A 98,413-nucleotide genomic window follows, 5' to 3' on the forward strand; every position below is an offset into this window, starting at 1 on the left:
GGTCCGGATCTGTTTGCTGACGCCGCCGCCGTCACCGGAGACCGCCCGGATCATCTCCGGGGTGATCAGGTCGCGGGTGTCGACCGGGCGCACGGCGACCGCTCTGAGGTTGGGCCAGCCCTCGGCACGGATCGAGATCACCGCGCTGCCGGGGTCGGCCGGGTCACCGTCGAAGAGGGCGTTGACCAGCTCCTCCAGCCCGCTCTGCAGCTCCGGGTCACGTGCCTGCGGGTAGAGGGAGAGCTGTTTCCTCGCGAACTCCACCTTGGTGGTCAGCGCCGAACGCGCCTCGTCCTCGGCCCGGCTGAGCAGGATCTCGGCGCTGCGGTCGGCGATGAACCAGCCGAACGTGCCGACCAGCAGGCTGGAGGCGACCAGAGTGATCGCCACCACCCGCAGCTGGAGCGACCGGCGCCAGGCCCGCCGAACCGGCGCCGTATATCTCGTCGCATATCGGACCAGCACGCGCCAATAACGCCGCACCAGTCGCAGGGCACGGCGCACGGGCATGGGGAGCCAGGCAGGAGCACGCATCTCGCGGCAAGGTTAGCCGCTCCGGACGATCAGCCGGTGCCCGCCTTGTAGCCGACACCACGGACCGTCAGGATGATCTCCGGCCGCTCCGGATCCGGCTCGATCTTGGCGCGCAGCCGCTGCACGTGGACGTTGACCAGGCGGGTGTCGGCGGCGTGCCGGTAACCCCAGACCTGCTCCAGCAGAACCTCGCGGGTGAACACCTGACGCGGCTTGCGGGCGAGCGCGACCAGCAGATCGAACTCCAACGGCGTCAGTTTCACCTCCTCGCCGTCCCGGGACACGGTGTGCGCCGGTACGTCGATGGTGATCTGGTTCCCCGGAGGCCCTATGGTCAGCATCTCCGGCGCGGCGTCCTCGCCCCGGCGCAGGCGGGCCCGCATCCGGGCCACCAGCTCCTTGGGCTTGAACGGCTTGACCACGTAGTCGTCGGCGCCGGACTCCAGGCCGAGCACCACGTCCACCGTGTCGCTCTTGGCGGTCAGCATGACTATCGGGACGCCCGACTCGGCCCGGATCGCGCGGGCCACGTCGATGCCGCTCATCCCCGGCAGCATCAGGTCGAGCAACACGATGTCCGGACGGTTCTCCCGGAAGGCGGCCAGGGCCCGCTCACCGTCAGCTACGAAGGACGGAAGGAAGCCTTCGCTGCGCAGAACGATGCCGAGCATCTCGGCCAACGCTGGGTCGTCATCGACGACCAGTACCCGGGCTCTCATGCGGTCCAATATTGCACTGTCCTCCGGGACTTTGCGCTACCTGGGGGCCGATCTTGCCCGGGAACCTGTCTCCGGAGAGAGAAAAACGGGCGGCCCCGGTCCGGGACCGCCCGTGGCACGCGATCAGCGATCACATGCCGGGCCGGTCGAACTCCCCTGCACGAACCCCTGCGATGAAGCCGGTCCAGTCCCGGGCGCCGAAGCTGAGCACCGGGCCGGTGACGTCCTTCGAGTCGCGCACCAGCACCGTGGCCGGTGCCTCGGCGACTTCGACACAGTGCCCGGCAGCGCCACTGCGGCTACTCTTGCGCCAGGTCAGCGTGGTGTCCTGCATGATGGTCTCCCTTGACGTGGAATGCTTCTCCATTGGACCCCACGTCGAGGAGTCAACGACCGATCCGATCCCTCGTCTCAGCGATGGCCGTTCGGCTCTCTTCTGGCGACAATGAGCGTTCCTGCAGGTCATCGAAGGCGTCGCGGTACACGTCGATCTCCTCCGGCTTCACCCGGAAGAGGCCGCCGGTCAGCCCTTCGATGTGCACCACCGGAGACCGGGTGCCGGGCGCGAACTCCAGGACCATGAACGACTCGATCAGCCCGGCGTGCGCGCCCGCCTCAAAAGGGAGGATCAGCAACTCGACTCCGGGCCGGCTGCTCGCCTCGTAGAGGCGGCTCAACTGGCGCCGCTGCACGGCCGGCCCGCCGATCTGGCGCAGCAGGACGCCCTCGTCGATGACGATCCGCAACGAAGGCGGCGGCACCCGGCTCATCGTGTTCTGCCGGCCCATCCGCAGCGCGAGGCGTCGCTGGATGATCGCCGAGTCGTCGATGTCCGCGCCGGTCTCGATCACTGCCCGTGCGTACTCGTCGGTCTGCAGCAGGCCCGGGACCACCTGCGCCTCCCACTCGAAGATCTGGACCGCCTCGGACTCCAGCGCCAGGTACTCGTCGTAGGGGTCCGGGACCGACGACCGGTACGGCGTCCACCAGGCCCGTGCCCGCCCGCGCCGGGCCAGGTCGCGCAGCCGCCCCCGATCCTCCACCGCGACGCCGTAGAGGGTGAGCAACCGGTCCAGGTCGGGCTCGCTGATGCCGGTGTGCGCGGTCTCGATCCGGCTCAGTTTCGACTCGGACCATCCGAGGGCGGTCGCGACGTCGACAGCACGACGCTCACCGCGGAGCCGGCGCAGTTCACCGCCCAGCTCCCGGCGTGCTGTCGACGTCGGCCTCGCCACGTGGCCACCATATCGACGCGGCGGCCCCTCGATGCAACTTGCACACCGGTCTTCAGTAGCGGTAGTGGTCCGGTTTGAAGGGTCCCTCGACCGCGACACCGAGGTATGCGGCCTGCTCCTTGGTCAGTTCGGTCAACCTCACGCCGAGTGCGCCGAGGTGCAACCGGGCCACCTTCTCGTCCAGCTTCTTCGGCAGCACATACACCCCGACGGGGTACTCCGCGGTCTTCGTGAACAGCTCGATCTGCGCGATCGTCTGGTTCGAGAAGCTGTTGCTCATCACGAACGACGGGTGCCCGGTGGCGTTGCCGAGGTTCAGCAGGCGGCCCTCGGACAGCACGATGATCGAGTGGCCGTCGTCGAACCTCCACTCGTCGACCTGCGGCTTGATGGTGACCTTCGCTACATCGGTTCGGCGCTGCAGCCCGGCCATGTCGATCTCGTTGTCGAAGTGCCCGATGTTGCCGACGATGGCCTGGTGCTTCATCCGGGCCATGTGCTCGTGGGTGATCACGTCGAAGCATCCGGTCGCCGTGATGAAGATGTCGGCGTACTCCACGACGTCGTCGATCGTCGCCACCTGGTAGCCGTCCATCGCGGCCTGGAGCGCGCAGATCGGGTCCACCTCGGTGACGATCACCCGGGCGCCCTGCCCGCGCAGCGACTCCGCACAGCCCTTGCCCACGTCCCCGTACCCGAACACGACCGCCACCTTGCCGCCGATCAGCACGTCGGTGGCCCGGTTGATGCCGTCGATGAGCGAGTGCCGGCAGCCGTACTTGTTGTCGAACTTCGATTTCGTCACCGAGTCGTTGACGTTGATCGCCGGGAACAGCAGCGTCCCGGCCTGCTGCATCTCGTAGAGCCGGTGCACGCCGGTGGTGGTCTCCTCGGTGACACCCTTGATCCCGGCCGCGGTGCGGGTCCACCGCTTGTCGTCCTCCCGGAGACTGCGCCCGAGCAGGGCCAGGATCACCGCATACTCCTCGGAGCCGGCGGTCTCCGGCGACGGCACCGCACCGGCCCGCTCGAACTCGGCACCCTTGTGCACCAGCAGGGTCGCGTCACCGCCGTCGTCGAGGATCATGTTGGGCGCCTCGCCGTCCGGCCAGAGCAGGACCTTTTCGGTGCACCACCAGTACTCGTCGAGCGTCTCACCCTTCCAGGCGTAGACCGGCACCCCCTTCGGCGCCTCCGGCGTCCCGTCCCGCCCGACGACGATCGCCGCGGCCGCGTGATCCTGCGTCGAGAAGATGTTGCACGACGCCCAGCGCACCTGCGCACCGAGCGCGGTCAGCGTCTCGATCAGCACGGCGGTCTGGATCGTCATGTGCAGCGAACCGGTGATCCGGGCCCCGCGCAGCGGCTGCGCCTTCCCGAACTCCTCCCGCAACGCCATCAGACCGGGCATCTCGTGCTCGGCCAGCTCGATCTCCTTACGGCCGAACGCGGCGAGCGACAGATCCGCGACCTTGAAATCACCGTCGGCAAGCGTGCCGGTCATCCGAGTCCCCCTAGGGCTGTCCGAAGCGAGCGGTTCACTCTAAGACGAGCTTCACCCCGAAAACCCCGATTTGGTACGACCTGAGCCGCCCCCGCAGTGACGGCTGGCGACCTCACGGTGGGCGAAGGCCTGCCTGGGCCGGGCACTCCCATCCCACACCGCTGTCAGCGGCCCGAGCGCGGCGTTCCTGTGGGGCGTCGGCGACAGCCCGGAGAAGGTTCATGTGGCCGCGCTCGGGAGACCTGGCCGGAGCTCCGGTTCACGGCCGACGACGTGCTGCGGCGCCCGGCCGAGACCGCCCGCATGGTCTTGGCCGCCCTGGCCGACCTCTCCGCTCGCGAGCCGTAGCCCACGCACCCCAGCCGGACCGGATGGCCTTCGTCGGCTACGGCTGGCGCTCTGTGGCCGCGCCGTGACGCCCGCCCGAACCGGCGGCGAGCCCACCCAGGGGCTGCCGGGCCCGGATAGCGAACGGGGCGACAGGTCGAAACCCGCCGCCCCGTTCATCCCCCCGGTTTGGTACCGCGCGCGTCCGTGGGACCCCCCGATCACCAATGACGCTGCGTGCTCTTAGATTCACACTCTGCAACCACCATGTCAAGTTATTTCCAGAAATTTCGGGCAGCTTTGCCATACAAAGCGTCACCGCCGAACGTCGAAGCGTCACCGCGAGACGCCAAACGGTGACCCTCGCCAGGGCTGACAGTGACCGCGCGGCGGCGCTTTCAGCGCGGCCGGCAGCTACTCGGCCCACCCGGCAGCCGCTCAGCCGAGACGGCGCCCCTCAGCCAAAGGGGCGGCATTCCTCAGCCGAGGACCGCGCTCCTCAGCTTGCGGCGACGCTCCTCGCCCGGGAACCGGCGCTCCTCAGCCAGGGACCGCGGCCACGAAGAGGCGACCGGTGCCGGCCACCTTGATCGCGCCCGCACCGGCCGGCACGTAGGCCGCGGTGCCGGGACCGAGTTCGACCGGGGTGCCGTCCTCGCTCTGTCCCGCGAACACGGTGCCCTCCGTGCACAGGACGATCCGCGGGCCCTTCGCGGGCACCTCGATCGGCGGGCGTGTCCCGTCCAGTTCGATGCGGTAGAGGACGAAGTCACCCACCGGCACCGCCCATGTCTCCACGCCCGGCTCGACCGTCGTCGCATGCAGCAGCGGATCGTGGAGGACCTCGAACCGCAGGACACGCAGCAACTCGTCCACGTCGACGCGTTTCGGGGTGAGGCCGCCGCGGAGCACGTTGTCACTGGCGGCCATCAGCTCGACGCCGAGCCCGTTGAGGTAGGCGTGCAGGTTTCCGGCGGGCATCCAGATGGCCTCGCCGGGGGCCAGCCGCACCAGGTTGAGCAGCAGCGCGACGAGCACCCCGGGATCGCCCGGGTAGTGGGCGGCCAGATCGGTGGCGAGCGTGAACGAGTCGGCATGCTCATGGCCGGGTGGAACCGCGCGGGCGGCGGCCACCACCTCGTCGATCAGCGCGTCCCGGTCGCCGGCGGGCCAGGTGAGCAGGAGGCGTACCGCCTCGGCCAGATCGTCGCCGCGCAGCGCGGTCACCACCGGCTCCAGGCGGGGCAGGCCCAGCTCGCCGATCACCGCGGCCGCGACGGCCGGGTCACGGAAGCCGCAGAGCGCCTCGAACGGCGTGAGGGCCACCAGCATCTCGGGCTTGTGGTACGCGTCGGTGTAGTTCTTCGGGGCGGCCGGATCGGCCTCCTGCCGGGCGTAGGCCATCTTCGCGTACTCGGCGTCGGGGTGTGCCTGCAACGACAGCGGGGCCCCGGCCGCGAGGACCTTCAGGAGGTACGGCAGTCGCGCCCCGAACGTCCGCAGCACGTCGTCGCCGAGTTGCCCGGCCGGATCGTCCCCGATCAGGTGGACGAGGTCGACCGGCCCGTCCGGGCCCGGCACGGTGGAGGGGTCGCCGGGATGCGCGCCGAGCCACAGCTCCGCCTCGGGCCCGTCACCGGCGGGGCGGCCCTGGAGTTCGGCGATCGCGGTTCGGGACCCCCAGGCGTACGGCCGGATGACTCCGGTCAAGGGATACACGGTCATACCCGGCAAACTAGCAGCTAACCGGCGCGACCGGGGGTCGCGCCGGTTACGGCTCGCGACGCCTCGAAGGCACCCGCGAACCGCCATGCCCCGGAGCCCTCAGGGAACCGGCCCGAGGACCACCGCACCTCGACAACCACCGCGCCCCGAAACCCCCGGGAACCGGCCCGAGGACCACCGCACCTCGACAACCACCGCGCCTCGGAGCCCCGCGAAAGGGGTCCGAGGGTCACGCCGGTGAAGGCGTCCGAGGACGCCGGGTGTCAGAGGCCCTCGGGGAGCGGGTTCGCGAGTTCCTTCATCTCGCTGATCGCCGGCACCGCCATCGGGTCCAGGCCGTGGGCCAGCGCCAGGTAGAGCGAGGCGTAGTCGGGCACCGCGACCAGTGAGGCCAGGCGCTCCAGGGTCGAGCCGCCCTCGGCGGTGAGCACGTCGCAGCGCACCCCACGACGGTCGGCGATCGTCTGGATGGCGTCGGCCCGCCGCTCCTCGACGGCGACCGGCTCGTCCGCGTCGTCCTCCGGGTTGAGGCCGCCGTCGCGGAAGACCACGAGCCGGAGCCGGGTCAGCGCCTGCTCGTCGTCTTCGTCGTCCGGGTCGGCGAAGATGTCGCGTGACGTCTCGGCGAGGCCACCGAACACGCCGTCGAGCAGGCCCACGCGGCCACGACCGGCCTCACCGAGCGCACCGGCCATCACCGGGTAGCGGGCGTTGGCGGCGAGCGTGTCACCGAAACGGCGGGCCGCGACGGTGGCCAGGGGTGAGGAGCCCCAGACGATCGGCACCGAACCGGCCAGGCCGAGGGCCAGCGCCTTCGCCGGGTTGACGAAGGAGTCGGCACCGGCACGGCAACGCTCGGCGTCGGCGTCGAGCCTGGTCGCGGTCTCGGCGATGTCCGCCTCGGCCAGCTTGGCGATGCCCAGCGCACGCCCGGCGAACAGCACCGGGATGGTCAGGCCCCACAGCGTCGCCCGCGCCGGAGCCCGGCGCGGCACCCCGATGAACGGGGCACGGGCCCGCTCGGCCAGCGCCTCCAGCTCGGAACCGGGATTGCCGATGGCGACCAGGCGCGCACCGCGACGGTGTGCCGCCTCGGCCGCGGCGAGAGCCTCCGGGCTGCGGCCGGAGGCGGAGACCGCGATCACCACGTCAGCCGCGCCGACCCAGCCGGGCACACCGGCGCTGCGGTGGCCGATGATCGGCACCGGGCAGCGGGGCCCGGCCACCGTTGACAGGATGCTGCCGGTCAGGCCGGCGGTGCCGATGCCGGCGACGACGACGGCACGCGGCCGGCCCTCGTCGGCGAGCATGGTCAGGTCGACCTCGGCGGCCAGCGCCGCCGACTCGCGCACCTGCGCACCCGCCGAGGCTGTGGCCCGGAGCATGCCGCCCGGGTCGTTGTCGAGCATCGTCTTCTCGTCGTTGAGCAGCGACTCATCGGCGATCCGGTGTCCGTTGACCCCGGCGCCGCCCCGTGGGCCCGCCATCACTTGGACTCCTTGTCAGCCGAGTCCGAAGAGGCCGCCGCGTCCCCGGCACCCACAGAGGCCGGGGGCGCGTCCTCGTCCGACTTCACGGCAGAGGAGGCCGGCGCGTCCGCGGAAGCGGCGGGAGCCGACGCATCCGAAGCGGCGGAGGACGACGAACCCGCGGAAACCGGCGCATCCCCGGAAACCTGCGAACCCGCGGAAACCGGAGCATCTGCGGAAGCCGGCGCATCCGGAGAAACGGAGGCACCGGCGCCCGGCGCGGAAGCAGCGGAGGACGCGTCGTCACCCGGCTTCTCGACGGAGGCGTCGGCCAGCGGACCGGCCGAGCGCGAGGCCGGCCCCCGGGTGGGGGCCGGCTCCGCCTCGGTGTCGGCCGGGGCCGCGGCGGCCGGAGTGGCCGGCCCCGGCTCGCGCGCCTCGTCGAGGAGCAGGATCGGGATGTCGTCACGGATGTCGAAGATCCGGCCGCACTCGGTGCACGTCAGCGTCTGCGCGCCCGCGTCGTACTCGAGGGGCGCGTGATGGGTGTCCGGGCAGGCCAGAATCTCCAGCAACTGCTGATCGAGCGCCACCGAGCTACTCCTAATCGCCGCGAAAGAACTAGGTCGAGGCGATCCTATCCACGAACGATGGCCAGGACCTCGTCACGTAGCTTTGCCATCCGGTCCGCGTCGGGGGCCTCCACGTTGAGCCGCAGCAACGGCTCCGTGTTGGACGCCCGCAGGTTGAACCAGGCACGGTCGCCGACCTGGAACGTCATGCCGTCGAGATCGTCCACCGAGGCGTCCGGGAAGGCGGCCCGCACCTCGGCGATCTTGGCACTCGCGTCGGCCACCGTGGAGTTGATCTCACCGGAGGCGACGTACCGCTCGTACTCGGCGGCGAACTCCGACAGCGGCTGGTCCTGGCCGCCGAGCGCGGCGAGCACGTGCATGGCGGCGAGCATGCCGGTGTCGGCGAACCAGAAGTCGCGGAAGTAGTAGTGGGCGGAGTGCTCACCACCGAAGACGGCGTTGGTCGACGCCATCTCGGCCTTGATGAAGGAGTGGCCGACCCGGCTACGGACCGGTTTCCCACCGTTCTCCGTGATGATCTCCGGCACCGCGGCCGAGGTGATCAGGTTGTGGATGATCGTGCTGCCCGGGAACTTGGCCAGCTCACGGGAGGCGACCAGACCGGTGATCGCGGACGGCGAGACCGGGTCGCCCTTCTCGTCGATGACGAAGCAGCGGTCGGCGTCGCCGTCGAAGGCCAGGCCGATGTCGGCGCCCTGCTCGCGGACCGCCCTCTGCAGGTCGACCAGGTTCTTCGGGTCCAGCGGGTTGGCCTCGTGGTTGGGGAACGACCCGTCCAGCTCGAAGAAGAGCGGCGCGATGGTCAGCGGCAGGGCGGGAAGCACCTGGTCGCCGAGGACGGCCGGGACGGTGTAGCCGCCCATGCCGTTGCCCGCGTCGACGATGACCTTGAGCGGCCGGATGCCGGAGAGGTCGACGAGCGACCGCAGGTGGGCCGCGTAGTCCTTGAGGACGTCACGCTGCTCGACCCGGGACGGGCCGTCGGCCTCCGCGTTGAGGTCGCCGAGCAGCTGCTGGGCGCGCTGCCGGACGACGACGAGACCGCTGTCCTGGCCGACCGGGCGGGCGCCGGCCCGGCAGAGTTTGATCCCGTTGTACTCCGCGGGGTTGTGGCTGGCCGTGAACATCGCGCCGGGCAGGTTCAGCGCGCCGGACGCGTAGTAGAGCTGGTCGGTCGAGGCCAGACCGATGTTGATCACGGCGGCACCGGCCGCGTTGGCCCCGTTGGCGAAGGCGGCGGCCAGGCTGGGACCGGACTCCCGCATGTCGTGGCCGATCACGATCTGGTCCGGCTCGTCACCGGACTCCCGCAACATCTCCACGAACGCCGTGCCGATCGCCCGGGCCACCGTCTCGTTGAACTGGTCCGGGACGATCCCCCGCACGTCGTACGCCTTGATGATCTGCGACAGATCAGTCACCACTCACTCCTCAGGAAAGTCCCCTTTGGCCCCGAGGGTAGCGGAGTGCCTGGTACTCCCACGTTTTAACCGCACTGCCGGGTGGTTAACTCAGATGATCCCTGCAAGCACGGTCCGCAACCCTGGTGGTCTCCGGCAACCGGAAACGCGGGGCCAGGCGGAGTGTCAGCGCACAGGCCCGGTCCAGGCCGATCCGGTGCCCGACGGAGACGAAGACGGGTTTGACCCCGGTCTGGGTGCGCAGCACGGCACCGACCGTCTCCCCCGCGTCGACGAGCGCGGACCGGGCGCCCCGCTCCGCACCGACCGGTTCCCAGTCTCCCACCAGCCGGGTCTTGCCGACGCCGAACGACGGGAGATCGGTGAGTACGCCGAGGTGGGCGGCGAGGCCGAAGCGGCGCGGGTGGGCCAGGCCGTGCCCGTCGCAGATCAGCACCTCGGGGCGGACGGTCAGCCGGTCGAGGGCGTCGAGCAGCGCGGGCACCTCCCGGAAGGCGAAGAGCCCCGGGACGTACGGGAAGGCCGGCACCCCGCGCACGACGGCGGTGTCGGCGACCGACAGATCGGCGGTGTTCAGCACGACCACCGCCGCGGCCAGGCGCGAATCATCCGCCGAGTAGGCGATGTCCAGGCCGGCGACGGTCGCCGGCAGCGCCGGACCGTCCTCGACGACCACGCGGGAACGCAACGCGTCCTGCACGGCGAGGGCTTCTTCTTCGGTACGGGGCCAGGGTTGCACGGCCCGCAGCGTAGGGACTGTTGTCACCTGGCGTGACGCGGGTCACGATGGGGGCTGGAGGTGCTGCCGGTGAACCCGTGGCTCGCGCTGACCCCCGGAGACGACCCCGCCGAGCGGATCCGGCTGATCGGTCGTGCCCACGAGCGGTTCCTGGCCGGGGAACTGCGCCCGGACCGGATGCGGCCGGTGGTCGCCGACTCCTGGGCACGGTCGGCCGCCTTCATCGGGGCGGACAGCACCGCGCCGATCGAGCTGGCCGACGACGATCTGGAGGCGTACCGGTCGGCGCACCCGCTGGCCCGGGTCATGCCGATCTTCCGGGACCTGCTGGGCGGCCTGGCCGAGGACGGCGATCACATGATGGCGGTCTGTGACGCGCACGGCCGTCTGCTCTGGGTCGAGGGGCATCCGGCCACGCTGCGCAGCGCCGCCTCGATGAACTTCGTGCCGGGCGCCCGCTGGGACGAGGCGCACGCCGGGACGAACGCGCCGGGCACCGCGCTCGCCGTCGACCACGCGCTGCAGATCTTCGCGACCGAGCACTTCACCCATCCGGTCCAGCGGTGGACGTGTGCGGCGGCCCCGGTTCACGATCCCGGCACCGGCCGGCTGCTCGGGGCCATCGACGTCACCGGCGGGGACCATCTGGCCAACCCGCACAGCCTGGCCCTGGTCCGGGCCACGGCGCTGGCCGCGGAGGCGTACCTGCGTCAGGTCGTGCAGATCCCCCGGAAACCGCAGGTCGCGGCACTCGGCCGGGACGAGGCCCTGCTCGCGGCCGGCGGCGACCGGCAACGGCTCAAGCGGCGGCACTCGGAGCTGCTGGTCCTGCTCACCGTGCACCCGGAGGGCCGCACCGGCGAGCAGCTGGCCGTCGACCTGTACGGCGACGACGTGAACCCGGTGACGGTCCGCGCCGAGCTGTCCCGCCTGCGCCGCATCCTGGGCCCGGAGCTGCTCGACTCCCGGCCTTACCGGCTGCGTGCCGATCTGACGACGGACTTCGGCACGGTGGCCCGGCTGCTGGACGCCGGGCGGACCGGGGAGGCCGTGGACGCCTATCCCGGCCCGCTGCTGCCGGCCTCGGACGCGCCGGGGATCGTCCGCCTGCGCCGGTTGCTGGACGACCGGCTGCGCGCCGCGATCCTGGAGGCCGGCGACCGGCGGCTGCTGCAGACCTGGCTGAACAGCCCGTGGGGCAGCGACGACCTGGACCTGTGGGAGGCGTACGCCGCACTGGCCCCCGCCGACCCGATGGCCGCCCGCCGGGTCGCCGCACTGAACCGGGAATACGCGTGCAACGTTGCTGCAACGTGGCCGTAACTAGGGTCCGCCCCAAATGAGGAGGCGAGACCGTGACCATCTATACCCCGCCCGGTTCTGAGGGCTCGATCGTCAGCTACCAGTCGCGCTACGACCACTACATCGGTGGCGAGTACGTCCCGCCGGCCAAGGGTCAGTACTTCACCAACCCGTCCCCGGTGACCGGGCAGATCTTCTGCGAGGTCGCCCGCGGCACCGCCGACGACGTGGAGAAGGCCCTGGACGCGGCACACGCCGCCGCGCCCGGCTGGGGTCGCACCTCCCCGACCGAGCGCGCCAACATCCTCAACCGGATCGCCGACCGGATGGAGCAGAACCTCGAGAAGCTCGCGGTCGCCGAGGCCTGGGAGAACGGCAAGGCGGTACGGGAGACGCTGGCCGCCGACATCCCGCTCGCGATCGACCACTTCCGCTACTTCGCCGGCGTCATCCGCGCCCAGGAGGGCACCGCGGGCGAGCTGGACGAGGACACTGTCGCCTACCACTTCCACGAGCCGCTCGGCGTGGTCGCGCAGATCATCCCGTGGAACTTCCCGATCCTGATGGCGGTCTGGAAGCTGGCGCCCGCCCTGGCCGCCGGCAACGCGGTGGTGCTGAAGCCGGCCGAGCAGACCCCGGCCTCGATCCACTACCTGTTCTCGCTGATCGGTGACCTGATCCCGGCCGGTGTGGTGAACATCGTCAACGGCTTCGGCGTGGAGGCGGGCAAGCCGCTGGCCAGTTCGAGCCGGGTGGCCAAGGTCGCGTTCACCGGCGAGACCACCACGGGTCGCCTGATCATGCAGTACGCCTCGGAGAACCTGATCCCGGTCACCCTGGAACTCGGCGGCAAGAGCCCGAACATCTTCTTCGAGGACGTCAGCCGGGCCGACGACGACTTCTTCGACAAGGCGCTCGAAGGCTTCGCGATGTTCGCCCTCAACCAGGGCGAGGTCTGCACCTGCCCGTCCCGGGCGCTGATCCAGCAGGGCCACTACTCGGACTTCCTGGCCGCCGGCGTGAAGCGGGTGGAGAACCTCAAGCAGGGCAACCCGCTGGACACCGACACCCAGGTCGGCGCGCAGGCCTCCAACGACCAGCTGGAGAAGATCCTCTCCTACCTGGACATCGGCCGGCAGGAGGGCGCGCGTGCCCTGGTCGGCGGGGCCAAGGCGGAGATGCCGGGCGACCTGGCCGGCGGCTACTACGTGCAGCCGACGATCTTCGAGGGCCGCAACAACATGCGGATCTTCCAGGAGGAGATCTTCGGGCCGGTGGTCTCGGTCACACCGTTCGGCGACTTCGACGACGCGATCAAAATCGCCAACGACACGCTGTACGGGCTGGGCGCCGGCGTCTGGACGCGGGACGGCAACCAGGCGTACCGGGCCGGGCGGGCGATCAAGGCCGGGCGGGTGTGGACGAACTGCTACCACCTCTACCCGGCGCACGCGGCGTTCGGCGGTTACAAGCAGTCCGGCATCGGGCGGGAGAACCACCGGATGATGCTCGACCACTACCAGCAGACCAAGAACCTGCTGGTCAGCTACTCGCCCAAGGCGCTCGGGTTCTTCTAGGCCATGGGCGCGACCAGGGTTGACGTGACTCCCGCGGCTGCCGACATGATGCGGCAGCTGCGGGGGCAGCACGGCCCACTGATGTTCCACCAGTCCGGCGGCTGCTGCGACGGCAGTTCGCCGATGTGTTACCTGGAGGGCGAGTTCCGTACCGGCGGATCCGACGTGCTCTTGCAGTCTCTGGCGATCGAGGGGGTGCCGGAGCCCATCACGTTCTGGATGTCGGCCAGTCAGTTCGAACTCTGGAAGCACACGCACCTGACGGTGGACGTGGTCCCCGGCCGCGGCTCCGGCTTCTCGCTGGAGGCGCCCGAGGGCGTCCGGTTCCTCATCCGCTCCCGCCTGCTCACGACACAGGAGCTGGAGGAACTCGGCTAATCCGTTCGTGGGCGGGGCCTACCGGGCCTCGCCCACCACCGGGGTAGACATTCGAGACATTTACCACCTTGACCGACCCCATCGGCGCACCGCGATCGATCTGCGGCGAAACTTGACGCATTACCGGATTCGCGCCAACCAAACACACGGTAGTGGCGACCCGCGCCGATTCGAGGCATCCTCGGCAGTCGCCACACCGACCTGGGGAGGTCTCTTGATACGGCTGTCGCACACCCGCAAGGCCTTCGCGATCAGCATTGCCCTGATCATGACGGGTCTGGTCGGCCAGGCGACCGCGGCCACCACCACGGCCCAGCCCGCGCCGAGTGTTTCGCCCGCCGAGCCGCCGACATCACCGTCAGTGACCACTTCGGAGCCGGCACCCCAGCCCTCCGCCACCCCGGCGTCCCAGCCGCCGAAGGGCCGGACGGAGAGCGTCCCGATCGTCAAGCCCAAGGGCAAGACCGGGCCGGCCGGCAGCCTCATGACGACCGGATCCAAGGCAGTCGCGCTCACCTTCGACGACGGGCCCGACCCCGATCTCACCCCCAAGCTGCTCAGACTCCTGGCCAAGGAGAAGACCAAGGCCACGTTCTGCCTGGTCGGCACCCAGGCGCGACGCCACCCCGATCTGGTGCGCGCGATCGCCAAGAGCGGCCACAGCTTCTGCAACCACTCGTGGAACCACGACCTCAAACTCGGCAAGCGCTCCCATCAGGCCATCCGCGCCGATCTGGAGCGCACCAACGCGGCCATCCGCGCCGCCGTCCCGAACGCGAAGATCCGCTACATGCGCGCGCCCGGCGGCAACTTCACGCCGGCCCTGGTCCGGATCTCGGCCGAGATGGGCATGCACTCGATCTACTGGAAGGTCGACCCCCGTGACTGGGACCAGCCACGGACCGAGTCCCTCAACTCCCACCGCGACAAGATCATCCGATCGGTGAAGAAACACACCCGCCCGGGCTCGATCGTCCTCTCCCACGACTATGCACAGCCGGCCACCATCGACGCCTACCGCACGCTGCTGCCCTGGTTGCGCAAGCGGTTCCAGCTCGTCGCCCTGACCTGACGGCCGGCTCTCACCCGGCCCGGGACAGCAGGAAAGACCAGCCGGGTTCTCGGTGAGGGACCGCCTCAGCCCGAAAGACGCGCTGGCGGGCCGGACGGGCCGGAGACCTCGCGGGGTAGCCCGGGACGGGCTCGTCTGCGGTCGAGGGCGGGGTGGCCCGTACCGGAAAAGGGTCAGTGCGAGGGCGGGATCACCCGGAGATGACCGCGGCGGCCCGTCTGGTGACCGGGGGTGTGGTCGTTGTCGTCCGGGCGCGGAGCGATCGGCCGGGCGGCTTCGCGGACGGCCTCGGCGAGTGCCACAAGGTCGTCGGTGGTGGGGGGCGGGGGTGCGAAGTCGCCGTCGTGGCGGACGAGTTCCCAGCCTCGGGGGGCGGTGAGGCTGCGCGCGTGCGTCTCGCACAGGTCGTAGGTGTGCGGTTCGGCGAACGCGGCGAGGGGGCCGACCACGGCCGTGGAATCGCCGTAGACGTAGGTCAGCGTGGCGACCGCCTGCCGGGGACAGCCGTTCCGGGAACAACGCCGTGGTGACCTCACGGCGGCAACTTATCTCCCCGTTCGCGATTCTGGGTCGTGTTGCCTCGCGACACGCCGACCGGAGCGCGTCACGATTCGGCGATGGTCGTTGTAAACGCCGACCCGTTGGGGCGAATTAACGGCGCGGACACACGATGCGATCGGGCTGACCACGTACTCCGGCCGAGTGGAGATACGCTGGCCGCGTGACGACCAGTCCTGAACGCCGCCGGACCGACGGCAAGGCGACGCGCAGCACCGGTCCGGGTCATCCCGCACGGCGGGACCGGCACGGACGGGGACTGCGCGGCCGCCTGGTGCCGGCGACCGTCCCACTGGCCCGCACGAAGGCGGAGATCTTCGACGACCTGGTGCTGGACACCGTCGAGAGCCTGGAGCGCCGCTACGCCAAGGAGCTGGCCGGCGTGGAGTTCGCCGTCGAGGACGTGCCGCCCGAGCTGAACGTCTACGACTCGGACGTGCTCGAGGACGGCGAGGTGCCCCTGGCCCGGCTCCTGCCGGGACGGCCCGGGCGGCATGAGCTGCCGCCGCGGATCGTGCTCTACCGGCGCCCGCTGGAGTTCCGGGCGATGGATCGGGAGGACCTCGCCGACCTCGTCCACGACGTGATCATCGAGCAGGTTGCCAACCTGCTCGGGGTGGATCCGGACGAGCTGGCCTGACGTCTGCTCAGGCCACGCGTCGTTTCAACTTGCGACGTTCACGTTCGGACAGTCCACCCCAGATCCCGAAACGTTCGTCGTGGCCCAGCGCATACTCCAGACACTCGGCTTTCACATCACAGCGGCCGCAGATGCGCTTGGCCTCGCGCGTCGAGCCGCCCTTCTCAGGGAAGAAAGCCTCGGGATCGGTCTGTGAACACAGCGCCCGCTCCTGCCACTCGGGCGCGTCCCCGAGCAGGTCTACCCCTTCAACCTGCGTCGCTTCCATCGGCGTGCCTCCAAATTCCGCGCCGGCACGAAGCCAGCGCTGACCCCCCACGCACGCGGCGTGTTTTTGTGGGTACGACGCCTTTGTGCCACATCGTCCCCACAACCCCACCAAAATTACACGCGTGTAAGACGTGCGTCGTCAAGCCGAACCTGCTAAATGGGCCCGTTTCCGCACCACTGGGGAGCGGATGACAGGCCTGTTTCAGCCCTATCGCTCCAAGCCGCCGGAAGGTAACGCGAAGCCGGACCCTCGCGTCCAATTTAACCCGTTTTGTGACCTTGCGGCAGCGGGTCCCCCGACCCGGGTCCGCCGAATGGATCATGTACCCCGATCAGCGCCGTCCGTACACCGTGGTGCGTTCCACCGCCGGACGCCCCGCGGACGCCGCCAACTCCTTCAACTCCGCGACCGTCCTGGCAGAACCGTGCTCCGAACCCGCCATCCTCGAGATCGTCTCCTCCATGAGAGTGCCCCCCAGGTCGTTACAACCTCCGTTGAGCATCACGCGGGTACCCTCATCGCCGAGTTTCACCCAGGAGCACTGGATGTTGTCGATCCGGCCGTGCAGCAGGACCCGGGCCATCGCGTGCACGACCCGGTTCTCCCTCCAGGTCGGACCCGGACGGGCGATACCGGCGAGGTAGATCGGCGCGTTGGTGTGGATGAACGGGAGCGCCACGAACTCGGTGAAGCCACCGGTGACGTCCTGGATGCCGGCCAGCACCCGGAAATGGCCCAGCCACTGGCGCGGGTGGTCGACGTGGCCGTACATCATGGTCGAACTGGACCGGATGCCGACCTGGTGCGCGGTCGTCACCACCTCGGCCCACGTCGACGTGGGCAGCTTGCCCTTGGTCAACACCCAGCGCACATCGTCGTCGAGGATCTCGGCCGCCGTACCCGGGATGGTGCCGAGACCCGCCTCCTTCAGTCCGGTCAGCCACTCCCGCAGCGACACACCGGCCTTCGCCGAGGCGGTGACGATCTCCATCGGGGAGTACGCGTGGACGTGCATCCCCGGCACTCGCTGCTTCACCGCGCGAACCAGGTCGGCGTAGGCCGTGACCGGCATCTTCGGGTCGATGCCGCCCTGCATGCAAACCTCGGACGCGCCGTCGCGCCACGCCTCCTCGGCACGGTCGGCCACCTGCTCCACCGACAGCCGGTACGCGTCGGCGTCCTTCTCACGCTGGGCGAACGCGCAGAACCGGCAGCCGACGTAACAGACGTTCGAGAAGTTGATGTTGCGGTTCACCACGTACGTGATGTCGTCGCCGTTGACCTGTTTCCGCAGGTCGTCGGCGATCCGGGCGAGTTCGTCGAGGGCCGGGCCGTCAGCGTTGAACAACGCCATCGCCTTGTCCTCGTTCTTCTCCAGGAGCAGAGCCGCCGGATCCTCCGAGGCCAGCTTGAGAGCCGCGAGCACGTCGGTCGGCATGGTCGCCGGGGCGCTCTTGACGTGGGCGGCCACCTCGTCCCAGTCGCCGTAGACGTCGTCGAAGTCGGAGCGGCGGTCCTCGGTGCGACCCTCCTCGTCGATGCTCTTGAAGAGATCGACACGACCACCGCCGAACGCCTCGTCGGGCTCCTGCCACTTTCGCCCCGTCGGGTTCGTCCCGATCCTCGCCAACCCGTCGTCCTCGGCCAGCGCGGCCACGTGGCTCTTGATACGCGGGTCGAGCCAGCCTTCGTCACCCCGGCGGACGTACTCGGGGTAGATGGTCAGGCGCTCTCGCAGGACAAACCCGGACTTTTCCGTTTTTTCGGCAAGGAGGTCGATCTGCGGCCACGGACGCTCCGGATTCACGTGATCGGGTGTCACCGGGGAGACACCGCCCCAGTCGTCGATCCCGGCCCGCAGGAGCAGCGAGAACTCGTCGTCGATCAGATTGGGCGGGGCCTGGATGCGCGCCCGCGGGCCCATGATGATCCGCGCCACCGCCACCGTGGCGGCCAGCTCGCGCAGCTCCGCGTCGGGCATCCCGCGCATCGCGGTGTCCGGCTTGGCGCGGAAATTCTGCACGATCACCTCCTGGATGTGCCCGAACTCCCGGGCCACCCGGCGGATCGCGAAGAGCGAGTCGACCCGCTCGGTGAGGTTCTCCCCGATACCGATCAGGATGCCCGTGGTGAACGGCACACCGACCCGGCCGGCGTCCTCGAGCACCCGCAGACGGACCGCGGGCTCCTTGTCGGGCGACCCGTAGTGCGGCCCGCCCTTCTCCGACCACAGCCGGGTGGCGGTGGTCTCCAGCATCATGCCCATGCTCGGCGCGACCGGCTTGAGCCGCTGCAGCTCGGCCCAGCTCATCACCCCCGGGTTGAGGTGCGGGAGCAGGCCGGTCTCCTCGAGGACGGCGATGGCGCAGGCCCGCACGTAGTCGAGGGTCGAGTCATACCCCCGCTCGTCGAGCCACTGCCGGGCCGCCGGCCACCGCTCCTCCGGCCGGTCACCGAGGGTGAACAGCGCCTCCTTGCAGCCCTGCGCGGCGCCCTGGCGGGCGATCTCGAGGACCTCGTCGCGCTCCAGGAACGGCGCCGGCAGCTTGTGCGGCACGGTGGCGAACGTGCAGTAGTGGCACCGGTCCCGGCAGAGCCGGGTCAGAGGGATGAAGACCTTGCGGGAGTACGTGACGACGCCCGGCCGCCCGGCCTCGCGCAGGCCGGCGTCCCGGATGCCACCGGCGATCGCCAGCAGCTCGTCGAACTGAACGTCGCGGGCCGTGAGCAGCGCCACGGCCTCATCGGCGTCGATCGCTTTACCGTCGGCGGCGCGGCGCAGAGCGCGGCGGATGCTCGCCTCGGTCGGTACGGGTTCCACGTTGACCTCTACCACGCAAAGCAGCCTAGGCCGGAATCGTTTCGACTGCTGCTACGGCTGCCGGCCCGGAACGTGTCATGGGACACCCTCCGGGCCGGGTGGCGGTCACTGGCGCGGCGGATCCTGGGCGGCCGGGCCGAAGCCGGGACGACCCTCGGGCAGCACCTCCGTCCGGTCGGACGGCGGCTGGACCGGCGGGGCCGGCGGGGCGGACGGGACCGGCGGCGGCACCGGCTGGGTGGGCTCGGCATAGGGCACGGCCGGCGGCGGGGTCGGCGCGGCGCCCCAGGCGGGCGGCGGGACGGCCGGGTACTGCCCGTAGGGCGCGGGCGGCACGCTGAACGGCTGTGTGGCGACCGGAGGGGGCGTCGGGGTACCCGGCGGGACCGGGCCGGGCGCGGGGGCGCCATAGGGCTGCTGCTGACCGTATCCGGGCGGCGGGCCGTACTGGTAGGGCTGGCCGTACACACCCGGCTGCGGCTTGACCGTCGGGTAGAAACCGAGCCAGATCTGCAGGATCGCGTAACCGGCCACACCGAGAACCGTGAGCCACGCGACCCGGACCAGCAGCGCGTTGAACGCGGCCGCGGCATCCTGGGCGGCGATCCCGCTCACCCCGAAAAGCAGTCCGAAGATCACTCCGAAGAAGGACGCCACCGCGTACTCCCCCAGCGCGACCATGGTGATCAGCCGCGCCTTCGGGTGGACCGGCTTGACACCCAGCGACAAGAGCACCGCCGCGAGCGGGAAGAAGACGATCTCCAGGTTGACGAACGATCCGAAGCTGTACCGCGTCCGCGAGGTGAAGTCGTCCCCGAACAGGCTGATGACGGCCACGAAGAGGAACACGGCGGGCGCCGCGATCAGGGCGTAGGCGGCCAGGTCACGCAGGGGCCTCAGGAACTGCCCGACGGTCTTCGCGGCGGCCGGATCCGGCTGCTGTGGTGTGGTCACGGTTGCTCCCGGTGCGGTAGATCGAAGTCGGCACAGAGTAAACCGATACCCGCCGGCCGAGGGGACGGCGCGGGTGCGGGAGGATGGGTCCATGCGGATCGTGGTCCTTACCGGGGGCATCGGTGGTGCCCGTTTCCTCGTCGGCGTGCGTGCTCACGCCCGGGCGATCGGCGCCGAGGTCACGGCGGTCGTCAATGTCGGAGATGACGTGCGGATGCACGGCCTCCAGATCTGTCCCGACCTCGACTCGGTGATGTATACGCTGGGCGGCGCCGCCGACCCCGAGCGTGGCTGGGGCCGGGTCGGTGAGACGTGGGTGGTCAAGGAGGAGCTGGCGAAGTACGGGGTGGAGCCGTCCTGGTTCGGTCTCGGTGACAAGGACACCGCCACCCACCTGGTGCGCACCACCATGCTGAACGCCGGTTATCCCCTCTCCGCGGTCACCGCGGCCCTCTGCGAGCGCTGGCAGCCCGGCATCACCATGCTCCCGGCCACCGACGACCGCCTGGAGACCCACGTGGTCGTCGACGTCGACGGCGAGCGCAAGGCGATCCACTTCCAGGAGTGGTGGGTCCGCCACCGCGGCGACGTGCCGACGCACAACTTCGTCTTCCGGGGCGCCGACACCGCCAAGCCGGGCGCGGGTGTCGTCGACGCGATCGGCGCCGCCGACGTGATCCTGGTCGCCCCGAGCAATCCGGTGGTGAGCATCGCGCCGATCCTGGCCGTGCCCGCGCTGCGGGAGGCGGTGACGAGCGGTTCGGCGCCGGTGGTGGGCGTGTCCCCGATCATCGGCGGCTCCCCGGTCCGCGGGATGGCCGACAAGTGCCTCGCCACCCTGGAGGTCGAGGTGAGCGCGGCCGGCGTCGGCCGGATGTATGGTCCACGCGCCGACGGCGGCCTGCTGGACGGCTGGCTGATCGACACGTCCGACGAGGGCGCGCAGGTGCCCGGCGTGCGGACCCGGGCGGTGCCGCTGTGGATGCGCGACGAGGAGACCACCGCCCGGATGGTCGCCGACGCTCTGGACCTGGCCCGATGACCGGCAGCCCGCTCGACGGTCTCCAGATCCTCCCGGTCCGCGGGATCGGCGACGTCACCGCCGGCGACGACCTGGCCCATCTGATCGTCACCGCGGCACCCTGGATCGCTGACGGCGACGTCCTCGTGGTGACCAGCAAGATCGTGTCCAAGGCGGAGGGCCGCCTGGTCGAGGTCCCGGCCGACGGCCCCGAGCGTGACGAGGCCCGGGAGCGGGTGCTCGCCGGCGAGACGGCCCGGGTGGTGGCCCGCCGCGGTCCCACGTCGATCGTGCAGACCCACCACGGTTTCGTGATGGCGGCCGCCGGCATCGACGCGTCGAACGTGGACAAGACCCATCTGGTGCTGCTGCCCGAGGACCCGGACGCCTCGGCTCGCCGGCTGCGCACCGACCTGCTGGCCCGCGGGCTGGACGTGGTGATCGTCGTCTCCGACACGATGGGCCGGGCGTGGCGCAACGGCCTGACCGACGTGGCGCTGGGCGCGGCCGGGATCGAGGCGCTGCTCGACCATCGCGGCCAGGTCGACCCCTACGGCAACGAGCTGTCGCTGACCCAGATGGCGGTGGTCGACGAGCTGGCGGCCGCGGCCGAGCTGGTCAAGGGCAAATGCGACCGGGTGCCGGTGGCCGTGGTGCGCGGCTATCCCCGTTCCGGCGAGGGTTCCGGAGCCGCGGTGCTGATCCGCGACGCCGAGAGCGACATGTTCAGCCTGGGCACCGCCGAGGCCCGAGCCGCCGGCCTACGGGCCGCCGCCACGCTCACGTCGCCTCCCGCCGGCCCAGCCTTTCCCGCTGCCCCTTCAGCCGACCCGGCCACCTCCGCCCCCGCCGACCCGGCCATCTCTGCCCGCCCTTCCACCGGCTCGGCCGCCCCCGTCTCCCCTTCCGGCGGCCCGGCCGTCTCGGCGGCCGTGGTGAGGGCTCTCGGCAGCGTCGAGCACCTGCTCACCGCCCGGGTCGAGCGGCGGCCGGGCAGCCTTCGTCTCACGCCGTCCCATGGCGGGGCGGCCGCGCTGATCCGCACCGGAACCGAGGCTCATCGTCTGCGGGCCGCCCTCGCGGCCGAGGGCATCGAGACGACCGCGGTCATCGACGACGAGGGCGTCACCCTGAACTACGGAGAATCGGCATGAGCGCCCTCTACGAGAACACCGTCGACGTGCTGAGCACCTGGACGGCCACCTCCGCCGACGCCGAACTGGCCCGCAAGCGCACCCTGGACCTTCTGGCCGACGGCCCGGTCGCGATGACCCGCGCCCACCGGGCCGGCCACGTCACGGCCAGCGCCCTGATCGTCGGCGACGACAGGCGGGTCCTGCTGTGCCTGCACGGACGGCTCGGCCTGTGGATGCAGCTGGGCGGCCACTGCGAGGAGGGCGACGCGACGCTCGCCGCGGCCGGTTTCCGCGAGGCGACCGAGGAGTCCGGCATCCCCGGCCTGATCCTCGACCCCACGCCGATCGACATCGACATCCACGAGGTCAGGTGCGGCCCGCGGGACGGCGCTCCGGCCGAGCCGTCGGTGCATTACGACGTACGGTTCCTGCTGCGGGCCCCGGCCGGCAGCGTCGAGCGCATCAGCGACGAGTCGTCGGACCTGAAGTGGTTCCACCCGGACGCGCTGCCGTCACCGCTGGCCTCGGGCACGGTCCAGCAGATCGCTCCGGCCCTGGCCCGCCTCCGCTGACCGCACCCGCCGTCAGCCCGCCTCCGCTGACCGCACCCGCCGTCAGCCCGCCTCCGCTGACCGCACCCGCCGTCAGCCCGCCTCCGCTGACCGCACCCGCCGTCAGCCCGCCTCCGGTGACCGCACCCGCCGGCGGCGCGCCTCCGGTGGCTGCTCCGATCCACTTCATGGACAGCGCCGCCCGCGGACGGATGCGCCTGCCGGTCGGCGGTCACATCCGTGCGCGGGCGGGACCGGACTAGATGTAGCCGTGCTGGCCGAGCTCCTTCAGATGGTCGACCAGTTGCTTGACCTCCTGCGCACGCTCGCGCGGGCACACCAGCACCGCGTCGGGCGTGTCGACGATGACCAGGTCGCGGACGCCCATGGCGGCGACCAGGCGGCCGGACGACGGGACGACGACCAGGCCCTCGGTCTCGCGCAGGAGCACGGTCGGCTGGTCCTCGCCGGTGTCGTGGCCGACGACCACGTTGCCGGACTGGTCGGCGGTGAGCACCTCACCGAGCGTGTGGAAGTCGCCGACGTCGTTCCACCCGAAGTCGCCGGGTACCGTGCCGACCCGGCCGACGGCGGCCGCGCCCTCCATCACCGCGTAGTCGACGGAGATCTTCGGCAGTGTCGGCCAGACGTCGCCCATGACGACCTCCTGGTCGGCGGTCCCCCACGCCGAGGCGATCCGGCTGACACCGGCGGCGAGCTGCGGCTGCTGACGGTGCAGCTCGGCCAGGAAGGCGTCGACCCGCCACACGAACATCCCGGCGTTCCACAGGTAGTTGCCGGACTTCACGTAGCTCTCGGCCACGTCGTACGACGGCTTCTCCTTGAACTCGTCGACCTTGACCAGCGGGCCGTCGCCGACCGCGGCACCGCATTGCAAGTAGCCGTACCCCGTCTCGGGCCTTGTCGGTGTGATGCCGAGGGTCATCAGCAGACCCTGGCGCGCACCGGTCATCGCCTGCCGGATGACGGCGGCGAAGGCCTCCTTGTCGGCGATCAGGTGGTCGGACGCGAAGGAGCCCATGATGGCCTCCGGATCGCGGCGGGCGATGACCGCGGCGGCCAGGGCTATCGCCGCGCAGGAATCGCGTGGCGACGGCTCGACCAGCACGTTCTCCTCGGGCATCGCCGCGAGCTGCCGGGACACCGCGGCCGCGTGGGCCACGCCGGTCACCACGAACACCCGATCGGGGGACGTAAGAGTGTCCAGCCGGTCCACCGTGGCCTGCAACAGGGAGGCCTCGGTGCCGGTCAGCGGATGCAGGAACTTGGGATGACCGGCGCGGGACAGTGGCCAGAGACGGGTTCCGGTGCCCCCGGCAAGAACCACTCCGTACAACACGGCCTGTTCGTCGCTCATGCGCGGAAAGTTTAGTAGATGATCAAGATGCAACCCGATTCCACGTTGTTACATGTACCTCCGCGCTGGACTCCCAGGTGAACTCTTTCGCCCGATCGAAGCCGGCCTTGGCCAGAGTGCGGCGGCGATCCTCGTCGTGCAGCAGGTCGGCGAGGTCCTCGGCGATCCGCTCGGGGGTCTCGGTCGTGTATGCGACAGCGTCGCCACCGACCTCGGGAAGCGACAGACGCGGCGTGGTGAGCACCGGCGTACCGCAGGCCATCGCCTCCAGGATCGGCAGGCCGAATCCCTCACCGAACGACGGGTAGCAGGCCACCAGGGCGCCGCCGAGGAAGCCGGGAAGATCCGCATACCGCAGATAGCCTGGTCGCAGCAGCCGCAGGTGGGGCGGGACCTCGGCCACCGCGCGGTCGATGTCGTCGTCGTGCCCCTGACCACCGGCGATCACCAGGGCCGGCGGGTGCGGCCAGTCAGCGACCGCCCGGGCCCAGCCGCGGATCAGGTTGGGCACGTTCTTCCGGGGCTCCTTGGCACCCAGGAACGCGACATAGCCCGAGTCACCCAGGCCGAGCCGGGCCCGGACCCGCGCCTTCTCGTCCTCGGCCGGCGTGTGGAAAGCCGAGTGGTCGACACCGTGATACGCCACGTCGATCCGGGTCGGGTCGGCGTCGAGCAGGCGGATCAGCTCGTCGCGGGTGGCCTTGCTCGGCACGATCACGCGGGCGGCCCGGCGCAGCGACGTCTTGATGGCGCTGCGGAAGAAGGTCCGTTTCGTGTTGTCGTAGTGCTCCGGCTCGGTGAAGAAAGTCGCGTCGTGCACCGTGACCGTCACCGGGCAGCCCACCCGCAGCGGGCAGGTGTAGAACGGCGAGTGCAACACATCCGCCCCGACCTGCTGGGCGAGCAGCGGCAGACCGGTCTGCTCCCAGGCCAGGCGGGCCGGCCGGTGGACGATCGCCGCCGGGCCGGGGATCACCTCGGCACCGGGCAGCATGCGGCGGTAACGCTCCGCATCCGATCGCTGGGAAACGACGGCCAGCTCGACACGGCCGGGGCTCTGCTGCCCCAAAGCTCCGAGGAGACCGTCGACGTATCTGCCGACACCACCTCGGTCAGCGGGGACGCTCGTGGCGTCGACGAGCACTCGCGGGGGGCGACCGGGGGTCACGAGGCATCTCCTTGGCAGCTCTGACGTACCGATGCGGTGGTTCTGCCATACCTGTACGGCGACGACACCACCGACGGTTCGAGGGTACGCCGGGAAGGCTTCGCGAAGGTGCCCGCGACACTGCCGATCGTTGCGCTCCTTCCAAGGCCACTACTGTCCGTGATCCGCCTACGCTGTGAAGCGATGAACACGACGATCCCGCAGGTTTTCGCGAAGGCGGTCGGGCGTGACCCCGCCGCCCCGCTGCTGACCTGGTACGACGATGCCACCGGTGACCGGACCGAGCTGTCCGGCACGACTCTCGACAACTGGGTGGCGAAGACCGCGAACCTGCTGGTCGACGGGGTCGGCCTGGGCCACGGCGACACGGTGGCCCTGGTACTGCCGCCGCACTGGCAGACCGCCGCGCTGCTGCTCGGCGTGTCGGCGGCCGGCCTGGCCGCTGATCTGGGTGGTGACCCGCAGCCGGTCGAGGCGCTCTTCACCACCCCCGGGCTGCTCGACGGGGCGGCCGGCTGGTCGACCCTCGACCGCTATGTGACAGGTCTGCTCCCGCTGGCCATGCCGCTGCGCACCCTGCCCGAGGGGTACGCCGACTACGTCACCGAGGTCCGCAACCACGGCGATCACTTCCGCGGCGAGCCGGTCGGGTCGGCCGACCGGGCCCTCGCCGGTTATGTCGAGTTCAGCCACCAGGAGGTGATCGAGGCGGCGGCCGAGCGGGCCGCCGAGCTCGGCATCGAGCCCGGCGCCCGGGTGCTGATCGACACCGCGCGCTATCCGGACGCGAACGACTGGCTGCTCGCCCCGCTCGTGGCCGGCGCCTCGATCGTGCTCTGCGCCAACCTGGACGAGTCGAAGACCGCGGCGCGGGCCGACACCGAGAAGGTCACTCTGACGCTGGCGTGACCCGCTCGGCGTAAAGCGTGGCGAAAGCGTTGAGGGAGTCCGGGTTGGCCAGGGCTCCCTTGGCCGCCGCGGACTCCACCGGGGTGCCGGTGAGGATCCGCTTCACGGGCACCTCCAGCTTCTTGCCGGACAGGGTGCGCGGCAGCTCCCGTACCTGATAGGCGGCGTCGGGCACGTGCCGGGGCGAGAGCGAACCGCGCAGCTCCTTCGCGATGCGCGCGCGCAGCGCGGCGTCCAGCTCGACGCCCTCGGCCGGCACCACGAACAGCAGCAGTTCGCCGTTGGGGTCGTCGGGCCTGTCGAGATGGACGACGAGCGAGTCGGCGACCTCCGGCAGCCCCTCGACCACCGAGTAGAACTCGGCCGTCCCGAGCCGCACACCGCCCCGGTTGAGGGTGGCGTCGGAGCGGCCGGTGATGACGCAGCTGCCGTCCGGGTCGACGGTGATCCAGTCGCCGTGCCGCCAGACACCCGGGAAGACGTCGAAGTAGGCCTCGCGGTAGCGGGAGCCGTCCTGGTCGTTCCAGAACCCGACCGGCATGCTCGGCATCGGCGCCGTGATCACCAACTCGCCGAGCTCACCGACGACAGGCGTGCCCACCGGGTCGAATGCCTCCACCCGCGCGCCCAGGACGCGACAGGTGATGACACCGGCCCGGACCGGCAGCAGCGGCACGCCGCCGACGAAGCCGGTGCACACGTCGGTGCCGCCGGACAGGGAGACCAGCTGCACATCGGGGCTGACCGCCTCGTACACCCAGGCCCAGCCCTCCGGTGGCAGAGGCGCGCCGGTCGAGCCGAGGCCCTTGAGTGCCTTGCGCGGCTCCAGGCCGGCCTTGCGGCAGGCCAGCAGGAACGGCGCCGACGTGCCGAAATAGGTGATCCCGGCGGTGTCGATCAGGTCCCACAGCGTGTCCAGCGAGGGCCAGCCGGGGTTTCCGTCGAAGAGCACGATCGAGGCACCCACGGCCGGGCCGCTGACCAGGTAGTTCCACATCATCCAGCCGGTGGTGGTGAACCAGAAGAACCGGTCGCCGGGGCCGAGGTCGTGGTGCAGCGCCAGGATCTTGAGGTGCTCCAGCAGGATGCCGCCGTGGCCGTGGACGATCGGTTTGGGCAGGCCGGTGGTGCCGGAGCTGTAGAGCACGTAGAGCGGCTGGTCGAACGGCACCGGCTCGAACTCCAGCGGATCGGCACCATCGAGCTCCGCCCAGTCGCCGCCCGGGTGGAGGTAACCGATGGTGACCACGTGCTCGATCGACGGGATCGCCTCCCGGATCGCCGTGATCTCGCCGCGCCGGTCGATGTCCTTGTCGCCGTAGCGGTAACCATCGGTGGCGACCAGCACCTTGGGCTCGATCTGGATCCACCGGTCGATCACGCTGCGGGCACCGAACTCCGGCGCGCACGACGAGAAGATCGCGCCGAGACTCGCCGTGGCGAGCATCAGCACGTAGGTCTCCGGGATGTTCGGCGCATAGGCGGCGACCCGGTCACCCTTGCCGACCCCCCGGGCCTTCAGCCCGGCACGGACCCGCCGGACCTCTTCCCGAAGGCTGCGGGCGGTCAGGGTGACCGGTTCGCGCGATTGGGAGTACGCGTGAACGACCGTCTCGTCGTCGGCGATGCCCGGCATGCGCAACACGTTCTCGGCATAGTTGAGCGTGGCTCCGGGGAACCAGCGCGCCCCCGGCATGCCCTCGGCCTCCAGCACGGCCGTCGGCGGCGTGTGCGACACCACCCCGGACCAGTCCCAGATGGACTGCCAGAAGGCGGGCAGGTCGGTGACGGACCACTCCCACAGCGCGGCGTAGTCGGCGAAGACGAGGCCCCGCTCGGACTCCAGCCAAGCGAGATAGGCCCCGATCCGGGAGGTCTCCCGGACGTCCGCCGGCGGCTCCCACAGCACTGTGCCCGCCGTCACCACACCTGTCGTCATCACCACACCTTAACGGTGGGTCAGCCGGCCGCCGTGTGATGTTCCGCTCGGGCTTTCTGGATCGCCGCGCGCCGTGCCAGCCGGTGGTCACGGCGGATCATCGCCTCGGTGAACCGGCGTTTGTCCTCGTCCTCGGCGGGCAGCACGGGCGGCACCCGGCGCGGGTTGCCGGCCGCGTCGACGGCCACGAAGACCAGGTAGGCGGTGGCCACCGGGAGCGGCTCGGGGCTCACCTCGTCCCAGCGCTCGGAGGCCAGTTTCACACCGACCTCCATCGACGTGCTACCGGTCCAGTTGATCTGTGCATACGCGTGCACCAGGTCGCCGACCCGGACCGGCTCGAGGAAGACGATCTCGTCGATCGCCGCGGTGACGGCGGTGCCCCCGCTGTGCCGGGCCGCTGCGGCACCGGCGACGTCATCGACGAATTTCATCAGCACGCCACCGTGCACGGTCCCGTACAGGTTCACGTCGACCGCGGTCATGATCCGGCTCAGGGTGACGCGGGACAGGGCGGTCGGGCGGCCGGGATGCTGTTCTTCCATAGCCGGTACGGTAGTTCTTGCAGTTGCCGGGTACCGTGCCGGATCATGCGTCACCTCAGGTCGATCTTTTACGCACTGGTGCTGGCTCCCTGCATCTGGGTGCTGCTCGCCGTAGGTTTCACCGACGACCTGAGCAGTCGCGGACGGGACTTCTTCACCGCCGAGTCGGTCAGCGGGCTCCTGCTGCTGATCTTCGCCGGCATCCTCTTCTCGATCCTCGCCGCCGGGCCGGTGTCGCCGGCCGGGCCGGTCCTGGCCGGGGCCGTCTATCTCGGCGTGACGATCTGGGCGTTCAACGCACCCGGGGCCTACGCGTCGCTGTGGGCGCCGGAGGTGGCCAAGGAGGGCTTCGACCTGAGCCGGCCCGGGTACGGGCTGGCCGCGGTGCTGGCCGTCCCACTGCTCGGCACGGCGTTGAGTGCCCGGCGCTGGGCCCGTTACGAACCGCCGGTGCTGCCGATCATCGGCGAGATCGGCCGGTTCCGGGGTGCGGCCAAGGTGGCCGGTACGCCGGTCGCCGCCGAGCAGACCACTGTCATCCGTACCGGAGTGCCGGCCGACCCGACCGTGGCGATCAACCGGCCGGGGGCCGCGGACCGGACGGTCGCGATCAACAGTGGCCGGCCCGCCGACCGCACCGAGATCGTGGCCAACAACGACCGCACCGTCTTCGTGACCCAGCCCCAGTCCCCCGCGGCCCCGCAGCCCGCGACTCCGCGCCCAGTCACCCCGCAGCCCGCCGCGCCGCAGGCTGTGCGCCCAGTCACCCCGCAGCCCGCCGCGCCCCAGGCTGTACCGGCGGCCCGGGTGCCCGAGTCGGAGCCGACCACGGTTCTCCCGATCGGTTCGAGCGAGCCGACGGTGGTCCGGGGTTCGGGCCTCGCCGCCGGCGACGAGCCGACCGTCGTCAGCGGCCTGGGCCTGGCCCAGGCGAAGCCGGTACCGGCCGCCGCGGCACGGGCTTCCGCCACGCCGGGCAAGCCCACGACAGTCTCCGCTGCTGCGTCCGCCCCTGTCGCCGCGTCCCCGGCCAAGCCCACGACAGTCACCGCGTCGACCGCCGGCACGTCAAGTGCCGCGAAGCCGGCCGAGGAGCCCACCGCGCTGGTCACCGCTCCGGCTGAGGAAGCGACCACCCTTATCGCGGCGCCGACGGAGGAGAAGACCGTCCTGGTCACGCCGCCGAGCGACGAGACCGAGCCGCTGAAGCTCCCGACCGAGCCGACCGCGGTCATTCCGGCGCAGCGCCGCCCACCGCACATCGAGTCCTGAGATTCCACGAACGCCGGGAGGGCGGGTGCCATGTGGCACCCGCCCTCCCGGCGTTCCGGCAGGCGAAGGTTCCGGTTGGTAGAAGGTCCCAGCCGGTCAAGGTTCCGGTTGGTAGAAGGTCTCGCGGGTAGAGGGTGACAGCGAGGCAGGCGGCCAGAGCGGGTCAGACGGCCTCGGAACGCCGCGCGAAACGGGCCGCCAGAGCCGCCGCGACGCAGAGCCCGCCGCAGGTGAGCCACACCGTGACATACGCGCTCTCGGCCGGCGTCTCCCCACCGGCCTGCACCAGCGCCGCCAGGATCGCCGCCACGACCGCCCCGGCCACCGCGCCACCGAGCGTCTTCACGTTGTTGTAGAGCGCCGTGGTGATCCCCGTCCGGGACGGTTCGGCGGTCTCCGCGATGACCGTCGGCATGGCGCCGAGCGCCACTCCCGCGGCCAGTCCGACCGGCACCTTGAACAGCAGCAACTGCCAGACCTCGTCGTGGAGCAGCGCCATCGCCAGGAACGTCGCCGCGATCGTCAGGAACGCCGTGACCAGCGTCGGCCGGTAGCCGAACCGTCCGGCGATCACCGCGGTGAGGCTGGATCCGACGACCGCCCCGATCGCCGCCGGCAGCGCGACCAGGGAGATCTGCAGGGCGGTGAAGCCGAAGCCGTACCCGGTGGCGTCGCGGTCTGCGGCGAGGAACGTCGCGTCCGGCGCCTGGCTCCCGAAATAGACGATGCCGAAGACGAAGGAGCAGAAGAAGAACGGCGCGACGGTACGGTCGGCAAGCGCCCGAAGGTCGACGAGAGGTTCCTCGGTGCGCAGTTCCAGGACGATCCACCCGGCGAGCCCGAGGACTCCGGCGGCGAGCACACCCGCGCCGACCGCGACCGACGTGCTGATCAGGGACACCCCGGAGAGCAGCGCGACCATCGAGACGCTGAGCAGCAGCACCCCGGGCACGTCGAGTCGCCCGGTGGCCAGTGTCTCGCTCTCCGGTACGGCCACGAACGACACCGGCACGCAGAGCACCGCGAGCACCGCCGGCACGAGCAGGGTGAGCCGTGCGTTCCCGATGATCTCGTGCAGCCCGGCGGTGAGCACCGCACCGAGCAGGGTGCCGAGGGCGAGCGCCCCGACCAGCCGGGCGATCGCGCGGCGGGCCAGTTCGGTGGGGAGCCGGTCGCGGACGAGCGCGATCTCCAGGGGCAGCAGGGCCGCCAGCGGGCCGAGGAGGGCCCGTCCGGCGAGCAGGATGGTCAGGTTGGGGGCGATGACGACGAGCAGGCTGCCGACGGCGACGCAGGCGAGCGCGATCCGCAGCATGCGCCGGTGCCCGTAGAGGTCGCCGAGCCGGCCGAACGCGGGGACCGACACCGCGGCGGCCAGCAGCTGTACCGAGATGACCCAGTTGAGGTCGGCGTCCGAGATGTTCATCTCGGCGCCCAGGTCGGGCAGGAGCGGCGCGACGCCGCCCTGGATGAACCCGCTGGTGATCTCGAAGAGGACGAGCAGCCCGACGACCGCGGAGACCCGGCTCCGGTCGAGGACCGGCCGTTCGGCGGCGGCGGTCATGCGGCTTCCGCCAGCCGGGTCGCGGCGAGGGAGGCGAGCAGGACCGCGGCCTCGCCGACGGCGCGGTCGTCGAAGACGGCTTGCGGGGCGTGGTTCATCGGGGCGGTGGCCGGGTCGGTGCCGGGCGGGACGGCGCCGAGCATCAGGTACGCCCCGGGCACCTCGTCGAGCACGAAGGAGAAGTCCTCGGAACCGGCCATCGGGCGGGGCGCGACGAACACCCGCTGCTCGCCGAACGACCTGCGGGCCACGCGCAGTGCGAAGTCGGTCTCCACCGAGTCGTTCGCGGTGACCGGGTAGTTCTCCTGGTAGTCGATGTCGACGCCGACGCCGTGTGCGTCGGCGATGCCGCGCAGGACCCGTTCGATCCCGGCCCGGATGGCCCGGTGGGTGGCGAGGGAGAAGCTGCGGACGGTCACCTGGAGGGTGCCGGTCTCGGGGATGACGTTGGCGGCCGAGCCGGCGTGGATCGAGCCGACGGTGACGACGGCCGGGTCGAAGGCGTCGATGGTGCGGGTGACGACGGTCTGCAGGGCGGTCACCATCTCGCAGAGGGCCGGGACCGGGTCGACGGCCAGGTGCGGCGAGGAGCCGTGGCCGCCGTGCCCGATGACGGTCACGGTGACGGTGTCCGAGGCGGCGAGCACCGTGCCGGGCCGAGTGGCGACCAGGCCGAGCGGCAGGGCGGTGGCGGCGACGTGTACGGCGTACGCCGCGACGACCCGGCTGCCCGCCGCGTCGAGCACCCCTTCGTCGAGCATCAGCCGGGCGCCGCCCTGCCCCTCCTCACCGGGCTGGAACATGAAGACCACGTCCCCGGCCAGTTCGGCACGCCGCCCGGCCAGCAGGTGCGCGGCCCCGACCAGGCCGGCGGTGTGGATGTCGTGCCCGCAGGCGTGCATCTGCCCGGCGATCGCGGAGGCGTACGCCACCCCGCTCTCCTCCTGCACCGGAAGCGCGTCCATGTCCCCGCGCAGCAGCACCGCCGGTCCGGGCCGTCCGCCGCGCAGGACCGCGGTGACCGAGGTGAGCGACTTCCCGATGCCGATCTCCAGCGGCAGCCCGTCCAGCGCGGCGAGCACCTTCGCCTGGGTCCGGGGCAGGTCCAGGCCGAGCTCGGGTTCGCGGTGCAACGCGTGGCGCAGACTGATCAGTCGTTCGGCCAGCGGAAGGGCGTCAAGCGAGGAGAACATGGCGGTATGGTCGCCAGAATGATCTCTCTTGCGCCGGGATTGCAGAGATCCACCGATGACCGCCGCTGACACGCTGGAATCGGTCACGCTGGACGAGCTCGACTACCAGTTGGTGACCGCGTTGCAGCTCGCGCCGAGGGCCGACTGGCAGCGGATCGGCGCCGCCCTCGGTGTGGACGGGTCGACGGCGGCCCGCCGCTGGAGCCGGCTGCACCGGTCCGGGCACGCGTGGATCAGCTGTCTGCCGGCGCAACTGGCCATCCCGTCGGTGGTGATGGCGGTGATCGAGGTCGACTGTGTGGCCGGCCGGCTGCCGGAGGTCGCCGCCGATCTCGCCGACGACGTCAACATCGTGACTCTGGAGCACGTGACGGGTGCGCGGGACCTGCTGATCCAGGCCGCGTTCACCGATCACGTCCAGCTCGGCCGCTATCTCAGTCTGCGGCTCGGCATGCTGCCCGGGGTGGCGTCGTCGCGGACCCAGATCGCGGTGATCGTGCACACCGAGGGCAGCCGGTGGCGTCTGGAGCGGCTCAGTGACCGGGCCCGGCAGGCGCTGACCGGCGGGCGGACGCCGCCGTCGTGGTCCGGGCGGGTGTTCACCGACGAGGACATCCGGCTGTATCAGGCGCTCAGTGACGATCCGCGGCAGCCGGCGGTCCTGCTCGCCGAGAAGACCGGGCTGAGCCCGACGACGGTACGGCGACGACTGGACCGGCTGGACGCGGAGCGCGGTATCTCGTACCGCTGCGAGGTTGCCCGGTATGTCTCCGGCTATCCGATCTCGGTGTCGTTGTGGTGCACGCTGCCGCCCGCGGAGACGCAGCGGGCGGTCAGCAAGTTGAGCGGGATGCGCGAGACCCGGTTCTGCGCCACGCTCTCCGGGGCGGCGAACCTGCTGGTCGTGGTCTGGTTGCGGTCGGTGCAGGACATCGCGGGGTTCGAGGCCCGGCTGGCCGTGCAGGTGCCGGAGCTGACCATCACCGACCGGGCGGTGGCGCTGTGGGTGCTGAAACTGGGCGGCCATCTGTTGGATCCGCTCGGGCGCAACCTCAGGTCCGTACCCCTGGGATTCTGGTCGGACCCCGCGTCCGACGCTGCCGAAGGCGAACTGCTCGCCCGCCTCCGGCAGCCTCGTTGATCTCTAGTTGAGGGTCCACTTCTGGTTGGCACCGGTGGTGCAGGTCCAGATCTGCAGGCGGGCGCCGTCGGCGGAACTGTTGCCGGTCACGTCGAGGCACTTGCCGGAGTACGTGTTGACCAGGCGCTGCGAGCTGTCGAGCGTCCATTTCTGGGAGGTGCCGGTGTGGCAGTCCCACAGGTGCGCGACGGTGCCGTCGGCGTTGCCCGGGCCGCTGATGTCGAGGCACTTGCCGAGCGACCGCAGCGTTCCGTCACCGGGGCGGCTCCATTGCTGGGCGGCGGTGCCGTTGCAGCCGTACAGCTGGATCGCCGTTCCGTTGGCGCTGTTGGCGCCGGCCACGTCGACGCATTTGCCGCCGAGGCCGGTGATGGTCCCGCCAGGCGCCGGGCTTCCGGTTCCGGACCAGGTGAAGGTCGCGGTGGTACGGGCGGGCAGCGTGTAGACGAAGGATTGGCCGCCCCAGTTGACCCGGACCGACTGGCCGCTCGTGCCGCCGTTGTGCGCGATGAGGGCCTTGGAGCCGTCCGGGTTGCGCCAGGCGACGTTCTGCACGGTGGTGTTGTTGGAGGCGATCCGCACCGCGCCCGGCTTGACGAACCTGGTGAGGTGCCCGGTCGTGTAGTACTCGATGGTGTAGTCGACCTGGCCGGCCCGGGAGCCGCCCTCCTGCACGGTGATCAGGCCGGTGCAGGTGCCGCAGCCGCCGTTGTGCGGGCCCATGCTCTGGTTGAGAGCGAGGCTCCACTTGACGATGCTGCTGCTCCAGTTCCGGGTGTAGTTGACGATGTCGGCCATGTCCTCGTTGTGCTGGTTCGAGATCCAGGTGCCGCCGGAGTGCTCGGTGCTGAACTGCTTCACCGCCGGGAAGGCGTCGTGGACCTGCGAGCCGACGACCGGGTCACCGAAGTAGCCGTGCCAGGCGATGCCGCCGAACAGCGGGTCGTTGCGCACCCCGGCGTCGGCGAGGATGGCCGCGCCGAAGTTGGCGTAGTCGCCGTAGTTCCAGTCGTGGATCAGCACCTTGGTGTTGATGCCTGCCGCACGGAACGCCGGGTAGACGAAGTTCTTGGTGAACTCGACGAGACCGGACGGGTTCCAGCTCATGCCGGGGTAGTTCATCGCGGTCGGGTTCGAGGCCTGGCAGCAGTTCGGCTCGTTCTGCACCGAGATGTAGTTGATCGGCACGCCCGCGGCCTGGTAGCTCTGGATGTACTTGACCAGGTACTGGGCGTACGTGGGGTAGTGCTCCCACTTGAGCCAGCCCATCTGGTCCATCCGGCCGTTGTCCTTCATCCAGCCGGGCGCGCTCCACGGCACGCCTTTGACCCGCAGAGCCGGGTTCAGCTGCTTCGCCTGCTGGGTGAGCAGGCGGACGTTGGTGTCGTACCCGTTGGCGCCGAAGTCGTTGAGGTCGCAGCAGGTGTCGTCGAGCGAGACGTTGCCGGGCCGGGACAGGTCGGAGGCGCCGATCGGATTACGGACGAACGACAGGCCGATGCCGTCGGTCGGGCTGAACAGCTTCGACATCACCTGGTCGCGGGTCGCGGCGCTGACCGGCCCACCGCGCAACAGGTAGGCGGTGGTGTCGGTGATCGACGCGCCGCCACCCTCGAAGACCTGGTAGGTGGTGCCCTCGTCGACGGTGATGGTCTGGTTGGCGCTGCCGCCGGCGGGGCCGAAGGCGATGGACGCCTGCTGCTGCAGGCCGCGGGTCACGGTGCGGCCGCCGCTGTCCGAGGTGGTGGTGAGGTAGACGTTGACGGTCTCTCCGGCGGCGTAGGCCGGTGCGCTCAGCGAGGCGGCGCCTATCACGGCCGCCGCGAGCAACGCGGTCTTTCTCATGAGGACTCCTGCTACACGGGGGACAGGTAACAGGAAGGAAACCTTTGCCAATTTGTACGGGTCAATGCATCCGAGTTCCGGAATGACGTGTGCCGGTTCCGGAACCATGAAACACGTCAGGAACGGGCCCGGTGGACTCGCGGACCACGAGTTCGGTCGCCAGCTCCACGTGCAGGGCGTCGACCCGGTGACCACCGAGCATCCGCAGCAGCAGGTGCACGGCCATCCGCCCCATCTCCTCCAGCGGCTGCCGGACCGTGGTGAGCCTCGGCCGGCACGCCTGGCCCAGCTCGATGTCGTCGAACCCGGCCACCGACAGGTCCTCCGGCACCCGCAGCCCCCGCTCGGCCGCCGCGTGCAGCGCCCCGATCGCCATCTTGTCGTTGAACGCCACCAGCGCGGTCGGCCGGTCCGGCAGGTCGAGCAGCTCGGCGGCGGCCCGGTGCCCCAGCTCGACGGTCGGCTCGGCGACGAACCGGATCAGCTCCGGGGCCGGCAGCACCCCGGCGTCGGCGAGCGGCGCGAGGTAGCCGGCGAACCTGTTCTCCCCGGCCAGCCAGTCGCGCGGGCCCCCGGCGATGCCGATCCGGCGGTGACCGAGCTCGATCAGGTGGGCGGTGAGCTGCCGGGCTCCGGAGAAGTGCGCCGCCGACACCGCGGCGAGATTCCGGGGCGGCGGCGTACGGGGATCGAGAACCACGAACGGAAAGCCACGATCGCGGAGCCGGGCCAGCTCGGCACCGGGCTCCGGCGGCAGGATCAGGATCGCCCCGGCCACGTCACGCCGGCCGGTCAGGGCGGTCAGCACGTGGTCGCGCTGGGCGGCGACCCCCGCGTTCAGGATGACCTGGAGTCCGTGCGGCTCCAGGGCCTCGGTGACCGCCGACACGATCAGCCCGAAATAGTCGGTGAGCAGGTAGGGGCAGCGCAGGTAGACCCCGGTGGCCCGTTCGCCCCGCCGCCGCGGCGCTTTCTGGCCCAGCTCCCCCATCGCGGCGAGCACCCGCTCCCTGGTGTCCGGCGCGACGTTGGCCCGCCCGTTCAGCACCCGGGACACCGTCGCGATGGACAGGCCGGTCCGCGCGGCGACGTCCCGCACGGTCACCCTTGTTTCATCGCCTTGTTTCATCGACCGGACGATACGGCCTCCGGCTTACGGCTGTTACGCCAGCGGACCACCGAGCCGTAGAGGAACATCGCGGCCAGCACGCCCGGGCCGCAGTGCACCGCGAGGACGCCGGCCAGGCTCGGGCCGCCCCAGTCGTTGGCATAGGTGGACGCGTCGGTCACGTCGATGACGAACGGCTCGGCCACCGCCCGCGCGACGAAGAACAGCGCGACGATCACGCCGAGCACTCTGAGCAGGATCTTCATGTCTTCGACGTTAGGAAGGGAGATTCGCAGGCCGCATCGGGTGGATCCCCGATGCGGCCCGTAATCAAGCTCAGTTGCTGGCGTCGGCCAGGCTCGTGATCGAGACGGCGGCCTTGATGTAGGGGTTTCGGCCCAGATCGCCGATGGTCTTCACGTCGAACGCCTTGGCCAGCGCCTCGGCATCGGCCTTGCTCACGCCGGCGAGCGCGTCGACCGGCGCGTTCGGCAGCGCGTGCAGGTCGAGGTCCTCGAACTTCTTGTCGAGGAGCTTGTCGAGATTCGCGGTGACGGTCATGCGGATTTCCCCTTCGTCGCGTCGTTGCGTCGTTGCGGTGCCCGGCCATGGCCCGGCCGGGCCTCCTTCGTCACTGTCGGCCGTCACGCCGCCGGCCTGAGCCGGTTCCGCACCGGCACGTGAACGGGCACGTCAGGGCCGCGACCCACGAAAACACTCCGATGATCGGCGGAACGGTCCGTCCCAATAGCCATGCCCGGTTGCCACGGACGGCATTTCGCCACGCCGTATCCAAAAACTAAGGTGGTCGAATGCCGACCGACAGCAGTTTTCTCCAGATCATCGGTTGCATCGTCATCTCGGCCCTGGCCTCCTATGTCGGAGGACGTTTCCATCAGTGGTACAAACGGGGACTCGACCGTGACCGGTCCTTTCGGGAGGGCTACCGGCAGGGCTACCAGGAGCTTTTCCCACTGGTCTCCCCGCAGGGCCACCATGATTCCGGGATGCCCGCCGTCGAAACGGTCCGGGATCGATGACGGATGCACGGTAGGGCGGGTGATCGACCGCCCGCCCTACCGAAGTCACACACACCGAAGAACTATTCGATACCAGCCGTGGGGCACCTCCTCCCCCCGTGGCCGTCGTCCGGGCGAGCTCCCTCATCGCGATTCCTTCCGGTCGGCCCGGTGAAGCCTCTCGCGATGAAGAACCCGATTTCCCCCACGCCGGATGTCGAACGGCCGGATACCACCGGTCGCCGGATCGACAGACAACGGCCAACCGTTCAGTGGACCGGCCCGGTAGCACTCGCGAAGTGAGCAGGATTCGCGAATCGGCGCCATTTTCCATGCGGTAATCACGCGGTCACTCGCATGACGTAGTGCAGCCGGACCGACGTTGCTGGCTCATTGCTCGATCCGGTTCACCCGTCCGGCCATCCGATGACCCCCGAACTCACGACGGGCGACTGGCCGCATGTCACCTGATCCGCGTCGGTTCTCCCTCGAAATAGTTCGCACAAGGGTATTTCGGCACCTTGCACAACGGCCGCTCCGCTGGTAGCCGGGGGCTACACGCCGAAAATAGACGTTCCTGATGCAGGCCGACATTTCTGGCAAGTTATTCACCATGACCGACACCACCCTGCCGACCCGCTGGCGGGCGGCCTACAAGGCGGCCCTCGCGCTGCTGGAGAGCGACCAGCCGTACAGCGACCCCTCGGACCCGGTGGCCCGCGCCCGGGTGCAACGCGCACGGACCGACACCCGCAGGTGGATCCGCATGCAGAAGATGCTCGCGCAGACCGGCGGGCTCTCGCCGGTCCAGCGCTTCTTCGTCGCGCAGATCCCGGACAACTGGCGGGAGATCGACCTCCAGCGCCAGCGCCGGCTGCGCGTGGAACGCGAGTGACGACGCGCCGGTGACCCGGCGCGGGATCGACAGGCGGGTGCTCAGCCCGCCCCCAGGGACTCGACCGGCCCGCCGGGCACGCGCAGGTCGTCCTCGAGTGAGTCCACCGTCTGCGGATGGTCGGCCCAGAGTGCCCGCAACTGGCTCTGCAGGAACAGCGTGATCCGCTGCCGGTAGTCCTGGTCGAAAGAGGCCAGCGTCTCGATCTGCCGCTGCAGCGCCTCCCGCTTGGCCGACAGCCCACCGACGGCGTCCTCGTAACGCTGCTGCGCCTGGAGTCTCAGCTGCTCGGCGTAGACGGTGCCACCCGACACGATGTGCTCCGCCTCGGCACGTGCGTCGGACAGGAGCCGGTCGGCGTCGACGCGCTGCTCCTCGGCGTAGGCGCGGGCCTCGGCCAGGAGCCGGTCGGCCTGGATCCGCGCATCGGCGATGTGTTCGTCGGCGGTGCGCTGCGCCAAGGCCAGGATGGCGATCGCCTTGTCCGGCGGCTCCGGCGCCGGCCGCTGCGCCGTCGACCCCTGATAGATCGTCACACCGTCGGCCTCGCGGCGGTGCAGCGTCACCTCGGAATCCGTGATCACGATCGGTACCCCTCGCAGAGTCGGCGGTCAGCGATTCGCTTTAAATCGTTCGCAAACGGTCAAAGGAAGCAAATCAGCATCAACACGTTCGCGTGAACCTGGGGCGCTTCTCACTCCTTCGGCCTCCGTCGCTCGGATATCAACTACCGCCGAATCGCGGAGGGCCCGGACGAAAAGCGGGTTGGGCCGCCCCACGCGGGCGATCACATTCGTCGGCCATCGGTGCGAACCGGGCCCGGCGGCCGAAAAATGAAAGGACCTACACCGCCGGGTTAATTCGGACGGGCGGACATCCGGCAAAGGTGGGTGGGCACAACGACGCTTACCGCTGAATGCGTACGTCGGCATCGGTCTGTTGTAGTGGTGAGGCCCCATGGCGCACATGGTCGAATCCGATATCCACGAACCCTGAGGGAGCCGAGCCGTGCGGAAAGCCGACGTCACCGACGACCGATCCGGCCGGGACGACCGCTCCCGCGAGCGCTGGCGTCCCCTCGCCCAGCACCTGTCGGCGCGGTTCACGACAGCCGGCGACAGCGACGAAGAGATGGTCCAGGCCGCCGTGACCACGATCGTCGACGCCGAGCGCCGCCTGGGCACCCAGCGCCCGGACTTCTGCCTCCGGGTCGTCCCGCTGGTCATCCGGGCCCTGCGGCGGCACCGCCTGGAGCTGATACGCCGCCGGCCCTCGGCGGCCCGCCCGCTGCCGGCCCTCCAGCTGGCGATCGTCGCGGCCGAGAGCGACCTGTCCCGGCGCCTGCACCGCTCCCCCACGGTCGCCGAGGTCGCCACCCATCTGGACATGGCGCAGCACCAGGTCGTCACCGGGCTGGAAGCCGGCTGGCCGTCCGGCCCGGACACGCTGACGAGCCGGGCCGAGACCACCTGAGGACACCACGGGCAGACTGGGCCGATCGGCCATCCGAGGACGTGCCTTTTGCCGCCAACGGTGCACCCGCGACTGACGTCCGCCGTCGTCGAACGCGAGTTTCCTGTCCTGAGAGCAGAATTCTCGAAACGCTCGCGACCATCTCCGGAAACGCGCCGACGGTGAATTCATCCACCGGAATCCACTATCCGGAAAACGTGCCACCAAGGATGGAAGCCATGAAAGAAGGCTATGCGGCGGAGCCATCGAAAACGCTCCGGAAATCAGCAGGTGGATCATGACAGCGCCCGGGAACTACATCCTGTACTTCCTGCTCACGCTGGCCATCGTGATGTCCACCGGGTACGCGGTCGGCCGGATCCATCAGTGGCATCGGCACGGTGTGGAACGGGACAAGGCGTACCGCACCGGCTACGACGAGGCCTCCCGGTCGATCATCAAGATGATGGGCGATCCGAACCAGTCCGGCCGGCCGTTGAGCGCCACGGCTGCCCGTCTCGCCGCCGGCTCACCGGCCCGCGGCCGCGCGCACCATGCGAACAACCAGCGGATGCCGGTCAACCAGCGCCGGTCGTACCCGGCCTACCGGGGCTGACCGGCGCTGACCGACCGGCGCTGACCGACCGGCCCACCGGGGCTGACCGGCTCCGCCTCGGGCTTTCGGCCGCCCCCTACGATCGCGGCCATGCCGATCAGCCACGGGCGCTTCCGCCTCGCGATGCTCGGGGCCGCGCTCGGGTGCCTGGCCACCGCCCTCGCGATCCGGGCGGTGGCACCCCTCGGCAGCTGGGCGGAGCAGTCCTCCGGCACCGCCCTCTACGCCTCGATGACCTGGGCCGGGGTGCGGTTCCTCGGCCCGCGCCTGGGCCCGCTCACCGCCGGCGGCATCGCCCTGGCCTGGTGCTGGGGCGCCGAACTCTTCCAGCTCACAGGCATCCCGGCGGCGCTGTCCGCGGACAGCCTGGCGGCCCGTCTCGTGCTCGGCGCCGCCTTCGACCCGGTCGACCTGATCTGGTACCCGATCGGCATCGTCCCGCTGGTGATCGCGCACCACCGGCGCGGGGTGACCCGGTGAATCTGTGGTCGACGCACCGGCCCACGCCAAGGGTGGACGGGCCAGCCCACGCCGAGGGTGGACGGGCCAGACCGGGTCAGGGTACGTAGATCTTGGTGCTCGCCGACGCCGCGAAGTTCTGGGGGTCGCCTGGGTAGCGGGCCCTCCACCAGCCGGAACGGGACTCGGTCAGCCGGCCCTCGAACTCGTAGCCGCCCTCACCGTCCCAGTAGGACTGGTCGTCGTCGCCGACGGTCAGCCAGTCGCCCGCGCCGGTCTCCGAGAACTGGAACTCGACCGGGATGGTGCCCGGCGTGAGGTGGCCCGCGAACTCGACGCTGCCGGTCAGCAGCACCGCACCACTGCTCTCGCGTGACGCCCGGAAACGGGGGATCGACGACTTCTGCAACACGACGATCGGCACGTCCCGCTGGCTCACCGCCACGAACGGGTCCATGTAGCCGTCCTCCCGGTACGGCGGGATGTAGTAGGACCGCAGGGTGGTCGTCTCGTACGGCGTCAGGGTCAACGAATACGTCCCGTCGGCGGCGACCGGCACGACCTCGAAGGACGTGCAGATGTCCTGGGCGTTGCACGCGCTCACGTTGACCCGCCCGGTGCTGACCGGCACCCATCCGGCCGGGGTCTTCCACGACACCACCCCGGAGACGGTGATCGACTCGCCGGCCTTGACCCGCTTGGCGGTGACGGTGGAGGTCACCCGGGTCGCGCGCGGCTTGATCAGGACGTCCGGCGTGTCGTAGGAGGACGACAGGTGGTAGGGGCGCGACGAGTCGTACGGGAAATTGACGAAGATCCGCCGGCCACTCTCGGTGATCGGGACCTCCGCGCTGAACCCGCCGTCCGGACCGGTCGTCGTGTCCCGCCAGTTGATGCCGCTCATCAGCTCGATCGCCGCCGCCGGCACCCGCCGGATCTCCCTGGTGCCGGGCCGGCGCTCCTTGAGCACCCCGCTCACCGTGACGGTCCGCTTCTCATACGTCGCCGTCGCGGGCTTGACCGTCACCGAGTCGAAGAACGTCGCGACCACGTAGGACAGCGTGCCGGCATCGGTCCGGGTGGTGGTGACCCCGTTGTTGTCGGTGACGCGCACGTCGACCGGGTAGTAGCCCAGCTCCGGCAGGAGGAACGGCTCCTGTGTCGCCCAGACCGTGAACTCCTCCTGGTCACTGTCGAGGCTGAACGCGTCGGTGGAGGCGATGACCTCACCGGAGCCGTTCTTCACATCGGCGTGCACCGCGGCCACGCCGGCCTCCGACCAGATCCCGACGAGCAGGACGCCGGTCTCGCTCTCGAACTGACTCGTCGCGTATTGAATCTCCGGGCCGTCGGCGGCCTGTGCCGCCGACGGAAACATGACGACCGTCGCCGCCGTCAGCACGGCGATGACGAGCCGAGCCGCTCTCATATGGATCCTCCCCCTGTGAATGCGCATCGCATCGAGAATCGTGATCCTAAGCGGCGGGTACGACATTCCTCCGGCGGGAGGATGCGGCCGCGGGGACGGATGGTCCCCGCGGCCGCCCGGTCAGCTGCCGGAGACGGTGAACTGCGAGCCCGGCTGGATGACGATGTCGCCGTCGGCCGAGTTGGTGATCGCGACGTCGGACAGGACCGCGTTACCGCGGGCCCCGCTCATCGCCAGGATCCCGGCACCGTTGTTCGACCTGTCGATGCGTACGTTCGTGATGGCGACGTTCGGCATGTTGCCGCCACCGTTCTTGAACTGGATGCCGTCGTAGGTCGAGTCGATGATGTCGGTGTCCCGGATGGTGACGCCGGTGATGTCCTTCGTGGACGGGAAGAGCGTGATCGCGCCGAACTCCTGGTCCTCGTTCCAGAACGCCCCACCGGTCCGGTACAGGCCGTTGTTGGCCAGCAGTGTGGTGCCGGAGAACGGCAGGGGGCTGTGGTCGGTGGCCAGCATGATGCCCGGGTAGTTCGCGGTGTCGTACACCAGGTTGTTCTGTGCGCTGTTGTTGTAGCCGCCGTAGATGGCGATGCCGTTCGCCCGCCACGGCAGCTGGACGGTGTTGTTCAGGAAGTGGTCGTCGTGGTTGATGTCGACGTTCTGGTCCTTGACGTACGGGTTGGCCCAGATCGCCAGCGCGTCGTCACCGGTGGTCCGGAACGAGGAGTTGAACACCCGCGAGTTCCGGGTGCCGTTGGAGAAGTTGATGCCGTCGGCGAAGGTGTTGCGGATCCGCATGCCGGTGAACTCGACGCCGTCACCCGGGTTCCAGTAGGCGGGCGTGTCCGAGTAGTCGCGGCCGACCCAGGCGCCGACGTTGACGTGCTCGATCCACACGTTGCTGATCCTGGTGTTCTTCCCGAACCGGCCGTTGAGGCCGTGCCCGCGGTTGGCCCGGTTCTGCGTGTTGCCGAAGATCGCGAGGTCGGAGATCTGGGTGTTGTCGTCGATGTCGAAGCCGACGTTGCCCTCGTGCGGGTGGTTGATGTTGCCGGTCACCTGGTGCGGCTGGGTGTTCGAGTAGAGCTGGGTGTGCCACATGCCGGCGCCGCGGATCACGACGTTGCGGAGACCCTTCTGATTCCACTGGCCGCGGGTGGGGTCCGGCGAGAGGATCTTCTGCTCCTGCCGCCACTGGCCGGCCGGGATCCAGACGCAGGGGATCACGCCGTTCTCGTCGTCGGTCACCGCCCGCTGGATGGCGGCCGTGTCGTCGAGCCCGTCGTTGGCGACCGCGCCGTAGGTGGTGATCGAGACGCAGCCGGACGGCTGGCTCAGTGCCGGGGCCACCTGCTCCAGGTCGACCGTGTCGATGATGTAGAAGTTCGCCGCGTCGCCCGAGTCGCGTTGCAGCTTGAAGCGGGTCCCGGCCGGGTACGACTGGCTCAGCAGCGCGTTCGACTCGTCGAACAGGCGGCGGGCGTCGGCCATCGGGCTGTTGGACAGCGACTCGGTGTCGTCGGAGGTGCCGTACAGCCAGCTGTTGCGTGAGCTGAGCGTCAGCTTCCGGTTGAACACGTCGTTGATGTAGAGGCTGATCGTCCAGTCCTGGCCGCCACCGCTCGCCGAGTCGGGGACCGAGTTGCGGACCACGATCGAGTTGGCCTGGTTGACCGAGGTGAACTCGACGAACTGGCCGGTGCTGCTCAGGCGTACCGACTGCCGCCCGGAGGACTCGGTGGCGAAGTTGGTGTGCCCGAAGGTGCGCAGCGGGTCGGCCTGGAGCAGCGTGCCCTGGTAGCGGGCGGCCTCCGCCTCGTAGGAGACGTACGGCACGGCGGCGCCTCGCCCGACCACGATGGAGCGGGACAGCGTGTTGTTGTTCTCGTTGGTCTCGGCGACCGCACCGGCCGAGTCGGCGGTGGCCACGGCGGTGGCGCCGCCGCTGGTCGCGGTCCAGGTGCCGCCGATGGTGACGGTGGTGGTGGCGCCGGCCGCGATCGCCGGGGTCGCCCCGGTCAGGGTGGTGCCGCCGACGACCACCCGGGTGGTGCTGGCGCCCGCGGCGTCGATCCCCCGGTTCTGCACGGCGACGGTGAAGCTGACCGCCGCACCGACCGCCGGGTTGGCCGGCGTCATGTTGATCGCCGTGACCTGCAGGTCCGGGCCCGGTGCCTGGCCGACGACCAGCGGTGAGGCCGCGGTGAAGGTGTTGTTGTCGTTGTCGATCTCGGCGACGGTGTTCGCCGGGTCGGCAGTCGCGGACACGGTGTAACTGCCCTGCGGCCGGGTTCCGGCGTTACCGGTGACGGTCGCCGAGGCGCCGGCCGCCAGCGCGGGAACATCGGCGCCGGCCACGACCGTACCGCCGAGCTTGAAGTCCACCCTGGTCGCCGCCGCGGCGACGCTGCCCTGGTTACGGACCGTGGCGGTCAGGGTGATCGCGGACGTCTCGTTCGGCTGGGCCGGGCTCCAGGTGGCCGAGGTGACGACCAGATCGGGCGCCGGCGCCCAGGCGCCGATCACCTGCAGCTCGGCGACCTGCCCACCGGGCGCGCCGTTGTTGCTGAAGAATTGCAGCCGTACGTCCGAAGCCCGCCCGCTGACCGGGATGGTGACCGTGTTCTGGTTGCCCGACGGGCTGAACCCGTAGTCGGCGCGGGCCTTCAGCTCGGTGAACGTGGTCGACGTCCCGGCGCGTCCCTGCACCTGGACGTTCTGCGTCCGCGGGCCCCAGGCCGGGTCCGGGTTGAGCTTGACGACGACACCGGTGACGTTCGCGTCGGCGCCGAGCTTCACGGTCAGCGTGGACGGGAAGCCGGCCGACTCCCAGTAGGTGCCGGTGTTGCCGTCGTTGGCGTTCGTCGCCACGAAGTTGAAGACCGCCGAGGACGCCTCGATCGCCTTACCTCCGGCCAGGTTGCCGCCGGCCGGAGGATCCGGGTCGGGGTCGACCGGACCGGCGACTCCGTAGATCTCCAGCTCAGCCAGCTGACCGGCCGGCCAGCCGGTGTTGGCGGTGATGTGCACCCGTACGTACCGAATGGTTGCCGCCGTGAAGTTGATCGTGACGGTGTTGCCGGTGGACGGGTTGAAGACCCGGCCGGTGGAGGCCGAGAGCGTGTTGAACGAAGAGCCGTCGGTGCTGCCCTGCACGCTCAGGGTCTGCGTGCGGGTGGCCCACGCGGACGCCGGCGGCAGCTTCAGCACCACCTGGTCGACCGCGACTCCGGCGCCGAGGTCGACCTGGACCCACTGGGGGAAGACGTTGTTCGGGCTCTCCCAGTAGGAGTTCTGGTTCCCGTCGTTGACGGCCGACGCGGGCTGCGCGCCGAGGGCGCCGCTGGCGGTGACCGTCTTGCCTATCGCGAGGTTGGGGCCGCCGGCCGCGTGTGCGGCCACCGGCGCGAGACCGAGGACGGCCAGGCCGGCCGCGAGGGCCACGCTGACCAGCCTTCGGCTGAGGATTCTGGGCTTCATGGAGTCCGTCCTGTCGGACCGGCGCAGGGGCGTACGCCGGGTTGAGGGGGAAGGGCGGCCCGGCATGACGATTTTCCGGAGTGGTGGATGAAAAATTTCGTCATGCTGTCGATTTCTTGCGGACCGGGGCATTCAATGTTTCAGATGTGTCATTGGTTCGTCAACGTTGTGCGTCCAGTTCCTGCGTCCGAACACGACGAAGGCCGGCGGGACGAGCCCGCCGGCCTTCGTCGGTATTCAGTTTGCCCAGTTCACCTCAGGTCAGGAGTAGGCGAACAACGCCGGTGCCATGACAGCGGCGAACGCCAGAGCCGGCAGCAGATCGACACTGTTCGGCAGGGTCAGCCACCCGATCGTCCCGAGCTGCGGATCAGGACTCCCGTCCAGCCGCTCCCGCAACTGTCTGCGGAAGACACTCGACAGGACGTACCGCCAGAAACTCATGAACGACATCCCGATGAAGGTGAGCCCGAGGACCGTCGCACCATCCATCCCGGCCTTCATCACCGAGGTCAGCGCCCACTCCGACTCTCCTCTCGCCGCCGAGAAGATCGTCATCACCACCAGCGCACCCACGGTGAGAAGGATCCACGACTCGACCCGGTACACGTTCATCAGAGGCAGCACGCTCGCCTCCTTCGGGCGATTCAATGCGTAGGCGCGCATGTCCTCCAACTCGGACCGGTAGGCGTCGTCCTTGAAGCCGCGGAGGCGGGTCTGGAGGGGGACGGTACAGCGCACAGCCCACGACCCGAGATCACGCATCTGCCGCACCGCCACGTCCCCTCTCCCAGCCGTCAGCACAGGATCGTCCCGCCGGGAACCTTGTAGTTGTCGCATCCGTTACCGGACGGAACCGGAATGCCGATCGATGGACCGCCGCCGCCACCGGAGTTGCCGCCCCCGCTGTTGCCGCCACCACCACTGTTGCCCCCGCCGGAGTTGCCGCCGCCGTCCCGCTGCTTCGGCTGGTCCGGAGCAGCGAACCAGGTCTCGTGACGGTTGGTGGTGCACTCGTACTTCACGCAGGCGATGGTGTTCCAGGTGGCGTTCTCGACAAGCAGCAGGTTACCGAATCGATCCATCGCGGTCATCTTGTTGACCTGCCAGGGGTACGGCCCCTTGGCCGCGTCGTACGCGGCGTTCCGGTCCAGGATGGCCTTGTTGTACGCCTCCCGAGCCCCGTCCTGCTTCCGGGTCGCGCTGTTGTACTGGTCGAGATAGCGACGATAGGTGACCGGGTCGTTCTCCTTCTGCAGACGGGTGAACGCCTGATCACGAATCGCGTTGGTTTCGTCCGCGACGTTCTGGACGTTCTTCCTGGCGTCGATCATCGCTTCGCCGGCCTTCTTGGCGCCCTTCAGCGCGGCTCTGGTCTTCATGATTCCGCCGACGCCGGGAACCATGCCCGCGAAGCCGGCACCGCAGTCGACCCAGTTCGCCGATCTGCAGCTCTTGTAGGTGTCGATCGCTCCGAATGCCGCCGAGGTGGCGGCGAAGGCCAGACCGACGCCGGGGATCGGCGCGGTCACCAACGCCAGCACGCCGGTGACGGTGGAGATGGTGTTCGCGTGCTTGACGGCGAACTTGGCCGCGTCGGCCACCGCCTTGAACGGATTCGGCCATCGGCCGTCCGGATCGGAGAAGGTGAGCGGGTTGCTCCAGGAGTAGGTGTACGGGTTCAGCGACCGCGGATCGAAGATCTCGATCAGCGGGTCCACCGAGAGGAAGACACCGGCCGCCTGGTCGTAGAGCCGTGCGCCGAGGTTGGTCAGCCCGGTGTTGTCCCGGATGCCGCCCACGAAGCCCTTGTCGTTGACCCACGTCGGCTGCATGCCACGGGCATCGCCGTACGGGGTCTGCCGCCGCAGGTCGAAGTTCTGGGTCGCGGCGTCGATCTGCACCTGTGACGTGCCCTGGTGGTCGCCGCCGAGCCAGGTCAGACCCTTCTCGGTACGGGACGCGACCACCGCGGCGCCGAACGTGTAGTACCGCGTGCAGGAGGTCACCTTGGTGGTGGAGTCGTAACGGACCTCCTGGCCGGGCAGGTAGAGGGTCTTGCCCTTCGGGTCCTTCCGGACCAGGCGGTTGCCGTCCGCGTCGTACAGGAAGGAGGTGGCCCCGGTGGTGTCGGTGACCGACTCCACCTCACCCTCGATGTCCCAGACCAGGGTCTGCGTCCCGGCGCTCGGGGTCGGCCGGGTGAGGGTGTTGCCCATCGCGTCGTAGGTGTAGGACCCGACCGTCGCCCCGGTGGTGCCGGTGACGGCGTGCGGACGGGCCGAGCCACCCGCCGGATACGAGTAGGTCGTCGTGGAGTCACCCGTCGCGGAGTGCACGACCTGGGTCTTCCGGTTGCCGACCGCGTCGAAGGTCCAGCTGTGCCAGTAGGCGGCCGGCCCGCCGAGGGTGTTGGCCGCCGGAGCCGCCGAGCAGTCCCCCGACGCCGGCGTCCATGCCTCGGTGAGACGCTGCAACCGGTCGTAGCCGAAGCACTGCTTGTCGGTGGCCGCGGCGTCGCTCACGTCGGTGACGCTGGTGACCGTGCCCGCGTCGTTGTAGGCGATCGTCTTGTCGGACAGCAGGTACGGTGCCGCCTTGTCACGCTGGGTCCGGACCCCGATGAGGCGGCCCGTCTCCAGCTCGCGCCGGAACGACTGCCACACCACGTTGGCGGTGCCGCCGGTGGTCAGTTTGAACTGGTCCAGCTGGTTGAGCGCGTTGTAGACGCTCTCGCTCACGTAGGTCAGGGCGGTGCTCTCGCCGTACGTCGAGGTCAGGGTTGTCGGTTTCTCCAGCTTGCTGAATCCGAACTTCATGGTCTCCAGCGGCAGGCCGCCGGCGGCCGGGAACGAGCTGGTGTCCAGCGAGCCGTCCTCGTTGTAGTTGTGCCGGAACGTGTAGGTGCCGGCCACTCCCTCCTCGGCCGCCGGGATCGTGTACTCGCTCCCGGTGCTCTGGTACCTGTCGTTGTAACCGAGCGTCTTGATCGTGTAGAGCGCCGAGCCGACCACCCGGGTGCTCTGCGAGAGCTGGCCCTTCGCGACGGTGTCGAAGATCCACTGAGAGCGGACCTTGCCACCGATCGCGCCCTCGAACACCGCACGCTTCCGGTCCAGCGCGTCGTACGAGTAGGCCAGTGTCTTCTGCCGCGCGTCGGTCTTCGTCTTGATCCGGTTCGCGGTGTCGTAGCCGGTGGTCGTGACGCCCTTGTCCGGGTCGGTGAACGAGATCTCCCGGCCGCGGATGTCGTACTGGTAGATCCACCTGTTGCCGCTCACGTCGACGACGTCGGTGAGCTGCCCCTTGCGGTTGCGCTGGTAGAACGTGGACTGCCAGCTGCCGGCGGTGTCCGGGGTCGGCGCACCGCTCGCCTTGTACTGCCGCAGCTCGGTGGTCTCACCACGGACATTGGTCAGTGTCGAGGTGGCCGTCCCGCCGTTGGGCGGGGTCACATCGGTCCGGTCACCGGCGTAGTACGTGCTGGTCCGCCAGCGTTCCTTGTCGTACGGCTGGAAGACCTCGGCGATCTTGCGGCCGGCGCCGTCGTGGATCGTCCGGGTCTGATCCGGTACGAAGGCCCGCTCGGTGCTGGTGATCAGGTCGCTGCCGGGGTTGCCCCCGGTGTGGTACTGGCCGAACACCTTGCTGGCCCGGCCGGCCGAGTCGTAGAAGGTCTCGGTGACGAGCCGTCCACCGGACGGAGACGGCGCCTGGGTCTGCCGGGTGCGCAACAGGCCGTCACTCAACGACCAGGTGGTGGTGTACGAGCCGTCGAGGTTGAGTTTCGACGTCGAGATCGCCGTGGCCGCGTCCTTGCGTACCAGATAGGCGAACTTGGCGTCGGCCGGATCGGTGCCCTTGACGTGGCCGGGCATCCACACCCCGGTGAGCCGGCCGAGGGCGTCGTACTGCAGGTCGGTCCGTTTCAGGTTCGCGTCGACCGTCGCGAGGCTGCTCCCCCACGCCGGGTCGTGCGTGGTGACCGTCTTGTGGTCGAGGGCGTTGGTGATCGTGGTCTGGGTGACCGGGCCGTCGAGTTCCGGCAGATAGTCGGTCGTCGTGGCGGCGCCACCCTCCGCGGTCACCGTCTTCGACCGGCCGTGCGCGTCGTAGGAGGTGGTACCGGTGGTGACGAAGGTCGGCGCACCGGCGTTCCAGGTCGCCATGGTCTCGGTCCTGGTGGGCAGGCCGGCCGTCGGGACGGCCTCGAACGCCAGGTTGTCGAAGGTCGCCCGGGTCTCCCCGATGACGTCCGCCTCGGTCAGCGCTCCGCCGGTGTCCGCGCACTTCACCGCGTAGTTCTGCACCCGGTGGATCGAGCCGAGCAGCCACTTGGTCTCGTTGCGCGGGCTGTAGTCGTTGATCGTGCACCGCTCGTCACCGGCAACGTTGTCCTGACCGAAGTCGTCCACCTTCTCGGCGTAGCCGTACTTGTCGAAGGTGGTCGTGGTCCGGGTGACCCGCTCGCCGCGGCCCTTGTCGAGGGTGGTGTAGTTGCGAACCGTGCCGATCCGGTTGAACCGGGCGTAGACCGTGTCCTCATCCGCGGTGCCCTTGTGCACCGTGCGGCTGGCCGTCGGAGCCGACGCCCACGGGTCGCTCACCTTGCGGGAGACGACCGCCCCGCCCGGGCCGTTGAAGACCTTCGACTCGCGCTCCACGCCGGCGAACCAGTCGTCGTCGTTGATGCCGTCGACCTGCACGTCACGCTTACCGCCGGAGGCCGCGGCGCGGTCACCGTGCATGCCGCGGAAGTAGCGGGTCTCCGAGTAGGTCTGCTCGCCCGGGTCACCGACGGTGACGCCGACCCGGCCGAAACCGCGGTACTGCGACCAGGTCTTGGTCTTCTTGCGCACCAGCCCGTCGTCGTCGGCGTAGTGCCAGGCGGCGCCGTCGAGGTAGGTGTACTTGTAGATGACGCGCGGGCTCCCCTGCGGCTGCACGCCGCCGGTGTGGTCGTCGTTGTAGATGGTGTCGACGACCCACTTGTTGAACCAGTCGGTGGTGTAGGTGGAGATGCCCTCCGGCTTCCACAGCACCGGGTAGCAGAGCCTGGTGTTGGTGGCCGGCGACGGCTTGTCGCCGACCTGGCAGTCCTGCGGCTTGTAGGTGATGTTGACGGTGCCGCCGGACTCGTTCTCCACCTTGGCGATCCGCCACCAGTTCATCGCCGCCGCGTGGTCGATGCCGTCGACCCGGTTGGCGAGCTGGACACCGGTGAAGTTGACCTCGGGCAGGCTGGTGGTGCCGCCGACCAGGCCGGTCTGCTGAATCTTCTCCAGCCAGAGACCGGCCCGGGTGCCGTCACCGGGGTCGGGGAAACCGTGGGTCAGTGTCCACCGGTCGACATTGGACAGCGCGCCGTTCTTGCGGACCTGGGTGGTGATGGTGGACAGCCGCTTCGTCGACCAGAACGTCGGCGCGTAGTTCTCGCAGTCGGTCTGCGAGGCGGTGCACTCCTGGTCCCAGGGGACGTCCGGCCAGTACGTCTCGGTGTGGGTGGTGCAGTTCGACAGGCACCGGTCGGCGACCCCGTAGTCGACCCGCATCGGCACGGTGCCCTTGAAGTGGCCGTCCACGTCGGCGACCCGGCGGGTGCCGTAGTCGATGTAGTCGAGCCAGCCACCCCGGTCGTAGACCGCCTTGTCGGTCTCCTTCATGTTGCGGAGGTAGCGGTTCTGCTCCTTCTGGTACCAGTACGACATCGAGTTGCCGTGCACGTCGACCACGTAGTCGAGGTTCCAGCGCCAGGCCTGTACGCAGTCCGAGTCCTCGAACTTGGTGGCGTGGCACTCCTCGCCCGGCTCGTTACCGAAGATCGGGATGGTCCAGGTGGAGTTGGTCTCGTCGGCGTTCGCGGTCCAGCCCGGCAGCCGGTTGCGGCCGAACCAGTACTCGGTGCCGTTGCTGGTGGTGACGACCCACCACTCGCCGTTGTTGTCACCGTTGACCGCGCCGGTACGCCGCTCGATCTTCGAGCCGTCGTCGGAGCGCATGTGCCAGCGGTTCTCGGTGGCGTTGAAGATCAGTTCACCGGAGCTGCCGTTCAGCGACAGCGTCGCGTTGTCGGTCTCCCAGCACTGGTCACCGGTGTCCTCGTCGTTGTTGTTGAGGTCGCCGTCCTTGTCGTCGGCGCACGGGAGATAGCTGCGCTCGATGTAGCCGCCGGGCCAGGCCTCGAAACCCTCACCGGCCCAGGAGGGCTGGTTGTTGCTGGCCGCGTGCCGCCCGTCCACCGACTGCGACGAGTAGCTCAGGTCCAGCGTCGGCGCCGGGCCACCCAGCGCCGGAGGCACCCGCATCGGGTACGACCAGTTGAACGCACCGGTGTTGCCGCCGGCCGACCAGGTCGACGACTGCTGCAGCGACGTCGCCGAGTAGTCGCCGGCCGGACCGGACTTGCCGGCCGTGACGGCCAGCAGCGCTCCGGTAGCGGCCACCGTGACCGGAGCCGAGACGGTCTTGGCGGTGGTGTCGTTCTTCGTGGGCAGCGGCTTGCCGGCACACTCCGGCGCAGCCGGACGTTCCAGGGCACAGGTCGGCAGCTGCACCAGCCGGAGCCGGGTGGCCCAGTCCGCGCCGTACGCGGTCGCGTACGCCCTGTAGTCCACCTTCAGGTCGAAGGTGCCCGGCCCGGTCCGGCCGTCCGCCCGGTCCGCCCGCATGAGCACGCCGCGCACGGCGGCCTTCTCGGTGGCCTTGCGGTCGAAGACCTCCAGCCGGACCCGGTTCGGGTCCCCGGTGGCCGGGCGCGCGTTCCGCCCGGCCTCCACGGAGAGTCCACCCACCTCGGCGTCGGTGTCCGACGCGGCCGGCAGGTCGACGTAGGTCGTACCGGCGGCAGGCCAGACCGGCGCCGGCTTGTCCAGCGCCGACGGCATCTTCGGCCGGTTCGCGGCCGCCACCCGGACCTCGGTGGTGGGGACCTGCTTGATCTGCTCGGTCTTCGGCTTGGGCGGCTTGACCGGGGCGGCGAACGCCTCGGGGACGCTCACCAGCCCCACGACGAGATTGGCGGCGATTGTCATGGTCAGCGCCCGGCGGCTGAGCCGCCGCCAGGCTGAAACGGGCATGGTCGAATGCACCGGGTACCTCCGGAGAAGGTCGGACACGAGCGGGGGTCTGGGCGGGACGGGGGTCAGCTCGGCGCGTCGATGCGCAGTCCGATTCCGGGACGAAGGACCGGCTGGCGGTACGTGTACTGGAGCGCGACAGTTCCCTCGGCGTTCTCGATGCCGATCGTGGCGGCGCCGGCCTTCTCCAGGAAGGTGCCGTCGATGTCGGTGTAGGCGAAGCTGTATCCGCCCGCCTCGTCGAGGACGGCCTGGAACGTCACCCGGGTGTTCGGGTCCTCGTAGGAGGCGACGTTGCGCCACTCCACGACGAACTGCCGGTTGGGTGCCGTACCCCTGGTGGCCGTGCGGACGCTCGCCGAGCTGTCCACCACCCAGTCGTGCCAGAACGGGTAGACCGCGTTGTTGGGTTCCTCCGGGAACTTCAGCGACGGGATCGGCCAGGCGTCCGAGGACGGCGTTCCCGGGTCCTCGTAGGTGAGCAGGCCGTTGCTGTCGATCCAGGCCGAGTTGTACGTGTTGCCGTAGTGCGTCACCGGGAACGGCAGGCTGATCTGGGTGATCGCCTCGTCTCCGGTGATCGGCAGCACCGTGGTGTCGGCCGGGGTGTAGGCGACGGCCTGTTCGGTGATCCGGTATCCGGCCCCGGCCGGAGTGGCCGTTGTCGAGAAGACCGCCGACTCGGTCGTGTTGGTGCCGACCGTGACCTGGTTGACAGCGGATCCGGCGCAGGCTCCGCCGGTCTGGGTGGCGATCACCGCGTAGTTGCCGGCCGGCACCGCGTCGATCCGGTAGGTGCCGTCCGCCGCGGTGACCGCGCTGAGCCCCGCGGCCTTCACCGTCGCCCCGGCGATCGGGGTGCCGTCGCAGGTCACCGATCCGGCGATGGCGCCCTGGCCGGGCGGGTTGGGCCGGAACGTGATGCCCATGCCGGAGGTGAGGACCTGCTCCTTGTGCGAGTGCTGGAAGGCGATCGTCCCGGACGCGTTCTCGATGCCGATGGTCGCCCGGCTGCCACGCTCCAGCGGCTCGGTCCCGGTGATGTCGGCGTACGTCAGGGTGATCTCACCGTTCTCGTTGAAGATCACCTCGAAACTGGCCCGGGCGTTCGGGTAGCCGAACTGGACGACGTTGCGCCATTCGACGACCCACTGCCGGTTCGGTGCCGTGCCGACGGTCGTCGTCGCGATCTTCGACGACGAGTCGAGCACCCAGTCGCTCCACTGGACGTAGACGGAGGCGTTCGGGACACCCTCCGCGGCCAGCGACGGCAGCGGGCTCGACGCCGAACCGATCCACCCGAAGAACATCGGGTCCTTGAAGCTGATCAGACCGTTCGAGTTGATCCACGCCGAGGTGTAGGACTCGCCGTAGAGCTTGATCGGGAACGGCGGGTTCTTCTGCCAGGTGACCTCGTCGCCGGTCCAGTCCTCGGTGACCGTGCCGGGCACCCAGGTGGTGGTCCCGACCGAACACCGGTAACCGAACTCGTCGCCCTCGGTCATCAGCGACAGGTCGACGTCAGCGACACCGCCCTCGTGTGCGAAGGACTCCCGCGCCGACTGACCCGCGCACCGGTTGTCACCGGTCAGGGCAGTCACCGTGTACTCACCGACCGGCACGCCGGTGAACTGGTAGGACCCGTCCGCCGAGGCGGTCGTCGTCCGGTTGCCCGGGTTCAGGGTGACAGTGGTGCCGGCCGACGGTGTGCCGGTCACCGCCACCGAGACGGTGCCGCTGATCGTGCCGGGCGCCGCCGGCGTGTAGGTGATCGAGTTGTTGCTGACCAGTGCGGCGGTGAGGTACGAGAACTGGTTCGCGACCGTGCCGGACGCGCTCTCGATGCCGATCGTCGCCGCCGCGCCCTGCTGCAGCGCGGTGGTCAGCGTGCCGTAGTGGAAGCTGATCGGCCCGTTCTCGGCGAACTTCGCCTCGAACGTGATCCGGTCCGGGCCGCTCGGGCGGAACTTGACGTTGCGCCACTCGACGATCCAGGTCCGGTTCGGTGCGGTGCCGGTGACCGAGGTCAGCACGCTCGCCGAGGAGTCCACCTCGAGGTCGTCCCAGAAGGGTGCGACCACGGCGTTCGGCGCGTCGGCGGTGGGCATCGCCGGGTTCACCGACTTCGTCGTGCTCGCCGAGCCGCCGAAGGAGAGGAAACCGTTGGTGCTCACGTAGGCCGAGCTGTAGGTGAGGCCGTGCACCTGAACGCTGAACGGCAGGGTCACCGCGGTGGAGACGTCGTCCCCGGTCAGCGGCACCACCGTCGAGGCGGCCTCGAAACCGCCGGTCCCGACGGCGCAGGCGTAGCCGAGCGACCCGTAATTCGGGCCGAGCTGCAGGTCCTGCACCGTGTCCGCGAAGAGCTCGACCTGTGCCGACGCGGCGTGCGCGCAGCGGCCGGCGAGCGTCGCCGACACCGTGTAGGCGTCCCCGACCAGGTCGGCGAACCGCCAGGTGCCGTCGGCCGCGGTCCTGGTGGTCAGCCCGGTGGGGTCGAGCGTGACGGTGACGTTCGCCGCTGCCGCCCCGGCGGAGGTGCGCAGGGTGCCGGAGAGGTCGAACTTCGCCAGCGGGTCACTCGCCGCGGGCAGGGAGTAGACGATCGACTTGCCGGTGGCCAGCGACGGGGAGTCCACCGTGTAGGTGAGACCGTCACCGCCGTCCGGCGCCTCGATGCCGACCGCCGCACCGGCGCCCTTCTCGGCGTCGGAGTCCAGACCGTCGTAGTTGAACGTGACCTCGCCGGTCTCGCTCAGCACGGCCTCGAACGAGACGCGCTGGGCGGTGTTCGCCTTGAGCGCCACGTTGCTCCACTGGACCACGAAGTCGCGGTCCCCCTCGACGCCGGTCGTGGCCGTCTTGACGCTCGCCGACGAGTCCACCACCAGGTCGTCCCAGAACGGCGCGACCAGTGCGTTCGGGTCGATCGGGGCGGGCAGTGCGCCGCCGTTGTCCGGGTGCGAGCCGGCCGGGTCGTCGAACGAGAGCACACCGTTGGTGTCGACCCAGGCCTTGCGGTACGCCTGGCCGTAGTACGGGAAGGCGAACGGCAGGTCGACCGTGGTGACCGCGTTGTCACCGGTCAGCGCCAGGGTGGTGGTGCCGCTGGTGAGCGCGGCCGTCCGTTCGGTGCAGGTGTGGCCGGTGTCGTCGCTGCGCTTCATCACGTACAGGTCGAAGCGGATCAGCGCGTCGGCGACGTCGACGTCGAACGAGCCGTGCAGGCCGCACGGTCCGCCCTTGGCGCCGGTCACGGTGTACGTGCCGACGGCGAGCCCGGTGAAGCTGAACCCGCCGTCACTTCCGGTGGTCAGGGTGCGGTTGCCCGGGGTCAGGGTGACCGTGGTGGCCTCGACCGGTTCGAAGGTGTCCAGGTCGACGACGGTGCCCGCGACCCCGGCCGGCGAGGAGACCTCGAACGACCGCTGGGTCGGGGTGCTGACCCGGCCGGCCGAGTCGACGGTGATCGCGTACAGGACGTGATCGCCGGCCACGGTTCCGACCGGGACCGAGAACGCCGAGTCGGCGCCGGCCGCCGAGGCGGTGACCTCCTTGTCGAAGCTCTGGCTGTCGATGCTGTAGCGGTACCGGGTGACGTTGGTGTCACCGCCGGCGCTCAGCGTGACCGGCAGGCTGCCACCGGCGGCCACCTCGGTCGCGCCCAGCGTCATGGCCACCGGCAGCGGCCTGACCTGCTCGACGATCTTGGCCGGGGTCTCGATGAACGCCATCACCCGTACGTCGTCGATCGCGCCGGACCAGAAGTCGGAGTCCGCGCCGTTCCATCGCCGTTTACCGATGGTCGTGCTGGTGGTGGCGTTGAAGATGGTGGTCGCCGTGGCGGTCTGCGTCTGCGGGACACCGTCGACGTACAGGGTCATGGCCTTGGTCGACCCGTTGTAGACACCGGTGATGTAGGTCCACTTGTTCGCGGTCGGCGCGCTGTTGGACAACACCGTGTAGAGCGCCGGGTTGTCGATGTCGGAGCCGGCGATCACGAACCGCCACCTGTTGTCCTCGCGTGAGTACCCGAGCTGCAACGCCGAGGTCCGGGTGCCGTTGACGGCCACCACCGTCGGCTTTCCGGTGCCGCCCAGCGTGCTGATCCTGGCCCGGGCGGAGACGGTGAACGAGGCATCGGTACGGATCGGCGTGGCCACGCCGGTGGTCGGGTGCGGCGCGTTGATGGCGCCGGTACGGGTGGCCGCGCCGGCACCGGCCAGGCTGAGCGCCTTGCCGATGTTGGCACGTCCGGAGATCCGGGTGGTGGTACCGCTCAGCGTCGCGGTGTTGGCGTGCTGGCTGACGTCGGCCGCGTCACCCGACGCCTCGTCGAAGGTCCACTCTGCGGCCGGGCCGGCGCCGGTGCGCACCGTGAAGGTGTAGGTGACCGCCGACGAGTAACGGCCGGCGGCGTCACGCGACCAGACGTAGAGCACGTTGCTGCCGTCGTGCAGCGGCGGAAGGGTGATCTGGGCGCCGCGGTCCGTGGTCCGGGCCAGCTGGGTCCGGGACTGGGTGAGCACGCCGGAATCGAGGCTGTAGGCGTACTCCTTCACCTCGTACGGGCGGGTGGCCGGAGCGGTGATGTCGAACGTGCCGGAGACGCCCACTCCACCGGATGGGGTGCTACCGGCCGGATAGTCGGTCGACACCACCTTCGACGGTGGTTCCGGTGGTGTCGCGTCGACGGTGAACTCACACGTACCGGAAGCCGGGCCGGAGATCTTGCCGTCGCTGGTCACGGCCTGCCAGCGGTAGGTGGCGCCATCGGTCAGCCGGCCGCTCGGCACGGCCTTGGAGACGTTGGCCGGGTTGCCGCTGGCGAACGTCACCTTGTTGGTCTCCGAGCGCGCGCCGTTCAGCGGCCACCAGTAGAAGCTGGTGGTCAGCGACTGCTGGTCGGTGTCCGGGTCGGACTGCCGGGCGGCCAGGAAGGGCGTGGCGCTCAGCACGTACGGGCGCGCCGCACCGGTGGCGCAGGTCTTGTTGTCCGACTTGAGGGCGGTCGGCGCGTTCGGCTTGGAGTTGTACGTGACCGAGAGCTTGGGCGACGAGTGGTTGAAGCGCTTCCACTGGTTCTTGGTGCCCTCGTCGATGGCGCGCAGGCCCAGGGTGGCCGTCGTCGACTTCTGCGTCTCGACGACGTACTTGATGATCGAGGTGACGTTGAACTCGATCGTGCCGGGGCCGCTGCAGCCGTGCACCGCACCGTTCTTGCGGTTCGCCGCCGTCGTCGCGGTCTTGCCGCTGTTCCAGCTCGGCTGGTTGTTCCAGGTGGTCTTGCTGGTGATGCCGCCGGTGAGCCAGACCTTGGCGTTCGACTTCGGGCTGCACGTCCAGGAGTGGCGCTGCTCGATGCGGAACTTGGCGTCGCTGACGATCTTGCCTTTGGCCTTGGCGACGTCCATCCGGAAGAACGAGCGGACGATGTGGTCGGCGCAGCCGACACAGTCCTCGGTACGGCCGGCGCCGGCCGAGCCGAACGTCTTGCCGGTGGTGAGCGCCGTCGAGTTCTGCCAGAACGAGCTACCCGGGTGCTTGCTCATCACGATGGCCCAGGCGTTGCCGGAGATGGCGCCGGTGAACGACGGGTCGATGTAGATCGGGTACCGCGCGGTCGGGTCGGCGAGCAGTTTCCTGTCCGGGGTCAGGGTCAGCGCGTCGTCGGCGACCCGGATTCCCATGACGGCCTGCCTCGAACCGCGCGGCGGAGAGCGGCCGGACTTGAGCTCCTCGCCGGTGCCGGGTTCCGCGGCGGCGGACGAGGAGGAACGCGCGGACGGCGCCGTCTTCTCCGGAGCCGCCGGACGCTGCGCCTCGGCAGGCTCGGGCGTCTCCGACGAGTCCCACATCAGCGGTGCCGGCGCGGTGAAGACCGCCTTGCCGCTGTCCGCGTCGGCGGCGACCACACCGCCGCCGGCGACCTTCGCCATCTCGAGGTTGGTGGTGGCGACGCCGAACCTCAGCGAGGCCAGCTCCGCGCTCCTGGCCGCGGCCGGCGTCTTCACGACCAGTACCTCGGAGAAGCCGAGCGGCTCGGCGGTCACCCGCAGGTCGACACCGTCGAGGACGTCACGGTAGATCGCGGTGTCCCCGTCGAGCAGCGGCTTCGGCAGCTTGCCGGGCCAGCTCAGGCTCAGCTCGTGCCTACCCTGGCGCAGCTTCAGCAATGGGCCCTTGCCGCCGGCCGACAGTTTCACCGGCAGCACCGCGGCGCGCGGGGCGATGCCGCCGGAACCGGCCACCAGACGGGTGTCGACCGGCGTCCAGCCCTTGCCCTTACGCACCCGCTCCGGCGCCATCGAGACCTCGAGGGTCTGGGAGCCGTCGTCGTTGAGGAACGTCTGCGAGATCTCGTCACGCACGTCCAGGAGCTCGATCTGGCCGGTGCACCCGGCCTGCGCGGCCACGGCGGCCGCGAGATCCGGCAGCTCGGCGGGGCAGGGTGTCGTCGGGCTCGGCGCGGCCGTGGCCGGTGCCGATGCGGGTAGGACGACGACGATCGTCGTGGAGGCGATCGAGAGCAACATGGCGCTGAGAGCGCCGCCGATACTGAATTTGCGCAGCGTGAAGCGCCGGCGCTTGAACGCCATGGTGGTTCCCCCGTGTGTCGATATCGACAGTTGAGTGGAACCTAAGATCGACGTAGATGAACAGTCAAGGTTGTCTATGACAACTTCGACAATCCTGAGAACAGGACGCTCCATGGGGTCGGCCGGGGAGGCACATACCCCGAGCGGGAGCGCCGCAGGTTAGGTGGTGTGCGCCACTCACACCAACCACACAGGACAGTCGATTGCGATCGGCCGAACGGACGCGAATGTCGACCGGAAAAGCGGGATCGCGGAATCAGGCCCGCGCACACCCTGGACTCCACAAAAGTTCCCGCAGAGATAGTATCTCCAGCGATACTATCTCTGCTGAAAGTGTCACTGCATACCAGATCGATCTGCGTTCGGGAGGGCCCGTGGTCGCATTCGTCGGCAGGGAGCGGCAACTCGCCACGCTCAACGCCTTGCTGGGGGACGTCGGTCCGCGCGGCAACGATCCTTCCCCAGGTCAGTGCCTTCTCATCCGGGGACGACGCCGAATCGGCAAGTCCAGTCTCGTGGAGGCGTTCGTCGACCGCGCGGGCACGCCCTCGGTCTTCTTCACCGCGTCCGGTGCGTCCACCGACATCGAACTGGAGGCGTTCACCGAGGCGGTCCGATCCTCCACGCTGCCGGAGCGAGCGGTGTTCGACGACGCGACTCCCGGTAACTGGAGTGCCGCCTTGCGCCAGCTCGCCGGTGTCCTACCCGACGATCAGCCGTCTGTCGTCGTGATCGACGAGGTGCCCTACCTGATCGATCGAGTGGACGCCTTCGAGGGGATCCTGCAGCGCTCCTGGGACCGTGAACTGAGCCGCAAACCGGTCCTGCTCGTCCTGATCGGGTCAGACCTGTCGATGATGGAAGCCCTCGGCTCCTACGGCAGACCGTTCCACCAGCGTGGCAAGGAAATGATCCTCGGGCCGCTGAACCCGGCGGAGGTCGGCGAGATGCTCCGGCTGGACCCGGCCGACGCCTTCGACGCGGCCCTGGTGACCGGCGGCCTTCCGCTGATCTGCGCCGGCTGGCGGCCGGGCACCGGCCTCTGGCAGTTCCTCACGGCCGAGCTGGCCAATCCCGTCTCGCCACTTCTGGTATCGGCCGAGCGGTCGCTGGCCGCGGAGTTCCCCGAGTCCGCGATGGGCCGGACGGTTCTGGCCGCGATCGGAAGCGGCGAGCGGACCTTCACGAACATCGGCCGAGCCGCCGGAGGCATCTCGCATTCGACGTTGACGCGAGCCGCCCAGGTGCTCGTCGACAAGCGCATCGTCGCGGCGGAACTGCCGATCGCCACCACCCCCTCGAAGGAACGACGCTATCGGGTCACCGACCCGTATCTGCGTTTCTGGCTGACCTTCGTGGCACCCCACCTGGCCGAAATCGAACGCCTGCGGGGCGACCTCACCCTGGAACGTGTCAAGGCGGGGTGGACCACGTGGCGCGGGCGGGCGGTGGAGCCGCTGCTCAGGGAGTCCTTGGCCCGCCTGCTACCGGACGGGGCACTGCCCGCCGCACCGGCGATCGGCTCCTACTGGACGCGATCCAACAGCGTCGAGATCGACATCGTCGGCGCCGACCGCGAACCCGTGGCGAAGCGTCTGCTCTTCGTCGGCTCCATCAAATGGCTGACGGCCTCGGCGTTCGACGATCACGATCTGGTGGCGTTGCAGAGGCACCGCACCACCATCACCGACGACCCCATCCCCCTGGTAGCTGTGAGCCGCAGCGGCGTGTCGACCACCGGGCTGAGCGCCGCCTACGGCCCCGCCGACCTCCTGCGGGCCTGGCAGCGAAGCAACTCGACGCCCTGAAGCGGTTCGCCGAGGCGCGCGGCGTCTCTCGGCTTCGCACCCGCCCCGCCCAGCATTCAGGCCACGCCAAAGGCCGCAGCGGTGACGAAGTGTGAACATCTTCGGGCAGCACGGCGGTCGCGGGTCGGGCCCGCATCCCTCAGCTTCGTACTTACTTCGCACCTGCTTCGCAATACTTCGCACTCCGCTTGTCGGAGTGCGAAGTCAGGTGGTGGATTGAGAGCTGTGGGTAGTGAAGCTGTCGTCGAGGTTGAGGACCGGTGGCTGGTCGTCGCCGAAGTGCCTCCGGCACCGGCGGACCAGCGCCCTGTATACGTCACGACGCAGGGAATCTCGGGAGGCTCCTACGTACGCGGCGGCGACGGCGATCGGCACATGACCGAAGCCGAGATCGCGCTGGTCATGGCCGCACGGACCCAGCCCCTGTACGACAGGGAAGCCGTTGACGGGACGACTGTGCAGGACCTGGACGACGAAGCGTTGCGCCGCACACTGCGCAGAATCCGGTCCGGGTTTCCCAAGCTGGCCCAGTCAGACGACCCGACCGTCCTTTTCCGGCTCGGGATCACCGCTGGGCGCTCGGCCGACGATCCGTTGACGCTTGCCGGGCTTCTCGCCTACGGGCAGTTTCCCCAGCAGTACTTTCCTCAACTGATGGTCTCGGTCGTCGTGCACGGCCCGGATCGCTCCTCCGGCACGAGATTCCTGGACAACCAGACCGTACGGGGCTCGATCCCCGGGATGATCGAGACGACGCTGTCCATGCTCCGGCACAACCTCGCCGTCCGAGCGGTCATCAGCGATCGTGGCGCTCACGCGTCGACGAGGTCGAGTATCCGCTGGAAGCCGTCCGCGAGGCACTCGTCAACGCACTGATGCACCGCGACTACAGTCCCGTGACCCGCGGAACGCAGGTGCAGGTCGAGCTGTTCCCCGACCGGCTCGTCGTTCGCAGCCCAGGCGGCCTTTACGGCGGAGTCACCATCGACGAACTCGGCGAAGCGGGAATCTCGTCCTCACGCAACGCGGTACTGGCCAGCCTTCTCGCCGACACCTACCTCCCCTCGTCGAACGAGTTGGTCGCCGGGAACCGATCCTCCGGCATCCCGGCGATGCTCGCCGTAGCGCGCAGTCGCGGTCTACCTCGCCCCAGCTTCCGCAGTTCCATCGCCAGCTTCATGGTCACCATGGCGCGATCAGAGCTTCTCAGCCCCGAGACGCGCCGCTGGATCGCGGCACTCGGGGCGCATCTACCCACGCCGGCGCATCAGATCGCCGTGGCGATGTTGCGCGAGGACTACCTGACCAACGAAATGCTCAGGCAATGGGGCGTGGATCGCGTCACCGCCGGCCAGGTTCTGCGAGATCTCGTCGAGCAGGGCTTAGCCCTCAAGGAAGGCGGCCGCCGCTACGCGCGGTACGTTCTCGACCCCGCGGTTTCCGGACGGACCGAGGCACCAGACCTCTTCTCCGCGCTACCCGACGAACCGACACCCGACGTGGCGCAGGCGCTCAAGGCACGTGGTGAGGCGACCACGGGCGAGTTGGCCGAAGCGACAGGACTGTCACGACGGGCAGTCCAGAACCACCTGCGCGACATGATGGATGCGGGCACCATCGACGCCATCGGCCCCCCCGAAGCCCCAAGCGTCGCTACCGGTGGATCGGGGCAGCCGGCTGATCGCACATGCGAGCAGGCCGGGATCGACCACCACCAGTCGACCCCGGTCTGAACTGCCTGAACTCCGCCTGCTCAGTCCTTCAGGAGCTGGCGCGCCATGACGATGCGCTGCACCTGGTTCGTACCCTCGTAGATCTGGGTGATCTTGGCGTCTCGCATCATCCGCTCGACCGGGTAGTCGCGGGTGTAGCCGTAACCGCCGAGGATCTGGACCGCGTCGGTGGTGATCTCCATGGCCACGTCGGAGGCGAAGCACTTCGCCGCGGCGCCGAAGTAGGTCAGGTCGGCGTCACCGCGCTCGCTCTTGCCGGCCGCCGCGTAGGTGAGCTGACGGGCCGCCTCCAGCTTCATGCCCATGTCGGCGAGCATGAACTGCAGGCCCTGGAAGTCGGCGATCGCCTTGCCGAACTGCTTGCGCTCCTTCGCGTACCCCAGGGCGAAGTCGAGCGCGCCCTGCGCGATGCCGATGGCCTGCGCGGCGATGGTGACCCGGGTGTGGTCGAGGGTCTTCATGGCGGTGGCGAAGCCGGTGCCCTCGTCGCCGATCATCCGGTCGGCGGGGATGCGCACGTTGTCGAAGTAGACCTCACGGGTCGGGGAGCCCTTGATGCCGAGCTTCTTCTCCGGGGCGCCGAAGCTGACACCCGCGTCCGACTTCTCCACGACGAAGGCGGAGATGCCACGGGACCGCGCGGACGGGTCGGTGACCGCGAAGACGGTGTAGTACTCCGAGACGCCGGCGTTGGTGATCCAGCGCTTCACGCCGTTGAGCACCCAGTGGTCGCCGTCGCGGACGGCCTTGGTGGTCATCGAGGCGGCGTCGGAGCCGGCCTCCGGCTCGGAGAGGCAGTAGGAGAACATGCCCTCGCCGGCGGCGACCTTGCTCAGATACTTCTGCTTGAGCTCTTCGGAGGCCGCGATGATCAGCGGCATCGTGCCGAGCTTGTTGACCGCCGGGATCAGCGACGACGAGGCGCAGGCCCGGGCCACCTCCTCGATCACGATCGCGGTGGCGAGAGCGTCGGCGCCGGCACCGCCGTACTCCACCGGGATGTGCGGGGCGTGGAAGTCCGAGGATCGCAGGGCGTCATACGACGCCTTGGGGAACTCACCCGTCTCGTCAGCCTCGGCGGCGTGCGGGGCGACCCGCGCGTCACAGACCTCGCGCACGGCGGCGCGGATCGTCTCGTGGTCCTCCGGAAGCCGGTAGACGTCGAAATCAGCCATGCCCTTAACCATCCTTAAGGTCGTCCCGGGGCAATGTTACCGGTGCGTAGCGTGGGCTGGGCAACAGTCCTGAGTGTGCCGAATATCGCGGCCTGACCAGGGCTCCCGGGGAAACCGCCGGGTTCGGGGCCGTTTCCACAGATCTCCACCCGCTTGAGACTGTTCTAATGAGGTGCCGGAAAGGCATGCTCTAACTACAGACAGCGGCCGGACGGTCGAGGAGGTCCTGTGGCGCAGGCTGACGAGCCCGATCACGTTGACGAACAACTGGCTCGCATCGACGCCTCCATATCCGACCTGAAGATTCGCGACATGCAGGCCGCCGCCGAGCGGACCAAGATCGCGAGCAAGCTCCAGGCCGCGTTGTTCCAGCGTGACATCCTCGCGCACGCACAGAAGCAGCAGCGGACGAAGGGGGCGAAGGCCCGCCGGACCTCCGGAGCCCGGCGCAAGCCGGTCGACTACCCACCACCACCGCAGCCGGGCGAGCCCGCCCCGGTCCAGGCCGACGAGACCGCTCCGCCGCGCCGGCCGGGCCCGCCGCCGGACTGGGCCGAGCCCGGCACCACGCACACCGGCCCGCCCGGGGTCGCCACCGACGGCGTGGCCGTGCTCGTCGACGATCCACCACCGACCGAGCGTCCCGAGCCGCCGAAGACGCCACCGCAGGCTAGGCCGAAACCACCGCCGCGCCGCCCGCCGCTGGCCACCATGGAGCACCCGCCCGAGGCGTCCACCCAGTCGGTGCAAAACATTCTGCTGGTCCTGGGCGCGCTGCTGCTCGGAGTGGCGGCCGTCGTCTTCGCCTCCGTGGCGGACTCCCAGTTCTCCCGGGCGCTGATCCTGGCGCTGTCCACCGGGATCGCCCTGTCGGTGGCGCCGGGCGTGGCCAAGCGCGGCCTGACCTCGACCGGCGAGGCGATCGCCGCGATCGGCCTGATCCTGCTCCCGATGACGCTGTACGCGTTGCACGACAGCCCGCTGACCGGTGCGAACGTGCCGACAGCGCTCTATCTCGGCATCACGTTCGCGATCACCGCGGTGGCCGCGTTCCTCTACGCCGGTGCCACGCGACTGGCCGCTCCGCGGTACGCGACGGTGATCGCCACGCAGCCGGTCGCGCCGCTCCTGGCGTACCCCATGATCCAGAGCCCGGCCGGCTGGGGCCTCGCGCTGACCGCCGTGGCCCTCCTCGACCTGCTGCTCCTGACCCGGGTGATCCGGGCCGGGCGGCTCGTGCCGCGCTGGCCGCTGGGGCGGCCGGTGGCCGCCGACCGTGAGTCGCTCGCCGACGCCGACACCGTTCGCGACGGCGACCCGGCCGACCCCTCGACGTACGCCGCGGACGCCCCGCCCCGCCCGGAGTCCCGCCAGGAGGAGCCGGACCTGATCATCTCCGGCTTCAACCGGCCGCGTCGCCGCTGGCTGCCGACCCGGATCTTCCCCGGGCCGCGGCCGGAGGGCGCACCGCCCGCCGGTTCGATGCCGCTGGCACCGCCGGCCGTCCCGCCGTCCGCCGACTGGCTGCGGGAGCTGACGTTCGCGCTGCTCTGCATCGCGTCCGCGGGCGCGCTGCTCTACTCGTCGGTGGCGCTGCTCCAGGCGCAGGTGCTGGGTGACGCGTTGCGCTCGGGTGTGGTCCTGATCGCCGCCGCGCTCACCGCCGTGGCCGCCGCCCGCCTGCTGCGGCAGCCGACGGCGATCAACGTGGCCGGCGCCGTCCTCACCCTCGCGGTGATCGGCACGATGGCCCGGATCGCCGGTGTCGTGGCGCCGAACTGGAGCGTGGTGGCCGCCGCCGCGACCGTCGCCGTCGCCGGCGCGTTGATCGGCATGCTGCCCGAGACGGTGCGGCGCGGCCCGCAGTACGCGTCGACCGGCGCACTGGTCCTGCTCGGCCTGGTCGTCGGGGTCGACGTGCTGCGCGCCGCGATCGCCCCGGTCGCCGCCGCCCGCCCGATCTGGGACGCGGACACCGCGGCGTACGCGCAGCGGCTCGCCGAGGCGGTCGGCCCGTCGGGCTGGCTGCTGGCGTTCAGCGCCCTGCTCATGACGATCGCCGCGGCCCTGGCACTGCCCACCTCGATCCGGCACGAGGGCGCGGTGATCGGCATCGCGCTGACCGCGCTGTCCGTGCCCGCTTCGCTGGGTCTGCCCTGGTCGGAGGCGCCGTGGCCGCTGGTTCTGGCGTCGATCGGCCTGGGCGCCGCCGGTCTGTGGGCGAACACGCTGCGGACCGCGGCGACGCACGTGGCCGCGGCCGGTGTGGTCGGCCTGTTCGGCGCGTGTGCCGCGCTGAGCGCCTCGTGGCTGACCGCGGCCGTGCTGACGGCGCTGGCCGGGGCCGGGGTGATGGTTGCCATCGCGGCCCGGCAGATCCCGGTCCGGCTGTTCGCCTGGGTGATCGGCGACTGGGCGTCCGGTGCCGCCGCGCTGGCGATCCCGGGTGCCGCGGTGACCGCCGCGCTGGCCGTCTCCGACCCGGGTGGCGGCCCGCCGCCGAACGCCGGTTCGACGGTTCCGGCGCTGGCCGCCGGGTTCCTCGCGGTCGCCGCCACGCTGAGCTACGCCGCCGTGTTCCAGGTGGCCCGCCGGGAGATCAGCCTGCCGATGACCGTCGGCACGGGGCTGGGCGCGGTCGCGATGGCGCTGGCCGCGCTCTTCGCCCCGGGCGCCACGGCGCCCGACATCTGGGTGGGCGCGTTACTGCTCGGCGCGGCCCTCCTGCTGTTCTTCGCCAAATCGATCGACAACCGGGGGCGTACGGACCGGGTGCTCGACGGCCCGGACATCGCCGCCGCGGCCGCCACCGTGGCGATCTGCGGCGCCCTGGCCCGGGTCGCCGCCCTCGCCTTCCCGGACGCGCCACTCGCCGTCGCCGGTGTGATGGTGCTGCTGGTCGGCATGGGCGTCACCATCCTGCCGGACGAGTGGCGGCCCGGCCCGGCCCGTGGCCTCGGGGTCGCCGCCCTGGTGGTCGGCGCGATCGCCGGCTGGCAAGCCCTGGTCAGCGGGCTGAAGGTGCTGTCGCTGCCGGGCCCGCTGTGGGACGCCGATCTCACCGCCTACCCGGCCGCCGCTCCGCCGGGGGCCTGGCAGGCTCCGTTCGCCCTGGTCGCGATCGCGATCACGGCCGCGATCGCGATGCCGAAACCGTGGTCCCCCTACGCCTCCGGGCTGGCCGCCGCGCTGGCCACGGTCGGTACGCCGTACGCGTTCGGCATGCCCTGGTGGTCGCCGCTGCTCGTGGGCACGGCGGTCGCGGTGGCCTTCGCACTGGCCGCGGTCGCCGCGTCCGACGCGCACTCGGCCCGGGCCCGTACCGGTGTCGCCGCCGCGGTGCTGCTGCACGCCGTCTCGGCCGGTCTGGCCCGGCCCTGGTCGACGGCGCTGGCACTGCTGGCGGTCGTGCTGCTCGGCGTGCTGGTCGCGGCCGCCGCCCGGATCCCGGTGAAGGCGCCGCCGACCTCGTTCGAGGACACCGCCGAGATGGACGAGGTGCCGGATCGCGCGCCGGAGCGGGTGCTGCCGGAACACCGGGCGCAGATCGGCGGCGCGGCCACCGGCTCGGTGCTGCTGGCGCTGCCCGGTTTCCTGGCCGCGCTCGCCGCCGCCCAGGGCAACGGCATCGAGGTGATCCTGACCGCCGCGCTGGCCGGTTCGACGCTGGGCCTGGCGATTCTGGCCGCGCTCGGCCGTTACCTGCCGCACTACCTGCCGTGGGCGACCATCGGCGTGGTGCTGGGCGCCACGGTGACCGCGGTGGCCTGCATCCCGACCGACTATCCGACGGCTCTCTACGCCGCCGCGGCCGCCCTGGTCGGGGTGCTCGCCGAGATGCTGCGCGGTGCGGTCCCGCCGCCACCGTCGCCGATTCCCCGGATCGCGCCGTTCGACGACAGTCCGGCGGCCAGCCGTTACATGCGCATGCACCGGTCCGGCTGGGGTTCCCGCTGGCTCGCCGACCCGGCCGCGGGTGCCGTGATGCTGGCTCTCCTGCCGACCGTGCTGGCACTGTTCTCGCTGGCCCCGGCTCTGCGGGCGGCGCTGGTCGACCCGCTGGGCCAGTTGCGGGCGATCTGGGAGGGCCCGATCCCGGCGCTGACCGACCCGGCCGCCGGCACCGTCGACGGCACCAGCGCCCTGGCCGCGGTGCTGCTCACCGGTGCCGCAGCGCTCGCCGCCGTCGGTTTCGGCGGCAAGGTGTCCGAGGCGGTTCCGGTGATCCTGCCCGGTCTCGCGCTCACCCTGCTGATCACCCCGATCGCCATGCACGCCGGTTTCCCGGCGGCCACCGGGGCGGCGCTGGTGGTCTTCACCATCTCGATGCTGGGGCTGGCGCTCACCCCGCCACCGGTCGCGCACCGGGCGCCGCTGCTGCGTACCACTCGTGGGGTGGTCTTCGTGATCGGCCTGCTGGCCGGGGGTGCGGGGCTGGCCGGCAGTCTGGCGCTGGAGTCGCTGACCGTGTTCACCCTGGGCAGCGCGGTCGGGGTCGGGCTGGTCGCGGCGCTCGCCGGGCGCAGTCAGTCGGCCCGTCTGCTGGGCTGGCTGTTCGCCGCGGTGATGGGCCAGATGTTCGTGATGGCGGTGGCGATCTCGGCCGGTCTGGAGCGGCACTGGGCGGCGTTCGGTGTGCTCGCGGTCGGTGCCGGGCTGCTGTCGCTGGAGGCGGCACTGCCCCGGCTCGGGCTGCCGCAGTACCGGGCCGAGGCGATCACCGTCGAGTGGAGTGGGTACGCGTCGGCAGCTGTCGCCGGGGTGCTGGCCCTCTACTCTCCCGCCCATCTGGCGGCGCTGCTCGCGGCGTGGGGTGCGGTGCTGGGTCTGACGGCGTCACGGCCGGACCGTACGGCGAGTCAGCGGCGCACCCTGTTCTGGGTGGCGGTCGGGTTCGAGATCGCCGGGTGGTGGCTGTTCATCTCACTGAACGAGGTGGGGCTGCCGGAGGCGTACACGTTGCCGTTCGCGGCCCTGGCGCTGGCGGTCGGCATCGTGGAGGCACATCACCGGCCCGACCTGAGCAGCTGGGCGGCGTACGGTCCGGCGCTGCTGGCCGCGTTCGTGCCGACGATGGGCATCGTGATCGCCGGTAACGGCGGTGACCTGCGGGCGGTGCTCCTGCTGCTCGGGGCGGTGGCGACGCTGATCATCGGCTCGCGCACCCGCCAGCAGGCGCCGGTGGTGGTCGGCACGGTGGCCACGGTGGTCGCGGCACTGGCGTTCGCGTTCACCGTCGGCGGCCCGTGGCTGATGCTGATCCCGGTCGGTGTGGTCCTGCTGTTCCTGGGAGCGTCGAGCGAGAATCGCCGGCGCACCCAGGAGTTCCGCGAGGTGCTGTCGAAGATGCGGTGAGTCAGCCCATCAGGCGGTCGCGCAGCGCCGCGTCCTTCTCGGCGACCAGCTTCTCGAGGCCGGCCTGGAAATCCACCATCCGCTGGCGGATCTCCGGGTGCGAGGCCCCGAGGATGCGGACCGCGAGCAGGCCGGCGTTACGCGCACCGCCGATCGACACGGTCGCCACCGGCACACCGGCCGGCATCTGCACGATCGACAGCAGCGAGTCCATCCCGTCCAGGTGTTTGAGCGGCACCGGGACGCCGATGACCGGCAGCGGGGTCAGCGCCGCCACCATGCCCGGCAGGTGCGCCGCACCGCCGGCCCCGGCGATGATCGCCCGGATGCCCCGGTCGGCCGCCGACTCCGCGTAGTCCACCATCTTCTTCACGGTCCGGTGCGCGGAGACGACACCGACCTCGAACGGGATGTCGAACTCGGCGAGCGCCACGGCGGCCGCCTCCATGGTCGGCCAGTCCGAGTCGCTGCCCATGATGATGCCGACGACGGGATTCATCTACACACCCTCCTGAAGCCACTTCGCGGCGCGAACCGCCCGCGCGCGCACCTCGGTGAGATCGTCGCCGAGCACCGTCACATGACCGATCTTGCGGCCCGGCCTGACCTGCTTGCCGTAGAGGTGCACCCGCGCGCCCGGATCGCTGGCGAACAGGTGGTGCAGCCGCTCGTCGATGGAGATGCCGCCGGGCTCGCCACCCAGCACGTTGGCCATCACCACGAACGGGGCGGTCAGTGCGGTCGAACCCATCGGATAGTCCAGAACCGCCCGCAGATGCTGCTCGAACTGCGACGTCCGGGCACCCTCGATCGTCCAGTGACCGGAGTTGTGCGGGCGCATCGCCAGCTCGTTGACCACGATGCCGGCGTCGGTCTCGAACAGCTCGACGGCGAGCAGGCCGACCACGCCGAGTGACGTCGCCAGGTCGATGGCGAGCTGCTGAGCCTCCAGCGCACGCTCCTCGGACAGGCCCGGCGCGGGCGCGATCACCTCGACACAGATGCCGTCACGCTGCACCGTCTCCACCACCGGATAGGCCGCGACCTGCCCGAACGGGGACCGGGCGACCAGGGCGGCGAGCTCGCGCCGCAGCGGCACCTTCTCCTCGACGATCAGCGAGATGCCGGTCGACACGAGATCGTCGGCGGCCTCGCGGGAGCCGACCATCCAGACGCCACGACCGTCATAACCCCCGCGGGTCGCCTTGGCCACCACCGGCCAGGACCCGCCGGCGAACGTCTCGATCTCCTCGGCCGAGGAGATCCGCGCCCAGCGCGGGACCGGGGCTCCCAGGGAGGCCAGCCGCTCCCGCATCATGCCCTTGTCCTGGGCGAAGACCAGCGCCTTCGACCCCGGGAAGATCTTCACCCCCTCGGCCTCGAGCGCCTCGATGTGCTCGGTCGGCACATGCTCGTGGTCGAAGGTGACGGCGTCGCACCCTTTCGCGAACTCACGCAGAGCAGCGAGATCGGTGTGCGTGCCGATCGGCACATCGGCCGCGACCAGCGCGGCACTGTCGTCGGGCTTCTCACTGAGCACACGCAGTGACTGGCCGAGAGAAATGGCGGCCTGATGGGTCATACGGGCCAGCTGCCCGCCTCCCACCATGCCGACTACAGGCAGACCGGTTCGGGTATCCATCGCCAGGCCAGCCTAGCGACGCCGCAGATCAACCCCCAAATCGCGGTGGTACGGCCACCCGTCCCCCCACCGCACCACCCCGCCCCCGGCCTCCGGCCGCTACCGCCGTCAGCGGGGCCGTCCACCGGAATTCACCCGTCCACGACCCGGTGACAGTCCTTGCCCACGATTACCATTGCGATATGAGCGCAGAGGCAATCGGCAGGCTGATGCCTACCACCATCACGCTCGACGACCTCGCCGCCATGAACGAGGCCGACAATCACGGACGCCGTTACGAGACCAGCACTCAGGGAGTCCTCTCCGTAGTTCCGCCCCCCGACGGTAAGCACGCAAAACTCGCCACCCGTCTGATGTCATGGCTACTGAGGGCCGGTTGGCCCGATGATCAGATCCTGCAGGTCCCGGGTATCCGGATTCCCGGATCCGTCGGTCACGCAGGGCGGATTCCGGACTTGACCGTCTGGTCACACGAGCCGGGTGACGCGGTCTGGCTCGATCTCGACGGCCTGCTCCTGATCATCGAGATCATCTCGCCCGGCTCCGAGGCGACGGACAAGTTCACCAAGGTCAACGAGTATGCGGGCGCCGGTATCCCGCTGTACTGGACGGTGGCACGCGACACCGCGAACACGGTGACGATGTACCGGCTGGTCAACGGCGCGTATCAGGTCACGGCCGAGAAGCCGCTCCGCTGGCTGCTCCAGTCGGACCCGCACGACCACCTGCCGATGGAGCACTGAGCTCACCCCTTGAGGCGGGCGACCAGGTCGGCCGTGGTGGTGACCGGCCGCTCGCAGACGAAACCGCGGCAGACGTAGGCGGTCGCGGCACCGTCGGTCAGTGGACGGCCGGCCAGCAGCGGGACACCCGGCTGGTCCGGGGCGCCGACGACGATCACCGAACCGCCCGGCGCATGACGGAGAGCGGCCTCGACCAGCGGATCCTCCGGGTCGTTGGTGGCCACCGCGATCTCCAGGGGACCGGCCAGCGCGGCCTCGGCGACCGCTGCGGCATAGCCGGCGAACCGCGGGTGGCCCTCGATCAGCGGCCCGAGCGTGGCCAGTGCCGCATCGGCCGCCTCCCGGTAGGACGTCTCACCGGTCAGCGCCGCATAGGTGACAAGGGCCGCGCAGATCGCCGACGCACCCGACGGGGTGGCGTTGTCGGTCGGGTCGGCCGGGCGGGTGAGCAGCTTCTCCGCGTCGTCGGCGGTGTCGTAGAACCCGCCCTGCCCGTTGCCGAACCGGGCCAGCGCCACGTCGAGCAGCTGCCGGGCCAAGTCCAGCCAGCGTGACTCCGTGGTCAGCTGGTGCACGGCGAGGAAAGCCTCGGCGACGCAGCCGTAGTCCTCCAGCACGCCGGCCGGCGCCCCGACGACACCGTCGCGGGAGACCCGGCGCAGGCGGCCGTCGACGATGTGCCGGTCGGCCAGCACCCCGGCCAGCGCGATCGCCGCCGCCCGGGACTCCGCCGACGGGTGCTCGGCCAGCGCGGTGACGGCCAGCCCGTTCCAGGAGGCGACCACCTTGTCGTCGCGGGCCGGCTGCGGCCGCTCGTCGCGGGCCACGAGCAGCCGCCGCCGGACGTCACGCCAGCGCTCCACCAGCGCCGGGTCGGCCGCGTCGATGTCGCGGGCCAGCACCAGCACGCTCTTCCCGTGCTCGAACGTGCCCCGCGTCGTCACCCGGAACAGGTCGGCGGCCCACGTGCCGTCCTCCTCGCCGAGCGCCCCGATCAGCTCCGCCGGCGTCCACGCGTAGGTCAACCCCTCGACCCCGTCGGTGTCGGCGTCCAGCGCCGACGCCAGGCCGCCCTGCGGGGTACCGAGGTCGCGGAGCAGGAACGCGGCCGTCTCGTCGGCGATCCGGCGCGCGAAGACGTCACCGGTGATCCGCCACAACCGCGTGTACGCCCGGAGCAGCAGCGCATTGTCATACAGCATCTTCTCGAAGTGCGGCACGGTCCACGTGGCGTCCACCGCATACCGCGCGAACCCACCGGCCAGCTGGTCGTAGATGCCGCCCCGGCCCATCTGCTCGGCGGCGTGACGCACCATCTCCAGTGCCTCGGCCGACCCGGTCCGCTCGTGGTGACGCAGCAGGAACAACAGGTTCATGTGTGGGGGGAACTTGGGGGCGGAGCCGAATCCCCCGTACATCTGATCGTGCTCCTTGGAAAGGCCGGAGGCCGACGCGGCGAGCAGCTCCGCGGAGATCGGGGCCGTCGGACCCCCGACGAGCTGAGCGCCACCCACCGCCTGGACCACCGCGGCGCCCTGCTGGATCACATCCTCCCGCTGGTCGCGCCAGGCCGTCCCGACCGAGCTGATCAGGCGGGCGAACTGGTCTTTCGGGAAGTAGGTGCCGCAGAAGAACGGATCACCGGAGGGCGTGGCGAAGATCGTCATCGGCCAGCCGCCCTGCCCGGTCATCGCCTGCGTGGCGGTCATGTAGACGGCGTCGACGTCGGGCCGCTCCTCACGATCCACCTTGATCGCCACGAAGCCCGCGTTGAGCCGGGCCGCGATCGCCTCGTCCTCGAAGGACTCGTGCGCCATGACATGGCACCAGTGGCAGGCCGCGTAGCCGACCGAGATGAGCACCGGCACGTCCCGCCGCCGCGCCTCGGCGAACGCCTCCTCCGACCACTGCCACCAGTCGACGGGATTGTCCTTGTGCTGCAGGAGGTAGGGCGAGGTCGCCCGGGCGAGACGGTTGGCCATGCCTCAAGGTTAGGCGGTGCCGTCGGCTCTGAGCTGCGTGACATTCCCCGGAGCGGACGCGGGCGCGGAACGGGCCAGCTGGGTCAGCGCCTGCACGATCTTGTCGGCCGGCATCGGCTTGCAGAAGTGGTAACCCTGCGCCGACGGGCAGCCCAGCGCGATCAGGGCGGCCCGCTGCTCGATCGTCTCGATGCCCTCGGCGACGACCCGGACGCCCAGGCGGACACCGAGTTCGACGGCGGCGCGGACGACAGCGCCGGCCGCGGCCGAGTCGATCATCTCGTCCACGAACGAGCGGTCGATCTTGATCTCGTCGACCGGCATCCGGGTGACCGAGGAGAGCGAGGAGAACCCAGTGCCGAAATCGTCGAGGGACACCTGCACGCCGGATGTCCGCAGCCGGGCCAGCACCTCGTCGACGATCTCCTGCTCGCTGACCGCCACCGACTCGGTGATCTCCAGAACCAGCCGGGACGCCGGAGTACGGTGCCGGCGCAACGCCTCGGTGACCTGCGCCGGGAAGGTCGGGTCGGTGAGGCTGCGCGCCGACACGTTCACCGACACGGGCACGTCGATGCCGGCCGCGGTCCAGTCCGCCGCCGAGGCGAGGGCCAGGTCGAGGACCCGCCGGGTGAACGGGATGAGCAGCTCGCTGCGCTCGACGGCGGGCAGGAACTCGGCCGGCGACAGGTAGCCACGTCGCGGGTGCCGCCAGCGGACCAGCGCCTCCACCCCGGTCGGCGCGGCGGTCACCAGGTCCACGGCGGGCTGCAGGTGCAGCAGGATCTGGTCGTCGGCGGCGAACGCGTCCTGCAGATCGGCGAGCAGAGCCAGCTGGTCGGTGCTGCTGGCGTCCTGCCCGCTGTCGTAGGTGCCGACGGTGACGCCCAGCTCCTTGGCCCGGTCGACGGCGATCGACGCACGGCGCAGCAGCTCGGCCACCTCGGCCTCGCCGGCCGTGGCCACCGCCACGCCGACGGTCACCTCGACGGACAACCGGACACCGGCCACCTCGACCGGCAGCCGCAGCTGCTCGACCAGCTCCCGGGCACGGCGCAGGGCGGCCGGCAGCGGGCTGGGCCGGCTCCTCTGCCATGCCGAGTCGGTCAGCGTCGTCACCGTCAGGAGCAGCGCGAACTCGTCGTCACCGATCCGCGCGACGAGCTCACCGGGCCGGGTCAGGGCGGCGAGCCGTCCACCGGCCAGGCGAAGCACCTCGTCGCCGCCGCCGTGCCCGAGCGTGCTGTTGATCTGGCGGAACCCGACGATGTCGAGCAGCAGCAGAGCCACCTGGCGATCCCGGTCGAGCGACCGGAGCAGCGGGTCGCCCTCGCCGGCCAGCGCGACCCGGTTGGTCAGGCCGGTCAGCGGGTCGTGCAGCCGGTCGTGGACGGCCCGCGCGTCGAGTTCGTTGATCCGCTGGTGGGCGGCCGCGTCGTGCAGGGCCCCGGCCAGGGCCTCGCCGAACGCCGCGATCGCCGCCTCGTCGCGCGGCCCGGGCAGCCCGGCGTCGCCGAGCCAGACGGTGAGCTCACCGAGCGACCGCCCGGCGACGACCATGGTGCGGGTGACAGCCGGACCGGACCGGGTGGCGGCCAGGCCCTCCAGGCCGGGCCCGTCCTGGGCGTAGCGCCGCGGGCCGTGCCCGGTGTGCAGCTCCAGCTCGGCCCGGCTGGCGCCGAAGACCTCGAGGGCGCCCCGCAGACCGGCCCGGGCCACCTCGGCCTCGCTGGCGCCGGGCAGCCGGGCGGTGGCGGCCGCGAACGCCTCCCACATCCGGCGTTCCTCGGCGGCGCGCAGGTGGAAGCGGTAGGTGCGGTGCAGCAGCCAGAGGACCGGGCCGAAGGCGAGCAGCCAGAGCGGCTCCCGGATCAGCGCGTAGACGGCGAGGACGCCGACGATCACGTTGCCGATCGACATGGGCAGCTTGACGTAGAGGACGCGGGCCGCGATCTGGCCGGGCTCGGCGTCGCGGTGCAGCATCAGGGTCAGCACGACCAGGCCGAACGTGATGAGCAGGTAGGTGCCGGCGCCGGCCGCCAGGGCCAGCGGGAGCCGGGCGCTGTGTATCGGGACGTCACCGGCGAGCAGCGAGGTGACCAGGACGGCGCCGGCCACACCGAGGGTCATCGAGGCGACCAGGTGCACTATCTCGGCGACGTTGCGCAGACCGGTGAGCCAGGCGAGCAGCAGCCAGGCGGCACCGGTGCCGGCCAGGGTCGCGGCGGGCAGCCAGCCGGCCGGGGCGACGACGAAACCGACGACGACGGCCGCCTCGGCCCAGCTGACCGAGACCGCGTCCGGGCCGAGCCGGAAGCGGAGGCCGGCGAGCTGGGCGATGGCGGAGAGAACGGCGGCCACGCAGACGCCGGTGATCGGTGACAGCGGCCGGCCGTCGGCGACCGCAACGGGCTGCAGGGCGCCGAGGAGGACAGCCGCGGCGGCCGCGACCACGACGACGGCGGTGAGGATGCGCACCGGACGGGGCCGGCCCACGGCACCGGCCGCGGTCGTCAGGGAATCACGGACGGCTTTCACGGCGACATCCGCGCACGCACGCCACGATGCACGTGCAGATCGGTTACGGAGAGTTTGCGCCGGACAAGTGGCATGTCGGCGCCCCCTTCCGCGCAGGGTCCCGGGGCCGTGCGGCCCCCGGCGGAAGGCTAAATCAATCCTGATGAACGCAACAGGGCTTGACGGGGTCGAGAGGGACACACTCGCCACGCGGCGGGCGAAAATACGCACCGCGGCGGAACGGCCCGATGATCAGGCGCGCTCCGCCTCACCGCGCGCGCCGGGAGCACCCGGCTCGTCGCGCACGCCCGCCACCTCGGCATCCTTCACCTGCGCGGGAGCAGCCGATCGACCGGTCTCGACCTCGTCGGCGGGCACGGCGCCGGAGCGGTGGGCCACACCCTCGTCGTGGGCGATCTCTGACACACGATCCCGCTCCGACGCAACAGGAAAACTGTCGGGAAGCCGACGGATGCGCTTGTTCATGTTGCGGATCAACAGAACCGTCGCCACGCACATGAGGACGATGAGGAACAACCCCATCGGGCCGGCCAGGCCGCCCGATCGGGTGTCGCCGAAGTTGTTGACCGCTACTACGAAGTCCACGCCGCCAGAGTACTGCTCAGTGCGCGTCGACCTTCTCCCGGATGCCCGCGAACAGGTCGGACTCCGGAACCGGGCTGTCCACGAGTGACCGCGCGAGCTCGAAATCCTCGGTGGGCCACACCTTCTGCTGCATCTCCAGCGGGATGTGGAACCAGAACCCGTCCGGGTCGACCTGAGTCGCATGGGCCCGCAGCGCGTCGTCACGGACCCCGAAATACTCTCCGCACTCGACCCGGGTGGTGATCTTGTCGCCCCGGTCGTCGCGGTCCGCCCACTTCTCCAGCCACTCCGCATACGGCGACTCGAGTCCCGCCGCCAGCATGCCCTCGTGCAGCGCCAGCATCCGCGCCCGGGTCCAGCCGGAGTTGTAATACAGCTTCGACGGCTGCCACGGCTCGCCCAGCTCCGGGTAGAGCTCGGGGTCACCGGCCTTCTCGAAGGCGACGACCGACACCTTGTGGCACATGATGTGGTCGGGGTGCGGGTAACCGCCGTTCTCGTCGTAGGTCGTCATGACGTGCGGCCGGAACTCACGGATCAGCTTGATCAGCGGTTTCGCCGCCTCCTCCGGGTCCTGGAGGCCGAAACAGCCCTCCGGCAGCGGGGGCAGCGGGTCGCCCTCGGGCAGCCCGGAGTCGACGAAACCGAGCCATGCCTGCTCGACGCCGAGGATCTCGCGCGCCCGGTCCATCTCGGCGCGGCGGATGTTGGTGATGTCGGCGAGCACCTCGGGCCGGTCCATCTTGGGGTTGAGGACGCTGCCCCGCTCCCCACCGGTACAGGTCGCCACCAGCACCTGGACACCCTCGGCGACATATTTCGCCATGGTGGCGGCGCCCTTGCTCGACTCGTCGTCGGGGTGCGCGTGCACGGTCATGAGACGCAATTGCTCGGCCACGGTTGTTGAGATCCTCTCGACCAGGCCTGCCGTCGGCGGGCCGGGATCGGCTGCGAAGATGGAACCCTGCCATTCTGGCCGATCCCCCCGACAACAAACGCACGAGAGGTCGTCAGGTGAGCGAGACGCACGCCACAGCTCCGGTCTTCCCGCCCGGCCGGTACGGTCGGCGTCGTGAGGGCGGGCGGCGTCGTCTGCTCCCGATCGTGGCCACCGTGATCTTCGGTGTCGGGCTCGCCGGCCTGACCTATGCCTACTACGACAAGTTCGGCGAGACCGACTACACCGCCGACATCGTCGGGTGGAAAATTCCGTCCGACACCGAGATGGTGGTCGAGTTCCGGGTCCGGGTGCCCGAGGGCGGCGCCGCGATGTGCATGGTGCGGGCCCGCGACTACGACGGTTTCGAGGTCGGCCGCCAGGCGGTCACGGTCCCTGCCGGCGAGGGCGGGGGCTCGGTCGAGGTCAGCCAACCGGTCAAGACCGAGGGCAGGGCCTCGGTGGGCGACGTGATGGGCTGCCGCGCCGCGGACTGAGCGCCGCCCCGTCGGGATCCGACAGCATTTCACCTTCCGGGCGGCCCGCATACCGCTGGTAAGCTTGGTAATTCGCTGCGTTCAGCATGGCGTCTTTCCAGGGCGCCATGTTTCGACCATGCCCCGTTCCAGCAAGGAGATCGACCGTGTCCAGTTCCGAGGCGCCGAAGACCTGGCTCTCCCAGGACGCTCACGACCGGCTGCAGGCCGAGCTCGACGAGTTGATCGCCAACCGGCCGGCGATAGCGGCGGAGATCAACGCGCGGCGCGAGGAAGGCGACCTCCGGGAGAACGGCGGCTACCACGCGGCGCGTGAGGAGCAGAGCCGCCAGGAGGGCCGGATCCTGTACTTGAAGGAGTTCCTGCGCAACTCCGAGGTCGGCGAGATCAAGGCCGCCGACTCGGTGGGCCCCGGCTCGGTCGTGACGATCTACTTCGACGACGACCAGAAGGACACCGAGACGTTCCTGCTCGGCTCCCGGGAGATCGCGTCCACCACCAAGCTCAAGGTCTACAGCCCGGAGTCGGCGCTGGGCCAGGCGATCCTCGGCTCCCGCCCCGGCCAGACGGTCACCTACGCGGCCCCGAGCGGCGCGGACATCAAGGTCACCGTGGTCGAGTTCGGCCCCTTCGAGGGCTGATTCCCCAGCTCACGAGCGAGCCCGCGGCATCTCGCCGCGGGCTCGCCGCATTGACTGAGCGACTCAGGGAGTCGTGTCGGCCAGCAGCGCGACCCGGTAACCGGCGTCCCGCAGCGCCTTGATCAGCGCCGACGAGTGGGCCGGCCCGCGCGTCTCCACCGACAGCGCCACCTCGACCTCGCCGAAACTCAGGCGCGGGCTCTGCCGCGAGTGGTTCACGTCGACGATGTTCGCCCGCTGAGCGGCGATCTCCCGCAGCAGCCGGGCCAGCTCACCCGGCCGGTCCGAGCAGCGCACCGCCAGCCGCAGGAAACGGCCGGCCGACGCCAGCCCGTGCTCGATCACCCGCAGCAGCAGCATCGGGTCGATGTTGCCGCCGGACAGGATCGCCACCACCGGTCCCGCAGCCGGCACGTAGGCGCCGGTCAGCAGTGCCGCGGCGGCTGCCGCTCCGGCCGGCTCCACCACCGTCTTGTGTCGCTCCAGCAGGACCAGCAGCGCCGCCGACAGGTCCTCGTCGTTGACCGTGACGACCTCGTCGACAAGCTTCGCGACGTGCGCGAACGTCAGATCACCGGGCCGCAGGACGGCGATGCCGTCGGCGATCGTCGCGCACGACTCCAGCTTGCGCGGCGCACCGGCGGCGAGCGACGGAGGATACGCAGCCGCACCGCTCGCCTGCACCCCGACGATCCGGATGTCCGGCCGCAGCGCTTTGGCCGCCACCGCCAGACCGGAGATCAGCCCGCCGCCGCCGACGGCGGTCACGATGGTCGCCGCCTCCGGGCACTGGGCCAGGATCTCCAGCGCGACGGTGCCCTGCCCGGCGATCACGTCCGGGTGGTCGAAGGGATGGATCAAAACCGCCCCGGTCGTACGAGCGAAGTCGCTCGCCGCCTCCAGCGCGTCGTCCACGCTGGTCCCGGCGTACTCGACGGCCGCGCCGTACCCCTTGGTGGCGGAGACCTTGGGCAGTGGCGCGCCCTCCGGCATGAAGACCGTGGCCCGCGCGCCGAGCAGGCCGGCCGCGAGCGCCACCCCCTGCGCGTGGTTGCCGGCGCTCGCCGCCACCACACCGCGGGCACGCTCGGCGACCGACAGGCGGGAGATCCGGGTGTACGCCCCGCGCACCTTGTACGACCCGGCGCGCTGCTGGTTCTCGCACTTCAGCCAGACCGGCACCCCGGTGATCTCGCTGAGCGGCCGCGACGGGATCAGCGGCGTCTCCTTGACCACCCCCGCCAGCAGGTCGCGGGCGGCCTCGACATCGGCGAGGGCGAGCAGGTCGAGCGGGGAATCGGCACCGGTCATGGACACCAATCGTGCCATCGACGCGTCAGACCGTGGTCAACCGGTATGCCCTCGTCCGCGAGGTCGTCGGTGCGGACGGTCATACCAGGGCGTGCCGCTGCCAGGGATTGGCGACCTCGAATTGACCGGCCACCGAGAGCAGCAGAAGCTCCGAGCCGGGCGGGCCGATGAGCTGGATCGCGAGCGGCAGGCCGTCCGGGCGGAAGCCGACCGGCACGACGATCGCGGGCAGCCCGGCGTAGTTCCAGGGTGCCGCGTAGGGCGCGTAGGACGCGTTCGCCCACATGTTCTTGCGCCACGGCGACGCCGAGTACTGCACGGCGGGCGGCGGTGCGGTCGCGAGCGCCGGGGTGAGCAGCAGGTCGACCGACTTGTCGGCGAAGAACTGGGTGGACCGCTCCCGCCACGCGTCGCGCTGGCGCTGCCGGACCAGGCCGGCCCGCATCATCGTCCTGCCGAGGGCGATGTGCCGCCGGGTCCGCGGCTGCAGCCGGTCGACCGGCAGGCCCTCCGAGTTCACATACGCCCCGGCGAACCACGTCGCGAGCACGCCCAGGGCCACGCTCGTCGGATAGACCGGGTCGGCCGTGACCGTGTCGTGCCCGACGTCGACGAGCAGTTTCGACGCCTTCGTGACGGCCGAGACGTTCGCCTCGTCCGGTTTCACCCCGGCCGCCGGCGACCGCAACGAGACACCGATCCGCAGTTTCGCCGGCTCGGTCAGTTTGGCCGGCGCCTGACCGGCGAGCACCGAGAAACCCAGCACGGCGTCGGCCACCGTGGTGGTGAGCACGCCGTTCTCCACCAGGCCGAACCAGTCCTTGTCCCCGAAGTCGACCGGGACCACACCACGGCCCGGCTTGAGCCCGACCAGGCCGCAGCACGCGGCCGGGATCCGGATCGAGCCGAGTCCGTCGTTTCCCTGCGCGATCGGCACCAGGCCGGCCGCCACCGCCGCGGCCGAGCCACCGGACGAGCCGCCCGGGGTCCTCTCCAGGTCCCACGGGTTGCGGGTGGGACCGTCCTCGTCGTCGGTGACGGCCCACAGGCCCATCTCCGGCATCCGGGTCACCCCGACCACGACGGCGCCGGCTCCGCGCAACCTCCGGACCACTTCGTGGTCCACTTCGGCGACCTCGGGGGTACGCGCGGCGGCCGAGCCGTGCCACGTGGGCAGTCCCGCCACCGCGGTGTTCTCCTTGACCGCCACCGGCACACCGGCGAGCGGCAGGTTCGCCAGGTCCTCCTGGTCGTCGACCTTCTCCGCCTCGGCGATCGCCTCGCCGCCGCGGACCACCCGGAACGCGCCGAGCGCCGGGTCGGAGATGGCGATCTGTTCCAGATGGTCGGCCACGACCTGGGTGGCGCTCGCGTCTCCGCGGCGCACCGCACGCGAGATCTGTTTGGCGGTGGCGCCCACCCAGGTCGTCGAGTCCATCGCTCAGTTTCTCCAGCGTCCGGGTCTGTTATCCGAGAGCCTGCTCGAGATCGGCGAGCAGATCGTCAACGGTTTCGATGCCGACAGACAGTCGCACGAGATCGGCGGGAACTTCAAGCGCTGAGCCCGCAGCCGACAGATGTGTCATCTGACCCGGGTGCTCGATCAGCGATTCGACACCACCGAGCGACTCGGCGAGCACGAAGAGCTTCGCCTTGTTGCAGATCGCGATCGCCGCGTCCGGGCCGCCCGCCGCACGGAACGACACCATGCCGCCGAACCGGCTCATCTGCTTCGCCGCGACCTCGTGACCGGGGTGGGTGTCCAGACCCGGGTAGAGCACGCTCGCCACGGCCGGGTGCTCGCGGAGGTACCCGACGATGCGCTCGGCGTTGTCACAGTGCCGGTCCATCCGTACACCCAGGGTCTTGATCCCCCGGAGAGTCAGCCACGCGTCGAAGGGACCGTTGACGCCGCCCATCGCGTTCTGGTGGAAGGCGAGCTCGTCGCCGAGCCCGGCGTCCGCGGTGATCAGCGCGCCGCCGACGACGTCGGAGTGGCCGCCCAGGTACTTCGTGGTGGAGTGGATCACCACGTCGGCACCGAGGGTGATCGGCTGCTGGAGGTACGGCGAGGCGAACGTGTTGTCCACCGCCAGCATCGCGTCGTACTCGTGGGCGAGGCCTGCCAGCTGCGCGATGTCGTTCACGTTGAGCAGCGGGTTGGTCGGCGTCTCGGACCAGATCAGGCGGGTGTGCCCGGGGCGGAAGGCGGCCCGCACCGCGTCGATGTCGTCCAGCGGGGCGGCCGTCCAGTCCAGGCCCCAGCGCTCGGCGACCTTGCTGAACAGGCGGAACGTGCCGCCGTACGCGTCGTTCGGGATGACCACGTGGTCGCCGGGCCGGCACACCGTACGCAGAAGGGTGTCCTCGGCCGCCAGGCCGCTGGCGAAGGCCAGCCCCCGCCGTCCGCCCTCGATCGCCGCGAGGCACTCCTGCAGGGCATCGCGGGTCGGGTTGCCGGAGCGGCTGTACTCGTAGCCCAGGCGAGGGGCGCCGACGGCGTCCTGGGCGTACGTGCTCGTCTGATAGATGGGCGGCACCACCGCGCCGGTCCGCGGGTCCGGCTCCTGGCCGGCGTGGATGGCGAGGGTGTCGAACCCGTAGCTGTTAGCCGTCATGTTGCGCAAGGCTAGTCTCACTGGATGGCGGACTGCGTGTTCTGCGGCATCGTGGCGGGATCGATCCCGGCTTTCACCGTGGCGTCCTCTCCTGCCGGGATCGCCTTCCTCGACATCCGCCCGGTGTTCAAGGGGCACGTCCTGGTGGTCCCACGCCCGCATGTCGTCACGCTGCCGTCGCTGGATCCGGATGCTCTGGGAGACTATTTCCGGTTCGTTCAACTGCTCAGCGCGGCCGTGCCCGCCGCCCTGGACGCCCAGGGCACCTTCGTCGCGATGAACAACGTCGTCTCCCAGTCCGTGCCCCATCTGCACACCCACGTCGTGCCCCGTACCAAGGGTGACGGCCTGCGCGGATTCTTCTGGCCCCGCCGCAAGTACGACGGTGACGACGAGGCCGCCGCGGTCGCCGAGACCATTGGTAAGGAATACCTCCGGCTCAGCGTTGCAGAGAGCGGACGAAGGGAGTGACCGTGTTCCTGCGGTACAAGAAGCTCGACCTGCCCACCGCCGACACCGCTCTGCCCGGCCGCCTGATCTCGATGCCGGTCTCCGACCGCCACGAGGTCCTCGGGACCCCGCTGGAGGGCCCGTGGCCGGCCGGCCACGAGGTCGCCGTCTTCGGGATGGGTTGTTTCTGGGGCGTCGAGCGGATCTTCTGGAAGTTGCCGGGAGTCCACTCCACCTCGGCCGGGTATGCCGGCGGCTTCACCGCCAACCCGACCTACGAGGAGGTCTGCTCCGGCAGCACCGGCCACAACGAGGTCGTGCAGGTGGTCTACGACCCCAGCAGGATCAGCTACGAGCAGCTGCTGAAGGCCTTCTGGGAGAACCACGACCCGACCCAGGGCATGCGCCAGGGCAACGACGTGGGCACCCAGTACCGGTCGGCGATCTACACCACCACCGAGGCCCAGGCCGAGACCGCACGGGCGTCGCTGGCGGCGTTCCAGCCGGTGGTGACCAGGGCCGGCCTCGGCGAGATCACCACCGAGATCAAGCCGTTGACCACGTACTACTACGCGGAGGACTACCACCAGCAGTACCTGGCCCCGACCAAGAACCCCAACGGTTACTGCAACCACGGCCCCAACGGCCTGACCTGCCCGGTCGGTGTCGCCAAGATCGCTGAGTGACAACGAAGGGCCCGATGCCGGATGTACTCCGGAGCGGGGCCTTCGCTCGCGATCGGACCGGCCAGCGCGCCGGGCTTAGCCCTGTCAAGCCGACCGCTTCAGTTCCGTGGCAGGCCGGCCCCTTCCCATCCGGCCCGCTCCGTCCAGACGCCAGAGACCGCTGTCCATCAGATTGGCAAACGACGCGGTGAGAGTCTTGCGTGCGGCATCGGCATCCGCCCGCTTGTCGTAGTAGCTCTTCGCGGGACCCCCCTTGATCCACTGCATTCCGGCCGTATCCATCGCGTCCACCGCGACGGCAAGGCTGAACACCTCGCCGCGGATCGGCTCGGGGACGAGGACCTCCAGGCGCCCTACAGCCGCGAGATAAGAACTCCAGGGAGCCTCGACCTCGCCCATCAGGGCCTGCGGATCGTGCACTTCGCCCTGCTCCAACATCTGCGAAACGCGCCACCAGGCCATGCGGAGTTCCTGCAGGCGCCTCGTCATCTCGGCGAAGGCTTCAAGGCGCAGGTCCATGACGCGCTTGCTCCGGTCGGCTTCGGCGGCGATCCGACCCTGCTGACGCGCACCGAACATCGTCACAACGGTGCCGCTGACCGATCCGAGAGCACCGAACAACCCACCGAGAAGCGCCGCCATTGCTGCATCCATCAGGCAAACTTATCGACGATTGCCCATCGGCACAGCCCCGGCGCCGGCGAGTACGGGATGGACCCTGGCTGCGGAAGGGCCTTGGAGTCCGGGACTTTAGCCTTTATGGCGGCTTCCTCCCCGGTGGGATCTTTGCTGTGTAAAGAAACCGAACGGAACGATCAGCCGGCAACCGGTGATCGGCTCGTATGAGGAGCAGCCGCCATGACCACGCACGCCGTTTCCCCCGCCTCGACCGCGCGCCTCGGTCGGGTCGTCCGCATCCTCGGAATCTTCGTCGCCGCCGCCGGCCTGATCATGACGATCGCCGGCGCCGCCACCTGGTTCACCGTCCAGGGTCAGCTCGCCGACGAGAAGATCACCGTCTCCGAGGACGCCGGCTGGCTCGCCGGCGACGAGATCAACGGGCCGTTCAGCGCCTACCAGGAGGCGCAGGTGATCGAGAAGCACGCGCTGGCGGCGAGCGGCGGTAAGACCTACGCCGAACTCGACAAGGCGGACCCCAAGCGGGAGACCGTGATGAACGGCTCGTTCCTGCGGGCCTCACTGTTCACCTCGGTCGTCTCGTTCGGTGTCGCGACCATGGCCGCGGGGGTCGGTGTCCTGCTCGCGCTCGTCGGCTACGCACTGTTCCTGGTGTCCAGGCAGCTGAGCGCGCTCGGCACCACCGAGGCCTGATCGTTCCCGGAAATTCTTCGCCGCCGCGACGTGACGTCGCGGCGGCGAACTGTTGCGTCAGCGGCAAGTGGGCGCGGAGGATTTCACGCTGACGATCGAAAAAAGTCGACATGTCCGGAAAACCCGCTCAAACTCTAAACGAGCCAGCGGGAGGTGCATGTGAACCCGATCTACCAGCACAACGAGAGCGAGCAGGACGCCTGGGACCTCGCCGAGGCCCTGATGCAGCAGGCCCGCGCGATGATGCGCGAGGCGGAGGTGGCGCTCGACACCTGGCGGACCGGCAAGGAGATGAACCGGCTGCGGTGCGCGCGCCGAGGCATCAGCACCACCGACGCCGAGATCCGCTGGTCCGCGTCCTCCAACGCGAAGAACGCGCTGACCACGAACAACTTCAGCACCGGGCTCGCGACGATGTACTACAACGCCGCGACCGCCAATTACGCCCGCGCGCTTTACCTGATGACCAACGACGAACTGCGCGGCTGACGGCCGGGTCTAGCTCTCCGGCGCCTCGTCGGGCTGGTCCTGGGTGGTCGCCGGCGGCCGGGGCGGGTCGGCCTGGGCGGGCGACGCGGGAACGGCGAGCGCCAGGCCGAGGACGGCCCCGGCACCGATGAGGCGCAGCCCGGCGAGCGAGGCGGCGAGCGTGATCGGGCGGCGTTCGGACTTCTCCATGAGCACTCCTTACTGGCCGGGCCACAACGATGGCAGGCGAACCTGAGACACCGCTGTGCACGGGCCGTCGGGCCAGGCACCATGGACGGGTGGAGATCGCCACCGAGACCGAGCGCAAATACGACGTCCCCGAGACGTTCGAACTTCCTGACCTGGTCGGTGTCGGCGGGATCGCCGGCGTCGACGGCGCCGAGACCCATGATCTCGACGCCACGTACTTCGACACCGAAGACCTCCGCTTGATGAGAAATCGCCGGACTCTTCGGCAGCGCAGCGGTGGCAACGACGCGGGCTGGCATCTCAAGACCCCGGGTGACGGCGAGGGCCGGACCGAGCATCGGCTTCCGGCCCGGGGCGACACGGTTCCGGTCGAGCTGGTCGCCCTGGTCCGGACGATCGTGCGGCGCAGTCCGCTGGGCCCGGTGGCGCGGCTGCGCACGCACCGGGTGGAGACACCTCTGCGTGACGCCGACGGCCGCACGCTCGCCCTGGTGGCGGTGGACCGGGTGACCGCCGAGTCGGACGGCACCGAGACGGTCTGGCAGGAGGTCGAGGTCGAGCTGGTCGACGGCGACGCCGCGGTGCTCGACGAGGTGGAGCGGCGGCTCTTCGAGGCCGGCGCGAGCCATGCCGCGGGCCCGTCGAAGGTGGCCCGGGCGCTGGCGGAACGGCTGGCCTCGGTCAAGGCCGAGGCCAAAACCGACAAGAAATCCAAACCTCAGAAAAACCTCGTCATCCTGTACGCCCGTGAGCAGCGCGACGCCATTCTCGGCCACGACCCGGCCGCCCGCCGTGGCGAGCCTCGCGCCGTACATCAGATGCGGGTCGCCACCCGTCGGCTGCGGAGCACGCTCAAGACGTACAAGAAGGCCTTCGACGAGCAGGCTCTGCGCGACGAGTTGCGTTGGCTGGCCGGGGTGCTGGGCGCGGTCCGAGACCCGCAGGTGCTGGAGGAGAAGCTGCTCGGCCTGGTCGAGGAGGCCGGCCCGGAGTTCGCCCACACGGCGCAACGGGTGCGGGCGCACCTGGAGCACCGGATCGAGACGGGTCGGGCCGAGCTGGCCGAGGCGCTCGAGTCGGACCGCTATCTGGATCTGCTGGACCGCATCGACGAGGTGGTGGACCAGAGTTCGCTGGGGAGTCCCGACCCGGTGCGGCGGGCGCGCAAGGTCCTGGAGAAGGCCGACGAGAAACTGGACGAGGCACTGGCGTCCGGTGTCGAGGAGGAGATCCACGAGTCGCGAAAGGGCTTCAAACAGGCCCGCTACGCCGTCGAGCTGATCGCCCCGGAGCACGGCAAGCCGGCGAAGAACCTGGTGAAGGCGCTGACGAACCTGCAGGACGGGCTGGGCGACTACCAGGATTCGAACATCGCCCGTGGGGTGCTGCGCGAGCTGGGTTCGGACAGTTTCCACTTCGGGGTGCTCTACGGCCGGCAGGAGCAGGTCGGCCGGGAGGCACTGGCCGGGGTTCCGGCACTGGCGAAAGCGGCGCGGCGGCGAAAAGTTCGGCGAGTGTTCTGATCGGGCCGGTTGTGGTCTTGGCCTTCGAGGGTATGAATCGGTGTCATGCAATCCGAGTTCGACCTGGCGACCACCAACCCCTATGACGGGCCGATCGCCGAGCTGTCCGGCTACCGGGTCGTCGACGACGAGGACGACGACCCCCGCCTGCTCGACGCCGACGGCCAGCCGGTGGACACGTGGCGGGAGGATTACCCGTACGAGGAGCGGCTGTCCCGCCCGGAGTACGACCACGACAAGCGCCTGCTCCAGATCGAGCTGCTGAAGCTGCAGAACTGGTGCAAGGACACCGGCGAGCGGCTCCTGATCCTCTTCGAGGGGCGGGACGCGGCCGGCAAGGGCGGCACGATCAAACGGTTCATGGAGCACCTGAACCCGCGGGGTGCCCGGGTGGTCGCGCTGGAGAAACCGAACCAGCGCGAGAGCACCCAGTGGTACTACCAGCGGTACATCAAGCACCTGCCGGCGGCCGGGGAGATCGTGCTCTTCGACCGGTCCTGGTACAACAGGGCCGGTGTCGAGCGGGTGATGGGTTTCTGCGACCGCAAGGAGTACCTGGAGTTCCTGCGGCAGACCCCGGAGCTGGAGCGGATGCTGGTCCGTTCGGGTATCCGCCTGGTCAAGTTCTGGTTCTCGGTGACGCAGGGCGAGCAGCGTACCCGCTTCGTGATCCGCCAGGTCGACCCGGTCCGGCAGTGGAAACTGTCGCCGATGGACCTCAAGTCCCTGGACAAGTGGGACGACTACACCGAGGCGAAAGAGGCGATGTTCTTCTGGACCGACACCGCGGACGCCCCGTGGACGGTGGTGAAGAGCAACGACAAGAAGCGGGCCCGGCTGAACGCGATGCGGCACGTGCTGAACAGGTTCGACTACGCCGGCAAGGACCCGGAGATCGTCGGCCCGCCGGATCCGCAGATCGTCGGCCCCGCGTCACTGGTGGTCGAGAGCACCAGCGACTCCCCGCTGATATTCCCGCGTCTGTAGTGATTCAAATTCGTTGGCGCTCCCTCCGCGTGCTGGATAACGTGGCCGTACACGTGAAGGGAGGTGGTCCGAAGTTGTATAGCACTGGGACTCGTGAGGTGGCTGTCAGCTAGCCGCTGTCCTCGACAGCTTTGGTTGTGAACCACGTCGAGACCGTGTGGCAGCGGTGCGGCGAATATCAGACAGCCACCCGACCCCTGGGGATCCGGCCTTGTCCGACCGGACCGCGATTTCGATCGCGGAAGTCCCCAGGGGTCGCTTCATATCCGGGGGGAGTCGGTGACGCGCGAACTGGTGGTACTCGGCACGGCGAGCCAGGTGCCGACCCGGCACCGCAACCACAACGGCTACCTGCTGCGCTGGGACGACGAGGTGATCCTCTTCGACCCGGGCGAGGGCACCCAGCGGCAACTGCTGATGGCCGGCCTCCCGGTCACCCCGATCGCACGGATCTGCATCACCCACTTCCACGGCGACCACAGCCTCGGCCTGCCCGGCGTCCTGCAGCGGATCTCGCTCGACAAGGTCCCGCACCCGGTGGCCGTCCACTACCCGGCCGGCGGGCAGGAGTTCTACGACCGCCTGCGGCACGCCACCAGCTACTGGGACAACGCGGAGATCGTGCCGGGCCCGGTCGGCGCCGGATTCTCGGTGGAGACGTCCGCGGGGCGCCTCACCGCGCTCCCGTTGCGACACCCCATCGAGACGTACGGGTACCGCCTGACCGAGCCGGACTCCCGCCGGATCGTGCCCGCGCTGCTGGCCGAGCACGGGATCAGTGGCCCGGCCGTCGGGGAGCTGCAGCGCACCGGGCGGCTCGGCGACGTCACCCTCGAGCAGGTCAGCGTGGCCCGTCCCGGCCAGAGTTTCGCGTTCGTGATGGACACCGGCCTGTGCGACAGTGTGTTCGAGCTGGCCCGGGGTGTGGACATGCTGGTGATCGAGTCGACGTTCCTCTCCGAGGACGCGGAGCTGGCCGCCCAGGTCGGGCATCTCACGGCCGGCCAGGCCGCTGCGGTCGCGCGCGAGTGCGGCGTACGCACCCTGGTCCTGACGCATTTCTCGCAGCGTTATCCGGAACCGGACCGCTTCCTGGAGGAGGCCCGCAAGGAGTTCGACGGCACCGTGGTGATCGCCGAGGACCTGGCGCGAGTGCCGGTGCCCGCGCGCCGCGCGGTGGCGTGAGGCTGGTTTTCTGGTGCGATGACCGTTCTGTTGCGCCCGGTTGACGACGCCGACCTGATCGCGGTCGGCGCACTGCACCATCGCTCGCGTGCCGCCGCCTATGCGGACCTGGTGCCGCCCGAGACGTTCACGGCCCGCGGGCCGGAGGCGATGAGCGCCTGGTGGGTGGAGCGGTGGAGGTGGGAGCGGGAGACGCATCTGATGACCGTCGCCGAGGCCGACGGTGAGCTGGCCGGTTTCACCTACGTCGGTCCGAGCGAGACGGACGGCGCGGCCGAGCTGTACGCGATCCATCTGGCGCCGGAGCGGGTCGGCTCCGGCATCGGCCGGCAGTTGATGGTCAACGCGCTGGAGCAGCTGGCGACGTTCGGTGTGGACCGGGCGGTGCTGTGGGTGCTGGCGGACAACCCGGTGGCGCGGCGCTTCTACGAGCGCGGCGGCTGGACGGCGGACGGCGCGACGAGGGTCGCGCCGGTCAACGATCAGCCGCTGGCACAGCTGCGCTACACACATCCGTTGTAGGCAGCACAGGGTTGCTGGTTGGGCGGGAACACGCGACCGAGTGAATGCGGGGGAACCTGTAGTCGCGTGCTCCCGCCCACCGCCCCGCCCGAACCGGATGCGCCTGGCCGGAGGCGCTCGATCAGCGGAGGCGTGCCGATCTGGGATCCAGTTCAAGGGCGGGTCTGGGCGCGGGATACCGGTTCGCTGGCGGGGCGGACCGGTGTCACCGCTGGTGGACGTCGGCCGGGCCGGGAAGCCGTACTTGCCGGGGGACGGTCAAGCGTGTCGGCGACGTCGTGGTCCTGGGGTCAGGCGTGATACCTCCCGGGAGTGGTTCATAGCTCCGTCTCGACACATACAACAGCAGCGGGCCATCGGCCGGTCGGACTGTCTGTGCGATTGCCGCGACTATCCGTGACGATCCATGTACCGGGCCTGTCGAAGCCGCCACTCCGCCCGCGTCCCGGGCCCGGAAAGCGCCTAGTCACCGGCCCTTGTTGGTAGCGTCCCCCCGTGATCTTCAAGAGGCGGAAGAAGGCGGAACCGGCGTCCGCGATCACGGCGTTCTGGGACTGGTGGGCGCACGCACGGCCGCGCGCCGAGAAGATGATCGCCGGCGGCCCCGACGACGCGTTCATCGAGGAGATCTCCGGCCTGGTCGCGGCCATCCACCCGGATCTGCACTGGGAGTTCGCGCCCAGCACGACGGCACAGCACCTGCTGGTGGTCAGCTCCGGCGGATCAGCGGAACTGCGCTCGGTCGCCGAACGCTGGCGCCGGGCCGGCCCGGCGCCGGACGACGTCTTCGGGTACGCGGCCGCCCGCCAGGGTCGCCCCGACGCGCTGGACGGGGCCCGGCTGGCCATCGGCGGTCACCACCTGGACCTGGGCGACCTGCGGTTCCGGGCCGAGCACGACGAGGACCGCGACTGCATGGACGTGGAGGTCTGGCACCCGGCCTTCGCGGACCTACCGGAGGAGGCCCGCGGTCAGATCGCGTTCCTCTCGCTGGACTGGGTTCTCGGTGAGGACACCGTGGAGATCTGGGTCGGCGCGATCGACGCCGTGGCCGGGCACGGGCCGGACCTCACCGGCGCCGAACTGGCCGCCCTGATCGCCGCGCTGCAACCGGCCGACGGGCAGCCCCGCTGGCGGAACCTGTCCGGGATCCGTGGCGGGAAACCGATCATCGCGATGGCGCAGACCCGGCTCCGGCCGGCCCGCTGGCCCGGCCACGACCTGCACATCCGGATGGACGTGCCCTACCTGGCCAAGGACGGGAACGGGTTCCCCGAGCCGGACACGCTGGCGGCGCTGCGCGCCTTCGAGGATCACGTCGCCGGGCACGCCGACGGCACCGTCGTGGTCGCGCACGAGACGACCGACGGGGTACGCACCACGCACCTCTACGCCGACAGCCCGGTAGCCGCCGAGGTCCTGAAACCCCTGATCGGTGGCTGGCAGGACGGGCGTGTCCGGATCACCGTCACGCCCGACCCCCAGTGGGAACAGGTCGAACACCTGGCCCCGTGACACCGGCTAACTCAAATGGGCCAGCAGGTCCTGCCTGGTGAGGACGCCGGCCGGCTTGCCGTCGACCAGGACCATCGCGGCGTCGGCCTTCTCCAGCAGCGCGACCGCCTCGGCCACCGGCTCACCGCCGCCGATCATCGGCAGCGAGTCGGTCATGTGGCGCTCGATCGTGTCGTGCAGGTGGGCCTGGCCGGTGAAGAGGGCGTCCAGCAGTGCCTTCTCCGAGATGGAGCCGGCCACCTCACCGGTCACCACCGGCGGCTCGGCCTTCAGCACCGGGAGCTGGCTCACGCCGTACTCCCGCATGTAGTCGATGGCGTCGCGGACCGTCTCGGTCGGGTGCACGTGGATCAGCGGCGGGATCTCGGCACCCTTGCCGGCCAGGGCGTCGGCCACTGTCGGCGTCCCCTCCTGGGTGCGCAGGAACCCGTACCGTGCCATCCATTTGTCGTTGAAGATCTTCGAAAGGTAGCCACGGCCGCCGTCCGGCAGCAGGACCACGATGACGTCGTCGGGGCCGGCCTTGCGGGCCACCTCGAGCGCGGCCACCACGGCCATCCCGCAGGAGCCGCCGACCAGCAGGCCCTCCTCACGGGCGAGACGGCGGGTCATCTCGAACGAATCCGAGTCGCTGACCTCGATCACCTCGTCGGTGACGTCCCGGTCGTACGCCGTCGGCCAGAAGTCCTCACCGACGCCCTCGACCAGGTAGGGACGTCCGGTCCCGCCGGAGTAGACGGACCCCTCCGGGTCGGCGCCGATGACCCGCACCGGCCCCTGCTCCTTGAGGTAACGCCCGACGCCGCTGATCGTGCCGCCGGTACCGACACCCGCCACGAAGTGAGTGATCTTCCCGCCGGTCTGCTCCCAGAGCTCGGGCCCGGTCTCCTCGTAGTGCGACCGCGGGTTCGCGGGATTGCTGTACTGGTCCGGTTTCCAGGCGCCCGGGATGTCCCGGGTCAGCTGGTCGGACACGTTGTAGTAGGAGCGGGGGTCCTCCGGGGCGACGGCGGTCGGGCAGACCACCACCTCGGCACCGTACGCCCGGAGCACGTTCTGCTTGTCCTCGCTGACCTTGTCGGGGCAGACGAAGACGCACTTGTAGCCACGCCGCTGAGCCACCAGGGCCAGCCCGACGCCGGTGTTACCGCTGGTCGGCTCGACGATCGTGCCGCCCGGCTTGAGGAGGCCCGCCTTCTCGGCGTCCTCCACCATCCGCAGGGCGATCCGGTCCTTGACGGAGCCGCCGGGGTTCAAGTACTCGACCTTGGCCAGCACTGTGGCACTGATGCCCTCGGTCACGCTGTTCAATCGGACCAAGGGGGTATTGCCGATGATCTCGACTACGTTGTCGTAATAGCGCACGTCCTATTTTACGACCGATGGCAGCCGGGTCTTCTCCCACTCCAGGAACCGGTCGGTCTCGGCGAGCACGGCACCGGCCAGCCAGGTCACCGCGACCGCGTCGTCGATCAGGCCGAAGACCCAGACGAAGGCCTCGGGGACGGCGTCGATGGGCGACACCACGTACGCCGTGGCGGCCGCCATCAGCGCCAGCCGCATGCCACCGTCATACTCACCCCTGGTGCTCGCCTTGATCATGCGCGGGAGCGCGCCGAGTCGCTGGCCCACCGTGGGCCCGCCGCGGCTGCCCGCACTGAGCGCCCGGGCCAGCGCCGTGAACGCCGCCGCACGTTTCAACGTTTTGGCCATCTCTGTTCCCCTTTCCGCAACTCCAGCATGACGGGAGCGCGCCATGATTGCCTCTCGCCACCGCGAGTTAGCCTCGAATCCCGACCCCACACGCCGATCATGGGCGAGCCGGATGGTTCCCTTCGAGCGACAGCGAGGGAGACTATGAGCACCATCGATGTAGCTGGTACCCACTGGCGATGGATCAAGAACGCCGGGCGGGTCGCCGGTGCCGCCGCGGGGTTGACCGCCATCTCAGCAGGACTGCTGATGCGCCAGGCCGCCGAAGCGCGCCGGGTGATCCCGATGGCCGAGGCGCCACCGCCCCGCGGCGACGGCCTCTACGGCGCGAAGTTCGGCGGCAAGCCACTCACGCTGGTCATCCTCGGAGATTCCACAGCGGCGGGGTACGGCGTGCACCGCCCCCGCGAGACACTCGGCGCCCTCTTCGCGACCGGAGTCTCCCGTCGGCTGCGCCGCCCGGTCCGCCTGTACCGGCTGGCCGTCGTCGGCTCCGTCTCGGCGGGACTTCCGTACCAGGTGGACGCCGCCCTCGAACACGCGCCGGACCTGGCGATCATCCTGATCGGCGGGAACGACGTCACGCATTTCTCGGCCCGGGAGGCGGCCGTACGCCATCTCGGTGACACGGTGCGCAGGCTTCGTGCCGCACAGTGCCGTGTGGTCGTCGGTACCTGCCCCGACCTCGGCGCCATCCAGCCGATCAAGCCACCGCTGCGCTGGCTGGCCCGGCGCTGGAGCCGCCAGCTGGCCGCCGCGCAGACCATCGCCGTGGTCCAGGCCGGCGGGCGGACGGTGTCGCTCGGCAACCTGCTCGGCCCGATGTTCGAGGCCGACCCCGGGCGGATGTACAGCTGGGACCGTTTCCACCCGTCCGCCGAGGGGTATGCCCGTGCGGCAGCCGTGATGATGCCGACCGTGATGGCCGTGCTCGGCACCGACGACGGCGTGGCGCTACCCGTCGCCGAGGACGTGCGGGCCCTGTCCGAAGCCGCCGACGAGGCGGTCCGCGCCCCGGGGACCGAGGTCGCACCGGCCGGCCGGTGGGCCCGGATGCGGCGTTACCGCTGGTTCAGTTCGCGCCCAGCGGCCGTGGCCCCCGTTCCCAGCGGTGACCCCAGCGACGGGGCCGTAGGGTATACCCCAGAGGATCATCAGGTCGGCTGATGCAGGGAGGCGGGACATGGCTGGGCTGCCGGAACGTCTGACCAGGGCCGCGGCCACGAGCCTGCTGGCCGGGGCGGTGGGCGGAGTCGCCCTGCTCGCCGGCGAGATGCTGGCCGCGAAAGCGCGGAGGTATGCGAAGCCCACCATGGGGCTGGCTCTGCGTACCTCGATGGGCCCGCAGAGCGCCCCGCCGCTGCGGCTCGTGCTGCTCGGCGACTCGGCCGCGGTCGGCGTCGGTGTGGAGTGGCTGTCCGACACGGTCGGCGGCCAGCTCGCCCGGCTGCTGGCCGACGGGTCCACCGGCAGCGGGCAGCGGCACGTGCTGCTCTCCAGTGTCGGCGTGGCCGGGTCACGATCCAGCGACCTCGCCACGCAGGTGGCCCGGGCGCTGCTCGGGGACCGTCCGGACGTGGCCGTCATCCTGATCGGCTCCTACGACGCCGCCTCCGGGCGTGCCGCCGACGACTCGGCCGGCCATCTCGGGCAGGCCGTCCGCCGGTTGCGCTCGGCCGGCGTCCAGGTGGTCGTCGGCACCTGCCCCGACCTCGGCGCCTCCCGCTCGATGGCGCCGCCGCTGCGCCAGATCGCCGGGCTGGTCGGCCGGCGGCTGGCGAAAGCGCAGGCCAAGGCGGTGACCGATGCCGGTGGTGTGGTGGTCGACCTGGCCGCCGAGACCGGTGCCGTCTTCCGCGCCGACGCCGGGACCCTCTGCTATGACGGCTTCCACCCGTCCGCCGACGGTTATCGCGTGTGGGCACATGCGCTCTATCCGGCGGTGGCGAAAGCCGCGATGACCAACGCCTGACGGTTTACCCCGGGTCCTCCGCTGCCGCTACCAGCTGCTTCGCGGCCCGCTGCAAGCTCCATCGCGGCCCGCTACCAGCTCCATCGCGGCCCGCTACCAGCTCCATCGCGGCCCGCTACCAGCTCCATCGCGGCCCGCTACCAGCTCCATCGCGGCCCGCTACCAGCTCCATCGCGGCCCGCTGCAAGCTCTATCGCGGCTGGCTGGCCGGCTCCCCGCGGCCCGCCCCCGGTTTCTTCCGGGTTTTTTCACGGCGTGTGACAAATTCGCGCTTCCGACCATGTTACTGATGAGTAAACTGGGCGCATGCCGGAAGCTGTCATCGTCGCCACTGCCCGCTCCCCCATCGGCCGCGCCCACAAGGGCTCGCTGAAGGATCTGCGCCCCGACGATCTCGCCACCACGATCGTCGACGCCGCCCTCAACAAGGTGCCGCAGCTCGACCGCACGCTCATCGAGGACCTCTACCTCGGCTGCGGTCTGCCCGGCGGCGAGCAGGGCTTCAACATGGCCCGCGTCATCGCCACCAAGCTGGGCCTCGACGGCCTGCCCGGCGCCACCGTCACGCGGTACTGCTCGTCCTCGCTCCAGACCACGCGGATGGCCTTCCACGCCATCAAGGCCGGCGAGGGCGACATCTTCATCTCGGCCGGTGTCGAGACCGTCTCCCGTTTCGCGCGCGGCAGCTCCGACGGTCTGCCGTCGGCCGCCGCCTCCGTTGTCGGCGGTCCGTGGACCAACCCGTTCTTCGCCGACGCCCAGGCGCGCACCGCCGCCTCCGCGCAGAACCAGACCACCTGGCACGACCCGCGTGAGGACGGCCTGGTCCCCGACATCTACATCGGGATGGGCTACACCGCGGAAAACCTGGCCCAGATCAAGAACATCTCCCGGCAGGAGATGGACGAATTCGGGGTACGCAGCCAGAACCTCGCCGAGAAGGCCATCGCCAACGGGTTCTGGGAGCGGGAGATCACCCCCGTGACCCTGCCCGACGGCACCGTGGTGTCCAAGGACGACGGGCCCCGCCCCGGCGTCACACTCGACGCGGTCTCCGGCCTCAAGCCGGTCTTCCGCGAGGACGGCCGGGTCACCGCCGGCAACTGCTGCCCGCTCAACGACGGCGCCGCCGCGGTCGTGATCATGAGCGACACCAAGGCCCGCGAGCTCGGCATCACCCCGCTCGCCCGGATCGTCTCCACCGGCGTCACCGGCCTCTCCCCGGAGATCATGGGTCTCGGTCCGGTCGAGGCGTCGAAGCAGGCCCTCAAGCGCGCCGGCATGACCATCGGCGACGTCGACCTGGTCGAGATCAACGAGGCGTTCGCCGCCCAGGTGATCCCCTCCTACCAGGACCTCGGCATCCCGATCGAGAAGCTCAACGTCAACGGCGGCGCGATCGCGGTCGGCCACCCGTTCGGCATGACGGGCGCCCGCATCACCGGCACCCTGCTGAACTCCCTCGACTGGCACGACAAGAGCATCGGCCTGGAGACGATGTGCGTCGGCGGAGGCCAGGGCATGGCCCTGATCATCGAACGCCTCAGCTGATCCATCCTCTACTCGGGCCCGGCGCGTCGCACCACGCGCCGGGCCCGCCTTTTACGCGCCCCTTCCACGCACAGCTCCTTCTCCCGCTCCCCTTCTCTCACTCCCCTTGTCGTGCTCCCCCTTCTCGCACTCCCCCTTCTCGCTCTCCCGTCTTTCGTCCCCCTTTCACGCTCCGTTTCGCGACCCTCGGTCTCGCCCTCGGTCTCGCTCTCGGTAAAGATCTCCGTCATGACCACCGTCGGCAGGATTGTCGCCGTCACCGCGGGATCGGCGTACGCAGCTCCGGCTGCGGACCTCTTCGACGAGTACCGCGTGCACTACGGCCAAACACCCGAACCGGACCGTGCCGCCGCGTGGCTATCCCAGCAGCGGAACGACGGTGGCCTCCGCCTGTACCTCGCGATCGGCGAACCCCCGGGCCGCCCGATAGGCCTGATCAGCGTCCTGGAGATGCCGGCGTCTTTACGGATGGGCACGTTCTGGTCGATCCGTGACCTCTACGTCCCGCCGGCTCACCGTCGCGGCGGTGTCGCGCGCGCACTCCTCGACCACGTCGTCAACGCGGCCCGCACCGCCGGAGCCCTCCGGGTGTCCCTGCAGACCGAACCGGACAATGCCGCAGCCCAGGCCTTGTACCAGTCCGCAGGCTTCCACCCGATTCACGACCTGGATCTGCTGAGTCTCACCCTCACGGACGGCCAGGGCGGCGACCACCAACGTTCGCCCGGGCCCCGGCCGATCTAGGCCACTTAACCACCGAAAACGGTGGCCTATCGGTCAAGATCCGACAGGGTGACATGTGGCAGTCATCGTCATCGGGCCGGGCAGACGCCGCGGGCTGACGGGCAAGCAAGCCGGCGGCCGCGCGGGCGAGCGGGACGGCCCATGAACAGGCAACGCCGGTAGCTGGCTGGCGACTCAGCGGCCTCGGCGACCGGCGGCCTTGGGGACCGGCGGCTCGGCGACCGGCGACCTCGGGGACCGGCGACCTCGGCGACCGGCGGATCGGCGACCGGCGGATCGGCGACCGGCGACCTCGGCGACCGGCGACCTCGGGGACCGGCGACCGGCGGGCGACGGGCGACGGGCGACGG

At 70.2% G+C, this 98,413-nt stretch carries 79 protein-coding genes and 1 pseudogene (1 of these 80 running past the window's edge); 36 read left to right on the forward strand and 44 right to left on the reverse strand.

The window, feature by feature from the left end; genetic code table 11:
• The 10 genes and pseudogenes from mtrB to nfi all read right to left on the reverse strand — a co-directional run.
• Positions 1-510, reverse strand: partial view of an MtrAB system histidine kinase MtrB gene (mtrB, locus tag ACFO0C_RS37890; protein ID WP_378071613.1) — the 5' end (the start) only. Its footprint begins 1,116 nt before the window's first position; only the first 510 of its 1,626 coding nucleotides appear in the window; its start codon is at positions 508-510; the stop codon falls past the left edge of the window.
• A 53-nt stretch (positions 511-563) separates the two neighbouring features.
• Positions 564-1,253, reverse strand: a complete 690-nt coding sequence (gene mtrA, locus ACFO0C_RS37895) for an MtrAB system response regulator MtrA (protein WP_109595320.1) — start codon at positions 1,251-1,253, stop codon at positions 564-566.
• 130 nt (positions 1,254-1,383) lie between these two features.
• A complete protein-coding gene (locus ACFO0C_RS37900; RefSeq protein ID WP_378071614.1) occupies positions 1,384-1,587 on the reverse strand; it encodes a DUF397 domain-containing protein in 204 nt (67 codons plus the stop codon).
• Between the two features lie 52 nt (positions 1,588-1,639).
• Positions 1,640-2,488, reverse strand: a complete 849-nt coding sequence (locus ACFO0C_RS37905) for a helix-turn-helix domain-containing protein (RefSeq protein ID WP_378071615.1) — start codon at positions 2,486-2,488, stop codon at positions 1,640-1,642.
• 52 nt (positions 2,489-2,540) lie between these two features.
• The gene (gene ahcY / locus ACFO0C_RS37910; RefSeq protein ID WP_378071616.1) at positions 2,541-3,992 is read right to left on the reverse strand and encodes an adenosylhomocysteinase; all 1,452 of its coding nucleotides are present in this window, start codon (positions 3,990-3,992) and stop codon (positions 2,541-2,543) included.
• A gap of 867 nt (positions 3,993-4,859) precedes the next feature.
• Positions 4,860-6,044 carry a mannose-6-phosphate isomerase, class I gene (manA, locus tag ACFO0C_RS37915; RefSeq protein WP_378071617.1) on the reverse strand — a complete coding sequence of 395 codons (1,185 nt, stop codon included), beginning with the start codon at positions 6,042-6,044 and terminating at the stop codon, positions 4,860-4,862.
• Positions 6,045-6,307: 263 nt separating this feature from the next.
• Positions 6,308-7,531, reverse strand: a complete 1,224-nt coding sequence (locus ACFO0C_RS37920; RefSeq protein WP_378071618.1) for an SIS domain-containing protein — start codon at positions 7,529-7,531, stop codon at positions 6,308-6,310.
• A gap of 407 nt (positions 7,532-7,938) precedes the next feature.
• Positions 7,939-8,106, reverse strand: a pseudogene (locus ACFO0C_RS37925) (Trm112 family protein); the annotation flags it as partial.
• 44 nt (positions 8,107-8,150) lie between these two features.
• Positions 8,151-9,530 carry a phosphomannomutase/phosphoglucomutase gene (locus ACFO0C_RS37930; protein ID WP_378071619.1) on the reverse strand — a complete coding sequence of 460 codons (1,380 nt, stop codon included), beginning with the start codon at positions 9,528-9,530 and terminating at the stop codon, positions 8,151-8,153.
• A gap of 85 nt (positions 9,531-9,615) precedes the next feature.
• Positions 9,616-10,269, reverse strand: coding sequence for a deoxyribonuclease V (gene nfi, locus ACFO0C_RS37935; protein WP_378071620.1), 654 nt, complete (start codon positions 10,267-10,269; stop codon positions 9,616-9,618).
• A gap of 69 nt (positions 10,270-10,338) precedes the next feature.
• Between nfi and ACFO0C_RS37940 the strand changes: the two genes are divergently transcribed.
• From ACFO0C_RS37940 to ACFO0C_RS37955, 4 genes are all read left to right on the forward strand, one after another.
• On the forward strand, positions 10,339-11,592 hold the full coding sequence (locus tag ACFO0C_RS37940; RefSeq protein ID WP_378071621.1) for a GAF domain-containing protein: 1,254 nt from the start codon (positions 10,339-10,341) through the stop codon (positions 11,590-11,592).
• Positions 11,593-11,624: 32 nt separating this feature from the next.
• Positions 11,625-13,148 carry an acetaldehyde dehydrogenase ExaC gene (gene exaC, locus ACFO0C_RS37945; RefSeq protein WP_378071622.1) on the forward strand — a complete coding sequence of 508 codons (1,524 nt, stop codon included), beginning with the start codon at positions 11,625-11,627 and terminating at the stop codon, positions 13,146-13,148.
• 3 nt (positions 13,149-13,151) lie between these two features.
• Positions 13,152-13,526: a DUF779 domain-containing protein gene (locus ACFO0C_RS37950; RefSeq protein ID WP_378071623.1), complete on the forward strand. Its 375-nt coding sequence runs from the start codon at positions 13,152-13,154 to the stop codon at positions 13,524-13,526.
• A 214-nt stretch (positions 13,527-13,740) separates the two neighbouring features.
• Positions 13,741-14,598 carry a polysaccharide deacetylase family protein gene (locus ACFO0C_RS37955; protein ID WP_378071624.1) on the forward strand — a complete coding sequence of 286 codons (858 nt, stop codon included), beginning with the start codon at positions 13,741-13,743 and terminating at the stop codon, positions 14,596-14,598.
• Between the two features lie 173 nt (positions 14,599-14,771).
• Here the strand turns inward: ACFO0C_RS37955 and ACFO0C_RS37960 are convergent, their stop codons facing one another.
• Entirely contained in the window at positions 14,772-15,134 is a 363-nt protein-coding gene (locus ACFO0C_RS37960) for a DUF3499 domain-containing protein (protein WP_378071625.1), read from the reverse strand.
• 185 nt (positions 15,135-15,319) lie between these two features.
• On the opposite strand from ACFO0C_RS37960, the gene ACFO0C_RS37965 reads away from it, so the two are divergent.
• Positions 15,320-15,796 (forward strand): metallopeptidase family protein, encoded by a 477-nt coding sequence (locus ACFO0C_RS37965; RefSeq protein ID WP_109599658.1) that lies wholly within the window; start codon positions 15,320-15,322, stop codon positions 15,794-15,796.
• A 7-nt stretch (positions 15,797-15,803) separates the two neighbouring features.
• Here the strand turns inward: ACFO0C_RS37965 and ACFO0C_RS37970 are convergent, their stop codons facing one another.
• The 3 genes from ACFO0C_RS37970 to ACFO0C_RS37980 form a co-directional block, all read right to left on the reverse strand.
• A complete protein-coding gene (locus tag ACFO0C_RS37970) occupies positions 15,804-16,064 on the reverse strand; it encodes a WhiB family transcriptional regulator (RefSeq protein WP_093618567.1) in 261 nt (86 codons plus the stop codon).
• Positions 16,065-16,398: 334 nt separating this feature from the next.
• Positions 16,399-18,888: a bifunctional FO biosynthesis protein CofGH gene (locus ACFO0C_RS37975; RefSeq protein ID WP_378071626.1), complete on the reverse strand. Its 2,490-nt coding sequence runs from the start codon at positions 18,886-18,888 to the stop codon at positions 16,399-16,401.
• Positions 18,889-18,993: 105 nt separating this feature from the next.
• Positions 18,994-19,842: a hypothetical protein gene (locus ACFO0C_RS37980; protein ID WP_378071627.1), complete on the reverse strand. Its 849-nt coding sequence runs from the start codon at positions 19,840-19,842 to the stop codon at positions 18,994-18,996.
• A gap of 91 nt (positions 19,843-19,933) precedes the next feature.
• Between ACFO0C_RS37980 and cofD the strand changes: the two genes are divergently transcribed.
• From cofD to ACFO0C_RS37995, 3 genes are read left to right on the forward strand one after another with little or no spacing between them, the layout of a single operon-like run.
• Complete coding sequence (gene cofD / locus ACFO0C_RS37985; protein ID WP_378071628.1) at positions 19,934-20,884, forward strand: 2-phospho-L-lactate transferase; 951 nt, start codon at positions 19,934-19,936, stop codon at positions 20,882-20,884.
• Positions 20,881-22,017, forward strand: a complete 1,137-nt coding sequence (locus ACFO0C_RS37990; protein WP_378071629.1) for a coenzyme F420-0:L-glutamate ligase — start codon at positions 20,881-20,883, stop codon at positions 22,015-22,017. The genes cofD and ACFO0C_RS37990 overlap by 4 nt, the downstream gene beginning before the upstream one ends.
• On the forward strand, positions 22,014-22,571 hold the full coding sequence (locus ACFO0C_RS37995; RefSeq protein WP_378071630.1) for an NUDIX hydrolase: 558 nt from the start codon (positions 22,014-22,016) through the stop codon (positions 22,569-22,571). Before ACFO0C_RS37990 ends, ACFO0C_RS37995 begins: the two co-directional genes overlap by 4 nt.
• A 238-nt stretch (positions 22,572-22,809) precedes the next feature.
• Here ACFO0C_RS37995 and ACFO0C_RS38000 read toward each other — a convergent pair whose 3' ends face one another.
• Both ACFO0C_RS38000 and ACFO0C_RS38005 read right to left on the reverse strand, forming a co-directional pair.
• Complete coding sequence (locus ACFO0C_RS38000) at positions 22,810-23,910, reverse strand: mannose-1-phosphate guanylyltransferase (RefSeq protein ID WP_378071706.1); 1,101 nt, start codon at positions 23,908-23,910, stop codon at positions 22,810-22,812.
• 40 nt (positions 23,911-23,950) lie between these two features.
• Positions 23,951-25,096: a glycosyltransferase family 4 protein gene (locus ACFO0C_RS38005; protein ID WP_378071631.1), complete on the reverse strand. Its 1,146-nt coding sequence runs from the start codon at positions 25,094-25,096 to the stop codon at positions 23,951-23,953.
• Between the two features lie 183 nt (positions 25,097-25,279).
• On the opposite strand from ACFO0C_RS38005, the gene ACFO0C_RS38010 reads away from it, so the two are divergent.
• Positions 25,280-26,005, forward strand: a complete 726-nt coding sequence (locus ACFO0C_RS38010) for a TIGR03089 family protein (RefSeq protein WP_378071632.1) — start codon at positions 25,280-25,282, stop codon at positions 26,003-26,005.
• On the opposite strand, the gene ACFO0C_RS38015 is transcribed toward ACFO0C_RS38010, so the two are convergent.
• Both ACFO0C_RS38015 and ACFO0C_RS38020 read right to left on the reverse strand, forming a co-directional pair.
• A complete protein-coding gene (locus ACFO0C_RS38015) occupies positions 25,986-27,944 on the reverse strand; it encodes an acetoacetate--CoA ligase (protein ID WP_378071633.1) in 1,959 nt (652 codons plus the stop codon). The two genes, ACFO0C_RS38010 and ACFO0C_RS38015, sit on opposite strands and share 20 nt — an antisense overlap.
• A gap of 20 nt (positions 27,945-27,964) precedes the next feature.
• Positions 27,965-28,489 (reverse strand): acyl-CoA thioesterase, encoded by a 525-nt coding sequence (locus ACFO0C_RS38020; RefSeq protein ID WP_378071634.1) that lies wholly within the window; start codon positions 28,487-28,489, stop codon positions 27,965-27,967.
• A 45-nt stretch (positions 28,490-28,534) separates the two neighbouring features.
• On the opposite strand from ACFO0C_RS38020, the gene ACFO0C_RS38025 reads away from it, so the two are divergent.
• A complete protein-coding gene (locus ACFO0C_RS38025; protein ID WP_378071635.1) occupies positions 28,535-29,761 on the forward strand; it encodes a hypothetical protein in 1,227 nt (408 codons plus the stop codon).
• Positions 29,762-29,924: 163 nt separating this feature from the next.
• On the opposite strand, the gene ACFO0C_RS38030 is transcribed toward ACFO0C_RS38025, so the two are convergent.
• Together ACFO0C_RS38030 and ACFO0C_RS38035 are read right to left on the reverse strand one after the other, a co-directional pair.
• Entirely contained in the window at positions 29,925-31,325 is a 1,401-nt protein-coding gene (locus tag ACFO0C_RS38030; protein ID WP_378071636.1) for an MFS transporter, read from the reverse strand.
• Positions 31,322-32,518, reverse strand: a complete 1,197-nt coding sequence (locus ACFO0C_RS38035) for a M20 metallopeptidase family protein (protein WP_378071637.1) — start codon at positions 32,516-32,518, stop codon at positions 31,322-31,324. Before ACFO0C_RS38035 ends, ACFO0C_RS38030 begins: the two co-directional genes overlap by 4 nt.
• 55 nt (positions 32,519-32,573) lie before the next feature.
• Between ACFO0C_RS38035 and ACFO0C_RS38040 the strand changes: the two genes are divergently transcribed.
• Positions 32,574-33,659: an Lrp/AsnC family transcriptional regulator gene (locus ACFO0C_RS38040; RefSeq protein WP_378071638.1), complete on the forward strand. Its 1,086-nt coding sequence runs from the start codon at positions 32,574-32,576 to the stop codon at positions 33,657-33,659.
• Positions 33,660-33,662: 3 nt separating this feature from the next.
• Here the strand turns inward: ACFO0C_RS38040 and ACFO0C_RS38045 are convergent, their stop codons facing one another.
• The 4 genes from ACFO0C_RS38045 to ACFO0C_RS38060 form a co-directional block, all read right to left on the reverse strand.
• On the reverse strand, positions 33,663-35,504 hold the full coding sequence (locus ACFO0C_RS38045; protein WP_378071639.1) for an RICIN domain-containing protein: 1,842 nt from the start codon (positions 35,502-35,504) through the stop codon (positions 33,663-33,665).
• Between the two features lie 61 nt (positions 35,505-35,565).
• Positions 35,566-36,633 (reverse strand): LacI family DNA-binding transcriptional regulator, encoded by a 1,068-nt coding sequence (locus tag ACFO0C_RS38050; protein WP_378071640.1) that lies wholly within the window; start codon positions 36,631-36,633, stop codon positions 35,566-35,568.
• Positions 36,630-36,878 (reverse strand): hypothetical protein, encoded by a 249-nt coding sequence (locus tag ACFO0C_RS38055; protein ID WP_378071641.1) that lies wholly within the window; start codon positions 36,876-36,878, stop codon positions 36,630-36,632. The genes ACFO0C_RS38050 and ACFO0C_RS38055 overlap by 4 nt, the downstream gene beginning before the upstream one ends.
• A gap of 70 nt (positions 36,879-36,948) precedes the next feature.
• Positions 36,949-37,173, reverse strand: a complete 225-nt coding sequence (locus ACFO0C_RS38060) for a hypothetical protein (protein ID WP_378071642.1) — start codon at positions 37,171-37,173, stop codon at positions 36,949-36,951.
• 251 nt (positions 37,174-37,424) lie between these two features.
• On the opposite strand from ACFO0C_RS38060, the gene ACFO0C_RS38065 reads away from it, so the two are divergent.
• Positions 37,425-37,652 (forward strand): hypothetical protein, encoded by a 228-nt coding sequence (locus ACFO0C_RS38065; RefSeq protein ID WP_378071643.1) that lies wholly within the window; start codon positions 37,425-37,427, stop codon positions 37,650-37,652.
• Between the two features lie 592 nt (positions 37,653-38,244).
• A complete protein-coding gene (locus ACFO0C_RS38070; RefSeq protein ID WP_378071644.1) occupies positions 38,245-38,526 on the forward strand; it encodes a hypothetical protein in 282 nt (93 codons plus the stop codon).
• Positions 38,527-38,567: 41 nt separating this feature from the next.
• On the opposite strand, the gene ACFO0C_RS38075 is transcribed toward ACFO0C_RS38070, so the two are convergent.
• Positions 38,568-39,110: a DivIVA domain-containing protein gene (locus ACFO0C_RS38075; RefSeq protein ID WP_378071645.1), complete on the reverse strand. Its 543-nt coding sequence runs from the start codon at positions 39,108-39,110 to the stop codon at positions 38,568-38,570.
• A 424-nt stretch (positions 39,111-39,534) separates the two neighbouring features.
• Here ACFO0C_RS38075 and ACFO0C_RS38080 point away from each other — a divergent pair, with 424 nt between their 5' ends.
• From ACFO0C_RS38080 to ACFO0C_RS38090, 3 genes are all read left to right on the forward strand, one after another.
• Positions 39,535-39,999 carry a sigma-70 domain-containing protein gene (locus tag ACFO0C_RS38080; protein WP_378071646.1) on the forward strand — a complete coding sequence of 155 codons (465 nt, stop codon included), beginning with the start codon at positions 39,535-39,537 and terminating at the stop codon, positions 39,997-39,999.
• Positions 40,000-40,276: 277 nt separating this feature from the next.
• A complete protein-coding gene (locus tag ACFO0C_RS38085) occupies positions 40,277-40,594 on the forward strand; it encodes a hypothetical protein (RefSeq protein ID WP_378071647.1) in 318 nt (105 codons plus the stop codon).
• Positions 40,595-40,684: 90 nt separating this feature from the next.
• Positions 40,685-41,074: a ribosomal maturation YjgA family protein gene (locus ACFO0C_RS38090; RefSeq protein ID WP_378071648.1), complete on the forward strand. Its 390-nt coding sequence runs from the start codon at positions 40,685-40,687 to the stop codon at positions 41,072-41,074.
• Positions 41,075-41,150: 76 nt separating this feature from the next.
• Here the strand turns inward: ACFO0C_RS38090 and ACFO0C_RS38095 are convergent, their stop codons facing one another.
• The 5 genes from ACFO0C_RS38095 to ACFO0C_RS38115 all read right to left on the reverse strand — a co-directional run bounded on the left by ACFO0C_RS38095 (position 41,151) and on the right by ACFO0C_RS38115 (position 59,640).
• Positions 41,151-42,482 carry a hypothetical protein gene (locus ACFO0C_RS38095; RefSeq protein ID WP_378071649.1) on the reverse strand — a complete coding sequence of 444 codons (1,332 nt, stop codon included), beginning with the start codon at positions 42,480-42,482 and terminating at the stop codon, positions 41,151-41,153.
• Positions 42,483-42,602: 120 nt separating this feature from the next.
• Positions 42,603-45,965, reverse strand: coding sequence for a CARDB domain-containing protein (locus ACFO0C_RS38100; protein ID WP_378071650.1), 3,363 nt, complete (start codon positions 45,963-45,965; stop codon positions 42,603-42,605).
• Between the two features lie 261 nt (positions 45,966-46,226).
• Positions 46,227-46,730, reverse strand: a complete 504-nt coding sequence (locus ACFO0C_RS38105; protein WP_378071651.1) for a hypothetical protein — start codon at positions 46,728-46,730, stop codon at positions 46,227-46,229.
• Positions 46,731-46,762: 32 nt separating this feature from the next.
• A complete protein-coding gene (locus ACFO0C_RS38110; RefSeq protein WP_378071652.1) occupies positions 46,763-53,041 on the reverse strand; it encodes an RHS repeat domain-containing protein in 6,279 nt (2,092 codons plus the stop codon).
• 65 nt (positions 53,042-53,106) lie between these two features.
• Positions 53,107-59,640 (reverse strand): carboxypeptidase regulatory-like domain-containing protein, encoded by a 6,534-nt coding sequence (locus ACFO0C_RS38115; protein ID WP_378071653.1) that lies wholly within the window; start codon positions 59,638-59,640, stop codon positions 53,107-53,109.
• Between the two features lie 227 nt (positions 59,641-59,867).
• On the opposite strand from ACFO0C_RS38115, the gene ACFO0C_RS38120 reads away from it, so the two are divergent.
• From ACFO0C_RS38120 to ACFO0C_RS38130, 3 genes are all read left to right on the forward strand, one after another.
• Positions 59,868-61,448 carry an ATP-binding protein gene (locus ACFO0C_RS38120; RefSeq protein WP_378071654.1) on the forward strand — a complete coding sequence of 527 codons (1,581 nt, stop codon included), beginning with the start codon at positions 59,868-59,870 and terminating at the stop codon, positions 61,446-61,448.
• A gap of 216 nt (positions 61,449-61,664) precedes the next feature.
• A complete protein-coding gene (locus ACFO0C_RS38125) occupies positions 61,665-62,324 on the forward strand; it encodes a hypothetical protein (protein WP_378071655.1) in 660 nt (219 codons plus the stop codon).
• A gap of 38 nt (positions 62,325-62,362) precedes the next feature.
• Entirely contained in the window at positions 62,363-63,181 is an 819-nt protein-coding gene (locus ACFO0C_RS38130) for an ATP-binding protein (RefSeq protein ID WP_378071656.1), read from the forward strand.
• Positions 63,182-63,201: 20 nt separating this feature from the next.
• Here the strand turns inward: ACFO0C_RS38130 and ACFO0C_RS38135 are convergent, their stop codons facing one another.
• Positions 63,202-64,356: an acyl-CoA dehydrogenase family protein gene (locus ACFO0C_RS38135; RefSeq protein ID WP_378071657.1), complete on the reverse strand. Its 1,155-nt coding sequence runs from the start codon at positions 64,354-64,356 to the stop codon at positions 63,202-63,204.
• A gap of 228 nt (positions 64,357-64,584) precedes the next feature.
• Between ACFO0C_RS38135 and ACFO0C_RS38140 the strand changes: the two genes are divergently transcribed.
• A complete protein-coding gene (locus ACFO0C_RS38140; protein WP_378071658.1) occupies positions 64,585-69,711 on the forward strand; it encodes an SCO7613 C-terminal domain-containing membrane protein in 5,127 nt (1,708 codons plus the stop codon).
• A 1-nt stretch (position 69,712) separates the two neighbouring features.
• On the opposite strand, the gene purE is transcribed toward ACFO0C_RS38140, so the two are convergent.
• A complete protein-coding gene (gene purE, locus ACFO0C_RS38145; protein WP_093618589.1) occupies positions 69,713-70,210 on the reverse strand; it encodes a 5-(carboxyamino)imidazole ribonucleotide mutase in 498 nt (165 codons plus the stop codon).
• Positions 70,211-71,353 (reverse strand): 5-(carboxyamino)imidazole ribonucleotide synthase, encoded by a 1,143-nt coding sequence (locus ACFO0C_RS38150; protein ID WP_378071659.1) that lies wholly within the window; start codon positions 71,351-71,353, stop codon positions 70,211-70,213. It lies immediately after the preceding gene.
• Between the two features lie 245 nt (positions 71,354-71,598).
• Here ACFO0C_RS38150 and ACFO0C_RS38155 point away from each other — a divergent pair, with 245 nt between their 5' ends.
• Positions 71,599-72,096, forward strand: coding sequence for a Uma2 family endonuclease (locus ACFO0C_RS38155; protein WP_378071707.1), 498 nt, complete (start codon positions 71,599-71,601; stop codon positions 72,094-72,096).
• 2 nt (positions 72,097-72,098) lie between these two features.
• Here the strand turns inward: ACFO0C_RS38155 and ACFO0C_RS38160 are convergent, their stop codons facing one another.
• The 4 genes from ACFO0C_RS38160 to mca all read right to left on the reverse strand — a co-directional run bounded on the left by ACFO0C_RS38160 (position 72,099) and on the right by mca (position 78,099).
• Positions 72,099-74,078: a thioredoxin domain-containing protein gene (locus ACFO0C_RS38160; RefSeq protein WP_378071660.1), complete on the reverse strand. Its 1,980-nt coding sequence runs from the start codon at positions 74,076-74,078 to the stop codon at positions 72,099-72,101.
• Between the two features lie 9 nt (positions 74,079-74,087).
• Complete coding sequence (locus tag ACFO0C_RS38165) at positions 74,088-76,616, reverse strand: EAL domain-containing protein (protein ID WP_378071661.1); 2,529 nt, start codon at positions 76,614-76,616, stop codon at positions 74,088-74,090.
• Between the two features lie 231 nt (positions 76,617-76,847).
• Positions 76,848-77,138 carry a hypothetical protein gene (locus ACFO0C_RS38170; protein ID WP_378071708.1) on the reverse strand — a complete coding sequence of 97 codons (291 nt, stop codon included), beginning with the start codon at positions 77,136-77,138 and terminating at the stop codon, positions 76,848-76,850.
• Positions 77,139-77,217: 79 nt separating this feature from the next.
• On the reverse strand, positions 77,218-78,099 hold the full coding sequence (gene mca, locus ACFO0C_RS38175) for a mycothiol conjugate amidase Mca (protein WP_378071662.1): 882 nt from the start codon (positions 78,097-78,099) through the stop codon (positions 77,218-77,220).
• A 116-nt stretch (positions 78,100-78,215) separates the two neighbouring features.
• On the opposite strand from mca, the gene ACFO0C_RS38180 reads away from it, so the two are divergent.
• Together ACFO0C_RS38180 and greA are read left to right on the forward strand one after the other, a co-directional pair.
• Positions 78,216-78,635, forward strand: a complete 420-nt coding sequence (locus ACFO0C_RS38180) for a DUF4307 domain-containing protein (protein ID WP_378071663.1) — start codon at positions 78,216-78,218, stop codon at positions 78,633-78,635.
• Between the two features lie 107 nt (positions 78,636-78,742).
• Positions 78,743-79,276, forward strand: a complete 534-nt coding sequence (gene greA, locus ACFO0C_RS38185) for a transcription elongation factor GreA (protein ID WP_378071664.1) — start codon at positions 78,743-78,745, stop codon at positions 79,274-79,276.
• Between the two features lie 63 nt (positions 79,277-79,339).
• On the opposite strand, the gene ilvA is transcribed toward greA, so the two are convergent.
• The 3 genes from ilvA to ACFO0C_RS38200 form a co-directional block, all read right to left on the reverse strand.
• Positions 79,340-80,587: a threonine ammonia-lyase gene (gene ilvA, locus ACFO0C_RS38190; protein ID WP_378071665.1), complete on the reverse strand. Its 1,248-nt coding sequence runs from the start codon at positions 80,585-80,587 to the stop codon at positions 79,340-79,342.
• 79 nt (positions 80,588-80,666) lie between these two features.
• On the reverse strand, positions 80,667-82,025 hold the full coding sequence (locus ACFO0C_RS38195) for an amidase (protein ID WP_378071666.1): 1,359 nt from the start codon (positions 82,023-82,025) through the stop codon (positions 80,667-80,669).
• 28 nt (positions 82,026-82,053) lie between these two features.
• Positions 82,054-83,205, reverse strand: a complete 1,152-nt coding sequence (locus ACFO0C_RS38200; protein WP_378071667.1) for a cystathionine gamma-synthase — start codon at positions 83,203-83,205, stop codon at positions 82,054-82,056.
• 24 nt (positions 83,206-83,229) lie between these two features.
• Between ACFO0C_RS38200 and ACFO0C_RS38205 the strand changes: the two genes are divergently transcribed.
• Both ACFO0C_RS38205 and msrA read left to right on the forward strand, forming a co-directional pair.
• Positions 83,230-83,676, forward strand: coding sequence for an HIT family protein (locus tag ACFO0C_RS38205; protein ID WP_378071668.1), 447 nt, complete (start codon positions 83,230-83,232; stop codon positions 83,674-83,676).
• Between the two features lie 2 nt (positions 83,677-83,678).
• The gene (msrA, locus tag ACFO0C_RS38210) at positions 83,679-84,341 is read left to right on the forward strand and encodes a peptide-methionine (S)-S-oxide reductase MsrA (protein ID WP_378071669.1); all 663 of its coding nucleotides are present in this window, start codon (positions 83,679-83,681) and stop codon (positions 84,339-84,341) included.
• An 84-nt stretch (positions 84,342-84,425) separates the two neighbouring features.
• On the opposite strand, the gene ACFO0C_RS38215 is transcribed toward msrA, so the two are convergent.
• Complete coding sequence (locus ACFO0C_RS38215; protein WP_378071670.1) at positions 84,426-84,995, reverse strand: hypothetical protein; 570 nt, start codon at positions 84,993-84,995, stop codon at positions 84,426-84,428.
• A gap of 204 nt (positions 84,996-85,199) precedes the next feature.
• On the opposite strand from ACFO0C_RS38215, the gene ACFO0C_RS38220 reads away from it, so the two are divergent.
• Positions 85,200-85,673, forward strand: a complete 474-nt coding sequence (locus tag ACFO0C_RS38220) for an aromatic ring-opening dioxygenase LigA (protein ID WP_378071671.1) — start codon at positions 85,200-85,202, stop codon at positions 85,671-85,673.
• Positions 85,674-85,832: 159 nt separating this feature from the next.
• Positions 85,833-86,162 carry a hypothetical protein gene (locus tag ACFO0C_RS38225; protein WP_378071672.1) on the forward strand — a complete coding sequence of 110 codons (330 nt, stop codon included), beginning with the start codon at positions 85,833-85,835 and terminating at the stop codon, positions 86,160-86,162.
• Between the two features lie 9 nt (positions 86,163-86,171).
• On the opposite strand, the gene ACFO0C_RS38230 is transcribed toward ACFO0C_RS38225, so the two are convergent.
• Positions 86,172-86,351: a hypothetical protein gene (locus ACFO0C_RS38230; RefSeq protein WP_378071673.1), complete on the reverse strand. Its 180-nt coding sequence runs from the start codon at positions 86,349-86,351 to the stop codon at positions 86,172-86,174.
• Positions 86,352-86,440: 89 nt separating this feature from the next.
• On the opposite strand from ACFO0C_RS38230, the gene ACFO0C_RS38235 reads away from it, so the two are divergent.
• From ACFO0C_RS38235 to ACFO0C_RS38255, 5 genes are all read left to right on the forward strand, one after another.
• Positions 86,441-87,874, forward strand: a complete 1,434-nt coding sequence (locus ACFO0C_RS38235) for a CYTH and CHAD domain-containing protein (RefSeq protein WP_378071674.1) — start codon at positions 86,441-86,443, stop codon at positions 87,872-87,874.
• A 45-nt stretch (positions 87,875-87,919) separates the two neighbouring features.
• On the forward strand, positions 87,920-88,861 hold the full coding sequence (gene ppk2 / locus ACFO0C_RS38240) for a polyphosphate kinase 2 (RefSeq protein WP_378071675.1): 942 nt from the start codon (positions 87,920-87,922) through the stop codon (positions 88,859-88,861).
• A 279-nt stretch (positions 88,862-89,140) separates the two neighbouring features.
• Positions 89,141-90,046: a ribonuclease Z gene (locus tag ACFO0C_RS38245; protein WP_378071676.1), complete on the forward strand. Its 906-nt coding sequence runs from the start codon at positions 89,141-89,143 to the stop codon at positions 90,044-90,046.
• Between the two features lie 18 nt (positions 90,047-90,064).
• Positions 90,065-90,568 carry a GNAT family N-acetyltransferase gene (locus ACFO0C_RS38250; RefSeq protein WP_378071677.1) on the forward strand — a complete coding sequence of 168 codons (504 nt, stop codon included), beginning with the start codon at positions 90,065-90,067 and terminating at the stop codon, positions 90,566-90,568.
• 495 nt (positions 90,569-91,063) lie between these two features.
• On the forward strand, positions 91,064-92,083 hold the full coding sequence (locus tag ACFO0C_RS38255) for a DUF695 domain-containing protein (RefSeq protein ID WP_378071678.1): 1,020 nt from the start codon (positions 91,064-91,066) through the stop codon (positions 92,081-92,083).
• Between the two features lie 6 nt (positions 92,084-92,089).
• Here the strand turns inward: ACFO0C_RS38255 and ACFO0C_RS38260 are convergent, their stop codons facing one another.
• Positions 92,090-93,448 carry a cystathionine beta-synthase gene (locus ACFO0C_RS38260; RefSeq protein WP_378071679.1) on the reverse strand — a complete coding sequence of 453 codons (1,359 nt, stop codon included), beginning with the start codon at positions 93,446-93,448 and terminating at the stop codon, positions 92,090-92,092.
• 3 nt (positions 93,449-93,451) lie between these two features.
• Positions 93,452-93,796 carry a YkvA family protein gene (locus ACFO0C_RS38265; RefSeq protein ID WP_378071680.1) on the reverse strand — a complete coding sequence of 115 codons (345 nt, stop codon included), beginning with the start codon at positions 93,794-93,796 and terminating at the stop codon, positions 93,452-93,454.
• Between the two features lie 144 nt (positions 93,797-93,940).
• Here ACFO0C_RS38265 and ACFO0C_RS38270 point away from each other — a divergent pair, with 144 nt between their 5' ends.
• From ACFO0C_RS38270 to ACFO0C_RS38285, 4 genes are all read left to right on the forward strand, one after another.
• Complete coding sequence (locus ACFO0C_RS38270; protein WP_378071681.1) at positions 93,941-94,963, forward strand: SGNH/GDSL hydrolase family protein; 1,023 nt, start codon at positions 93,941-93,943, stop codon at positions 94,961-94,963.
• 16 nt (positions 94,964-94,979) lie between these two features.
• Positions 94,980-95,768, forward strand: a complete 789-nt coding sequence (locus tag ACFO0C_RS38275; protein WP_378071682.1) for an SGNH/GDSL hydrolase family protein — start codon at positions 94,980-94,982, stop codon at positions 95,766-95,768.
• A 306-nt stretch (positions 95,769-96,074) separates the two neighbouring features.
• Positions 96,075-97,319, forward strand: coding sequence for an acetyl-CoA C-acetyltransferase (locus ACFO0C_RS38280; RefSeq protein WP_378071683.1), 1,245 nt, complete (start codon positions 96,075-96,077; stop codon positions 97,317-97,319).
• Positions 97,320-97,547: 228 nt separating this feature from the next.
• Positions 97,548-98,063 (forward strand): GNAT family N-acetyltransferase, encoded by a 516-nt coding sequence (locus ACFO0C_RS38285; protein ID WP_378071684.1) that lies wholly within the window; start codon positions 97,548-97,550, stop codon positions 98,061-98,063.
• Positions 98,064-98,413 lie beyond the last annotated feature (350 nt).

This window comes from Actinoplanes subglobosus (assembly GCF_042650585.1).
GTDB classification, from domain to species: domain Bacteria; phylum Actinomycetota; class Actinomycetes; order Mycobacteriales; family Micromonosporaceae; genus Actinoplanes; species Actinoplanes subglobosus.

Excerpts from the sequence above, each read along its gene's own strand:
- mtrA (WP_109595320.1), bottom strand. The coding sequence starts at position 1,253 with ATGAGAGCCCGGGTACTGGTCGTCGATGACGACCCAGCGTTGGCCGAG.
- ACFO0C_RS37900 (WP_378071614.1), bottom strand. The coding sequence starts at position 1,587 with ATGCAGGACACCACGCTGACCTGGCGCAAGAGTAGCCGCAGTGGCGCT.
- ahcY (WP_378071616.1), bottom strand. The coding sequence starts at position 3,992 with ATGACCGGCACGCTTGCCGACGGTGATTTCAAGGTCGCGGATCTGTCG.
- manA (WP_378071617.1), bottom strand. The coding sequence starts at position 6,044 with ATGACCGTGTATCCCTTGACCGGAGTCATCCGGCCGTACGCCTGGGGG.
- ACFO0C_RS37920 (WP_378071618.1), bottom strand. The coding sequence starts at position 7,531 with ATGGCGGGCCCACGGGGCGGCGCCGGGGTCAACGGACACCGGATCGCC.
- ACFO0C_RS37950 (WP_378071623.1), top strand. The coding sequence starts at position 13,152 with ATGGGCGCGACCAGGGTTGACGTGACTCCCGCGGCTGCCGACATGATG.
- ACFO0C_RS37970 (WP_093618567.1), bottom strand. The coding sequence starts at position 16,064 with ATGGAAGCGACGCAGGTTGAAGGGGTAGACCTGCTCGGGGACGCGCCC.
- cofD (WP_378071628.1), top strand. The coding sequence starts at position 19,934 with ATGCGGATCGTGGTCCTTACCGGGGGCATCGGTGGTGCCCGTTTCCTC.
- ACFO0C_RS37990 (WP_378071629.1), top strand. The coding sequence starts at position 20,881 with ATGACCGGCAGCCCGCTCGACGGTCTCCAGATCCTCCCGGTCCGCGGG.
- ACFO0C_RS37995 (WP_378071630.1), top strand. The coding sequence starts at position 22,014 with ATGAGCGCCCTCTACGAGAACACCGTCGACGTGCTGAGCACCTGGACG.
- ACFO0C_RS38010 (WP_378071632.1), top strand. The coding sequence starts at position 25,280 with ATGAACACGACGATCCCGCAGGTTTTCGCGAAGGCGGTCGGGCGTGAC.
- ACFO0C_RS38015 (WP_378071633.1), bottom strand. The coding sequence starts at position 27,944 with ATGACGACAGGTGTGGTGACGGCGGGCACAGTGCTGTGGGAGCCGCCG.
- ACFO0C_RS38020 (WP_378071634.1), bottom strand. The coding sequence starts at position 28,489 with ATGGAAGAACAGCATCCCGGCCGCCCGACCGCCCTGTCCCGCGTCACC.
- ACFO0C_RS38025 (WP_378071635.1), top strand. The coding sequence starts at position 28,535 with ATGCGTCACCTCAGGTCGATCTTTTACGCACTGGTGCTGGCTCCCTGC.
- ACFO0C_RS38030 (WP_378071636.1), bottom strand. The coding sequence starts at position 31,325 with ATGACCGCCGCCGCCGAACGGCCGGTCCTCGACCGGAGCCGGGTCTCC.
- ACFO0C_RS38035 (WP_378071637.1), bottom strand. The coding sequence starts at position 32,518 with ATGTTCTCCTCGCTTGACGCCCTTCCGCTGGCCGAACGACTGATCAGT.
- ACFO0C_RS38040 (WP_378071638.1), top strand. The coding sequence starts at position 32,574 with ATGACCGCCGCTGACACGCTGGAATCGGTCACGCTGGACGAGCTCGAC.
- ACFO0C_RS38045 (WP_378071639.1), bottom strand. The coding sequence starts at position 35,504 with ATGAGAAAGACCGCGTTGCTCGCGGCGGCCGTGATAGGCGCCGCCTCG.
- ACFO0C_RS38050 (WP_378071640.1), bottom strand. The coding sequence starts at position 36,633 with ATGAAACAAGGCGATGAAACAAGGGTGACCGTGCGGGACGTCGCCGCG.
- ACFO0C_RS38055 (WP_378071641.1), bottom strand. The coding sequence starts at position 36,878 with ATGAAGATCCTGCTCAGAGTGCTCGGCGTGATCGTCGCGCTGTTCTTC.
- ACFO0C_RS38060 (WP_378071642.1), bottom strand. The coding sequence starts at position 37,173 with ATGACCGTCACCGCGAATCTCGACAAGCTCCTCGACAAGAAGTTCGAG.
- ACFO0C_RS38065 (WP_378071643.1), top strand. The coding sequence starts at position 37,425 with ATGCCGACCGACAGCAGTTTTCTCCAGATCATCGGTTGCATCGTCATC.
- ACFO0C_RS38070 (WP_378071644.1), top strand. The coding sequence starts at position 38,245 with ATGACCGACACCACCCTGCCGACCCGCTGGCGGGCGGCCTACAAGGCG.
- ACFO0C_RS38085 (WP_378071647.1), top strand. The coding sequence starts at position 40,277 with ATGACAGCGCCCGGGAACTACATCCTGTACTTCCTGCTCACGCTGGCC.
- ACFO0C_RS38090 (WP_378071648.1), top strand. The coding sequence starts at position 40,685 with ATGCCGATCAGCCACGGGCGCTTCCGCCTCGCGATGCTCGGGGCCGCG.
- ACFO0C_RS38095 (WP_378071649.1), bottom strand. The coding sequence starts at position 42,482 with ATGAGAGCGGCTCGGCTCGTCATCGCCGTGCTGACGGCGGCGACGGTC.
- ACFO0C_RS38100 (WP_378071650.1), bottom strand. The coding sequence starts at position 45,965 with ATGAAGCCCAGAATCCTCAGCCGAAGGCTGGTCAGCGTGGCCCTCGCG.
- ACFO0C_RS38105 (WP_378071651.1), bottom strand. The coding sequence starts at position 46,730 with ATGCGTGATCTCGGGTCGTGGGCTGTGCGCTGTACCGTCCCCCTCCAG.
- ACFO0C_RS38110 (WP_378071652.1), bottom strand. The coding sequence starts at position 53,041 with ATGCCCGTTTCAGCCTGGCGGCGGCTCAGCCGCCGGGCGCTGACCATG.
- ACFO0C_RS38115 (WP_378071653.1), bottom strand. The coding sequence starts at position 59,640 with ATGGCGTTCAAGCGCCGGCGCTTCACGCTGCGCAAATTCAGTATCGGC.
- ACFO0C_RS38120 (WP_378071654.1), top strand. The coding sequence starts at position 59,868 with ATGTCGACCGGAAAAGCGGGATCGCGGAATCAGGCCCGCGCACACCCT.
- ACFO0C_RS38135 (WP_378071657.1), bottom strand. The coding sequence starts at position 64,356 with ATGGCTGATTTCGACGTCTACCGGCTTCCGGAGGACCACGAGACGATC.
- purE (WP_093618589.1), bottom strand. The coding sequence starts at position 70,210 with ATGAATCCCGTCGTCGGCATCATCATGGGCAGCGACTCGGACTGGCCG.
- ACFO0C_RS38150 (WP_378071659.1), bottom strand. The coding sequence starts at position 71,353 with ATGGATACCCGAACCGGTCTGCCTGTAGTCGGCATGGTGGGAGGCGGG.
- ACFO0C_RS38155 (WP_378071707.1), top strand. The coding sequence starts at position 71,599 with ATGAACGAGGCCGACAATCACGGACGCCGTTACGAGACCAGCACTCAG.
- ACFO0C_RS38160 (WP_378071660.1), bottom strand. The coding sequence starts at position 74,078 with ATGGCCAACCGTCTCGCCCGGGCGACCTCGCCCTACCTCCTGCAGCAC.
- ACFO0C_RS38170 (WP_378071708.1), bottom strand. The coding sequence starts at position 77,138 with ATGGGGTTGTTCCTCATCGTCCTCATGTGCGTGGCGACGGTTCTGTTG.
- greA (WP_378071664.1), top strand. The coding sequence starts at position 78,743 with ATGTTTCGACCATGCCCCGTTCCAGCAAGGAGATCGACCGTGTCCAGT.
- ilvA (WP_378071665.1), bottom strand. The coding sequence starts at position 80,587 with ATGACCGGTGCCGATTCCCCGCTCGACCTGCTCGCCCTCGCCGATGTC.
- ACFO0C_RS38195 (WP_378071666.1), bottom strand. The coding sequence starts at position 82,025 with ATGGACTCGACGACCTGGGTGGGCGCCACCGCCAAACAGATCTCGCGT.
- ACFO0C_RS38200 (WP_378071667.1), bottom strand. The coding sequence starts at position 83,205 with ATGACGGCTAACAGCTACGGGTTCGACACCCTCGCCATCCACGCCGGC.
- ACFO0C_RS38205 (WP_378071668.1), top strand. The coding sequence starts at position 83,230 with ATGGCGGACTGCGTGTTCTGCGGCATCGTGGCGGGATCGATCCCGGCT.
- ACFO0C_RS38215 (WP_378071670.1), bottom strand. The coding sequence starts at position 84,995 with ATGGATGCAGCAATGGCGGCGCTTCTCGGTGGGTTGTTCGGTGCTCTC.
- ACFO0C_RS38220 (WP_378071671.1), top strand. The coding sequence starts at position 85,200 with ATGACCACGCACGCCGTTTCCCCCGCCTCGACCGCGCGCCTCGGTCGG.
- ACFO0C_RS38230 (WP_378071673.1), bottom strand. The coding sequence starts at position 86,351 with ATGGAGAAGTCCGAACGCCGCCCGATCACGCTCGCCGCCTCGCTCGCC.
- ppk2 (WP_378071675.1), top strand. The coding sequence starts at position 87,920 with ATGCAATCCGAGTTCGACCTGGCGACCACCAACCCCTATGACGGGCCG.
- ACFO0C_RS38250 (WP_378071677.1), top strand. The coding sequence starts at position 90,065 with ATGACCGTTCTGTTGCGCCCGGTTGACGACGCCGACCTGATCGCGGTC.
- ACFO0C_RS38265 (WP_378071680.1), bottom strand. The coding sequence starts at position 93,796 with ATGGCCAAAACGTTGAAACGTGCGGCGGCGTTCACGGCGCTGGCCCGG.
- ACFO0C_RS38270 (WP_378071681.1), top strand. The coding sequence starts at position 93,941 with ATGAGCACCATCGATGTAGCTGGTACCCACTGGCGATGGATCAAGAAC.
- ACFO0C_RS38275 (WP_378071682.1), top strand. The coding sequence starts at position 94,980 with ATGGCTGGGCTGCCGGAACGTCTGACCAGGGCCGCGGCCACGAGCCTG.
- ACFO0C_RS38280 (WP_378071683.1), top strand. The coding sequence starts at position 96,075 with ATGCCGGAAGCTGTCATCGTCGCCACTGCCCGCTCCCCCATCGGCCGC.
- ACFO0C_RS38285 (WP_378071684.1), top strand. The coding sequence starts at position 97,548 with ATGACCACCGTCGGCAGGATTGTCGCCGTCACCGCGGGATCGGCGTAC.